This is a genomic window from Variovorax sp. 01N429, assembly GCF_056399425.1.
Genome location: NZ_JBFTRG010000006.1, coordinates 111,833 through 222,687 on the forward strand (window position 1 = coordinate 111,833; position 110,855 = coordinate 222,687).

The window sequence follows — 110,855 nt, forward strand, 5'->3', positions numbered from 1 at the left end:
CTCACGGGACCGAACACCTCGATGAGGATGTAGAGGCCGCCGACGGTGGCGAGAGTGTTCGCCAGCAGTGCAATGGCAAGATTGCCGCCTGCCAGACGCTCGGCCATTATTCCCGAGCCGATGACAACGGTCAGCAGAAGGGCAGTGCCGAGGGCTTCGGCCAGCAGTTTGCGCAAGACTTCGCTCACGTCGGGCCCTAAGTCCTTGAGATCATTTCGAGGGCTTTCTGCAGCTCGACGTTGCTCATGTCGTCGAGTGGCAGTTGCAGCAATTGCAGCATGCGATAGCCGATGGCTTGGCGTGTGAGTTCAAAAGCCATGCGCTTGCCCTCGTCGCCGCCCGCTGCGTTCGAAGGATCCGGGTATCCCCAGTGCATCTTGACGGGGCTGCCCGGCCAGTAGGGACAAGTCTCCGCCGCGGCGCTGTCGCACACGGTGATGACGATGCGCATCTTTGGCGCGTCTGGCGCCGTGAACTCGTCCCAGCTTTTGCTTCGGTAGCCTGCGGTGTCGACGCCCGCCTTGCCCAACACCTCCAGTGCGAACGGATTGAGTTGGCCGCTCGGCGCACTGCCGGCGCTGAATGCGCGAACGTCCTTGTTCAAGGCTTGGGCCCAGTGATTGAGCATGCCTTCGCTCAATACGCTCCGAGCGGAGTTGTGGGTGCAGAGGATGAGAACGTGCGTCGTCATGAAGCGCTCAGCACTTGCAGGCGTCGGCCGCCGTCTCGACCGCGCAATCTTGTCCCTGGCAGCAGTTTTCGGTGAGGTAGGCGAGTAGCGCGTTCATGTTCTCGTACGCTGCGCGATAGACGACGTTGCGGCTTGCGCGTTCCTGCGTCGCAAGGCCTGAATTCGCCAGTTCCTTGAGATGAAACGACAAGGTCGCGGGCGGCACGTCGAGCGCCGCCTGGATGACTCCCGGCGTGAGGCCGCCGTGACCCGCAGCCACCAAGGCGCGAAAAACTTCCAGGCGCACCGGATGGGCGAGGGCGGCAAGGGCGCGGACGACTTCATTCGATTCCATTATTCGAGAATACTGGAATCGTCATCTTCTGGTCAAGGCCTACTTGCGCGCGACCAAGACAAAATGGACACCTCCGGCGCATACTCAAAACCAGCTTCCTGGCATGAAAGGAGTTCTTCCGTGATCACAACTGAAGTTCATTTGCCCGAACTCGCTCTGTTGGCAGGGACCCGCGGGGCATTGGGAGCCGGGGTCGGCCTGCTGCTTTCCGACAAGCTCAATGAAGAGCAGCGCAAAAGCATCGGATGGACGCTGGTGGCCGTCGGATTGCTGACCACCATCCCTCTTGCGGCGATGCTGCTGGGTCGTCGCCGATGAATCGACGCGTGGCTTGAAAGAGCCGGACAACCATGCAGAGCAACGCCACGTCACGCCGTGGATTCGTCACTGGCAATCTGGCGTTTGCGCTTGGTGCGCTGTCACGGCTGAGTTCGAGTGTTGCTGCCGAAAACTCCGAGAACGCTGAGGATTGGGGCGAACCCAAGGGAAGCGCAGCCATCGATCGGGCGGCCCTTCAGAAAGTCTTGGCCGATGCTCGCTCGGTCGCCGCCCTCAGGAGCGTTGTCGTTGTCAAGAACGGGGCTCTTGTTGCGGAGCAATACCTTGGCGGCGTGACCGCTGCAGACTTGCAGGGCGTGAACTCGGTCACCAAGAGCGTCGCTTCGATGCTCGTCGGAATCGCGATTCACCAGGGAAGGATCAAGGGTCTTTCGGAGACGGTCGCGACTCTCCTGCCTTCAGCAGCAGCGAAAGCGCCGGGCGCGCCTGCGCTCTCGATCACGCTCGAACAAATTCTCACCGGCACCTCCGGTCTGGTTTACGACTATCGAACCGCAATACGTGCCTTGGACACGGCAGACGACCCCGTCGCCTTTGCATTGAGCCTTCCATTCGATCCGCAAACGGTAGGAAAGTGGGTCTACAACGATGCTGCGGTTTCCTTGCTGTCCCCCATCCTTGTTCAAGCGCAAGGCATGCCGGTGGACCAGTTTGCGCAGCTCGATCTGTTCGGTCCGTTGGGCATCGAGCGGGTTGGGGCAGCGCGCGACAGAGCCGGAAACTTCATGAGCTACCGAGGCCTGCGCTTGCGAGCACGCGATCTTGCAAAAATTGGATGGGTGATGGCCAATGACGGGCGATGGGGCGACAAGCAGATCGTGCCCTCAGACTGGGTCAAGACCAGCACGACCTTTCAAGTTTCCACCACATGGAGTGCGAGGCCCATACAGAAGGCCGGCTACGGCTGTCTGTGGTTTACGGGCAATCTGAGCGGTCGCCCGGTTGCGTGGGCCTGGGGCTATGGCGCTCAGTTTGCGCTTGTCGTACCTTCTCTTCGACTCGCCGTGATGACCACGGCGAGCAATCCCCCTCCCGGTGAACTGAGCGCGCAAACCAATGCCGTCATGGCTGTCGTCGCCCAGATCGTGGCCGTCGCCGGATGAAGCGAGCTACTTGGCTGCTGGCATGCCGGGGGTGTTGGGCGGAGCAGGATATTGGGCAGCGTTGTCCTTTGAATTCTTCTTCATGCGGGTATTGGCCTTTGTCTGTCCGGCCGCTGCTGCCTTGCCCGAGCCCAAGTCGTCGTTCTCGGCCGAGTTGATTTCGTCGCCGCCGATCTTCTTGTCGCCGCCGTGCTTTTTTGCATTGTCCTTCGCCTGCGCGCGTTGCTGCGGCTTGCTGTTGGTGATGACCTGCTCCTGCGATGAAGCGCCCGGCGGGTTCTGGGCGTACGCACCACCGGTCGCCGCAAACGCGGCGAGCATGATTGCAAGAGTTTTGTTCATTGCGTGCTCCTTGATGAATGTTGACTGGACCAGACTCTCGCCGCGACCGCGCCAATGTTCGATCACAAGCGAGTCCATTCTTCATCCGCCCTCATGGCGGGTAAATCCCGGCCACCACCTAGCAACACGTACGTGCCCGCAGGGATAGCCCGGCCGGCGCTTCTTTTCGACAATCGACACGCCTCGTGCCTGACAACAAGGTAGTTTCCTTTGGTCCCAGGCGAGCTGGGGCTTTCGGCCGCCTTGGGGTGGCCGACTTTTTGCCAGACTCCCAATGGGACAAACGCGCTACTAGCTGCCGGGCTTGCCCGCCGCTTCGTCGTCGATCGCCTTCTGCACGGCCTTGTAGAAGGCTTCGCGCGCGGCGCTCTCGGCGCGGCTTGTCGCGACCGGCCAGTCGCCATTGGACGCAATCACCAGTCTGCGCTTCGGGTCGATGAAGATCCCCTGGCCGAAGATGCCGCGCGCCGCGAAGCTGCCGTCGTCGTAGGTCCACCACTGGAAGCCATAGCCGCGGCCGGGCTGGCCGATGTCCGCGCGGCGTGTGGTCGCTTCGGCCAGCCAGCCGTCCGCGACCACCGGCTGCCCGTTGACACGCGCACCATCGAGGATGAACTGGCCGAAGCGCGCGAAGTCGCGCGTCGCCGCCTGGATGCAGCAACCGCTGATTTCCTGCCCGGTGCTGCTCAGAAGCCATGTCGCCTTTTGCTCCATGCCGGCCGGCACCCAGATTTTTTCCGAGAGATAGCTAGCCAGCGGCTTGCCAATGGCCCGGGCCAGCAGCACGCCCACGAGGTTGGTTTCGCCCGTGCTGTAGTTCCAATGGGTGCCGGGCGGCGCGGCACGCGGCAGTCGGCGCAGGTAGCTCACGAGCGCATCGACGCCGGGCTCGGGCTTGTGGTTGTTGAAGCGCGCGACGTCGGAGTCCGGATCGGCGTAGTCTTCGTTCCAGCGAACGCCGGAGGTCATCGTCAGCAATTGGCGGATGCTGACGACGTCATACGCCGAACCCTTCATCTCCTGGATGTAGTCGCTGACCTTGTCATCGAGGCTGCGGATCTTGCCCTCACGGACTGCGGCGCCGAGCAGGGTGGAGGTGATCGATTTGGCAACCGAGAAGCTCGTCCATCGTCCCTCGCGGTCGAAGCCCAGTCCGTAGCGCTCCAGGCGAAGTTTGCCGTCGTGCAGGATGACGACCGCAGCGCTCCTTTGCTCCGCCATGAAGGCATCGACGTCAAGCGGCAGCGCCAGTGGCGGGCCTGGCGGAAGAGGCGAGGGCGTGGGGCCGGCGTCCACGACGTGTGCCTTGGCGAGCACCGGCAGACGGTCGAGCGCACGGAATGCAGCATCGCGCTGCGGCTGGCTCCAGAACAGCAGGTCGCGGTCGGTCGGCATCGTGGCGATCAACGCGCGGGTTTCCTTGTCGAGGCTGAACCAGCCCGCTGCACCGGCGACGGCAACCACGGCCACTGTTCCGAGGACGATCCTTCCAAACTTCATGCTGCAAATCCCTTGTTGATGCGTCGAGCCTGCGCATTGAACACCCAAACACAATCCGAATCACCTTTTCCGAAGTTCTCGTGATGGAAAATGTCGGCTTTCTCAACCGACGCCATGCCTATTCCTATGCCGAAGCTCGACGATCCTCTCCACGACGCCGAGATCGGCTCCCGCGACAGCACCATCGACACCACGCGCATCGATGACGTGCGCATCGGCGCCGTGCGTCCGCTGATGACGCCCGCGCTGTTGCAGGAGAGGGTGCCGGTGCTAGACGAGACGCTTGCGCTGGTGGAGGACAGCCGGTCGGCCATCGCCGACATCCTGCATGGACGCGACGACAGGTTGATCGTCGTGGTCGGACCCTGCTCGATCCATGACCATGACCAGGCCATCGAATACGCCCACCACTTGAAGAAGGCGGCCGACGATCTTGAAGACGATCTCTTGATTGTCATGCGCACGTATTTTGAGAAGCCGCGAACCACCGTCGGCTGGAAGGGTTACATCAACGACCCGCATCTGGATGGCAGCTTCGCGATCAACGAAGGCCTGGAGCGCGCGCGGCGCCTGCTTCGTGAACTGACGCTGCTGGGACTGCCCACCGGCACCGAATTTCTCGATCTGTTGAGCCCTCAATTCATCGCCGATCTCATCGCTTGGGGCGCCATCGGCGCTCGCACCACCGAAAGCCAGAGCCACCGCCAGCTCGCCTCGGGGCTCAGTTGCCCGGTCGGCTTCAAGAACGGAACCGACGGCAGCATCAAGGTGGCCGCCGACGCCATCCTCGCTGCAAGGGCGCCGCATGCCTTCATGGGCATGACCAAGATGGGAATGGCGGCGATTTTCGAGACGCGCGGCAACGACGACTGCCATGTGATCCTGCGCGGCGGCAAATCGCCGAACTATTCGGCCGCCGACGTGGCCGCGAGCTGCCAAGCGCTGCAAGCGAGTGGCCTGAGGGAGCAGGTCATGATCGACGTGTCTCACGGCAACAGCAGCAAGCAGCATCAGCGCCAGATCGTCGTGGCGCAAGACGTAGCGCAGCAGATCTCCGAAGGCGATCGGCGCATCACCGGCATCATGATCGAAAGCAATCTGGAGGAAGGGCGGCAGGACCTCGTCACCGGCGTGCCGCTCAAGCACGGCGTTTCGATCACCGATGCCTGCATCAGCTTCGCGCAGACCGTTCCGGTACTGGACCAACTGGCAAGCGCGGTCCGCAGCCGACGACTCACGTCGAGGTGACGTCTTCGAGTGTCGAGAAAAGTACCTGGAAGATTTCCCGGGTGGTCACCGAACCCTGTGCGTCTTTCTTGAGCTGGATGAGCTGCTGGGCGTCGGGCAATCCGGCGGGTATGACCATTGTTCCGCCGGGCTTCAGTTGATAGATGAGGGCCGGCGGAATCAGCTCAGGGGCCGCCGTCACCATGATCTTGTCGAAGGGCGCGCGCTCGGGCCAGCCCTGGCATCCATTTCCGATCCTGATCTGGACGTTGTCGTAGCCTTCGTCGGCGAGCCGTTGTTCCGCTTGTTCGGCCAGTTCCTCGATGATTTCAACAGAGTAAACCCGGTGCGCCAGTTCCGCCAAGATGGCCGATTGGTAGCCCAGGCCAGTGCCGATTTCGAGCACGGTGTCGGTCGGTTGTACGCCGAGCAGGTCGGTCATCACCGCGACGATGAACGGTTGCGAAATCGTCTTGTGAAAGCCGATCGGCAAAGGGGAGTCGACGTAGGCGTAAGGCTGAAGCTCAATGGGCACGAAGGCGTGGCGCGGCACCGTTGCCAAGGCCTTCATGACTCGCGATGCCAGCGCAGCCTTGCCCAGGTACGTGGTCGAGAAGATCGTCTTGGCGGCGATCTCGGCCATCATTCGCTGCCGCAGCATCGTGAAGTCCGTCTCGCTCATGATCCCGTCATTTGAGCAAAGCACTTCGGTAACTTCAACCCGGAAACCCTGATGCACGCATGCCTTCGCGCGTGCATCGGATCGACCTCGGCCGGCCGCGGCCGATGAATCGGCGAATGCCGCCGCCTTCAGGCCACGGGTTTGCCCGAGACAGCCGCGCTGTCGACCGGGTTCATGGTCTCGGCCGTTTGGCCCTGGCCCAGTTCCGCACCCGTGGTGGGGTCGCCATCTCTCTGCGACTGCGTGCGCGCGGCCATCTGCTGCACCGTCGACATTTCCTCCTCGCCCAGCGAGACCGTCGCCATGCCATCGCCGCCGTCTACCGGCGAGGATTCCTGCGTCATCGGCACGTAGTTCCACTGCCCGCCCTGGTTCCAGGGACCGCGCATGCCATCGCCGCCGTTCGACATGCGGTAGTACACGCTGGTGAAGCGCGGATCGCCCGGCAGCTTGCCCGGCGGGAAGTTGGGTTCGATGGAATAGAGCGCTTTTTCGAACGACTTCTGGTGCGCGATTTCGCGCGTCATCAGGAAGGTGAGGGCGTCGCGCACGCCAGGGTCATCGGTGAGATTGATGAGGCGCTCGTACACGATCTTGGCGCGTGCCTCGGCGGCGATGTTCGAACGCAGGTCCGCGGTTGGTTCGCCGATGGTGTCGATGTAGGCGGCCGTCCACGGAACGCCTGCAGAGTTGACCAGCGGCGGGCCACCGCCATAGAGCACCTGCGTCACGTGGCTGTCATTGCCGTTTGCGGTGATGGTGCGGTAGAGCTCGCCTTGCTCTTCGACTCCCTCTGCCAGTTGGCCCTTTGCGCCCTTGTTGAGCATGCCGACGATGGTGCCGATGATTTCGAGGTGGCTCAGCTCCTCGGTGGAGATATCGAAGAGCATGTCCTTGCGGCCTGGATCGCCATCGCCCAATGCCTGCGTGAAATAGCGGCACGCCGCAGCCAATTCGCCTTGCGGCCCGCCGAACTGCTCCAGCATGAGGTTGGCGAGACCGGGATTGCTCTCGCTCACTCGAACCGTGTATTGCAGTCGCTTGTTGTGTGAAAACATGAAAGCTCCTTGCTTTGGAGGGGGTGGAAAAAACGTTTGATGCCGGACCGCTTTCGAGAGCAGGCGAGCGATCGGCGGCGGACTGTCAGGGCTTGGCACTGCCGCCGTCGCGGCTCATGCTCTGGGCGTGCTGAAGATGGCCGTCGACCACCGGCAGCATCTTCTCGGCGAGGTTCTTCACGTCGCTGTCTTTCGCGTTCTTGCTGATTTTTTCAAGCTGGTCATGCACTTTGCGGTGATCGGAGACGCCGGCCTTCTTCATGTATTGCCGGTCGAACTCCGCGCCATGCAGGCTCGACATCGCCTTGGACTCCGTCTTGTGGATCACGTCCGGCCCATCGGGCAGCTTCACGCCCTTGGTTTCAGCTACCTGCTGGACTTCTTTCAGGCCGGTGGTGTGGTCGTCGATCATCATTTGCGCGAACTGCTTGACTTGCGGGCTCTGCGCGTTCTGCAAGGCGACCTTGCCGGCCGCGACTTCGTTGATGTTGGCTTGCGCCATATCTTTGAGCGCGTTGGTGTCCGTGCGCGAAAGCTTGTTGGAGGACAACGACGATGACGCGTCGGATGAGCGCGCGGGCTGCGCATGGATGGGTTGTGGAGCCAAGGCCGCTTGCGCGACGAAGGCCGTGATCAAGGCGAGAGCCGCTGGTCGAATCATGGTGAGCACTCCAATGGTTGGCAGGCGAAGTGGCGCCTTGTTTGGTGGATGGGAACTGCCGGTGTGCAACGAGCGTGCCATCCGCCAAAACGCGCCTGGTCGCTGGAGAGAGGCTCCAGGAGCCCATCGGACAGCGATGTCTTCGCAAGGAATGCCGCAAATCTTGCGGGCAGCTGTGCATGAAATGCCGGTGTCTCTGAAGCTGTCTCCACGCTGAAATTCGATAGCCGCTGCGTTCGCCGGTGGCGCTGCGGGTTCGTCTCCTACGTGCTGGGTGATTGCATCGAAGCAAGGTCTGCAAGTGCTGTGGACCAAAGGACTTGCCATGCCTGAAGATGCGGAGATCCCGATCCCTGAGAACGCGGAGTCGTTGCGCGCGCAGTTGCAAGCGCTGGCCGAACGCGTGGGTGTCCTTGTGCCTGGCGCGCCGCTTTCGGACGAACTCGTCGCGTTTGCGGAAGGCGCGATTGCACTGGAACGACAGAGGTCGGGCCGGACAACGCAGCGCAATGGGCATTGATGGCTCTGGTGAGTCGCCGTCGATTCGAAGAATGCAATGTATATTATGTAAACTCAAACGCGCGTGATTCAACGTGTCCAAACGGCTCATCATCCAGAGCCTGAAGACTCCTTCTCCAAGACGCCCTTCTCCGCAACACCGCAGATAGCCGGCCACGCTTCAGCGCGCAACATGTCACCGCGTGTGGAATCGCGGCCGCGCTGAATGTGAGTCTCTGAAGGATTCAAGCCAGAGCAACACCGTCGCCGTAATCCAGCCTGCGAGCGACCAAAGCACAAAGGCCAGCAGAATCGACACGAGCAGCACCTGCGAGTCAACCAGCTCATAGGGAATCAGCCTTGCAGTGGTAGCGTTGCTCGGCACCGGCGCGTAAGGCGCAACGGGCGCTGGATACAGGAGCGGCACGCCGAACAAGATCAGCGCGAGACCGGCCCCGACCATGAAGGCACGCCTGAAAAACCGCTGATAGCGCCGACGTCGTCTATGCACAAGCTCTCGCGCATCCATTTGCTGCTCCTTATCGGAGGCATTCCGCCGAACAGCCAATTTCGAGACGGCGGTCAGCGCCTGTGTGTAAGACGCATCCTCACGATGCCGTCCGCCAACCTACACTGGAGCACGCGCGCTGGCGACAAGCGCTCAGCAGATCGAGCGTCGTCTGGTCGATATCCGTCTCCGGCACTTCGATGGTTACTGTGAGCGGCCCGGCAACGCCGAACTCCTCTGCCCCGAAGTCGAGTTTTCCCAGAATGTGGACAGCGCCACTGAGCGTCTGCCCGTCGTGCCCGTAGAAGATCGTGAGATCCGGCCCGGGAGCCCAGCAGATCAGGTCGCCAATTTCATAGCCTTGGTCGGTGCGCATGCCGGTCCCCGAGATGGCGCCTGGCAACGGCCCGAATTTCTCTCGCTTGAAGAGATCGTGCATCGTGATCGTCAGGGGCAGCATGGCGACGAACTCCTCGGCCGTCTTGTTGTCCGCCAACGTGGCCGGAATCACCTTGTCGTTCAGCTTCAGATGAATCTTCATGATTGACCTCTTCGAATTGAATGGGCGCGTCGATGGACGAACGCCCTTCTGCGGCACACCGCTTCGGGTGCGCCACTGACATTTGCAAGCCGTGGGAACGGTTTTGCGGCCTCTGCCGCGCTCGTCAAGCGCTTCAGCTGGTCACGCGGCCCAACTGAAGCTCACGCAGGCGCTTGATGTCGCGTGCCGGCGGCAAGCCGAAGAAACGGCTGTATTCGCGATTGAACTGCGACTGGCTTTCATACCCCACCCGGTGCCCTGCCGTGGCGGCGTCCACGTCTTCGCTGATCATGATTCGTCGCGACTCCTGCAGGCGCAGCTGCTTCTGGAACTGCAGCGGGCTCATCGCGGTCACCGCCTTGAAATGCTGATGCAGTGATGACACGCTCATGTGGACTTCGTCCGCGAGGTCTTCCACGCGAAGCGGCTCCTGGAAGCGACGCGAGAGCACGCCGATCGCCTGGGCGATGCGCTGGCTGTGGCCGTCGACGACCGCCATCTGGGCCAGCCGCCAGCCATCCGGCGATTTCATCACCCGGTACAGGATTTCCCGCGTGATGAGCGGCGCCAACGCGGGGATGTCTTCGGGAGAGTCGAGCAGCCTGGTCAGCCGCAGCACCGGGTCCAGCAGCGTGGTCGACAACTCGCCAGTGAAGATGCCTCGCTGGGACGCCCGCTTCGGAAGCGCCTCACCCAGCCTCATCTCCAGCGCGAGCGCTGCGATGTCCTTGACGTCAAAGCTCAGGCGCAGGCCCAGGTACGGTGCTTCGGGCGATGCATCGACCACCTGCCCTGCCACCGGCAGGTTCTGCGCCACGACGAGATATTGGCTGCTGTCGTAGACGTAGACCTCGTCGCTCAGCAAAACGCGCTTGCTGCCTTGCGCCAGAACGCAAAACGCCGGCTCGTGCATGGAGTGAACGGGATGCTGCACTTGCGACGCGCGGCCCAGCATCAGGCGCGGTATGGCCGTTTCATGGCCGCCGTCAGTGACCGTGATGCGGTCGATCATGGCGGCAAGTTCGGCCCTCATCACGGTGGTTTGCAGTTGATCGTCAGGCCGATCGCTGCGCAATGCATTGTGGGTGGATGTCAGCATGGACCGAAGCTTAGGCATCTTGACGGCGCTTGTCTCCACTTGCAGGAGTCAGCCGGAGAATCGGGCAAACATCTTCAATAATTCTGCAAGGCGGGCTTGCATCACGGCACCTTCCGGTATGAGACTGGACGACTCACACGGAGGACTGCCATGACCAACCCCACCGCACTCCAGGCCACCGTCGAAGCGATCGCCCAGAAGGGCAAAGGCATTCTTGCCGCCGACGAAAGCGGCCCGACGATTGCCAAGCGTTTCAAGACGATCGGCGTCGATTCAACCGAGGAGAACCGGCGTGCATACCGAAGCCTGCTCCTTTCGACGCCGGGACTCGGCCAGTACATCAGCGGCGTCATCCTCTATGAGGAAACGCTGACCCAGCTTTCGGACGATAGCGAGCCGCTGCCTCGGCTTGCGGCGAGACAAGGCATCGTGCCCGGGATCAAGGTCGACGCGGGCAAGATCCCGCTCGCGCTTTCGCCCGGCGACGAGATCACCCAAGGGCTGGACGGGCTCGCCGAACGCCTCGAAGGCTACAAGCAACATGGCGCACGATTCGCAAAGTGGCGGGCCGTCTACAACATCAGCGACACCCTCCCCGGCCGCGCAGCCGTCAAAGCCAATGCCGAGGCTCTGGCGCGCTATGCGGCGGTCTGCCAGGAGCTCGATGTGGTGCCGATCGTCGAACCCGAAGTGCTGATCGACGGCAGTCACACCCTGGCGCGCTGCGCCGAGGTCACGCAAACGGTTCTGCGCGAAGTCTTCCATGCGCTGGATCGCCATCGCGTGGCACTCGAGCACATGTTCCTCAAGCCGAGCATGGTGATTCCGGGCAAGTCCCAGGCGCGGCAATCGAAGTGCGACGAAGTCGCGGCGCATACCCTGCGCGTACTGCGGCGCACCGTGCCGGCCGCGGTGCCGACTATCAACTTCCTGTCCGGCGGACAGTCTCCTGCCGAGGCGACGGCAAATCTTGACGCGCTGAATCGACTGGGGCCGCACCCGTGGCTCCTGAGCTATTCGTACGGACGCGCATTGCAGGACCCGGCGCTCCAGGCGTGGCAGGGCCGCCCAGCCAATGTCGGCGCGGCACAGCAGGCATTGCTCAAGCGCGCACGGCTGAATTCCGCCGCGAGCCAGGGGGCGTACAGCGCGGACATGGAAGATGCAGCCGGCGCGCCAGCGCATCGTTGAATCTTTACCGTTGACCATTTGATCGTCGATTGCGATTGCGATTGCGGTTGCGATCTACCAAGACATGTCTTAGCATCCGGTAGCCGGAAAACTACGACGCGTCTTGGTACCTTGCATGAGCAGAACCCAACCTCCTCCCGATTCAGCACACTGCGCCATCCGCCTGCGCGGGGCCGTCACCCTTCTGGCCCGGCGCTTGCGCCCTTCGCCGCAGCAAGGCGGCCTCAGCGCGGCAAAGCTGAGTGCAATTGGCCAGCTCTACCGCGCCGGCGCAATGACGCCGACCGATCTCGCAGCGCGTGAAGGCGTCAAGCTTCAATCTCTCACGAGGCTGCTGGCAGAGCTCGAAGAAGACGGCTGGATCGCCCGCAAGGCTCATGCATCCGACGGGCGCCAATCGCTGCTGAGCCTGACCCGGACGGGCTCGAAGCGACTCGCAGCCGCCGTGCACGCGGGCGAAGCTTCGCTGGCCAAGGTCATCGGCACCACGCTCGGAGATCACGAACGCGCCGTGCTGCTGGAGGCTTGCACGTTGATCGAAAGCATCTCCGAGGTGCTCGCCGCTGAGACACACGACGCGGAGGCCGCATGAGCTGGTTTTCGATGGACGCCGAAAAGCGCCACCATGGGCTGCAGCTCGCCGCCGCGGTCGTGCTCGCCTATTTCGTTTCGAGCCTGGCCGGTCTGCCCGAGCATTTCTGGGCAGTCATGAGCACGCTCATCGTGATGCGGCCGAATTCGGCATCCACATTCGACGCCGGCTGGGATCGCGCCAAGGGCACGCTGATCGGTGTGACTGGCGGGCTGATTGGTGTCTACCTGCAGCACATGGGCGCCCATGCGCTGGCGACGACGCTCACGGTGGTCGTGCTGCTGTCTTTCGCCAGTGCCGCGAGCCCTGGGCTGCGCAGCGCTCCAGTCGCCGCGTTGATCATTCTTGCGGCGGGAGGCCTGCCGGGCCATTCGCCGTTGCAAGTGGCATTGCTGCGGGTGGCGCAGATTCTCATCGGCGTGGCCGTCGCGATGGCGATCGCCATGGCCTCTTCGAGGTACCGTGCCGGCGACCGTCTTCGAGCGGGTTGCGCGACGTTGCTTCGACGCTTGGCGCATCTCCTGCAGCAAGCGGATGCACGCGCGGCGCGCAACGAGTCCGACGCGGAGAAAGCAGGCGCGGCTGTTCGCGCGGCGCTCGATCGGCTGACGACACTTGCAGCTAGCGCCGATCGGGCATCACGGTTCTTCAAGCGCGCGGATGTTGCGGCCGACGGGCGGCACCACAGGAACATCGTCGGCTTGACCGGCCGCATCGTGCAGGACATCTCGCTGCTCAACCGCGTGCTGCGCGTCAAGGGTGAGCAGCAGCCGCTTCGTTGCGCGGGCGAAGCGGCGCAGGCCGTCAGCGCCGGGCTCGCAAGCGTCGCGGACGTTCTCGCCGGGCGCGGCCAGCCCGATCTGGCCGCCTTGCGCGCTACGACCCGCGCGCGGGGCCAAGATGCTCCCGACGCATTGCTCGCCGCCCCGTTGCGTCTTCTGCTCGAAGATATGCAACGTCTCGCCCGAGTGGCCGAGCAGCAACAGACCTGACCCGCTGCGTGCGGGCTGCCCCCGCCGGAGTTGTGCCGCCATTCTGTGGATAACACTGTGTGAAGTCGCGGGAGTCGCCTACGGGTCGCGTGTATCCACGCGGGTTCCCACCGCATTGCCTCCTGAATGAGCAGCGGGACAACAGGAGATTGGCAAAGCGTCGTCAGTTTGATCGCTAAGCTACATCTGTGCACCAGATCGCGCAAATCGCGCAAAAAACCAACCCCGATTTCCTGCCATGTCCAGCCCTCTTCCCGTTCTTTCGCTTCTTGAAACCCGTGTGCTTGGCGTGCTCGCTGAAAAGCAGCGGACGGTGCCCGACAGCTATCCGCTCACCCTCAACGCGCTGGTCGCGGGCTGCAACCAGAAGACCAGTCGCAACCCAATCCTCGAGATCACGGATTCGGACGCCCAGAGTGCGATCGAAAGCCTGAAGGGCCTTAGCCTCGTGCAGGAAACCAGCGGCGGCCGCGTGTTTCGCTACGCGCACAACATCGATGGCGTGTTGAGGATTCCATCGCAATCGATCATCCTGCTGGCCGTGCTGATGCTGCGCGGACCGCAGACCGCGGGAGAGCTTCGCATCGCCTCAGACCGCATGCACAACTTTGCCGACATCTCGTCCGTTGAAGGCTTCCTGGATGAAATGGCCGAGCGGCCTGCTGGTAGTCTTGTCGTGAAATTGCCGCGCCTGCCCGGCTCGCGCGAAAGCCGCTGGACCCATCTCCTCGGCGGCGAGCCTGCGGAGGTCTTGGCCTCGCCAGCAGCTTCCACGGGCGCCGACGAGATCTCGTTGAGCGAAGTCGCCGCGCTCAAGGCCCATGTCGCGCGGCTGGAGACCGAGCTCTCGAAAATGAAAACCGTGGTGACTCGGATATGTTCGGAATTGGGCATGTCGGAAATGCCCGATATGCCCCATATGCCCGATAAGCCCCGTACACCTGATGCCTCTTGAGGCACCCCGGCAGCTTCAACGTACGTCGCGTCGCGCCAGCAGCACGTTTCCGCCCGTGGTGTTGAACGAGATGGTCGGCGCGCTGAAGTCGCTCAGCGGCGCCCCCAGGCCTATTTCGCCGCTGCCATGCAACACGCATTCGTCGCGCCGCAGTGCGATCTCGCCGCTGGCGCCAGCCGTGCCATGAAAGCGCACCCAGGTGCCGTACGTGCTGACATCCACGAGCACGCAGCTGCCATTGCGCGATTCGATGCGTGCATGCAGGCGTGAAACGCGGGGATCGTTGACCACGAATTGCGCCTCGTCGACCCGGCCCAGGTGAATGGGCAACTCTTCGGCCCGAAACATCGAGCGCACGTCGAGCCAAGCCAGCTCGATCTGCCCGAAGGATGAATCGGCGGCTCGCGCCGACTGAACCAGCGAAGCCGGCATCGTCAGGAACTCGGAGACCTCGTCCTGCCAGTCGATCCTGTGAACGATCGGCATCTCGTTCTTGCCGCGAATGTTGATGGGGCCGAGGCTGCGATGACGGACTTCGCCGCCATGAAATTGATCGATGACGGATTCGGTCGCCCAGATCTGGCCGGGGCCTGCGAGATCGCTCAGGCGCGATGCCAGGTTGACGGCGTCGCCATAGCAATCGCCATCGACCTGCACGATTTCCCCGCTCGCGACGCCGATCTGAAGCTCCATGCGCAGAGGCGCAGGCCAGGTTTGCAGCCGCTTCTGATGATTGCGCTGCATTTCGAGCGCGGCACGGGTGGCCGTGATGCCGTTTCCGAACACGGCCAGCACGCCATCGCCGAGCGTCTTCACGACCCGGCCACTGTGGGATTCACACACACCACCAATCCATTGGGTCAGCCGAGTCACCGTCTCGGTCGCGCGCGCGTTTCCCATGGCCTCGAAGACCCTGGTACTCCCCGTCAAGTCAGCAAATACGACAGTGGATTCGGCGCCCATGTGTGCAGTTTTTGGTAGCTCTCGCTTCCGGATTATGGCAAAGGAGCAAAAAAAGACGGCCTTCCGGAGCCAAATCGCGCGACTTCAGCTTGAACCTGTTGCTTTTTCATTTTGGCGGACCCTGGTTGCAACTGTTGCATTTAGACAAGTAACACTTCCGTACTCTTATTGGACCAAAGCTTGAAGTGAATCGTGAAGTATGTTGTTTTTAAACGCGAAATGTCGTTTCGCCTCTTGTGCGTGAAAGGGGGCCGCCGTAACGTACTCACTCATCAAGGCTCTCGGCACCCGCCTTTACGCAATGGTCTCCCTCAGCAGGTTCTTCCGCATTCTGTCTCTCCCAGGTTTCGGCTCGCGTCGTTCCGCGGACCGTCAGATGGGTCGGATTCGCACCGCCATGCTGTCGCTCCTGCAGGTTCACGGGGGGCACTCGGTGCAACGTGTTGCACAGCGCGTGCGCTTCGCGGGCGACCTCGAGGCGCTTTGGTATCTGCGCCAGGATGTGCTGACGGCGCTGAGCGCGGTCGACGGTGAAGTCGCAGCGCGACGCCAGATGCGCCAGATCAATCGCCTGTTCAAGGGCGGCCTCCCGCACACGATGGGTCCGAGGACCCACCAGCGCATCACCACCTGAGCCGAGCGACGCCCAGCGCTCGAGGTTCAACGTCAACGCTCAATGAGCGTGGCGATGTCCCCAGACCATGAAGACGTCGCGCCCGTCGGCGGCAATTTCCACCTTCGCGCCGACCGGCAGCAGAACCTTGGTCGGCACGTGACCAAAAGGTAGCCCGGTCAACACCGGCGCCTTGATCAACTCCCGCAATCTCGCCGTCACGGTCTGCATGCCGAAGCCGCGATCGTGCGGCACCTTTCGGATCCCCGTGAACTGTCCCAGGATCACCGCTTTCTGGCGCGCGAGAACGCCGGCGTGGCGCAACTGGTCGAGCATGCGTTCGATGCGATAAGGATGCTCGTTGACGTCCTCCAGGAACAGCACGCCCTTATCGATCGTCGGGAAATATGGCGTTCCGAGCAGGCTGGTCAGCACGCAGAGATTGCCTCCCCACAGCACCGCGCCGTGAATGCCGCGAAACGAGCCCACGTCGGCCGCGTCGCGCGCCGGCATCCGCCAGCCGGTGCCTTCGCCCTGCCCGCACAGCAGGTCGTCGAAGCAGGCTTCCATGATGTCGTCCGCGCCTGCTTCCGCGCCGAAATCTTCGCCGATTGCCGGGCCGGCCCAGGTCACGCTGCCGGTCTTCGCCAACAGCGCGCTCTGGAAGGCAGTGAAATCGCTGAGTCCGACGAACTCGGTGCCGCGATGGATGGCCTTGGCAACGGCCTTGTACGGAATCGCGTCGAGGATGCGCGTCAGCCCATACCCGCCACGCGAGATGAGTGCCACGTCGGCGCCGCTGGCCGCAGCACGCGAGATGGAGGCCAGCCGAACGGCATCGTCGCCGGCAAAGCGCTGATGGGTGGCAAGCGCGGCTTCGTCGATCTCGACCTCGTGGCCCAATGCCTGGAGGCGCTTGACGCCCCGCTTGAAAGCGGCCTTGTCGCGCACCGCACTGGACGGCGAATAGATATAGATGTGTTTTTTCACGGGGCGAAGTATCCCATCGCATCCTTGGCGATTTGTGCCGCCTGCGCTGCCGAAGGGCCCGAGACACGTCTTTGAACGGCCCCCAGCGCTCGGAGGCCGGCCTCATAGCCGCGGTCAGCGAACGGTGCTCGCCATGCATCGGCGGCCTGGGCGCCTTCGTCGGGCGCGCAAAGCACCTTGGCAAAACGCCCGGGAGCCGCATCGACGAGAAGCGAGGCCAGCCCGGACGCGCCCGCGCTATGCACCAGCACGAGCGGTCTGGCGTCGAGTTGGTCGATCCATTCGAGCAGCACATCGCGGTGCCACTCCAGCCGATGGATCGCCTCGCGCTTGGGCTTGTCGCTCTTGCCGAAGCCGATGAGATCCGGCGCCAGGACGCGAAGCTGACCGAGACTGGCAAGGTGCCGAAAGAAGTAGCTCCATTCACCCGGCCCGTGCAGGCACAGGAGCGCGAATAGTCCCTCGGTGGGGCCTTCGTCGAGGTAGTGCATCCTCCATCCCTGCAGGCTCGGCAGGTCGCACACGTAGTGCGATTCGAAGGGGTAGTCAGCCAGCGCGCTGAAACGTTCGGCCGGCGTGCGCAAGGCATCGTCGCGCAACGGTTCGGCTGCTTCGCGCAGCGCGCCGCGGCGACCGCGAAAAAACCCTTGCAAAAGCTTCTGGCATTGCGCCGCCATCACCCCGCCTTTGACGGCAGTGTGGTGATTCAGTTGCGATTGCGCGAACAGATCAAGCACCGAGCCCGCCGCGCCGGTCTTCGGATCGCTCGCGCCGAACACGACGCGCTTCAGCCTCGCATGCAACATCGCGCCGGCGCACATCGCGCAGGGCTCGAGCGTCACGAAGAGCTCGCAGCCATCGAGGCGATAGTTTCCGAGCGCCTCCCCTGCCGCGCGCAGCGCATTGATTTCAGCGTGCGCGCTGGGGTCGTGCAGCGCGACGGGGGCGTTGCGTCCGCTGGCGATGAGCACGCCGCCCTTGATCACCACCGCGCCGACCGGTACTTCGCCGGCGTCCGCGGCCTGCCTCGCCTCCGCGAGCGCCGATTCCATCCAATGCGCGTCAGTTGTCATCCGGCATGGAACGCGGCTGCTGCGCCGCTTCGATGGATTGCTTGATCTGCTGCTGAATCTGCTGGCTCTGGGCACGAACGTCGCCGGTCGGCGCGGCCCCAGTCGCCGCGGCGGCGCCGGCCGGCAAAACGGGAGCGGCGACCACGTTCAACTGCTTTTTCACGAGCACCCCGGCAATGAGCAGCGCCATCAGAAGTCCGATGAGTCCAAGGGCGCGCATCTCAGATATCCTCCGCCTTCATTCCGTCGGTCACGGTCATGCCTAGACGCTTCATCCATCCGGCGAGCGCCCTTTCGTCGGACGAGCCCACGCTGTATTGCGCGTGCATGGCGGGATGCGACTCCTTGCGGTGCTGATTGAGCTTGAGCTTGCACTGGAGCGCAGTCACGCGCAGTTCGAACCCCACGATGCCGTTGAGCATCTTGTTCTGGAACTCCTCGCCCAGGTCGCGCCACTGCTGCGCATACGCCGGCTCGTGCTGGCCGATCAGGCGCTTGAGGAGCGCATCCTTTTCGGCAGGTAACTCGATCAGGCTTGCCTCGACCGTGCAGTGCACGGCCAGGTAGTTCCAGGTCGGAACTCGCGCAAGGTCGGGATACACAGAAGGCGACATGTAGGCGTGCGGGCCGAGGAAAGTCACCACGGCCCTGGGCCTTTCATGCAGGTAGCGCCAGTGCGGGTTGGGCTTGGCGCAATGCCCCAGCAGCACCAGTTCGCCGGAGGGTCTTTCGTCCGCCACCAGCGGCAGATGGCTGACAAAGGGCAATCCTTCGTCGTCGGTCGAAATCAGGCTGGCAAAGGCGTGCGCGCGCATCAACTCCAAGGCGATTGCGCGATCGGTGGCATTGAACTGCGGAGGCATGTACATGGTTCGGACCCTGCGGAAGCGGAGAAAGGAACGCCCGATTGTCCCCGAGCAGCCTCGTTGCGCGCGCCATCCGCGAAAATGGTCGCCATGAGTGTTTGCAGATTTCCGGCAGCGGCCGCCCTCCTCCTCTTTTTCGCGGCTGGCATCACAGGCTGTTCCACCACGGTCCATCAATCGCTTGGCGAAGCGCGCATCGAATCGCTGATCGCCCGCATGACCGTCGAAGAAAAAGTCGGCCAGCTCAGCCTCTACGCGCCCGCCGGCGTGGACATCGTGGCCAACCCGCAAGCCGCAAAACAAAGCGTCGACCAGCAACTGGCCGACATCCGCGCCGGCCGCGTGACGGGTCTCTTCAACGACGAAGGCCTTGAAGGCAAACGGCAAGCGCAGCAAGCGGCCGTCAATGAATCGCGCCTGGGCATTCCGCTGATCTTCGGCGCGGACATCATCCATGGCTTTCGCACCGTGTTTCCGGTCCCGCTGGCCGAATCGGCGAGCTGGGAGCCGGCGCTGGCAGAGCGCACGGCGCGGGCTTCGGCGCAAGAAGCCAGTGCCGATGGCTTCCGATGGACTTTTGCACCGATGGTCGACATCGCGCGCGACGCGCGCTGGGGCCGCGGCGTCGAAGGCGCTGGCGAAGACGTTTACCTCGGCCGCCAGTTCGCGGCATCGCGGGTGCATGGCTTTCAGGGTGCCGATCTGTCGCGCGCGGACTCGATGCTCGCCACGCCCAAGCATTTCGCCGGCTACGGCGCCGCCGAGGGTGGACTGGACTACAACACCGTCGACCTGTCGGACCGAACATTGCGCGAGGTCTATCTGCCGCCTTTTCGGGCGGCCATCGACGCCGGCGCGCTGTCGATCATGAGCGCCTTCAACGAGATCGGCGGCATTCCGTCGAACGCCAATCCATCCTTGCTGACGGGCGTGCTGCGCGACGAATGGCGTTTTCAGGGCTTCGTCGTGTCGGACTACACGGCCGACGAAGAGCTCATCGCGCATGGCTTTGCCGCGGATGGGCGGGAAGCGGCGCGGCGCGCATTCCTCGCCGGCACCGACGTCAGCATGCAGAGCGGCTTGTACATGAAGTACCTCCCGGCGCTCGTGGCGGCGGGCGAGGTGCCGAAGTCGCGGCTGGACGAAGCAGTCCGCCGTGTGCTGCGCGTCAAGACGAAGCTCGGATTGTTCGACCAGCCCTTCCGTGGCCTGGACGACAAACCGACAGGCTCCCGCTTCGACATGGCTGCACATCAGGCGTTGGCGCGCGAAGCGGCGACCCGCTCCATCGTGATGCTCAAGAACGAGGGCGATCTGCTGCCGCTGCCCAAATCCGGCAAGAAGATCGCCTTGATCGGGCCCTTCGCCGGCACGTCGGACCTGTTCGGCCCATGGCGCATTTTTCCGGATCAGGCGCCGCCGGTCGGCATTGAAGATGCACTGCGCAGCCGCCTGTCTTCGCCCGATTCGCTGACGGTGGTGCGAGGTTCGGACGTGGACGCGCCCCTCGAAGGCGGCATTGCCGCGGCAGTGGCAGCGGCCAAGGATGCGGATGTCGTGGTGCTGTCGATTGGTGAAAACGAACAAATGTCCGGCGAATCGCGGTCACGGTCGGACATCGAAATCCCGAAAGCTCAGCAGGATCTCGCGAATGCCGTGGCTGCGACAGGCAAGCCCGTGGTGATCCTCCTGCGCAATGGCCGGGCACTCGCACTCGAGGGCGCTGTGCGGGGCGCCAATGCGATCGTCGTCACCTGGTTCCTGGGCTCCCAGACCGGACCCGCCATCGCTGACGTGCTCTTCGGCGATGCAAATCCGTCCGGCCGCCTGCCCGTGAGCTTTCCGCAGACACCGGGCCAGGTGCCCTACTACTATAGCCACAAGCGCACTGGCCGGCCGCAGCTCGCCAACGCGCCAGCGCAGATGTACAAGGCTCGCTACCTGGATGCCACCAACGACGCGCTCTACCCCTTTGGCTATGGGCTGGGCTATGCGCGAGTGCGCTATGACTCGCTCGAACTCAAATCAGGGCGCATGAATTGGAATGGCAAGCTCGATCTGCGCGCGCGCGTGACGAACACCGGCGCACGCGACGCGGACGAAGTCGTGCAGCTCTACATTGGCGCCCGGGCCGCGAGCGTGACGCGACCTGTGCGCGAACTCAAGGGTTTTCGCAAGGTGCGGATCAAGCCCGGTCAAACGGTCGATGTGGATTTCACTTTGTCTCGCGCCGACTTGATGTTCATCGGTCAGGACCTGAAGCCGACCGTCGAGGCCGGTTCATTCGACTTGTGGGTGGGCCCCTCGGCCACCCAGGGCCTCAAGAGCAGCTTCGCGCTGGCTCCGGACCCGGAATCTCAATCGCAATGGCAGTCACAAGCGGAATCGGATTGATCTCGGCGAGCACGCGGTTGGCTGCCACCTGATCACCGATCGCCACGTGCAGGGCCGCAAGTCTCCCGCTCGCCGGAGCGATATGGACGTGCTCCATCTTCATCGCCTCCAGCGTCACGATCGCCTGGCCGGCCTTGACCTGCTGCCCCGCCTCGGCCGATATCGCCACCACGCGTCCATTCATCGATGCCCGCAGCTTGCCGTCTCCGCCGGCGTCGCCCTGCCGGACCGAGGCAGCGCGCGTCTTGTCTTCGATATGGAACGACAGACCGCGATAGCCGATCAGGAGCGCCGGTCCGTCTCGATGGTAGGCAACACCTTCGACCACGCCATCGCAGATGAAGCGCACGGCCTCATCGCTGAGAGACATGAGTTCGACCTCGTAGCTCTTTTCCGTGAAAGTGACATCGAAGCGCTGTTGAGAGCCGACCAAGCTCGCATTGCAAAGCTTTCCGTCGATCTCGAAGCGCAAAGAATTTGGCACGCTGTGCCACATGCGACGTTCATTCGACGGGGGACGATGCTCCACGCTTGTCTCACAAAGCAGCACGGCAGCAAGCGCAGTGGCGCGCTCGCGCGCGACAGCGTCGATGGCAAGCAATTCTTCAATGTGCTGGCCGATGAAGGCCGTCGTGGCTTGGCCGCTCGCGAATGCCGGATGGGAAATGCAACGCCGCAAAAAGGCCTGGTTGGTCGTCACACCGAGCGCCACCATGTCTTCCAGACCCGACGCAAGCTTGCGTCGCGCCTCATCGCGCGTGCGGCCGTGGCTGATGATCTTCGCGACCATGGAGTCGTAGAACGGCGGTATCTCGACGCCGTCATGCAATGCGTCTTCGACACGCAACCGCTTCGGCGGTTTCCAGAGAGCGACCGTCCCGCTTTGCGGCATGAAGCCTTTGTCGGCGTCTTCCGCGCACAGCCGCACTTCGATGGCATGGCCGTCGAATCGGACTTGCTCTTGCGAAATCGGCAGTGCCTCGCCCGCAGCGATTCGCAGCTGCAATTCCACCAGATCGAGTCCGGTCACGGCCTCGGTCACGGGGTGCTCGACTTGCAGCCGGGTGTTCATCTCCATGAAGTAGAAATTGCCTTCGCGGTCGAGCAGGAATTCAAGCGTGCCTGCGCCTTCGTAGCCTATCGCCTTTACCGCTGCCAGTGCAGCCGCACCCATGCGTTCGCGAAGCTCGGGGTCCACCGCGGGTGACGGCGCTTCTTCGATCAATTTCTGGTGACGGCGCTGCACGGAACAATCGCGTTCGCCAAGATGAATCGCATTGCCGTGGCGGTCCGCAAGAATCTGGATTTCGATGTGGCGCGGCTCGACGATGGCGCGCTCGAGGAGCACATCCGCATTGCCGAAGGCGCTCTGCGCTTCCGATCGCGCGCTGCGCAACAGGCCTGAAAACTCGTCCGCGGACGGGACGAGCCTCATGCCCCGACCTCCCCCGCCCGCCACTGCCTTGATCATCACGGGAAAGCCGATGCGTGCCGCTTCCCGTCCGAGGCAATCTTCGCCCTGACCATCGCCCTGGTAGCCCATGATGCACGGCACGCCGGCTGCCTGCATCAACGCCTTGGCGGCGGCCTTGTTGCCCATCGAAGCGATCACCTCGGCCGATGGGCCGATGAACACCAGCCCTGCATCCTTGCAAGCTTGCGCAAAGTCTTCGTTCTCCGCAAGAAATCCGTAGCCCGGATGCACCGCATCGGCACCCGTGCGTTTCGCGGCTTCGATGATGGAAGGAATGTTCAGGTAGGACTGCGCCGGAAGCGGCTCGCCAATGCAGACGGCCTGGTCGGCCTCTCGCACGTGGCGAGCGAGCCTGTCTGCGGTCGAATAGACCGCCACCGTGCGATAGCCGAGAGCGCGAGCGCTTCGAATCACGCGCAATGCAATTTCGCCTCGATTGGCGATGAGCACCTTGTGGAAAGGCGTGGCGTGCGAAATGGATGCGGGTGCTGTCATGAATGGTCTCAGGACTCAGCCTGCTCAAGGACGGGCCACGGAAAACTGCATCTGTTGCGGCTGGCGCAATTCGGCTTCACGGCAGATTGAAAGCACCGTCGACAGCACGGCCCGCGTATCGCAGGGGTCGATCACGCCATCGTCGAGCACACGCGCGCTGGTCGTGAAGACGCTCATCTGGCTGTCRAAGCGCTCGATGATGCGGCGCTCCAGATCATCCAGCTTTGCCTGGTCGACTTCGCCCTTGCGCTTCATCGCCGCCTCGGTGACGATGACCATCGTCCGCGCTGCCTGCTCGCCGCCCATCACTGCAGTCTTGGCATTCGGCCACGAAAAGCAGAACCGCGGATGAAAGCCGCGCCCGCACATGCCGTAGTTGCCGGCGCCAAAGGAAGCGCCGCAATAGATGGTGATCTGCGGCACCGTCGCGTTGGTCACGGCCTGGATCATCTTCGAGCCGTGCTTGATCATGCCGCCCTCTTCATAGTCCTTGCCCACCATGAAGCCGGTCGTGTTGTTGAGATAGAGGATCGGCGTCTTGGACTGGCAGCAAGCCTGAATGAAGTGGGTTGCCTTCGTCGCGCCGGCCAGATCGATCGGGCCGTTGTTGGTCACGACACCCAATGGAACGCCCTCGATCTTGATGTGACCGACGACCGTAGCGCTGCCGTAGTTCTCGCCGAATTCGAGAAAGTCCGAATCGTCCGCGATGCGCGAAATCACCTGCTTCATGTCGACGGGCCGCTTCGGGTCCATCGGCATGATGCCGAGCAGTTCTTCGGGGTCATGGCGTGGCGGCTTGAAGCGTCGCGGCGGCTCCTGCGGCAAATCGCGGTTCCAGTCGATGTTGGCGAGGATTTCGCGTGCAATGCGGATGGCGTCGCGGTCGTCCTCCGCAAGGTAGTCGCCAAGGCCGGAAATCGAGGTGTGCATCACCGCGCCGCCGAGTTCTTCCTCGGTCGCGATTTCGCCCGTGGCGGCTTTGAGCAACGGCGGCCCGGCCAGAAAAGCCCGCGAACGGTCGCGCACCATCACGATGTAGTCGGACAAGCCTGTCTGGTAGGCGCCTCCCGCCGTCGAAGATCCGTGCGTCACGGTGATCACGGGCAATCCTGCTGCAGACATGCGCGCGAGATTGCGAAACAGGCTTCCGCCGGTGATGAATTCCTCGACCTTGTAGGTCATCAGATTGGCGCCCGCGCTTTCCACGAGTTGAACGTATGGAAGCTTGTTTTCGAGTGCGAGTTCCTGCACGCGCAACTGCTTCGGTATGCCCATCGGCTGCAGCGCACCGGCGTCGATGCCCGAATCCGACGCATTGACCATGACACGCACGCCCGACACCCAGCCGATGCCCGCGATCACGCCGCCGCCCGCGACACTTTTCTCCAGATCGGCGTTGTCCAGCCCCAGGCCCGCGAGCGATGAAATCTCGAGAAACGGCGTGCCCGGGTCGAGCAGAAGGGAGAGCCGTTCGCGTGGCAGCAACTGACCGCGCTTTTCGAAGCGCTCGCGGGACTTCGCCGATGCGGCGATGGTGCGCTGCTCGCAGGCACGCACGCGCTCGATCAGCGCCTTCATGCCCTCGGCATTCGCCTTGAAGGACCCGCTGCCGCACGCAATGGTGGATTCAATGGTGGCCATTCGCCAAGCTTAGGCAACGGCACCTGCCCAGTCTTGTGCGAATTGGCTGCATCAGCTTCAAGCGCGCAAACGGACCCGGAGCTTGGAGATCAATGCCACCCGGCCAGCGCCTTCATCGTGCCGGTCGATACCAGCGCGGATAGAACTGCGCCACGCGCGGCCCGTCCGTCGCCAACGCGTGGCAGCCGTCGAGCTGAAAAGGCTTCTCCGTGTCCGAAACGGCGAGGGTGTTTCCCGCAAGCGTCTGGACCACGCCGGTCGCCATGGTCCGAAGCAATTCCGACATGTGCGTGCAGCCGCGAATGCCCCCGAAGAGCTTGGAGATGTGACGGTTGAATCCAGCGCCCACGCGCACGCCGATCAGATCTGCATAGTGGGGCGCGATGTCGCCGCAGGCGTCCGGAAACGGCGAATCTTCGGTTGCCGCCACGGCGTCGACAATGAGCGCCGAATCGTCGACCGTCAGCCGCAGCCACATCGAGTGGATCGCCTCGCCGCCGGGTCGTTCGCCGCCCGGAAACTTGAAACTCTGATCGCGAACGTCGCGAAGATGGCCTTCGATGTCCCATAGGCCGTCGTTGCGGCGATACCCACGGATAGTGATAGTGCGGCCGTGGGCGGGAAGGCGCTCGGCGGTAGGTGGAGGCAATGACATGGCAAAAACAAGAATAGCGGCGAACCAAGGCCGGGTCATCATGCCGCAGTGCCTCGCTGGGTGTTTTCGCGCCGGGTGCTTGCCCCCACGCAGCGACTTGGCGCAAGCGTCTGCCGCGCTCCTCGCCTAAGCTTGTTCCTTTCGCAGCCATAGAGTCGCTCGCCACCCATGACCGCGTCCACGCCCATGCCCACGTCACCTCCTGTGCAGAAGACTGTTCGCATCGGAGGCGCCTCCGGCTTCTGGGGGGACAGCATGGTGGCTGCGCCCCAACTGGTGAAACTCGGCCGGCTCGACTATCTGGTCTTCGACTATCTCGCCGAGACCACGATGGCGATCCTCGCCGCGGCGCGCGCCAACAAGCCAGAATTGGGCTATGCGACGGATTTCGTCGACATCGCGATGAAGTCGGTGCTGAAGGACGTCAAGCGCCAAGGTATCAAGGTCGTGAGCAACGCCGGCGGCATCAATCCGCACGGCTGCGCGACTGCACTCCAGGCGCTGGCGGAAGCCGAAGGCGTGACGCTGCGCATCGCGGTGATCGAGGGCGACGACGTGAGCGCACGGATGCCGGAGGTGCGCGACGCCGGCACCAAAGACATGTTCACTGATGAATCGCTGCCCGAGAAAGCATTGAGCGCCAATGCCTATTTGGGCGCACTTCCGATCGCCGCCGCGCTGGCAGCCGGTGCCGACGTGGTCATCACCGGGCGCTGCGTCGACAGTGCCGTCACGTTGGGCCCGCTCATGCACGAGTTCGGCTGGCGCGCGGACGACTACAACCTGCTCGCTTCGGGAAGCCTCGCGGGCCACATCATCGAATGCGGCTGCCAGGCAACCGGCGGACTTCACACCGATTGGAAAGACATTCCGGATTGGACCCACATCGGCTATCCCATCGCCGAATGCCATGCCGACGGAAGCTTTGTCGTGACGAAGCCGGAAGGCACCGGCGGCAAGGTGATCCGTGCTTGTGTGGCTGAGCAGTTGCTGTACGAGATTGGTGACCCAGGCGAATACATGCTGCCTGACGTGACTTGCGACTTCCGCGAAGTGACTATCGAGCAGCAAGGCGCCGATCGCGTGTACGTGAGCCCGGCACGCGGCCGTGCACCGTCTCCCCACTACAAAGTGTCGGCCACCCAACTCGATGGCTTCCGCTGCGCCGCAAGCATGGTGATCATCGGTATCGACGCCGAGAAGAAGGCGGTGCGCACCGCTGAATCCATCATCGAAAGAACCAGCGAAATCCTCGTCGACATGGGCTTGCCGCCGTTCACGTCGACGTATATCGAAGTGATCGGTGCCGAGTCGCTCTACGGGCCGCACGCACGCACTCGCCACGTGCGCGAAGTCATGATGCGGGTGGTCGCGAACCATCCCCAGAAGGCGGCGCTGGCCATGTTCGCGCGCGAAATTGCGCCATCGGGCACATCGTGGTCACCCGGCACCACAGGCCCCGGAGGCGGCCGACCGGCGGTGTCGCCGTTGATCAAGCCCTTTGCTTTCTTGCTCGCCAAGAAGGCGGTGCCGGTATCTTTCGTGCTGGACGGTCAGTCGTACTCGGTAACGGTACCGATGAATACGGACGATGTGGGCGCGACTGCCACTTGCGAGCCTCCGCCCTTCGAGGGCGACGGTGGCCAGCAAGTCGAAGTGCGATTGATTGAACTCGCCTGGGCGCGCAGCGGCGACAAGGGCAACCTGTCGAACATCGGGCTCGTGGCGCGCCGGCCCGAATGGTTGCCCCTCATCTGGTGCCGCATCACGCCTGAGGCGGTGAGCGCGTATTTTGCGCATCTGGTGCATGGAAAAATCGAGCGTTTCTATCTGCCGGGCATCGCCGGGATGAACTTGCTGCTCCACGATGCGCTCGACGGCGGCGGCCCTTCATCGATGCGGATGGACCCGCTGGGGAAGGGTATGGCGCAGATGTTGTTGGACATGACTGTGCCCATACCGATCAGTGAGGCTGGCAAGCTGGTCTGAGCACGGTGACATCAGCCTAGTAGACCCAGTCTGTCGCCGCTTGCTCAGTGCAAGGTGCCAGGTCGTAGCTGCGACCGTGGTCAAGCTGGGTATCAACTGTGTCTCGGCTTCGGCTCACTCCCACTCAATCGTCGCGGGCGGCTTGCTGCTCACGTCATAGGTCACGCGATTAATCCCGCGCACCTCATTGATGATCCGCCCCGACACCTTCTTCAACAACGCATAGGGCAGCTCCGCCCAGTCCGCCGTCATGAAGTCGCTGGTTTGCACAGCGCGCAGCGCCACGACGTAGTCGTAGGTGCGGCCGTCGCCCATCACACCCACACTCTTCACCGGCAGGAAGACAGTGAAAGCCTGGCTCGTGAGGTCATACCAGCTCTTGCCGCTGCTCGGGTCCGTGAAATTGCGCAGTTCTTCGATGAAGATCGCGTCGGCGCGGCGCAGCAGGTCTGCGTATTCCTTCTTCACCTCGCCCAGAATCCGCACGCCCAAGCCCGGCCCGGGGAAGGGATGGCGATAGACCATCTCAGGCGGCAGCCCGAGCGCCACCCCAAGCTCGCGCACTTCGTCCTTGAACAGATCGCGCAAAGGTTCCAGCAGCTTCAGTCCCAATTGCTCCGGCAGGCCGCCCACGTTGTGGTGGCTCTTGATCGTCACGGCCTTCTTGCTCTTGGCGTCGCCGGACTCGATCACATCCGGATAGATGGTGCCCTGTGCCAGCCACTTGGCGCCTTTCGCGCCGGCGCTGGTGAGCCTGGCGGCTTCCTGCTTGAAGACGGTGACGAACTCGCCCCCGATGATCTTGCGCTTGGCTTCGGGATCGCTGACGCCCTTCAGCTTGCCCAGGAAGAGCTCACTCGCGTCCACGCGAAGCACCTTGGCGTGCAGTTTGCCGACGAACATGTCCATCACCATGTCGCCTTCGTTCAGCCGCAAGAGGCCATGGTCGACGAAGACGCAGGTGAGCTGGTCGCCGATCGCGCGGTGAATCAGCGCAGCCGCCACTGACGAATCGACGCCGCCTGAAAGCCCGAGGATGACCTCCTCGTCGCCCACCTGCTTGCGGATGGCTTCGACAGCTTCGGCGATGTGATCGCGCATGACCCAGTCGGGCTTGGCGCCGCAGATGCCGAGCACGAAGCGATCGAGGATCGCCTTTCCCTGCTGCGTGTGCGTGACTTCGGGATGGAACTGCAAGGCATAGAAATGCCGATCTTCGTCGGCCATGCCGGCGATCGGGCAGCTTTCAGTCGAAGCCATCAGCCTGAAGCCGGGTGGCAGCTCGGTGACCTTGTCGCCGTGGCTCATCCAGACGTTGAGCATGCCGTGACCCTCGTCGGTCGTGAAGTCAGCGATGTTCTCGAGCAGCTCGGTATGGCCGCGCGCACGAACGGCCGCAAAGCCGAATTCGCGTTTGTGGCCGCCCTCGACCTTGCCACCCAGCTGGTGCGCCATGGTTTGCATGCCGTAGCAGATGCCCAGCACCGGCACGCCGAGCTCAAACACTGCCTGCGGGGCCTTGTCGGTCGTCTCTTCGTAGACGCTGGCGTGGCTGCCCGAAAGAATGATGCCCTTCAGGCTGCCGTCCTTGGCGTAGTCGCGAATCCATTCGTCGGAGACGTCGCATGGATGAACTTCGCTCAGCACGTGGGCCTCGCGCACGCGACGGGCAATCAGCTGAGTGACTTGCGAGCCGAAATCGAGGATCAGGATCTTCTGGTGTTGCATGGCTGACCGATCACTCGGCGCGGTAGTTGGGCGCTTCCTTCGTGATCTGCACGTCGTGTACGTGGCTCTCGCGAATGCCTGCGGTGGTGATTTCGACGAACTCGGCCTTGCTCTTCATTTCCTCGATGGTGGCGCAGCCGCAATAGCCCATGCTCGCGCGCAATCCGCCGGACATCTGATAAACGATGGAGACCATCGAGCCCTTGTAAGGAACGCGTCCCTCGATGCCTTCGGGCACGAGCTTGTCCGCGTTGGGGTTGCCGGTGCTCGACTCCTGGAAGTACCGGTCGGCGCTGCCCTGCTGCATTGCGCCGATCGAGCCCATTCCCCGGTAGCTCTTGTAGCTGCGGCCCTGGAACAACACGATCTCGCCAGGAGCTTCCTCGGTGCCGGCGAACACGCCGCCCATCATGACCGTGCTCGCGCCGGCAGCGATGGCCTTTGCGATGTCGCCCGAATAGCGGATGCCGCCATCGGCGATCAGCGGAATGCCGGTTCCTTGCAGTGCCGTCGCGACGCTGTCCACGGCCATGATCTGCGGCACGCCCACCCCGGCCACGATCCGCGTGGTGCAGATGGACCCTGGGCCGATCCCGACCTTGACCGCATCGGCGCCGGCGTCAGCCAGCGCGCGAGCTGCGTCGCCCGTCGCGATATTGCCGCCGATCACGTCGACCTGCGGATAGTTCTTCTTGACCCAGCGCACGCGCTCGATCACCCCCGCGCTGTGGCCGTGGGCCGTGTCGACGACGATCGCATCGACACCGGCCTTGACGAGCGCTTCGACACGCTCCTCGGTCCCTGCCCCCACGCCGACGGCCGCGCCAACCCGCAAGCGGCCGCTGGCGTCGCGCGCCGCGTTCGGGAAGCTGGTTTGCTTGGTGATGTCCTTGACGGTGATCAGGCCCTTAAGCTCCCAGGAGTCATTGATCACGAGCAGGCGTTCAAGCTTGTACTTGTTGAGCAGCGCCTTGGCGTCGGCAAGCGTGGTGCCGTCGGGCACCGTGATGAGCTTGTCGCGCCGCGTCATGATTTCGCTGACGGGAGCGTCGTACCGGTTCTCGAAGCGCAGATCGCGTCCGGTCACGATGCCGACCACCTTGCCTGCATCGCACACCGGGAATCCGGAAATTCCGAGTTGTTCCGACAGCGCCATAACCTGGCGCACGGTGTGGCTCGGCGTGATCACCACCGGGTCGCGCAGCACGCCCGATTCATAGCGCTTCACCTTCGCGACCTGCGCGGCCTGTTCCGCAGCGGTGAAGTTCTTGTGGACGATGCCGATGCCCCCTTCTTGCGCCATGGCGATCGCGAGGCGAGCCTCCGTCACGGTGTCCATTGCAGCGGAAACCAGGGGGAGATTGAGGGTGATGTTTCGGGAGAGCCGGGTGGCGAGGGAAGTGTCCTTGGGCAGGACCTGGGAGAACGCTGGCACCAGCAACACGTCGTCGAAGGTGAGCGCTTTGCCGAGAAGGCGCATGGGTGAAGCTCCAAAAGACGGATTGTAACGATGGCTCGGCGACCCCGATGACGTGGGGAAATGCGCTTTCCCGCACGCATTGAGGGCAGAAAAGAAGTCGCAAGCGCCATCTATGTTGCTAAAACGCCAGCTTCAAGGTTGCAAAACGTAAGGCAGCGCTAAACTGCCCGCCATGAAATTCGCGCACCTCGTCGTCCTAGGCTCGATCTTCCTTCTGCCAGTGGGTGCCCAGGCCCAATGGCAATGGATCGACAAGGACAACAAGAAGGTCTTCAGCGACCAGCCGCCCCCGATCGACATCCCCGAAAAGAACATCCTTCACAAGCCGAACGTGCCGTCGAAGCGCGCAAATGCGGCTGCGCCGGCAACGCCAGTCGAAGCCCCCGCTGCAAGCGCATCCGTGCCGGCCGCCAGCGCGAAGCCATCGGGCATCGACAAGGATCTTGAAGAAAAAACGCGCAAGGCCGAAGAGGCCGAAAAGGCCAAGCAAGCGGCGGAGATGCAGAGGATTGCGCAGGCCAAGGCTGAAAACTGCAATCGGGCGCGGCAGGGCAAGGCAACGATGGACAGCGGTATCCGCGTGGCGCGGGTCAATGCTCAGGGCGAGCGCGAAATCATGGACGACAGAGCGCGCGCGGCCGAACAACAGCGCCTGCAATCCGTCATTGAATCGGACTGCAAGTAGCGGTTTCTGTTTCTCGTTTCTACGCTTCTACGTTTCTAGTAGCCCGCTTTGCCACCCTTGCGACGGCGAGCAAAGAGGCCTGTTCCGCGTGCGCCCTGCTGCTTGAAGCGCTCGCGCCGCGCGATCTTGGGATCGACGGTCAGCGGACGGCACAGCTCGACGCGATCGAGGTTTGCCAGGACTTGGGTCCATTCCGCTTGCCGGCCCCAGATCCCCGGAGTGGCCGCCTTCCAGTCGAATTGCGGAAACGCGGCGGAAAGGCCGGTTGCAAGCACCGCATCTTCGATCGAGGACCCTTCAGGAACGCTCACAACCTCTTCGAACACCTCGCGCGGAGCGGGCGAACAAACTACCGTGACTTGCAGCGGCATCAGGCGGTGCCGTAGATGTGTTCGGCGCGCTTCACAAAGGCTTCCACGAGGTTGGAGGCAATCTTGTCGAACACGGGTCCCACCAAAGCCTGCAGCGCAAAGTTGTTGAAGCCATAGCTGAGGTTGAGTTCGACGCGGCATGCGCGCTCGCCCTCTTCGCCGACAGGTGTGAATTTCCAGACGCCGTCGAGATTGGAGAATGGCCCGTCCACGAGTTTCAGATGCACTTCCCGGCCCGGCACGTGAGTGTTGCGGGTCGTGAAGTTTTGGTGAAATCCACTGAACGCGAGGCCAACCTGGGCAGTCATGCCGAACTCGTCCTGCTCCATGACTTTCGAGCGATCGCACCACGGTAGAAACTCCGGATACTTCGCGACGTCGGTGACCAGGGCGTACATCTCGTCGGCGCTGTACCAGATCAGAACGGACTTGTGGACTGTTTTCATAGAATCGGCACAGCGTGCGCGACGGATTGTATTGAAGCCATGCAGACCTCACTTGATTCACCATGGCCACCAAGAAAAAGCAAGACACATCTTCCCGCATCGCGGACAACAAGAAAGCTGCCTACAACTACTTCTTCGAGGAGCGCTTCGAAGCAGGAATGGTGCTCGAAGGATGGGAAGTCAAGTCGCTGCGCGAAGGCAAGGTGCAATTGACCGACGGCTATGTCGTGATTCGCGATGGCGAACTCTTCGTGATCGGCTGCCAGATCAATCCCCTGCGCTCGGCTTCGACGCACGTCACGCCCGACTCGGTCCGTACCAAGAAGCTCCTGTTGCACAAGGAACAGATCCGCCGCCTGATTGGCAAAGTCGAGCAAAAGGGCTATACGCTTGTGCCGCTCAACCTCCACTGGAAAGCCGGCAAGGTGAAATGTGAAATCGCACTGGCCAAAGGCAAGGCCGAACATGACAAGCGCGACACCATCAAGGACCGCGAAGGCAAACGCGAGGTCGAACGCGCCATGAAGAGCCGAAGCCGCTGAAGGAACCCGCATGGCGATCCAACCCCTCGATGCTTCGCGTGTCAATCCGCTTGAAGGCGGCCCGAGCTTTTCACTGGGCAACCGGATATCGCGCGCCATCTGGAATCTGACTTGGGCAGTGCTTGCATCGTGGACGCCGCCGCAGATGCGCTTCTGGCGGCGCTTTTTGCTGAAGCTCTTTGGCGCCCGGTTGGGCGAACTCTCCGACGTGCGGGGCAGCGCGCGGGTCTGGTACCCCCCTCACCTGCATCTTGCGGACCGCGCGCTCCTGGCTGAACGGGTGACTTGCTACAACATGGCTCCCATTTCGCTCGGCGTTGGAGCGCTGGTCTCGCAAGGCGCACATCTTTGCGCCGGCAGCCATGACATCACTTCGGAAAATTTTCAGCTGACGGCCCAGCCGATCACCATCGGCGCGCGGGCTTGGATTGCAGCCGAAGCCTTCGTCGGACCCGGTGTGGAGGTGGGTGAAGGCGCGGTCCTGGGGGCTCGCAGCGTTGCATTCCGGTCGTTGGATCCATGGACCGTCTATGGCGGAAATCCGGCCAAGGCGATCAAACGGCGCGTCATGCGCGACGGCACTGGCGGCGATCCTGGCGGCACCCCCTGATCTCGTTCATTTATTTTGAGGCGGTTGGAATAAACACGACCGCGGCGGCGTTCATGAGGCAATCGACCACGATCGGTTGAGTCGCCTCCAGGAAACATTCCATGCCGCCAATCAATTTGCCGCTTGCTGTGCTGGTTGCCTACGTCACGCTGATGAGCGGCTACCTGGCTGTCCAGAGTCCGGACCGTGTGGCTCCGATCTGCCGCGCGATTCAGCACTGAACGCCTGTCGTCATGGATTCCAGCGCCATCGTCGAACAGATCCCGAGCCTGCGTCGATATGCGCGTGCGCTAACCGGCGACGGCTGGGCGGCCGACGACCTGGTGCAGGACACGCTCGAGCGCGCTTGCAGCAAGTGGCGCTTGTGGATTGTCGGAACCGACTTGCGCGCCTGGCTCTTCACGATCATGCATAACGTATTCGCGAGCCAGATCCGACGCGCACCGCCTCGCGCTTCGGTCGATGTCGACGAGCTTGTTCACGAATTGCGCGGCGCTGAGTCGCACCGCGACCAGGCCCTCGATCTCCAGCGTTGTCTGCTGTTGCTTCCGGAGGACCAGCGCGCTGTGCTTCTGCTCGTGGCGCTCGAAGATCTTTCCTATGCGCAGGTGGCCAAAGTGCTTGGCGTTCCGGTCGGCACCGTCATGTCGCGCCTTTCACGCGCACGCAGTCGCCTGCAGGATCTGATGGATGGGACGTCGACACCAGCCAATCGCCCGGGCCTGCGCCGCCTCAAGTAACCGGCCATTGCCATGAAAACGCCTACTCCGCCCGTCGACGATGATCTGCACGCCTGGGAAGCTCAGCGCGAAGCGTTGCGCCAGTTGCATCGCGAGGTTCTCGACGAACCGGTGCCGCCGGCCTTGCTGGCAGCGGCCGGCCTTGCTGCCCGGCATCACGCCCGTCAGAACCGCTGGATGCAATGGGGCGGGATGGCCGCCGGGATCGCCCTCGCCTTTGCCGCGGGTTGGCTGGCCAACAATCAATGGACATCGCCGACCGGCGCGCCGTTGGCTCGGGGGCCGGCGACGCGGGAATTCGTCCACGCGGCCGCTGTGGCTCATGCTGTCTACACGCCCGAAAAACGTCACCCAGTCGAAGTGGCCGCTGCGGACCAGCAGCACCTCGCGCAATGGCTTTCGAAGCGCCTGGATCGGCCCATCAAGGTACCGGATCTGTCGGCAGAGGGCTATACGCTCGTGGGTGGACGCCTGTTGCCGGGCAACGAAGGCGCGCGAGCGCAGTTCATGTTCGAACGAGCCACGGGGGAGCGAATCACGCTCTACATCGGCAGTCTCGCCACCTCATCCAAGGCCGCGCGCTCGGACGAGACTGCATTCCGATATTCGGCGGATGGTCCGGTGCCCAGCTTCTACTGGATCGACCATGGGTTTGGCTACGCGCTGACCGGACCGCTGTCTCACGATGCATTGCTCGGTATCGCCACGGTGGTCTACCAGCAATTGGAAAAGGCCGGCGGATAGACTGTCCACTCGAACTCGTTTTTTTTAACCGAAGGAGAAAACTCTATGAAACTGCTCAGCGCCTCGATCCTCGCCGTTGCCCTGCTCGCCGGATGCGGGAGCATGTCGCCGGCACCGGACACGCCGACACGCACTGCCGACGGAGTGCTGATCGGCCCGACCGGCATGACGCTGTACACCTTCGACCGAGATGCCGTCGGGAGCGGCAAATCCGCCTGCAACGGCCCATGCGCCACAGCCTGGCCGCCGCTCCCCGTCGCAGAAAATGCCAAGCCGATCGGCCCCTACACGATCATCGTGCGCGATGACGGCAAGAAGCAGTGGGCCTACAAGGGCGCGCCGCTGTACTACTGGTCCAAGGACACGAAGGCTGGAGACAAGACGGGCGACGGTTTCAACAAAGTCTGGAAAGTGGCTCGCCCGTAATCCGAGCGACCCAATAGAAAAAGCCGGCCTGAAGCGCCGGCTTTTTTGCTTTTCGATTCAGGCCGCAGCGCGATCAGCAGCGGCCCTTCTTTGCTTGACCCGGTGGGCAGTGATACGCGTCATCGTAGCGGTCGTGATCATGACCACGATCGTGTTCGTGATCATGGTGCCCGTGGTCACGGTCCTTCTTGTACTTGACGGGTTTCCAGTTCGGCTCGACCCAGCGCCATCCACCATCCGCACGCACCCAGCGGCCCGGCGCATAGTCGTAGTCGGCGCGTGCCGGTTGCCAATACCCCTGGTGCCACGCGTAGGCATTCTCGCGATACTGCCAATTGCCAGGCACCCAGATATACCCCGCACGTGGCGGCGGCAGGGGCTCCATGCGGGGCGGCGGCGGCGCGACTGCCACGAGTCCCGGAATGTTGATGTTGATGGAAACCTGCGCCGACGCGCAGAACGGCACGGCGACGAGGGCGCAAGAAAGAAGAGTTGCTGAAAAGCGCATCTGTAGTGAGGTCCTTTGAAAGTTTCAGGAAGTCCCGGGCAGCGTGGCCGCGGGCACGCGACGCTCGCGCATGCCAAGAAGTTCATTGAACACGAGCGCGCCAATGACCAGGACACCGCCTGCAAGCACGCTCGACTCTGGCTCTTCTCCGGCGCCGACCCATGCAAGCGCGATACCGAAGATCACCTCCAGGAGGCCCAGAAGCGAGACCTCCGGTGCCTTCAGGACACGCGCGCAAAGCACGGAAAGGACGCACGGAATCGCAAGCTGAAAGAGCCCAAGGAAGGCCAGAAGCCCGAGGTCGTGCGCGTTGGCCTTCAATGGCCACGCCAGCGGTAACGTGACGAGGACGGAAATCATGGCTCCGATCAGCACGGCCGGAACGAGATCGACATCGTGGCCCTTCGCGTGAGCATGCTGAACCACCGTCCAGTTGCACGCTGCGGCAAGCGGAACGCCTAGCGCCACCAGTGTGCCGAGCAGCGAACCCTCTCCGACCTGCGCTCCGTACATCCATCCGATGCCGATGCCGCCCAGGACGATGGCGCCCCAGGTGCGCGCTGCGAGTTTGTGGCCGATGAAAATCCGCGCGCCCAGCGCCGTCAGCAGGGGCCCAAGCGCCATGGTGACCAGAACGTTGGCAACACTCGTCAAGGTGAGCGCGACCATGAAGGCCGTGAACATCACGCTCCAGCAGACGCCGGAGATCCACAGTTCATGCCCCGCGTGCCGAATCCGCGTGAAAACCGCCCTGCCCCTCCAAAGCGGAAGGATCACGAGCAGAGAAACCACCGTGAAGAAGCTTCTCCAGAACGTCACCTCGAAGCTGCGCGCGTGCTCGAGGTGGCGGGTGACGACTCCCGCCGTGGCCCACATGAGGGTCACCACGACCATCAGACAGGCTGCGCGGCCGTGCGTCAGTCCACGACGTCCGCCGGCGGAATGCATCAGGCGCTCTCGCGGGAAGCGCGCTTGCGCTCGTGTTCCTTGAGGTAGCGCTTGCGCAGCCGCACGCTCTTGGGCGTGATTTCGACGAGCTCGTCGTCCTCGATGAATTCCACGCCGTATTCGAGCGTGAGTTCGATCGGCGGCGTGATCTTGATCGCATCTTCCTTGCCGGACACGCGGAAGTTCGTCAGCTGCTTGGTGCGCGTGGCATTGACCACCAGATCGTTGTCTCGGCTGTGGATGCCGACGATCATGCCTTCGTAGACGGGGTCGTTCGCACGCACGAACATGCGGCCGCGGTCGTCCAGCTTGCCCAAGGCGTAGGTGAAGATCTCGCCGTCATCCATCGAAATCAATACGCCGTTCTTGCGGCTGCCGATCTCGCCCTTGTGTGGCTCATAGCTGTCGAAGATGTTCGAGATCAGGCCCGATCCACGCGTCAGATTCAGGAACTCGTTGGTGAAACCGATCAAGCCTCGCGCCGGAATGCGGTATTCGAGGCGCACGCGGCCGCGACCGTCCGGCTCCATGTTGACGAGTTCGCCTTTGCGCTCGCCCAGCGCTTGCATCACGCCGCCCTGGTGCTGCTCTTCGATGTCGGCGGTCACCAGTTCGATCGGCTCGTGCCGCTCGCCATCGATGTCCCGGAACACCACGCGCGGCTTCGACACTGCCATTTCGTAGCCTTCGCGACGCATGTTTTCCAGCAGGATCGTCAGGTGCAGTTCGCCGCGGCCCATGACTTCGAAGACACCTTCTTCGTCCGTTTCCTTGACGCGCAGGGCCACGTTGTGTTGCAACTCTTTCTGCAGGCGGTCCCAGATCTGGCGACTGGTGACGAACTTGCCTTCGCGGCCGGCGAGCGGGCTCGTGTTGACGCAGAAGTTCATCGTCAGGGTCGGCTCATCGACCTTGAGCATCGGGAGTGGCATCGGATTGACGGGATCGGTCACCGTCACGCCGATTCCGATATCGGCAATGCCGTTGATCAGAACGATTTCACCTGGACCTGCCTCTGCGGCCTGGACGCGCTCCAGACCCTGGAAGGTCAGCACCTGATTGACGCGGCCCTTGACGGCCTTGCCGTCCGGTCCTTCCATCACGACGACATCCATCATCGGTTTGATGGTGCCGGCGTTGATGCGGCCAACGCCGATCCGGCCCACAAAAGTCGAGAAGTCGATGGCCGAAATCTGGAGCTGCAGTGGCGCTTCGGGGTCGCCATCGTGCGCAGGTACGTGCTTGAGGATGGTGTCGAACAACGCCGACATGTCGGGGCCCCACTGTTCACCGTGCTCGCCCTCTTCCAGCGACGACCAGCCGTTGATGCCGGACGCATAGACGACAGGGAAGTCGAGTTGTTCGTCGGTGGCGCCGAGCTTGTCGAACAGGTCGAAGGCGGCGTTGACCACGTGGTCGGGGCGTGCGCCGGGCTTGTCGACCTTGTTCACCACCAGAATGGGCTTCAGGCCGAGAGCCAAAGCCTTTTTGGTCACGAAGCGCGTCTGTGGCATCGGGCCTTCTTGAGCGTCGATCAACAGCACGACGCCGTCCACCATGCTCAGCGCACGTTCGACTTCACCGCCGAAGTCGGCGTGGCCTGGGGTGTCGACGATGTTGATGTGCATACCCTTCCACGTCACGGCACAGTTCTTGGCGAGGATCGTGATACCCCGCTCTTTTTCGATGGCGTTGTTGTCCATCACTGTGTCGACCACTTTCTCGTGCTCGGCAAAGGTGCCGGACTGGCGCAGCAATTGGTCGACCATGGTGGTCTTGCCATGGTCCACGTGGGCGATGATGGCGATGTTGCGGATCTGGTTGGTGCTCATGGTGTCGCTTCGGTCAAAAGTGTCTGCTGGATTTCGATGGGGTTCAGCAAGCGCCCCGGGATCAGTTCGCCGGCCGCGACATGGGCAGTGCCCAGGAAGGCGTGCGGCTCGCGGCCAAATACGGCCACCTGCGATGCGTCGGGCCAAATCCCGCGACGGCGCAGGCCCGACAGGAACCGCGCCGCATCTTCCGGCCCGAGCGTGACCGTCGTATGGCCGGTCACCAGCGATTCAGCCGGCAGAAGTTGCGCTAGACGCTCTTCTTCGCCCATGGCTTCGAACGCTTCGAGGGTCACGCACTGCGAGATGTCGAAGCCGCCTGTCGCGATTCGGCGCAGGAAAGTCAGATGTGCGCCGCAGCCGAGCGCTTCGCCGATGTCTTCGCCGAGCACCCGAATGTAGGTGCCCTTGCTGACCGCAGCGCGGATGTGAATGGTGTCGGCCGTGTCGGCCTTCAGCGTGAGTTCATGAACCACGACATTGCGAACCGCGCGTTCGACCTCGATGCCCTCGCGCGCGTATTCGTAGAGCGCCTTGCCGTCCTTCTTCAGGGCGCTGTGCATCGGCGGCACCTGGGCGATCGGCCCGGTGAACTTCGCTTCGGCCCGCGCAAGATCGTCCGCCGTGACGGACACCGGCCGTTCGGCCACGACTTCGCCCTCGGCATCTCCCGTGGAGGTCTTTATGCCGAGCCTGGCGCGAGCTTCATAGGTCTTGTCGGCTTCGAGATGAAGTTGACTGAACTTCGTGGCGGCGCCAAAGCACAGCGGCAACACACCCGTCGCGAGCGGATCGAGCGTGCCGGTGTGTCCCGCTTTTTCAGCGCGCAGCAACCATTTGGCCTTCTGCAAGGCCTGATTGCTGGAGAGACCCAGCGGCTTGTCGAGCAACAACACCCCATGCACAGGGCGCCGCTGCACCCGTGTGCGTGGCGCGTTCATCGTCAATCGTCTTTCGAGCGCGACGCGACCGCCTGGGCGATCAGCGCATTCATGTCCGCGGCGCGTTCGGTCGTGCGATCGAACTGGAAGTGGAGGGTCGGAACCGTGTGGATGTGCAGGCGCTTGAACAAGCCATTGCGCAGGAAGCCCGCAGCCTGGTTCAAGGCCTCGGTCGTCTCGACCGGATCGCCCACGAGAAGGCTGAAGAAAACCTTCGCGTGCGCGTAGTCCGGCGTGACCTCGACGGCCTGGATCGTCACCATGCCGACGCGCGGGTCCTTCAACTCGCGCGCGATCAGCTCGGTCAGATCGCGCTGGATCTGATCGGCCACCTTGAAGGCGCGGTTGGGGGTAGCGGTCTTTCTTTTGGGCATGGCCGAGGTCGATCCAGGTGCTTACAGCGTCCGGGCGATTTCCTTGATCTCGAAGAACTCCAGCTGATCACCTTCCTTGATGTCGTTGTAGTTCTTGAGCTTGATACCGCACTCGAAGCCTTCGCGGACTTCGCGGACGTCGTCCTTCAGGCGCTTGATCGAGTCGACTTCGCCAGTGTAGATCACCACGTTGTCGCGCAGCAGGCGGAAATGTGCCGTGCGGTTGACCGACCCGGAGGTGACCATACAACCCGCGACCGTGCCGATCTTGGATGCCACGAACACGGTACGGATCTCGGCGGAGCCGATGATCTCTTCGCGGCGCTCGGGCGCCAACATGCCGGCCATCGCCGTCTTCAACTCGTCCACAGCGTCATAGATGATGCTGTAGTAGTGAATGCCGACGTTGTTGCCTTCGGCGAGCTTGCGCGCACCTGCGTCGGCACGCACGTTGAAGCCGATGACCATCGCCTTCGAAGCGATCGCAAGATTGATGTCCGACTCGCTGATGCCGCCGACTGCCGCGTACACCACCTGCACCTTGACCTCTTCGTTCGAGAGCTTGAGCAGCGATTGGGCCAGGGCTTCCTGCGAACCCTGCACGTCGGCCTTGATGATGATCGGCACCATCTTGACTTCGCCCGCGGTCAGGTCGGAGAACATGTTCTCCATCTTGGCCGCCTGCATCTTTGCCAGCTTGGTGTTGCGGAACTTGCCCGCACGGTATGTCGCGATTTCGCGCGCACGGCGTTCGTCGCCCATCACCATGAACTCGTCGCCAGCTTGCGGGACTTCGGTCAGGCCCTGGATCTCGACCGGGATGGACGGGCCAGCCGTCTTGATGGTCTTGCCATCTTCATCGATCATGGCGCGCACGCGGCCGTAGGTCGAACCGGCCAGCACCACGTCCCCGGTCTTGAGGGTGCCGGACTGAACCAGCACCGTAGCGACCGGTCCGCGGCCCTTGTCGAGTTGCGCCTCGATCACGAGACCCTTGGCAGCAGCATCCACCGGCGCCTTGAGTTCCAGCACTTCGGCCTGCAACAGAACCTGCTCCAGGAGATCGTCCACGCCCTGCCCGGTCTTCGCGGACACGGGTACGAACGGCGTATCGCCGCCGTATTCTTCGGGCACGACTTCTTCCGCAACCAGCTCTTGCTTGACGCGGTCGAGGTTGGCATCGGGCTTGTCGATCTTGTTGATCGCCACCACGATCGGCACCTTCGCAGCCTTGGCGTGCTTGATGGCTTCCTTGGTCTGCGGCATGACGCCGTCGTCCGCGGCAACCACCAGGATCACGATGTCGGTCGCTTGCGCGCCGCGGGCACGCATGGCAGTAAACGCCTCGTGGCCCGGGGTATCGAGGAAGGACACCATGCCACGAGCGGTCTGCACGTGATAGGCGCCGATGTGCTGGGTGATGCCGCCGGCTTCGCCCGCGGCGACCTTGGCGCGGCGGATGTAGTCCAGCAGCGACGTCTTGCCGTGGTCAACGTGACCCATCACGGTCACGACCGGTGCGCGAGGCAAGGCTTCGGCCTGCTGCGCCGACACGTCCTCATCGGTGAAGGCTTCGGGATCGTCCAGTGCGGCGACGACCGCGCTGTGGCCCATTTCCTCCACGATGATCATCGCGGTGTCCTGGTCTAGCGACTGGTTGATGGTCGCCATCTGGCCTAGCTTCATCAATTGCTTGATGACTTCCGAGGCCTTGACCGCCATCTTGTGCGCGAGCTCCGACACCGTGATGGTTTCGGGAACATGGACTTCGATCACGCGAGCCTCGACCGGTGCCGCGGGTGCGCGCTCCTCTTGCCCGTTGCGGTCGTTGCCCCGACGACCACGAGGGCCTCCGCGCCAATTGCCGCGACCGACGCCGCCGCTCGCATCGCCGCGGGTCTTGATTTCCTTCTTCTTGGCGGTGTCACCGGCCCAGCTCGACGAGAGCTTGGCGGATTTCACTTCCTTACCAGCACCGGCACCCGCTGCGGGCGCGGCAGCTCCGGGCGCTCCTGGCGCGCCGGCACGTGCTGCGGGCGCCGTCGGTTTATGCAACGTACCCTTCACGCCACCCTTGGCGGCGTCGGGGGCGGGCTTTTCAGGAGCCTTGTGCGGCACCAGCACCCGAGCCGGCGCGTTCATCATGGCGCGGATGGCTTCGGCCTCGGCGAGCGCCTTGCGACGGCGTTCGTCCAGATCCCTGGCGCGAGCGGCTTCCTCGTCCGCGCGCGCTTTCGACTCGGCAGCGGCCTTTGCCTTGGCGTCGTCCTTGGCTTGCGCGGCTGCCGCCTCGGCAGCAGCCTTGCGGTCAGTGGCGGCAGGCGTTTCTTCCGGAGCCTCCGGAGCGCCTTCAGTCACTGTCGCCGCCGCAGCGGCTTCGGCCGCCTTCTTCTTGGCGGCTGCCTTGGCTTCCTGCTCGGCTCGTTCGGCTTGTTCGGCCTGCGCACGCTCACGCGCCTCGGCTTCTTCACGCAAGCGACGCTTTTCGACCAGCTCTTCTTCCTGGCGCCGGATCAGTTCGGCCTGGCGACGGGCTTCCTCCTCACGGCGGGTGAGTTCGGCTTCGTCGATCTGAGGGGCAGCGGCAGGTGCGGCGACGGGCGCTTCGGCCTGCGGCGCAGCATCGGCAGTCGCCGGATGGCCTTCATCGCGCTGGATGAAAGTGCGCTTCTTTCGCACTTCGACCTGGATCGTGCGGGCACGTCCGGTCGCATCCGCCTGCTTGATCTCGCTGGTCGACTTCTTCGTCAGCGTGATCTTCTTGCGTTCGGGCTCGACCGTGCCGTGGCTGGCCTTCAGGAAGCCGAGCAATCGCTGCTTGTCCGCCTCAGTGAGGGCGTCGGTCGGCGCCTGCTTGGGCACCCCGGCGCTCTTGAGCTGGTCAAGCAAGGTTTCGGGAGTCTTCTTGAGTTCGTTCGCGAACTCGGCGACAGTGGTACTGGACATATTGGTTTCGTGCCTCCATGACCATCACTCTTGGCCGGCGAACCAATGTTCGCGGGCTTTCAAGATGAGGTTCTTGGCGTCATCGGCGCTCTGGCCGGTGATCTCGGTGAGTTCATCGACCGCAAGGTCGGCGAGGTCGTCGCGGGTATGTACACCCGCCTCGGCCAACTTCGGAATAAGTGCCGGATCCAGCCCGGCAAGGTCGCGCAGATCCTGCGAAACGCCCTCCACATTCTCTTCGCGGGCGATTTCCATGGTCAACAGCGCATCCTTGGCGCGCGACCGCAATTCGTTGATCGTATCTTCGTCGAAGCTTTCGATCTCGAGCAATTCGGAAATCGGGACATAAGCGACTTCTTCCAGGCTGGTGAAGCCTTCGGAAATCAGGATGTCGGCGATTTCCTCGTCCACATCCAGCTTTTCCATGAAAAGCTTGCGGCTGGCATCGGTTTCGGTCGCCTGCTTCTGGGCCGACTCGTTGGCATCCATGATGTTGATCTTCCAGCCGGTCAGGTCGGAAGCCAGACGCACGTTCTGCCCGCCACGGCCGATCGCGATTGCGAGGTTTTCCTCGTCGACCACAACGTCCATTGCATGCTTCTCTTCGTCGACCACGATGGAGCTGACGTTCGCAGGTGCGAGGGCACCGATCACGAATTGAGCCGGGTCTTCGCTCCAGAGCACGATGTCGACGCGCTCGCCGGCGAGTTCGTTCGTCACGGCATTGACGCGCGTGCCGCGCACACCGACGCAGGTGCCGATCGGATCGACGCGCTTGTCGTGCGAAAGCACAGCGATCTTGGCCCGTGAACCCGGGTCCCGGGCACAGCTCTTGATTTCGAGCAAGCCCTGTTCAATTTCGGGGACTTCCTGGCGGAAGAGCTCGATCATGAATGCCGGCGCTGCACGAGACAGGATGATTGGTGCGCCACGCAGGGTCAGGTCGACTTCCATGATCATGGCGCGTACGCGATCACCATTGCGGAGGTTTTCCTTGGCGATCATCTCGCTGCGGCGGAGGCGCCCTTCGACCCGGCCGGCCTCGACGATGATGTCGCCCTTGTCCAGCCGCTTGACGGTGCCAGTGAAGATCTTCTCGCCACGCGACATGAAGTCGTTGAGCAGCATTTCGCGCTCGGCGTCTCGGATCTTTTGAAGAATGACCTGCTTGGCAGCCATCGCGCCGATACGGCCGATCGGCACCGAATCGACGGCCTCTTCGATGTATTCGTCGACCTCGATGTCCGGCATCTCTTCCTTGGCTTCGAAGAGCAGGATTTCCTGGTCGGGCAATTGCAGGCCGGCCTCATCGGGAACGACGTGCCAACGACGGAAGGTCTCGTAGTCGCCGCTGTCGCGGTCCACGGCGACGCGAATGTCCACATCGCCCTGATAGAGCTTCTTGGTAGCTTGCGCCAAGGCGGACTCGACCGCACCGAAGACGACGTCGCGCTCGACGTTCTTCTCGCGCGAGATCGCATCCACCAACATCAACATTTCGCGATTCATGCCACCACTCTCCTCGTTCAGTCCGACACTACCGTGCCAGGTTTGGGCCTGCGCCCCTTGAAATCCACTATCGGGGCGAGCCGCGCCTCACGCAACTCGTCCAAGGCAAAACCCAGCGCCTGCATCGGAGCAGGCGCGCGCTTTTTGCTGATCTTCTGGCCAGGCTTTGGCACCGAGCGGCCTTCGGGCTCCTGGCTCCAGACGATCTGCCAGCCCTGCGAACCGTCGGCCATCGCAACCCGCTCCAACGTGCCCCGAAATTTCTTGCGATTGGCCGCCACTTGGCCGCTTGCCGCCGCACCCATCGGTGCCTTGAGCGTGATGTCGACGACTTCGCCCACAAAACGCTCGAAATCCTGCTCATTGCGTAACGGGCGGTCGATGCCTGGAGATGACACTTCGAGCCGCTTGTATTCGGCGCCATCGACTTCGAGTGCGAACTGCAACTGTCGCGTGACCTTTTCGCAATCCTCGACCGTCAGGACGGGCTCCGGCACCCCAGGCGCCACAGCGACAGAATTTGGGCCATTCCACGGCAAATCAATCGTGACGCGCAGCAATCCCCCGGCCGACCGCTCGATCTCGACCAGGTCGTAGCCGAGTCCGGCCACGGTTTGTTCCACTGTCTGCTGCAATGCCACGTGTCTGTTTGCGCCCTTGATGTGCCCGATGCCGCCGCCCGCTTTTGCAGCACCAGGAAAAATGCTTCGACCAATAAAAAACGGGCGGTAAGTACCCGCCCGTTTGGTCGTGAGCCTCGAATTATATGCCAAACGCGTTACGAATTCATCGTTTTCCAAGGTCCAGGCAAGCGGATGCGGTACCAGTCTTATTGTCATCAGTCCGACACAGCCGCTACAGCTTCGCGGCGGCGTGAGGCCCGGCCCTTGCCGATACGCAACATTTCCTGCATCCATGACTCGCCTATTCAGCCAAGGCGGCGGCGACTAGTTTCTGGGTGTAAGGATGCTCCGGCGCGTCGAGCACGCGCTCGACCCGGCCGGATTCGAGAATCGCACCGTCTTTCATGACGATGACCTGGTGCGCCATCGCGCGGATCACCTCCACGTCATGTGTAATCAATAAGTAACTTAGGCCGCGCTCGCGCTGCAAGCGCTGCAGCAATCCCAGGACCTGCTTCTGGATGGTCACGTCGAGCGCGCTCGTCGGCTCGTCAAGTACCAGCAGACTGGGATCGACGATCAGTGCGCGAGCGATCGCGAGGCGTTGTCGTTGCCCGCCGGAGAATTCATGCGGGTAGCGGTCCAGAAGCGCGGGGAACTGCGCGTCGGTCAACCCGACGTCGGCCAGCGCCGCCAAGGCGCGCGTTCGCCGCTCCGTCGAACCGAGTTCGGGTGCATGAACGGTCAGGCCCTCGGCGACGATCTGTTCGACGGTCATGCGCGGCGAGAGCGACGAAAACGGGTCCTGGAAGACCACCTGCATGACGCGCCGCAGCGCACGGTTGCTGGCCCGTCCCGCGTCCCAGCGGTGGCCGGAGACGTCCAGTTCCCCCTGGTGCTTCAGCAAGCCGAGCGCAGCCAACGCCAGAGTGGATTTCCCCGAACCCGACTCGCCCACGACGCCCAGGGTCTCTCCAGGGCCGATGCTGAAGTCGGCGCCTTGAACGGCAATGAACTCGCCTTTGCGAAACCAGCCTCTCACTCCGGGCCTCGAGACCGGATAGCTCACGCGCAGCCCCTTCGCGGCCAGTACCGGCGCAGCGCCACCGGCGGGGGCAGGATCCACATCCCGTGTCGGCCGGCTGTCGATCAACTTGCGTGTGTAGGGATGCCGCGGCGCGCCGAAGACGGTCGACACGGCACCATGCTCGACGACGTGACCGTTTTCCATGACCGCCACGCGATCTGCGAACCGGTGCACCAAATTGAGGTCATGGGTGATGAGCAGCACGGCCATGCCGTACTTGCGCTGCAGGTCCGCCAGCAGTTCGAGGATCTGCGAGCGCACCGTCACGTCGAGCGCGGTGGTCGGCTCGTCCGCCAGCAGCAGGCGCGGCCTGCAAGCCAGCGCCATCGCGATCATCGCCCGCTGGCGCTGTCCGCCCGACAACTGATGCGGAAACGCCCTCGCCCGCCGCGCCGGTTCGGGAATGCCGGTGTCCGCCAGCAGTTGCACCGACGCTTCGTGCGCCGCCCTGGAAGACAGCGCCTGATGAAGTTCCAGCACTTCGGCGATCTGGTCGCCGACGGTGTAGAGCGCATTCAGAGCGGTCATCGGCTCCTGGAAGATCATCGCGATCTCCTTGCCCCGGATGCCGCGCAGCTTCGATTCAGGCAGTGACAACAAATCGCGGCGCGCACCCGTCGATTCGTCTCCAGCAAATTCGGCGACGCCGAAAACGTCCGCGTTCTGAACCAGTCGAAGCAGGCTCAGCGCGGTGACTGTCTTGCCTGACCCCGACTCGCCGACCAACGCCAGCTTTTCGCCCTGTGCGATGCTGAAGTCGATGCCGTGCACCACTTCCTTGTCGCCGAAGGCAACCCTGAGCCCCTGGACATTCAACAAGGGTGTCATCTGTCAGCCTTTCGCGGATCGAGCGCGTCGCGCAGCGCGTCGCCCATGAATGTCAGCAGCATCAGCGTGAGGACGAGCACGCCAAAGGTAGACAAGGAAATCCACCAGGCATCGATGTTCGCCTTGCCTTGGCTCAGGAGTTCGCCAAGCGAAGGCGTACCAGGCGGAACGCCCAGGCCGAGGAAGTCGAGCGAAGTCAACGCCAGGATCGCAGCGCTCATGCGAAACGGAAGAAACGTCACCACCGGCGTCATGCTGTTGGGCAGAATGTGCCGCCACATGATCTGCAGATTGCCCACGCCCAACGCTCGCGCGGCCCGCACGTAGTCCATTTGGCGATTGCGAAGGAACTCGGCGCGAACATAGTCGGAAAGCCCCATCCAGCCGAAGAGACTCAGCAGGATCAACAACAGCGCGACGCTCGGCGCAAACACGGCGCTGAAGATGATGAGCAAATAAAGCTCGGGCATTGAACCCCAGATCTCGATGAAACGCTGGAACGCGAGGTCGGTCTTGCCCGCGAAGTAGCCCTGCACCGCGCCGGCCGCCACGCCCAGCACGGTGCCGATGGCGGTGAGGGCCAGGCCGAACAGTACGCTTACCCGAAAGCCGTAGATCAGTTGTGCCAGCAGGTCGCGACCTCGATCGTCCGTGCCCAGCCAGTTGTCGCGGGTTGGCGCCGCCGGACTCGGAGACTTTGCGAAGTAGTTGAGCGTCTTGGGGCCGTACGGGTTCGGTGCGTAGATCGCCCAGTTGCCGCCTTGCGTGATGCGCTCGCGAATGAACGGATCGAGGTAGTCCGTCGGTGTCTCGAAGTCGCCGCCAAAGGTTTTTTCTGAATAGTCGCGCAAAACGGGAAAGTAGATCTTTCCCTCGTAGCGCATGACCAGCGGCCGGTCGGTCGACAGCACTTCGGCAAAGAGGCTCGTGACGACCATCACCACGAACAGCAGCAGGCTCCAATACCCCAGCCGATTGCGCTTGAAGCGCAGCCACGCGCGGCGTCCCGGGCTCAGCGACACGGGCTTGGCGGCGGCGCTAGTCAAACTTCACCCTCGGGTCGACCCATACGTAGCAGAGGTCTGAAATAAGCTTGGTCACCAAGCCGATCAGCGTAAAGAGATAAAGCGTGCCGAGCACGACCGGATAGTCGCGCCGGATCACGCTCTCGTAGCCCAGCAAGCCAAGCCCGTCGAGCGAAAAGAGCGTCTCGATGAGCAGCGAGCCCGTGAAAAACGCACCGATGAAAGCCGCCGGCAGGCCGGTGACGATCGGAATCAACGCGTTGCGAAATACGTGCTTCCAAAGCACCTGCCGTTCGCCCAGGCCCTTGGCGCGAGCCGTCAGCACGTATTGCTTGCGGATCTCCTCCAGGAAGGCGTTCTTGGTCAGCATGGAGGTCACCGCAAAGCTCCCCAGCACCATCGCTGTCACCGGCAAGGTGATGTGCCAGAGGTAATCGACGATGCGCGCACCCCAGCTGAGTTCGTCCCAGTTGGCCGAGGTCAGGCCGCGCAACGGAAACCATTGCAGTTGCCCACCAAAGATCACCAGCAGTGCCACGCCGAGGACAAAACCCGGAATCGCATAGCCGACGAGGATCAGCAAGGTGGTCACGAGGTCGAAGCGCGTGCCTGCGCGCACGGCCTTGGCGACGCCCAGCGGCACCGCAACCCCGTAGCTGATGAAGAAGGTCCAGAGCCCGAGACTGATCGAGACGGGGAGCTTCTCCAGGATCAGCGTCCACACATCCTTGTTCTGGAAGAAGCTTCGGCCCAGGTCGAAGCGGGCGAACTGCCCCAGCATCTGAAAGAGCCGCTCGTGCGCCGGTTTGTCGAAACCGTAGAGCGCCTTGATTTCCGCCAGCCGCTTCGGATCGACTCCCTGGTTGCCGCGATAGTTGGAGCCACCCGATTCGATGCCGCCGCGCGTGGCCGCCTTCGCTTCTGCGAGGTACTGCTCCACAGGACCGCCCGGCACGAACTGAATCACGAAAAAGGTCACCAGCAGCACGCCAAGCAAGGTGGGGATGAACAGCAACAGCCGCTTGAGGACATAGGAAAACATCGGGTCTTCGTTTCCTTTGCTGGCTCTGCCCTATTTGGCCCACCAGGTCGTCATGACCCAGTCTTCGGCCGATGCATAAGGCGGCATCGGCGATTTGTAGGCCAGGCGCCAGGCGTTGTAGGCGATCCGGTGCGACGTCAAGGTCCACTGCGGGATCAGGTAGTGGCTGTGCATGATGACCCGGTCGAGCGCCCGGCAGGCCGGAAGGAGCTCAGCCTTGCTCTCGGCGCGCACGATGTCGTTCACCAACGCATCGACCGCCGGACTGCTCACGCCCATGTAGTTGCCCGAACTCTCCGTCGTGGCCGCCTTGCTCCCGAAGATGTCCGCCAGTTGCTGGCCAGGATTGTTTGTGCCTGGAAAGTTGATGGTCGTGATGTCGAACTCGAACTTGTCCAGGCGCTGCTGGTAGAGCGCGAAATCAACCGAAGCGAACTTCAGCGTGATGCCCAGCTTCTCGAGATTGCGCATCCACGGTGACACGGTTCGGGCACCGCCCTCCTTGCTGTCGAGATATTCGAGTTGCATCGGCTCGCCTCGGGCATTGCGCAGCGCGCCATCGCGATATTCCCAGCCAGCCTGCTTCAGGAGATCACTGGCCTTGCGCAAGTTGTCTCGCAGCGAGTGCCCTGGGCCCTCGGTGGTCGGCGGCTCGTACATCGGTCCGAACACCTCGTCGGGAATCTTTCCGCGCCAAGGCTCCAGCAGCCTGAGCTCTTGCTCGGATGGCGTGCCTTCGGCCGCGCAATCGGTATTGCCGAACAGGTCCCTCACGCGCGGATAGCCGCCGTAGAACATCTGCCGATTCATCCACTCGTAGTCGAGCGCGAGGCCGAGCGCTTGCCGCACGCGCCGATCCTGCAGCAACGGACGCCTGCTGTTGAGCACGAAGCTCTGGAAGCCCGACGGCAGCCGATGGGCGAATTCGCGCTTGACCAGTTCCCCGGTATTGAACCGCTTTCCCGTCACGCGGCGCGCCCAGTCGCCCGCCGAATAGAAGCTCATCATGTCGAACTCGCCGGCCTTGAATGCTTCCAGGCGCGCCGTGTTGTCCTGGTAAATCTTGATCGTGATGCGGTCGAAGTTGTTCGTGCCGCGCCGAACGGCAAGGTCGCGCGCCCAGTAATTCGGATCGCGCACGTAGGTGATGTCCTTGCCGAAACGCACAGGGCCGATCTTGTAAGGGCCGCTGCCGATCGGGATGTCCATCACCACCTGGTCGAAAGGCTTGGCTTTGCCGTTCTCCATGCCCCATCGGCGGCTGAAGACGGGCAAGCCGCCGACAGTCAGCGGAAGTTCGCGGTTCGGCTTCTTGAACTTGAAGCGAATGGTCCGCGCGTCGATCACCTCGGCGCCTTCGACATCTTCGAGCAGAGTCTTGTAGCCGGGCGACACATACGGACCGATCAATGTGTCGTAGCTGTGCTTGACGTCCGCGGCCTCGACGGGCGTGCCATCGTGAAAGCGCGCCTCAGGGCGAAGCTTGAAGGTCGCGCTGAGCCGATCGGGCGAGACCACCACATCCTCGGCCAGGAGTCCGTAGCCCGATGCCGTCTCGTCCATCGACCCGGCCAGCAGCGAATCGAACATCAGGTTGGCCAAGTACGCGGGCGGGGCCCCCTTGATGGTGAAAGGGTTGTACTTGTCGAAGGTCGAATAGCGCTGATTGCTGACCAGGCGCAACTCGCCACGCTTGGGCGCATCGACGTTGACGTAGTCGAAAGCCTTGAAGCCGGCCGGGTACTTCAGGTCGTCCCACATGGCGTAACCATGCGCCGCCCAAGCGGGAACCGCACACACCAGCAAGCAACAGAACCAAAGAACCCGCATGCGAGAATTCTGCCCAAGATTTTCACGAGGTCGATCCATGGGCTTTCTTTCCGGCAAAAAACTTCTGATCACCGGCGTGCTGAGCAACCGCTCCATCGCCTATGGCATCGCCAAAGCTTGCCACCAGCAAGGGGCCGAACTGGCTTTCAGCTATGTGGGCGAGCGATTCAAGGACCGTATTGCCGAGTTCGCCGCGGACTTCGATTCAAAGCTGGTTTTCGACTGCGATGTCGGAAACGACGCGCAGATCGATAAGCTCTTTGCCGATCTTTCTCAGACCTGGCCCAAGTTCGACGGTTTCGTGCACAGCATCGGCTTTGCGCCGCGCGAGGCCATCGCCGGCGATTTCCTCGAAGGGCTTTCGCGCGAGGCATTCAAGATCGCGCACGACATCAGCGCCTACAGCTTCCCGGCAATGGCCAAGGCGGCCCTGCCCTACCTCAACGACAAATCGGCGCTGCTGACACTGACCTACCTCGGCTCGATCCGCGCGCTGCCCAACTACAACACCATGGGCCTTGCGAAGGCTTCGCTCGAGGCCTCGGTGCGTTATCTGGCTGAATCGCTCGGCCCCAAGGGGATGCGCGTCAACGGCATCAGCGCCGGTCCGATCAAGACGCTGGCTGCCAGCGGCATCAAGGACTTCGGCAAGCTCCTCTCTGCAATCTCGAAGGTCGCGCCGATGCGGCGCAACGTCACCATCGAAGAAGTCGGCAACGTCGCAGCCTTCCTGCTGAGCGATCTTGCAAGCGGGGTCACCGCGGAGATCACCTATGTGGACGGCGGTTTCAGCAACGTCGTCGGGGGCATCTCAGAATCCGTCTGAAGCGGCACATAGCCGCATTTAATAATCCCGGCATACCAAAAATGTCAGGGAGTTGATCGTGAGTTTTTCTTTTTGCAAACGCCGCAAGAGCGGCACCGGCGGAGCCACGTCCGTGCCGCTTTCCCGCCGAACGTTGTTGCTGGCGGCTGCCGGAATGGCCATTGGCCTTTCGAGGCAAGGCGAAGCCCTCGCACAGGGCGCCCCGAAGGCGCCCCCGCCTCTCATCATGGCCGAGGTCTACCGCCGCGGCATGTCACTCAACGATTACTGGGTCAGCGAAAAATACGATGGCGTGCGCGCCTACTGGGACGGCCATCAACTGAAAACACGCAGTGGCGAACCTATCGCCGCACCCGCCTGGTTCGTGGAGGCATTGCCTACGATGCCGCTGGACGGTGAACTGTGGGCCGGCCGAGGCCATTTCTCCCGCGCAGTGTCGACGGTGCGCAGCCAGACGCCGTCCGATGCAGCATGGCGGGAGATTCACTTCATGGTGTTCGATCTTCCTGCCGAGCCGGGTGATTTCACGGCGCGGCTCGCGCGCTTGCGCAAGTTGTTTCCCATCACCACCGTCCCCTGGGTGGTCGCCGTGCCGCAACAGCGTGCAACGACCGCCGACGAACTCGACGCTCTGCTCGACAAGACCATCAGGATGGGCGGCGAAGGGCTGATGCTCCATCGGGGCTCATCGCTTTATCGAGCCGATCGCAGCACCGACCTTCTCAAGGTCAAGGCCTACGACGATGCAGAAGCACGCGTCGTCGCCCACATCGGCGGACGTGGCAAGCATGCGAAGCGGATGGGCGCGCTGCTGGTCGAAACGCCGGACGGCAAGCGCTTCAAGCTAGGCGGTGGCTTCAGCGATGCGGAGCGCGAGAAGCCGCCAGCCATCGGCACCTGGGTGACCTATCGCTACAACGGCAAGACCTCCTCCGGCTTGCCGAGATTCGCGCGTTTCGTACGCGAACGCGACGACGCCGACTTCTGAAGCGGTCGAACCCAGAACGGCGGCGCCCCGGGGCTATGCCCCTCGCACGCAATCGGCGTAGTAGCGCTTCTTGCCCGAGTCGTCGATCCGCGCAACCAGTCCGTGGATGTCGGTCTCGAAGCCCGGGCATTGCGTATTGAATTCGCGCGCGAACTTCAGGTAATCGACGATCTTCTTGTTGAAGACTTCACCCGGAATCAGCAGCGGAATGCCCGGCGGATAGGGCGTGATCAGGCTCGTCGTGATGCGCCCTTCGAGCTCGTCAATCTCGACCCGCTCCGTCTTGCGATGGGCAATGTGCGCGAAGGCGTCGCTCGGCTTCATCGCGGGCGTCAGGTCGCTGAGGTACATCTCCGTGGTCAGCCGCGCCACGTCGAAGCGCGCATAGAGCTGATGGATGTGTTGGCACAAGTCTCTGAGCCCAAGGCGCTCGTATCCAGGCTGCTGCTGGCAGAACTCCGGCATGATCCTCCACATCGGCTGATTGCGCGCGTAGTCGTCCTTGAACTGCTGCAGCGCCGTGAGCAGCGTGTTCCAGCGGCCCTTGGTGATGCCGATGGTGAACATGATGAAGAAGCTGTAGAGGCCGGTCTTCTCGACGATCACACCGTGCTCCGCGAGGAACTTGGTGACCACGGCGGCTGGAATGCCGGTCGGCGCGAACTTGCCGTTCAGGTCGAGGCCCGGCGTCACGATGGTCGACTTGATCGGATCGAGCATGTTGAAGCCGTCGGCCAGCTTGCCGAAGCCGTGCCACTTGGCCGTGCGCGATTCGCCTTTGATGATCCAGTCGTCGGCGCGCCCGATGCCCTCGTCGACCAGCTTCTCAGGGCCCCAGACCTTGAACCACCACTCGTCCTTGCCGAATTCGTCCTCGACTTTGCGCATCGCACGACGGAAGTCCAGTGCTTCGAGGATGCTCTCCTCCACCAGCGCGGTGCCGCCGGGCGGCTCCATCATGGCGGCCGCGACGTCGCAACTGGCGATGATCGCGTACTGCGGGCTGGTCGACGAATGCATCAGGTACGCCTCGTTGAACAGATCGCGGTCCAGTGCGCGGTTCTGCGAATCCTGGACCAGCACATGGCTCGCCTGGCTGATGCCCGCCAGCAGCTTGTGTGTCGATTGGGTCGCAAACACCAGCGAATCCTTGGGGCGCACGCGGCGCTTGCCCATGGCGTGATAGGCGCCGTAGAACGGGTGGAACGCGGCATGCGGCAACCACGCTTCATCGAAGTGCAGCGTATCGACGTAGCCGTCGAGCATGCCCTTGATGGTTTCGGTGTTGTAGATCACGCCGTCATAGGTCGACTGCGTCAGCGTCATCACGCGCGGCTTGACCGTGTCGGCGTTCACGTGCGCCAGCAGCGGATTGGCGCGGATCTTTTCCTTGATGGCCGCCGGTTCAAATTCGCTCTTGGGAATCGGACCAATGATGCCGAAGTGATTGCGCGTCGGTTTCATGAACACGGGGATTGCGCCCGTCATGATGATCGCGTGCAGGATCGACTTGTGGCAGTTGCGGTCGACCACCACGACGTCGTCCGGTGCCACCGTGTGGTGCCACACCATCTTGTTGCTCGTGCTGGTGCCATTGGTGACAAAGAAGCAGTGGTCGGCGTTGAAGATCCGCGCCGCGTTGCGCTCGCTCGCCGCGACGGGACCCGTGTGGTCGAGCAACTGGCCGAGTTCCTCGACCGCATTGCACACGTCCGCGCGCAGCATGTTCTCGCCGAAGAACTGATGGAACATCTGTCCCACCGGGCTCTTCAGGAACGCCACGCCACCCGAGTGGCCCGGACAGTGCCATGAGTAGGAGCCGTCTTCCGCATAATCGATCAGCGCCTTGAAGAAAGGCGGCTGCACGCCTTCAAGGTAGCTCTTCGCCTCGCGGATGATGTGGCGGGCGACGAACTCCGGCGTGTCCTCGAACATGTGGATGAACCCATGGAGCTCACGCAGGATGTCGTTCGGAATGTGCCTCGAGGTCTTTGTTTCGCCGTAGATGTAGATCGGCACGTCGGCATTCTTGCGCCGCACTTCGCCGATGAAATTGCGCAGGTTGAGCACGGCTGGGTCCAGATCGGGGCCGACGGTGAATTCCTCGTCATCGATCGAGAGGATGAACGCGCTGGCGCGGCTTTGTTGCTGGGCGAATTGGCTCAGATCGCCATAGCTCGTGACCCCCAGCACTTCGAAGCCTTCGTTCTCGAAGGCGTGCGCCAGCGCGCGGATGCCGAGCCCCGAGGTGTTCTCGGAGCGGAAGTCCTCGTCGATGATGACGATCGGAAAGCGAAATTTCATGAACAGGCTCCGGACGGGCAAATAGGCGCGAAGTGTACGGAATTCAGATGAAGCTGAGTTCCAGCTTTGACACAATCCCCTGCACCTAAAACAAAGAGAGGAAACGTCATGGCGAGTTCCACCATTTGGTGGCTGATTGCAGGTGCGGCCATCGTCCTCGAGTTGCTTTCCGGGACCGGCACGCTCTACCTCCTGCTGATGGGAGTCGGCTTCGCCGCCGCGGCGATCTCGGCGCACGCAGGCGCCGGATTCGACACGCAACTGATCGTCGCAGCGGTGGTCAGCGTCTCATCCGTGATCGCATGGCACGCGATCCGCCGCAAACGCCCGCCGGAGCCGCCCACCGGCGCCAACCCCAACGTCAACCTCGACGTCGGCGAGCACGTCCACGTCGATGCCTGGAACGACGACGGCACCGCCACCGTCCGCTACCGCGGCGCGCAATGGACCGTGATCGCCCGGCCCGGCAGCGTGCCATCGGCCGGCGAGCACAAGGTCACGCAGGTGATCGGCAGCCGCCTCGTCGTCGAAAAAGTCTGAATCGAATCTACAAAGAGCAAAGAGAGAGTTCAATGGAATACGCAGCCGTCCCCCTCGTCATCCTGGTCATCGCGATCATCGTCATCACCCAATCGGTCAAGTTCGTGCCGCAACAGAACGCCTGGGTGCGCGAGCGCCTCGGCAAGTACCACGGGACCATGACGCCCGGCCCCAATTTTCTGATTCCTTTCATCGACCGCGTCGCCTACAAGCACAGCCTGAAGGAAATCCCCCTCGACGTGCCGAGCCAAGTCTGCATTACGCGCGACAACACGCAGCTGCAAGTCGACGGCATCCTCTATTTCCAGGTGACGGATCCGATGCGCGCAAGCTACGGCTCGTCCAACTACATCATGGCCGTGACGCAGCTTGCACAGACTTCACTGCGCAGCGTCATCGGCAAGCTCGAACTCGACAAGACCTTCGAGGAGCGCGACATCATCAACTCGCAGATCGTCTCGGCCATTGACGAAGCGGCCCTCAATTGGGGGGTGAAGGTGCTGCGCTACGAAATCAAGGACCTCACGCCGCCCAACGAGATCCTTCACGCGATGCAGCGCCAGATCACGGCAGAGCGCGAAAAGCGCGCACTGATTGCCGCTTCCGAAGGCCGGCGCCAGGAGCAGATCAACATCGCGACCGGCGAGCGCGAGGCTTTCATCGCGCGCTCCGAAGGCGAAAAGCAGGCGCAGATCAACAACGCGCAGGGTCAGGCGGCAGCCATCACTGCCGTAGCCGAGGCGACAGCCGGCGCGATCGAGCGGGTGGCGGCGGCGATTCGCCAGCCCGGCGGCGAACAGGCCGTCCAACTCAAGGTTGCCGAGCGCGCGGTCGACGCCTATGGCAAGGTCGCGGCGGACGCAACGACGACGTTGATCGTGCCCAGCAACATGAACGAAACGGCCGCGCTCATTGCCTCCGCGATGCGGATGATGCAAGCGGGCAAAGCGCAGGGCGGCAGCTGACATCAAATGGCGCGTGACGCCCGAAACGGCGCCTGCGCACTGCTACAATCGCGGGCTTCGGAGCGGTGGATGAGCGGTTTAAGTCGCACGCCTGGAAAGCGTGTGAGGGTTAATAGCCCTCCGCGGGTTCGAATCCCGCCTGCTCCGCCAAAAAATCGCTTCCGGCAGTCTCCACCTGCCACTTGGAATCGTCCTGAAAGCCCCGCTTGTCGGGGCTTTTTTGCGGGCACTCTCCACATTCCCCACTGCACTCGGTAATGCATGCAGCCACAAAAAAAGGGCCCGAAGGCCCTTTCTTTCCGACGTGGCGTGTGAGCCCTTAGCTCGCTCCGCGCACCACGGCGATCTGGGTACGGGCACCATTCTTGTAGGTGTACAGCGTCAGCGCACCGTTCTTGATGTCGCCCTTTTCGTCGAACGCGATCGGGCCGGTCAGGCCCTTGTATTCGACCTTGCTGACTTCAGGCAGGTACTTCTCCGGATCGGCGGAGCCGGCCTTTTCCATCGCGGCGGCCAGCACGTTCACGGCGTCGTAGACGTACGGTGCATAGATCTGCACTTCGACGCCGTTCTTTTCCTTGAACTTGGTCTTCCAGGCTTCGAGCGGTGCCTTGAAATCACCTTCGACGCCACCAGCCTCGGCACACACGACCATGTCTTCGCCGATTGCGTCGCCGGCCAACTTGGCGAGTTCTGCGGTGCACAGGCCATCGCCACCCATGAACTTCACGGTCATGCCGAGCTGCTTGACTTGCTTGAGCATCGGGCCGCCCACGGCGTCCATGCCGCCGAAGAACAGCACGTCGGGGTTGGCGCCCTTCAGCTTGGTCAGGATGGCGTTGAAGTCGGTCGACTTGTCGGTGGTGAATTCGTGGCCGACGATCGTGCCGCCGGCGGCCTTTGCGGCCTTCTCGAATTCTTCAGCGACACCTTGGCCGTAGGCAGTGCGGTCGTCGATCACGGCAATGTTCTTGCCCTTGAGCGTTTCGACTGCGTACTTGCCCAGCGTGCCGCCGAGTTGCGTGTCGTCAGCCACCACGCGGAAGGTGGTCTTGAAGCCTTGACGCGTGTACTTGGGGTTGGTCGCCGACGGCGAGATCTGGGGAATGCCAGCGTCGCTGTAGAGCTTGGAGGCGGGGATGGTCGTGCCGGAATTCAGGTGGCCGACAACGCCGTTGACCTTGCTGTCGACCAGCTTCTGGGCCACTGCGGTGCCTTGCTTCGGATCGGCTGCATCGTCTTCGGCGAGCAGTTCGAACTTGGCAACTTTGTCGCCGATCTTCACACCCTTGGCGTTCAGGTCTTCGATGGCCATGCGCGCGCCCATTTCGTTGTCCTTGCCCAAGTGCGCAATGGCGCCGCTGGTCGGCGCGACATGGCCGATCTTCACGACAAGCGCGTCAGCCGGAGGTGCTGCCGGGGCAGGTGCTGCTGCAGTCGGCGCAGGCGTGGCGGCCGGCGCGGCAGCTTCTTCCTTCTTGCCACAGGCCACAAGCGCGATGGCAGCCAGAGCGACCGCGGTCCATTTCATTTGCATGGGAACCTCCAGAACTTAATAAATAGAGTTGAAAACCGGTCTTTGGATCCGGGCGCTTTAACTCAGCAAGTATCGCGCCGCGAAGCTCGGCGCCCGTGCGCTTTTCGACCTGGCGCGCAGTTTAGCCCAAGGAATGAGGCCCGAATGTTGGCGTAGACCCGGGGTTTTCCGAAAGCTCGCGCGACAGCGATTCGCTCACCAGCGCGCGCAATACCGCCTCGATTTCCTTGCGCAGACCGGGGATCATGGTGTCGAGATGGTGCTGAACGGCAGCTGACACGACATCGCTCAATCGCTCCTCCATCTGCAGGTCCACGCGCTGCAGCACGCGATGCAGCAACTGCTCTTCGAGCCGGAAAGCGTGGGCCTCGGAGAGCCTCGCTTCGGGACCCAGGGCAACGGCTTGCGAAGCCTCTGCCGATGCGGGCGCCTCGGCTTGCGCAGGCGCCGCTGTTTCAATGGGAGGCTCGGGCTGCGAAGGTTCCTCGACCACCGTCGTCAAGGTTGGCACGAATCGCGGCGGCGTGCGCTGGGTGGATGCCATCAGTTGGCGCTCCCCGCATAGGGAAAGGTGCGGATCGCATAGCCGCGATCCTTGTAGTGCCGCCAGCGGGCGCGCCCTGCCTGCTTGTCGGATTCGTCGCTGCCAACGATGTCGATCAACCGCTCGAACCGCTCGAACCGCACCGGCAAGTCAGCGCCCAGGTTCACGAGAATGGGCCGGTCCGGCAGCGACTCCGACCCGCTTTCGGCCAGCACGACCGGCGACCGCGTGACCTTATGCGCTTCATCGTCACAACGGCAGTGGGCGATGAATTCGCTTGGCTGCAGTGTCCACAGCGACTGGTCGATCGCGTCCAGCGTCTGCGAATCAGCCATGACCACCAGGCGCGCGCCATGGGCGCTGACAGCCTTCCGCAGCAGGCGGCAGGCGTAGCTCACCTTGTCCGGCATGTTGTAGTGGCCGTCGATTTCCGTCACTTCTTTGCCCGATCCTTCGAGGCGGTCTTCGAGGCATTCTTCGTGGGCTTTCGCGGTGCCGCCTCGGCGTTTTCTCGGCTCCGAGTCATCAGGTAGTTCAACAGCAGGCCGACTGGTCGACCACTCGCGCCCTTGGCCGCCCCACCCTTCCATGCGGTGCCGGCAATGTCGAGATGAGCCCACGGGAAGTCGGTGGTGAATCGCTGGAGGAACTTGGCGGCGGTGATTGCACCGCCCGCTCGACCGGCAATGTTGGCCACGTCGGCAAAGTTGCTCTTGAGTCCTTCTGCGTAATCCTCGTCGAGCGGCATGCGCCAGCAGCGGTCCAGCGATGCCTCGCCAGCGGCGCTGAGCGCCGTCGCCAACGCGTCGTCGCTCGAGAACAAGCCGCTGCGCACGCCGCCCAAGGCGATCACGCAGGCGCCCGTGAGGGTGGCGATATCGATCACCGCTGCCGGCTCGAAACGCTTGGCGTAATTCAGGGCGTCGCACAGGATCAACCGGCCTTCAGCGTCCGTGTTGAGCACTTCAATGGTCTGGCCGGCCATGCTGGTCACGACGTCGCCAGGTTTGACCGCGCGGCCGTCGTTCATGTTCTCGCATGAAGGAATAAGACCGACGACGTTGATCGCCGGCTGCAGATCGCCCAGTGCACGGAACACGCCCAACACGCTCGCGGCCCCGCACATGTCGAACTTCATTTCGTCCATTTCGGCAGCCGGCTTGAGCGAGACGCCGCCCGTGTCGAAGGTGATGCCCTTGCCGACCAGCACCACCGGCGCCTGCTGCCTGGGCGCTCCGTTGTAGCGCAGGACGATGAAGCGCAGCGGCTCCGCAGAGCCCTGGGCGACCGCCGAGAATGCGCCCATCCCGAGCTTCTCGACTTCCTTGGGACCCAGCACTTCGCACTTCACGTTCGGCAGCTTGGCGAGCTCTTGCGCGGCACCGGCCAGCATGGTTGGCGTGCAGTAGTTGGCCGGCCGATTGGCCCATTCCTTGGCCAGCTCGATTCCCACAACGGCAGCGGCAGCCTCATCGAAGCTCTGGCGCAGTGGCGCAGCGTCGCTCACGCCGAAGGTCAATTGGCGGATCGTGCGTGGCTCGGCCTTGGACTTCGTCGTGCCATAGACATAGCTGGCGTCCGCTGCCGCAATGACGGCGCTGGCGAGCGCGGCCGCGTCGATGGCTTGCGCTGCAACGATGGACACCCGCTTCGGGTTGGACCCCTTGGCCGCACCGATCGCCGCGCTCACCGCGGTGCGAACCGATGCCGGCTTGCCGTCGCCGATCGAGACCAGCAGCACGCGGGGAGCGGAAACCGCCTCGGGCCGATAGAGCGCGAGCAGCTTGCCCGCCTTGTCGGGCAGATCGCCTGCCTTCCGGGCGCTGGCGATCAGCGTGGAGAGTGCGTCCTTGGAGGTGCCGATTGCGGAAGCCACGAGGACGACGAGAACGTCGGTTTTGTCGGTGACTGCCTGAGCGATGGAGAGGGTCTTGAGTTGAAAGTCCATAATCCTTTTTTTCCCTCGACGATGTTATTCCATTCCTCTCTACGCAAGGAGCTGTCGCGCAGCTTCGGTGCCACCCTCGTGGTGCTGGTCACCATCGTGATGACCATGATGCTGATCCGCACGCTCGGATTGGCCGCCAAAGGCAGCGTGAATCCCTCCGAGGTCTTCCTCGTGATGACCTATACGGTGCTCGGCTACATGCCCACCATCCTGAGTCTCTGCCTTTTCATCTCGATCGTCGGCACGCTGTCACGTATGTATCGCGACAGCGAAATGGTGATCTGGTTTTCGAGCGGCCGCGGGCTGGCGGACTTTCTACGTCCGCTCTTCGGCTTTGCATGGCCGATCCTCTTGCTGGTTGCGCTGTTCGCGCTGGTCGGCTGGCCGTGGGCCAATTCACAGACCGAGGGCATGCGCCAGCGCTACGAGAGCCGCAGCGACATCGAGCGCGTGGCGCCCGGCGAATTCCGCGAGTCCGCGGGTCGGCTGCGCGTGTTCTTCATCGACAAGGACGCGCCTGACAGCGCCACGGCGAACAACGTCTTCATTTCTTCCATCGAGCGCAACCTGCACATCATCACGTCAGCACGCCATGGACACATCGAAGATATCGACGGCAAGCGCTTTCTGCTGCTGAGCAACGGTCAACGCCTCGAACGCCCGCTCACGCCGACCGAGGGCATCAAGATCAGCGAGTTCGAAACCTATGGCGCCAAGGTCGGCGGCAGTGGCAGCGACTCGTCGGACGCTTCGCCCGTGCGCACTCGCACGACACTGACGCTGCTGCGCGATCCGACCCTCGTCAACCGTGGCGAACTGGCCTGGCGCGTCGGCATGCTGTTTGGCGCTGCGAATTTCGTGATTCTTGCGCTGGCACTCTCCAGCGTGAACCCGAGAGTCGGCCGCAGCGGCAACTACCTGTTCGCGCTGTTCGCCTTCGTCCTTTACTACAACATGCTCAACCTGGGGCAGAACTGGGTCAGTTCAGGCAAGTACGGCATGGGAGGCTTCATGCTCGCGCTCCATGGCGGGGCGCTGGTGATCGGCCTTCTGTGGCTTGCGAAACGTCATTTCAATTGGGGCTTCACGGCAAGCCGCGCCCGACCCGCAACGACCCCCAACGCGTGAAAACAATCCGTCGCCTGATCTATGTCGAGGTGATGAAGTCCGTGGGCTTTGTGGCCCTGGGCTTCCTCAGCCTGTTCTTCTTCTTCGATTTTGTCGATGAGCTGCAGTCCATCGGAAAACCTGAATCGCTAGGCTATGGGGCAGGCCAGGCCCTCGCGTACGTCGCGATGCTCATCCCCAGCCACCTGTATGAATTGCTGCCGATCGCTGTGCTGATCGGCACCATCTTCGTCATGGCCAGGCTTGCGCAGAGCTCGGAATTCACCATCCTGCGGACCAGCGGTCTCGGCCCATGGCGCGCGTTGCGGACGCTGCTTTTGCTGGGGCTGGGTTTCGTGATCCTGACATTCGCGATCGGGGACTATGTCGCACCCTTCACCGACCGGACAGCCCAGTTGCTCAAGGCGCGCTTCCAGAACGCCTACTCGCTCGTAGGCAACACCGGCGCATGGCTCAAGGAGCGGCAAGGCGACGCCTCGTTTGCGGTCAACGTCGCCACGATGGAGCGCAACGGCACGCTCAAGGACCCGCGCATCTTCGAGTTCGACGGCAAGGGATTCATCACGTCGCAGGTGTCCGCGGCCTCTGCCCGCGCCGAAGATGGACACTGGACGCTCGTCGACGTGGAGCGACAGGAATACCAGACGCGCAGCGCCGACCAGGCTCACATCATCACCACGAAGATCCCGATGGTCGAATGGAAGACTTCGCTCACGCCTGAGATGGTGTCGGTCGCCCTGCTCCGGCCGGAGCGCATGCGCACGCTCGACCTGTTCGACTACATCCGCCATCTCGATGCAAACGGGCAGACGGCACAGCGCTATGAAATCGAGTTCTGGCGCAAGGTGTTCTATCCGCTGTCGTGCCTGGTGATGATCGTGCTGGCCCTGCCGTTTGCCTATCTGCACTTCCGCCAGGCCGGGATCGCGACGTATGTGTTCGTCGGCGTGATGATCGGCATCAGCTTCTTCTTGCTGAACAACGTCTTCGGGTACTTGGGCAACCTCGGGAACTGGCTGCCCTGGATGACGGCAGCCGCACCCGGGCTGATCTATTCAGTGATGTCGCTCGCCGCCTTCACGTGGCTGGTGTTGAGACGCTAGCGGCGCTGCGGCAATGATCGAGTCAGGCCGCGCCGTCATTCTCTTCGCGCACGGTTCGCGCGATGAGCGCTGGCGGGCGCCGATCGAGGCTGTGGCTCGGCGCGTCGCGGCGCTTGACCCGTCGGTCGGCGTGGCATGCGCCTACCTCGAACTGGTCGCCCCTGACCTGCTGACCGCCACTGCGGCGCTCGTGGGCGACGGAGCCCGATCCATTCGGGTGGTCCCGCTTTTCCTCGGAATGGGCAAGCACGTGCGGGAAGACCTGCCCCGCTTGCTGGAGGGAATGCGCATGCGGCACCCGCAGGTCACCTTCACACTCGCCGGCGCGGTGGGCGAGGAGCCGGACGTGATCGAACTGCTCGCGCACAAGGCATTGGATTGCTGATGTCCGAATCCTGATTTCGGGCTGATTTCGAGCTGATTCCCGGCCGATTTTTATAGATTGCGAAGGCATAATAAATTCCTAAATAAGACGGAATTCGTTATGAATCTTCACCAGTTCAAGTTTGTTCAAGAGGCGGTGCGGCGCAACCTCAATCTGACGGAAGCCGCCAAAGCGCTGCATACCTCGCAGCCCGGCGTGTCCAAAGCCATCATCGAACTCGAAGAAGAATTGGGCGTTGAGATCTTTGCACGGCACGGCAAGCGCCTGAAGCGCGTCACCGAACCAGGGCAGCATGTTCTCGCCAGCATCGAGCTGATCATGCGCGAGGTTGGCAACCTCAAGCGCATCGGCGAACAGTTCAGCGCCCAAGACAGCGGCACGCTGTCGATCGCGACCACCCATACGCAGGCGCGCTATGTACTGCCCGTGCCGGTCGCCAAGCTCCGCGAGGCCTACCCCAAGGTAAACGTCAGTCTGCATCAAGGCTCGCCCGATCAGGTGGCGCGCATGGTGATCGACGAGATCGCCGAGATCGGAATCGCAACGGAGTCGCTCTCCGACTACACCGACCTGGTGACGATGCCCTGCTATGAATGGCAGCACGTACTGGTGCTGCCCAAGGGGCATCCGTTGGCCGACAGGGAACGCATTTCGCTGGAGGACCTGGCGACCGAACCGATCATCACCTATCACCCTTCCTTCACCGGCCGCACGCGCATCGACCATGCCTTCGCCCAGAAGAAGCTGACGCCCCGAATCGCACTCGAAGCCATCGACTCGGACGTGATCAAGACCTACGTGCGGCTCGGCCTCGGCGTTGGAATCGTCGCCGAGATGGCGGTGCGCGATGATTCCAACGCGGACCTCGTCGTGCGGCCCATGGGCCACATCTTTGGCACCAACATCGCGCGCGTGGCGTTCAAGCGCAGCGCCTATCTGCGCAACTTCGTCTTCAAATTCGCCGAGCTGCTTTCAGACCGGCTCGATCGCAACCTGATCGCCAAGGCCTTGAGCGGTCATCATCAAGACTACGAACTGTGAGCACCCGTACCGTGACTGCCCGTACACCCCAAGTCGAGACCAAGCTGCCCGCCGTCGGCACGACCATCTTCACCGTCATGTCGGCACTCGCGTCCGAGAAGAACGCGGTGAATCTTGGGCAGGGCTTTCCGGACTTCGGCTGCGATCCGAAGCTGCTCCAGGCCGTCACGGATGCAATGGGCGCGGGCCACAACCAGTACCCGCCGATGCCCGGCATCCCGGCGTTGCGCGAGGCGATCGCGTCGAAGATTGCGGCCTTGTATGGCCACAACTACAACGCGCAGACCGAGATCACGATCACGGCGGGCGCGACGCAGGCGATCATCACGGCAATCCTCGCCGTCGTGCGGCCGGGCGATGAAGTCATCGTGCTGGAGCCCTGCTATGACAGCTACGTGCCCAACATCGAACTTGCAGGCGGCACCGTGGTGCGCGTGCCGCTCACGCCGGGGACCTTCCGCCCCGACTTCGACAAGATCGCCGCCGCCATTTCGCCGCGCACTCGCGCCATCATCGTCAACACGCCGCACAACCCGAGTGCAACCGTGTGGACCGAAGAGGAAATGCGCCGCCTCGAAGAACTGCTCGCACCGACCGATGTCCTATTGATCAGCGACGAGGTGTACGAGCACATGGTCTACACCGGTGCGCGCCATGAAAGCGCGGCGCGCTTTCCGGACCTTGCCGCGCGGACCTTCATCGTGAGCAGCTTCGGCAAGACCTATCACGTCACAGGCTGGAAAGTCGGCTATGTCGCGGCGCCGGCGTCGCTGACGGCTGAGTTCCGCAAGGTGCATCAGTTCAACGTGTTCACCGTGAACACGCCGATGCAACACGCGCTCGCCAGCTACATGGCCGACCCTGCGCCGTACCTTGAACTCCCCGCCTTCTATCAGCGCAAGCGCGACCTGTTCGCCGCGGGGCTGGCAAAGACGCGCTTCAAGCTGCTGCCGAGCGCCGGCACGTACTTCCAGTGTGTCGACATCAGCGCGGTGAGCGACCTGAACGAATCGGATTTCTGCCTTTGGCTGACCAGCGAAATCGGCGTCGCGGCAATCCCTCTGTCGGCCTTCTACGGCGATGCGTTCGACCAGCGCGTGGTGCGCTTCTGTTTCGCCAAGAAGGACGAAACGCTCCACAGCGCCCTGGATCGACTGGCGCGGCTCTGACAGGAACGGTAGGAGAGTCCTGACCGCCGGAGGGGGCGCCTTCCGGCGATGAGATCGCACTCCTTCGATGACCATGGTCTCCTACAAACATTTCGCCCTAGGAGAAGTCCATGTCCCTGTCACTCATTCTGCTGATCATCCTGATCCTGCTGCTCATTGGCGCACTGCCGAGCTGGGGGTACAGCCGCAGTTGGGGTTACGGGCCTAGCGGCGGCCTCGGGCTGGTGGTTCTGGTGGTCATCGTGCTGCTCCTCATGGGGCGGATATAGCAACAAAGACACGCTCACTGGCGTGACCGAACAAAGCCCGCCTCTCGGCGGGCTTTTTTTCAGCTTTCGAGTTGCGCCCAGAGCTTGTCGAGCCGCTTCACGCTCACGGGTTGTGGTGTGCGCAGTTCCTGCGCGAAGAAGCTCACGCGCAGTTCTTCAAGCAGCCAGCGGAATTCGCCCATTCGCTCGTCTACCGCGCCTTTACGGTCGGCGAAAAGACGCCAATAGCGTTGCTCCTGAGGCCGCAATTCGGCCAGGCGCTGCGCGTCGCGCGCCGGGTCGCCGCGCAGCTTGTCCAGCCGCAGCGTGATGGCCTTGAGATAGCGCGCGAAATGCTGCAGTCGCGGCCAGGGCGTATCGACGATGAAGCGCTTGCCGACCAGCCTCTGCAATTGCTGCGCGGCATCGGCAGTCGCTGCGGGCTGACTCTTCGTGTCCTTGATCTTGCGGACCGCGACCGCGTATTCGGTCAGGATGACGCCAGCCAGCCGAGCGACTTCATTCGCAATCAGCGTCAGTCGCCCTCGCCCCTCTTCCACACGTCGCTTGAAGCTGGCTTCATCGGTTGGCAAGGGGTCCTGCAGGAATGCGCGGTCCAGCGCCACGTCGATGATCTGCGCGCGCAGCTCTTCGGACGTTCCCAGCGACATGAACGCGACCGCCATCTTCTGCAGGTCGGGGATGTTCTTCTCGAGGTACTTGAGCGCATCCTTAATCTGCAATGCAAAGAGGCGGCGCAGTCCGCTCCGGTGCTTGGCGGCTGCAATGGCAGGTTCGTCGAAGACCTCGATCATCACCGCGTCGCCATCATCGACCAGCGCCGGGAAGCCGATCAGCGATTGCGAACCTCGCCGCACCTCCATCAATTCGGGCAGCTCGCCGAAAGTCCAGGCGGCATAGCGCTGGCCGGCTGGCAGTGCGGGCGCTGCCGGGGGCGCTTCGATCTTGCGTGAATCGTTCGTTCGGCCTTCGTTCGGCGCCCGTTCATCAGCCGCTGGTGCAACCTTGACGTTGAGCCCAGCCAGCGCCTGGAAGGCACCTCGGGCCTGGGTGCCCCACTCTGCTTTCAGGGCGCCCAGATTGCGGCCCATGCCAAGCTGGCGCCCATGTTCGTCCACCACGCGCAGGTTCATGAACAGATGCGGCGGCAGCATGTCCAGCTTGAAGTCGGCCCGCTTCACGTCGAGGCTGGTCTGGTCGCGCACGCGCTTGAGCAGGACGTCCGTCAGCGATCCATGGCCGAAGATCTCGGGCGCGGAGAGTTCTTCGGCCAGACGCGCAGCCGATTCGGGCAGCGGCACCAATCGGGCGCGCGGCTTCTGGGGCAGGCTCTTGAGCAGCGCCTGGATCTTGTCCTTCAGCATGCCGGTCACCAGCCATTCGCAACGCTCTTCGCTCACCTGGTTCAACACGAACAGCGGCACCGTGACGGTGAGCCCATCCCGGGTGTCGCCCGGCTCGTGCAGATAGGTCGCGGCACAGTCCACACCGCCGAGCCGCAAAGTCGGCGGAAACGACTGCGTGGTGATGCCTGCCGCCTGGTGCCGCATCAACTCATCGCGCGTCAGGTGCAGCAGTCGCGGTTGGGCCTTCGACTGCGCTCGATACCAGTTCTCGAAGGTCATGCCGCTCGACACATCAGGCGGCACCTGCGCGTCGTAGAACGCAAAGATCAGTTCGTCGTCGACAAGCACGTCTTGCCGCCGCGACTTGTGCTCCAGCCCTTCGACTTCTCGAACCAGCTTTCGATTGGCCGCAAGAAAGGGCAGCTTGCTTTCCCATTGCCCACCTACCAGCGCCTCGCGAATGAAGATCTCGCGCGCGGCGACAGGGTCGACCTTGCTGAAATCGACACGCCGGCCGCTGTAAACCACCAGGCCATACAACGTGGCACGTTCCAACGCCGCAACCTGCGCGCCCTTCTTTTCCCAATGCGGATCGAGCAGTTGCTTCTTGAGCAGATGGCCGGCCACTTGTTCGAGCCACTGCGGCTCGATGTTTGCGATGCCGCGCCCGAAGAGGCGCGTGGTCTCGACGAGCTCGGCGCAGACGATCCACCGACCGGGCTTCTTCTTCAGATGCGCACCGGGATGCCGGTAGAACTTGATGCCCCGCGCGCCCAGATAAGCCTCGTCATCCTCGAGCTTCCAGCCGACGTTTCCGAGCAGCCCAGAGAGCATTGAGAGGTGCAGCCCTTCATAGCCAGCAGGCTGTGCGTTGATGCGCCATTTGTGCTCCGTCACCACCGTGAGCAACTGCGAATGGATGTCGCGCCATTCGCGCACACGACGCACGTTGATGAAGTTCTGGCGCAGCAGTTGCTCGTACTGCCGGTTGCTCAATTTGTGCGTGTCGCCGTGGCCGCCTCGCGCGTCGTGGATCCACTTCCACAGCCGCAGGTAGCCGCTGAACTCGCTCTTCTCGTCGTCGAACTTGGCATGGGCCTGGTCGGCCTGCTGCTGGGCATCCATGGGACGATCGCGAACGTCCTGCACCGACAACGCACTCGCAATGACCAGCACTTCTTCGAGCGCACCGCGCGCACGCGCCTCCAGGATCATTCGCCCGACTCGCGGGTCGAGCGGCAGCTTGGAAAGCTCGGCACCCGTGGCCGTCAGTTCGTTGGCATCATCGACGGCACCCAATTCATTGAGCAACTGGTAGCCGTCCGCGATCGCCCGCCGCTGCGGCGCTTCGAGAAACGGAAAGCGCTCGACGTCGCCCAGATGCAGCGACTTCATGCGCAGGATCACGCCGGCCAGCGACGAGCGCAGGATTTCCGGATCGGTGAAGCGTGGCCGTCCCTCGAAGTCCTTTTCGTCGTACAGCCGAATGCAGATGCCGTTCGCCACCCGCCCACAGCGCCCCGCGCGCTGGTTTGCCGCGGCTTGGCTGATCGGCTCGACCAGCAGTTGTTCGACCTTGCTGCGGAAGCTGTAGCGCTTGACGCGCGCGGTGCCCGTGTCGATCACATAGCGAATGCCCGGCACCGTCAGCGAGGTTTCGGCGACGTTCGTCGCCAGCACGATGCGACGACCGGTATGGCCATCGAAGATCCGGTCCTGCTCCGCCTGAGAAAGTCGGGCGAACAGCGGCAGGACCTCGGCGTTGCGCAGCACCGGCTGGTGGCTCAGGTGCTTGCGAAGATGGTCGGCCGCCTCCCGGATTTCCCGTTCGCCAGGCAGAAAGACCAGGATATCGCCCGCATTGTGCGGGTCACGCCACAGCTCATCCACGCCGTCGGCGATAGCATCGTTGAGGTCGTAGTCACGCGATTCCTCGAAGGGCCGATAGCGCTGCTCCACCGGAAAAGTGCGCCCGGAGACCATGATGGTCGGTGCGGGCCCCTTCACTGATGAGAAATGCTGCGCAAAACGGTCCGCATCGATGGTGGCCGAAGTCACGATGACCTTGAGGTCCGGACGGCGCGGCAGGATCTCGCGCAAGTAGCCCAACAGGAAGTCGATGTTGAGCGAACGCTCATGCGCCTCGTCGATGATGAGCGTGTCGTAGGCTTTCAGCAGCGGGTCGGTCTGCGTTTCGGCCAGCAGGATGCCGTCCGTCATCAGCTTGACTGAAGCATCGCGCGACAGGCGGTCCTGAAACCGCACCTTGAAGCCGACCACATCGCCGAGCGGCGTCTTCAACTCTTCCGCAATGCGCTTGGCGACGGACGAGGCGGCGATCCGGCGCGGCTGCGTATGGCCGATCAGCCGGCCCTTGCCGGGCGGGGCGTTGAGCTTGCCCCGACCGAGCGCCAGCGCGATCTTGGGCAATTGCGTGGTTTTGCCCGAACCGGTCTCGCCGCAGACGATCACGACCTGGTGCGCCTCGATGGCGGCCATGATTTCGTCGCGCCGGGCCGACACCGGCAGGGATTCAGGGAACTCGATTCGAAGAGGAGACGAAGACAAGGCGAGCAGTTCGGGGAAAATCGACGATTATCTTGCGCCCCGCCTTTTCGCCCCCTTCTACCCGCCAATGTCCACCGTCTTCAACTTCACTTTCGTGCCCTGGTTTCGCTCGGTGGCGCCCTACATCCACATGCACCGCGGCAAGACCTTCGTGGTCGCCATGGCCGGCGAGGCGATCGCCGCCGGCAAGCTGGCGAACATCGCGCAAGATTTGGCCCTGATCCAGAGCATGGGCGTCAAGGTGGTGCTGGTTCACGGCTTCAGGCCTCAGGTGAACGAACAACTGCGCGCCAAGGGCCACCAGGCGAGGTACTCGCACGGCATTCGCATCACCGATGAGGTCGCCCTGGACTGCGCGCAAGAGGCCGCCGGCCAACTGCGCTATGAGATCGAAGCGGCTTTTAGCCAAGGCCTGCCGAACACGCCCATGGCGGGCTCCACCATTCGCATGATTTCGGGCAACTTCATTACTGCGCGCCCTGTGGGCGTTGTCGATGGCGTCGATTTCCAGCATTCGGGCCTGGTGCGCAAAGTCGACGCGGCGGGTATCCGCCAGGCGCTGGCTTTCGGCGCCATGGTGCTGATGTCGCCTTTCGGCTTCTCGCCCACCGGCGAAGCTTTCAACCTGACCATGGAAGAAGTTGCGACCAGCGTCGCCATCTCTATCCAGGCGGACAAGCTGATCTTCCTGACCGAGGTTCCAGGCATTGCACTCGACACGACCCAACCCGTCAGCGAGGACAACCCGATCGACACCGAATTGCCGCTCGATGCCGCCAAGAAACTCCTGGCGACGCTGCCGCCGGCGCAACGGCCGACGGATACGGCCTTCTATCTCCAGCATTGCGTGAAGGCTTGCGAGGCCGGGGTCGAGCGCAATCACATCCTGCCTTTCAGCGTCGATGGCTCGCTCTTGCTTGAGGTGTACGTGCACGACGGCATCGGCACCATGGTGATCGATGAAAAGCTCGAATCGCTGCGCGAAGCCACTGCGGATGACATCGGCGGCATCCTGCAGCTCATCGAGCCGTTCGAGCGCGACGGCACGCTGGTGAAGCGCAGCCGCACCGAGATTGAACGCGACGTCGGCCAATATTCGGTCATCGAGCACGACGGCGTGATCTTCGGGTGCGCGGCGCTGTACCCCTACCCGGAAGCAAAGACGGCTGAAATGGCGGCGCTGACGGTGTCGCCCCAATCACAGGCGCAGGGCGACGGAGAACGCATCCTCAAGCGCATCGAACAGCGCGCAAAGGCGCAGGGGCTCGAAAGCATCTTCGTGCTGACGACGCGCACCATGCACTGGTTCCTGAAGCGGGGCTTCCAGCAAGTCAACCCCGACTGGCTGCCCGAGGCCCGCAAGCGCAAGTACAACTGGGACCGCAAGAGCCAGGTGCTGGTGAAGAAGCTCTGAAGGCCCCCCGGATAATTCCGACCATGAATCCCCTGCTCGCCAAACTGCAGCCTTACCCTTTCGAGCGGCTGCGCCAACTCTTCGCGGGCGTCACGCCCAACCCTGATTTCGCGCCGATCAGCCTCGGCATCGGCGAGCCAAAGCATCCGACGCCGCACTTCATCAAGGAGACGCTCTCCAGCAGCCTGGGCGCCCTCGCGGTCTACCCGGCGACGGCGGGAGAACTGAAGCTGCGGCAATCCTTCACCGGCTGGCTGAAGCGGCGGTATGGGCTCGAACTGGACCCCGCCACGCAGGTGCTTCCGGTGAATGGATCGCGCGAGGCGCTTTTCGCGTTGGCGCAGACCGTGGTCGATGCAACGCGATCGCCAGCGCCTGTGGTGCTTTCGCCCAACCCGTTCTATCAAATCTACGAAGGCGCCGCCTTCCTGTCGGGCGCCGAGCCGTACTACGTGCCCAGCGTGCCCTCACGCAACTTCGCTGTCGACTGGGACAGCGTGCCCGCGGACGTCTGGGCGCGCACGCAGCTCGTGTTCGTCTGCTCGCCCGGCAATCCGACCGGCGCAGTGATGCCGCTGGACGAATGGCAGAAGCTCTTTGCCCTCTCTGACCGCTACGGCTTCGTGATCGCCGCGGACGAGTGCTACAGCGAAATCTATTTTCGGGACGAAGCTCCGCTGGGCGGGCTCGAAGCGGCGGCGAAGCTGGGCCGCAATGATTTCCGCAACCTCATCGCGCTCACCTCGCTTTCAAAGCGCAGCAACGTGCCGGGCCTTCGCAGCGGTTTCGTGGCCGGTGACGCCTCGATCATCAAATCCTTCCTGCTCTATCGCACCTACCACGGCAGCGCAATGAGCGGCACGGTCGCAGCGGCGAGCATCGCGGCCTGGAACGACGAAGCCCACGTGATCGAGAACCGGGCCCAATACCGCGCCAAGTTCGCGGCCGTGACGCCGCTGCTCGAGCCGGTGCTCGACGTTCGCCTGCCCGACGCGAGCTTCTATCTCTGGGCGGGCATCCCCGCCGCGTGGCAAGGCGACGACGAAGCCTTCGCCCGCGCGCTCTACGCTCAATACAATGTGACGGTGCTGCCCGGCAGCTATCTCGCCCGCGACGTCGCCGGCTCGAATCCCGGCCGCGGGCGCATCCGAATGGCGTTGGTAGCCGACACCGCCGAGTGCACGGAGGCCGCCGAGCGCATCGTGAAATTCATCCAGAACTGAGCTTTTCCATGACCCAACAACTCCAGCAGATCATCGACGCCGCGTGGGAAGACCGCGCCAATATTTCCGCCACCAGCGCGCCGAAGGAAGTCCGCGATGCCGTCGAGCACGTGATTGCCGATCTCAACAACGGCTCCCTGCGCGTCGCGACCCGCGAAAGCGTCGGCCAGTGGACGGTGCACCAGTGGATCAAGAAAGCCGTGCTACTGTCGTTCCGCCTGCGCGACAACGAGCAGATGCAGGCCGGCTCGCTGGGCTTCTATGACAAGGTGCCGACCAAGTTCTCGCACCTGTCGGCCGGCGAACTGAAGGAAGCCGGCGTGCGCATCGTGCCGCCGGCCGTCGCGCGTCGCGGCAGCTTCATCGCCAAGGGCGCGATCCTGATGCCTTCGTACGTCAACATCGGCGCCTACGTCGGCGAAGGCACGATGGTCGATACCTGGGCCACGGTGGGCTCCTGCGCACAGATCGGCGCCAACGTGCACCTTTCCGGCGGCGTCGGCATCGGCGGCGTGCTGGAGCCGTTGCAGGCCGGCCCGACCATCATCGAAGATAACTGCTTCATCGGCGCGCGCTCCGAAGTGGTCGAGGGCGTGGTGATCGAAGAAAACTCCGTGCTTTCGATGGGCGTCTACATCGGCCAGAGCACGCCCATCTATGACCGCACGACCGGCGAAACCAGCTACGGTCGCGTGCCAGCCGGTTCGGTCGTCATCAGCGGCACCTTGCCCAAGGACAACGGCAGATACAGCCTCTATGCCGCCATCATCGTCAAGCGCGTGGACGCGCAGACCCGCGCGAAGACTTCGCTGAACGACCTGCTGCGCGACTGAATGAAACCCCTGCCCCCGGCTGCGCGCAGCGCGCCCGTCCCAAGGCCGCCGCGGAACCGGCTTTGCCGGGCCGCTGGCGGCGCCCCCGGCAGGGGGTGGGCGGCTACACGAAGTGAGCAAGCCTGGGGGCGAGCAACTACACCTAGGAGAGAGAGCCGATGAACACGATGGAGAGAATTCTTCGTTTGATGGCCGAGCGCAAGGCGTCCGACATCTACCTTTCGGCCAACTCCCCGGCGCTGATCCGGATCAACGGCAATTGCATGCCGATCAACGCGCAAGTGCTCCCGCCCGAGGCGCCCCTCAGCCTGCTGGCCGAAGTCGTCCACGAAAGCCGCGTCGCCGAACTTGAACGCACCGGCGAACTCAACATGGCAATCGCCCTGGACGGCGCCGGCAACTTCCGCATCAGCGCCATGCGCCAGCGCGGCAGTTACGCAGTCGTGGTGCGGCACATCGCCTCGGTCATTCCGTCCTTCGATGAGCTGAATCTTCCGGAAATCCTGAAGACGCTCGTGATGGAGAAGCGCGGACTCATCCTGATGGTTGGCTCGACCGGCGCGGGCAAGAGCACGACCCTCGCCTCGATGCTCGACTATCGCAACGAGAACGCGACCGGGCACATCCTGACCGTCGAAGAGCCGATCGAATTCACCTTCACCAACAAGAAGTCGATGGTGAACCAGCGCGATGTCGGCAGCGACACGCAATCGCTGCAGATCGCGCTGAAGAACGCGCTGCGCCAGGCGCCCGACGTGATCCAGATCGGTGAAATCCGCGACCGCGAGACGATGACGGCTGCCATCGCCTACGCGCAGTCGGGCCACCTTTGCGTCGCCACGCTGCACGCCAACAACAGCTATCGGGCGCTGAACCGCATCCTGAGCTTCTACCCGGTGGAAGTGCGGGCGACGTTGCTGGGTGACCTCAGCGGCGCCTTGCGTGCAGTGGTCGCCCAGCGTTTGCTGCGCACGCCGAACGGCGCGCGTGTGCCGGCGCTCGAAGTGCTGCTGAATACCGCTCTAGTGGCCGAGCACATCACCAAGGGCGACTTCTCCGCGGTCAAGGAAGCGATGGAGCAATCGATGGCCGAAGGGTCGCAAACCTTCGAAGAAGACATCGCCCGCCTGATCACCGAAAATCTCGTCACTCGCGAGGAAGGTCTGGCGCAGGCCGATTCGCCCACCAACCTCATGTGGCGCCTGCAGAACCGCAAGGCACCTGCCGCGCGGCACGAAGAACGCTCCATCCTCGAGCAGGTCGAGGAACCCACATTCACGGACATCACGCTCGACGTGCGTCTGTGAGCCCAATTTCGCAATTTCGATGTCCCGAACGCTCCAGCTTGCCGAACAACTGATTTCACGTCCTTCAGTCACTCCCGATGACGCGGGGTGCCAAGGCCTGATCGGCGAACGGCTGGCGCGGCTCGGATTCCGGCTCGAAACCATCGAAAGCGGCCCTGCGGACTTCCGTGTGACCAACCTTTGGGCGATGCGGCCGGGTGCCTTGGGCCAGGCGTCGCGCACCATCGCCTTCGCAGGCCATACCGATGTGGTGCCGACGGGCCCGCTCGAACAATGGACCAGCCATCCTTTCACTCCCACGCACCGGGACGGCAAGCTCTACGGCCGCGGCGCATGCGACATGAAGACATCGCTCTCGGCCTTCGTCGTGGCCATCGAGGAATTTCTCGCCACCACGCCCGATCCTCGGCTGTCGCTCGCCCTGCTGCTGACGAGCGATGAGGAAGGCCCGGCCACCGACGGTACGGTCGTGGTTTGCAATGCGCTGGCTGAGCGCGGCGAGCGCATCGACTACTGCATCGTCGGCGAACCGACAGGCGTCGAGCGCTGCGGCGACATGATCAAGAACGGCCGCCGCGGCACCATGAGCGGCAAGCTGACGATCAAGGGCGTGCAGGGCCATATCGCCTACCCACATCTGGCAAAGAATCCCGTCCATGCGTTCGCACCCGCGTTGGCCGAACTGGTCGCCATCAATCAGGCCGGTGGCTGGGATCCCGGCAACGCCTACTTTCAGCCGACCAGCTGGCAAGTCAGCAACATCCACGCGGGCACCGGTGCCAGCAATGTGATTCCCGGCGCAGCGGTGGTGGACTTCAACTTCCGCTTTTCGACCGAATCCACACCCGACTCGCTTCAGAAGCGGGTTCAAGCGGTGCTGGATGCGCACGGGCTTGACTACACGCTGGCCTGGACCGTTGGCGGCTTGCCCTTTCTCACGACGCCAGGCGAACTGGTCGCGGCCGTGCAGCAGGCCATCCGCGACGAGACAGGCATCGAGACCGAACTGTCGACCAGCGGCGGCACCAGCGATGCGCGCTTCATCGCCAATATCTGCAAGCAGGTGGTGGAACTCGGGCCCACGAACGCGAGCATCCACAAGATCGACGAGCACATCGCGGTCGCCGAAATCGAGCCGCTGAAGAACATCTATCGCCGCACATTGGACAGGCTCGAAGCACTGCTTCACGCATGAGCACCGTCATCGAACTGATCGAGGCCGGCGCCAGACAGCTGGCCGATGCGGGCGTTTCGTTCGGCCACGGTACGAGCAACGCTTTCGACGAAGCCGCGTGGCTCGTGCTCTGGAGACTGAGCCTTCCGCTCGACGAACTGGACAGCGTGGCCGATCGCCCTGTGGCGCCCGCCGACGCGGCGCGCGTCGCAGCGCTCTTTGCCCAGCGCATCGAGACGCGCAAACCCGCCGCGTATCTGACGAAAGAAGCTTGGCTTCAAGGCATACCCTTCTACGTCGACGAACGCGCGATCGTGCCCCGCAGCTTTATTGCCGAACTGCTGGCGGACGGCAGCATCGACCCTTGGCTTGGCGAACATACGCGGAACGTGCTCGACCTTTGCACCGGCAATGGCAGCCTGGCCGTGCTGGCGGCGATGACCTATCCGGACATCACCGTCGATGCGGCGGATCTGTCCACGACGGCGCTCGAAGTCGCTGCAATCAACGTGACGCGGCACCAACTCGATGCGCGCATCGCGCTGATCGAGTCCGATGGATTGGCGAGCGTGCGCGGGCCGTACGACCTGATTCTCTGCAATCCGCCGTACGTCAACGCGCAGAGCATGACCGCGCTGCCGGCCGAATACCGTGCCGAGCCCGAACTGGCGTTGGCCGGTGGCGCCGACGGCATGGACTTCATTCGCCGCCTGTTTGCCGACGCGCCAGCGCACATGAGCGAATCCGCCGTGCTGGTGCTCGAGATCGGCAACGAACGCCCTCACTTCGAAGCGGCCTTTCCGCAACTCGAAGTGATGTGGCTCCCCACGAGCGCCGGAGAAGACCAGGTCCTGCTGGTCCCGCGCGAATCCCTGCTGTAGAAACACCCCCAGGCTCGCCGCATCTTGGCGGGCACCGACATGATCACCCTCAAGAACGTCATCCTGCGCCGCAGCGCCAAAGTGCTGCTCGACGGCGCCAGCGTCACCATCAATCCCGGCGAAAAAGTGGGTCTGGTCGGACGCAACGGCGCCGGCAAGTCGACCTTGTTCGCGCTTTTCAACGGCACGCTGCATGAAGACGGCGGCGACTTCTCCATGCCCAAGCAGTGGCGCATGGCGCAGGTCGCGCAGAACATGCCCGAAACCGACGAGTCGGCCACCGACTTCGTCGTCGGCGGCGACACGCGGCTCGTCGAACTGCGCGAAACGCTGGCGCTCGCCGAAGCCGGCCATGAGGCCGATCCGGACGATCACGACATGGGCATGGCCCTGGCTCATGCGTACACAGACCTGGCGGATGCGGGCGAGCACGACGCCGTGCCCCGCGCGCAGGCGCTGATCCTCGGACTCGGGTTCAAGGCGCACGAGCTTGAGCATCCGGTCAACAGCTTCTCCGGCGGCTGGCGCATGCGCCTTCAGCTGGCGCGCGCGCTGATGTGTCCGAGCGACCTGCTGCTGCTTGACGAACCGACCAATCACCTGGATCTGGACGCGCTGGTCTGGCTCGAAGCCTGGCTGCAGAAGTACGCCGGCACGATGATCGTCATCAGCCACGACCGCGAATTCCTCGACGCCGTGACCGATGTGACCCTGCATATCGAAAAAGCCAAGCTCACCCGCTACGGCGGCAACTACAGCGCTTTCGAATTGCTCCGCGCCCAGCAGATGGAACTGCAGCAAGCCGCCTTCGCCAAGCAGCAGGACAAGATCGCGCACTTGCAGAAATTCATCGACCGCTTCAAGGCCAAGGCGAGCAAGGCCAAGCAGGCGCAGAGCCGCGTCAAGGCACTGGAGCGGATGGAAAAAGTGGCGCCGCTGCTGGCGGAGGCCGACTTCACTTTCGAGTTCAAGGAGCCGGGCAACATCCCCAATCCGATGCTCTCGATCAGCGCTGCGAGCTTTGGCTATCAGAGCGAGGACGCGCCGCCCAAGGTCATCCTGACGGGCGTGAATCGTTCGGTGCTGGCCGGCCAGCGCATCGGCATCCTCGGCGCAAACGGCCAGGGCAAGTCGACGCTGGTGAAGACGATCGCGCGCGAAATGGGTGCTCTCGCCGGCACCGTCACCGAAGGCAAGGGCCTGAACATCGGCTACTTTGCCCAGCAGGAACTCGACGTGCTTCGTCCGCAGGACACGCCGCTCGAACACATGGTCCGCATGGCGCGCGAACTCGGCGCCTCGGTCAAGGAGCGCACGGGCGAGCAGGACTTGCGCGGCTTTCTCGGCAGCTTCAACTTCAGCGGCGACATGGTGAAGCAGGCCGTCGGAACCATGAGCGGCGGCGAGAAGGCGCGGCTGGTGCTGGCGATGATGGTCTGGCAGCGCCCCAACCTGCTGCTGCTCGACGAGCCGACCAACCACCTCGATCTGGCGACGCGCGAAGCTCTCGCAGTCGCGCTGAACGAGTTCGAAGGCACGCTCATGCTGGTGAGCCACGACCGCGCGCTGCTGCGTTCGGTGTGCGACGAGTTCTGGCTGGTCGGCCGGGGCAAGGTCGGCGACTTCGATGGCGACCTGGACGACTACCAGCGTTACTTGCTGGACGAGGCAAAGCGTCTCCGCGAAGAAGCCAAACTGGCTACCCGCGAAGCCGCCGCCGAGGTGGCCGTCGCACCACCAGTGCAGGCCGCGAAAGCGCCGGCACCGGCTGCGCCGGAGACTTCCCTTTCAGGCAAGGACCAGCGCAAGCAGGATGCGCACGAGCGTCAGCAACGCAGCGAGCAGGCCAAGCCGCTCAAACGAGAGCTCGCGCAAATCGACCAGCGGCTTGCAGCTGCCGGCAGCGAAAAGGCAGCGATCGAAGAACGAATGGTGCAGCCGCTGGCCGCGGCCGAGATCGCGGACGCGGGCAAACGGCTGAAGGCGCTCAATGACGAGATCGAGCAGCTCGAGGAACGCTGGCTCACCCTTTCGGGCCAACTGGAAGCGCTCGCCGCCTGATAATGACGGCGGAATGTCTTCCGCCATCGATCTCGCCCAAGGTGATCCGCAACTGATTGCGGCAATCCGCCGCAGCCGCCGCCTGCTCGGCCGCAAGGCCTTGATGGCCGCCGCGGTGGGTGCGGTGCCGATCCCCGGCATTGACTGGGCGGCCGACGCCGCCCTCCTCTCGCGCGTGATTCCGCAGATCAGCGCCGAGTTCGGGCTGTCGGTGACGCAGCTCGACCGCCTCGCGCCCTATGACCGCGAGCGAATCCAAAAGGCTGCATCCGCGGTGGGCGCCTTGCTTGTCGGGCGGCTGCTCACCCGGGAGCTGCTGATCAAGCTCGCGCGCCATGCCGGTTTCCGGATGACTGCCAAACAGGCGGCGAGATACGTTCCCATCGTTGGCCAAGCCGTGTCCGCGACACTCAGTTACGCGGCACTGCGAGCGCTGGGCGAATTGCACATCAAGGATTGCGTCAAGGTGGCGTTGTCCGTCCGTCACCTGTTGCCGCCGCCGTCCGCGCCGCCCGTGCCATCCCGACCTTCCCGTCTGGGCTCTGCGTGGAGTCGACTCGGATTGCGCTAGCACCCCCCGGGTTGTTTATCCATGACGCCCTGTTGGACTCCGGCGACATTCAGTGCAACACATTTGTGAGAGCGGTGGATAATGCAACAAAGCCATAGGGGTCAGGCTGATGTCAGTTCTTGGGAGCGTATGTCGGATCAAATCAAGATCCACTCCGCACGACGGATTTTCGGAGGAGCGGAACTTATGAATGAGACAGACCTTGCAGCGTCGGTAGAGCGACTGATGGCCCGAGTCGATTACTACCTGCACTGCGAATTGGACGAAGAGTACGACCACGACAAACCGGACACTGCGCGCCGGCTGCTGGAAGCCGCACTTCGCCAGGAACTGATCCGTGCCGGCGCGGTGGGCATCGTCTCCAGCATTTCGAGTTCGCGCCAAGCGTCGATGCAAGACGACGACGCCGCAACCCGCTGAACCACCCTTGGCAAAGCATCCCATCAAACAGGTCGCATCAGCGGCCTGTTTTGCTATGGAGCCCTGAAAGAGGGCTCGTGCAGGAAGCCTCTTGGCCGCTAGACTGCACGCCGTGTGCGCCCCCCGCGCATCAACCCGCTGATCGTTGAAGGCAAACGCCCCATGGCTGAGTCCCGATCTCGACCCCTGTCGAAGCATGCGCCACGCGCCGACAGCAAAGTGCGCAATCCGCGCGAGCGGCTGCTCGACGTCGGACTTCGATTGAACGCACTCCGCAGGGCCGACGAAGTTTCACGACTTCTGGTCAGCGAAGCCGCCGAGGTCGTCGGCGCACAGCGCGTCCTTCTCGTGCTCGAAACCGCGACTGGCCTGATTGCTGCCGGAGCATCGCTGCCCCGCCGCGAAAGTGCTGCCCATCTGCTCGACGCCGTCCGACCTTGGCTGGCCGAGACCGCCCGCACTCGCAAGGCGAGCCTGCGCCATGGGCCGCAGGGCGCCCAAGCCATTGAACAGCGCTCGTGCCTCATTGCGCCCTTGGTCGCGGAACGCGAACTTCTGGGTTACCTGTACGCAGACGTCGAAGGCCCTACCGGCCGTTTCGATCACGCAGACTGCGACTTGCTCGAGACCCTCGCGCGCCAAGCCGCGAGCGCGTTGGCAAACATCCGCATCCGGGAGGGCCTCCGGCGCGAGTTGGCCGATCGCCAGAGTGCGCTCGGCCAGCGCACCAATGAGCTCGCTCTGATCAACAGCATCCAGCAGGGCATGGCGGCCAAGCTGGGCTTCAAGGCCATCGTCGACCTCGTGGGTGACAAGCTGCGGGAGCTGTTCGACACCGGCAATCTGAACATCGTCTGGTGGGACGACAAGACCAACATGGTTCAGGTGCTGTACCGGTACGAGCACGGCCGTCCCCTCCCCCTGATGCCGGCGCGATCGCTGCAGCCGGACGAGCCGATAGCGCAATTGCTGCGCACGCGCCAAAGCGGTGCTGCCAACACGCGCGAGGAGCAGACGCGATTGGGCCTTCGTCCTTCACCGGGGACAGACTGGGCGCTTTCGGTCTGTGCCGTCCCGATCATCGGCAGCGACCGCGCCTTGGGGATCATTGCGCTGCAGAACCATGAGCGCGAATACGCGTTCGGGCCGCATCAGCTGCGGCTGCTCGAAACCGTGGCGGCAACCACGGGTCTGGCGCTGGAGAACGCACGCCTCTTCGATGAAACAGAGCGTCGCGGCCGAGAGATGGCGGACGCCCTGGCCCACCAGACGGCCGCGGCGGAGGTGCTGCAGGTCATCGGCAGTTCGGTCGCGGATCCGGGCCCGGTGTTCGACAAGATCCTCGAATGCTGTGCGCGGCTTTTCGACGGCAGCTCTTTCGCGTTGATGATGGCTGACAACCAGGGCAATCTCGAACTCACGCGTTGGTTGATGACGGCGACCGGCCGCGCCTCCATCCAGGGCGAACGCCTGGCGGAGTTTGCAGAACTGATGCAGTCGCACTATCCGCTGTCGTTGGCAGGGACCTCTGCCGAGCGTTCGTTTCAAACGGGCGATCTCGTGGAGATTCCGGACGTCTTGAACGATCCGAACGCGCCTTCGGTCTTGCGCCACCATGCCGAGCACGCCGGGACGAGCTTCGCCAATCTCTCGGCGCCTCTCATCTGGGAAGGCCGGGGCATCGGCATCCTGAGCATGCAGCGGACGGAAGTCGGCCCGTTTCGGCCGAGCGAGCGCGCCCTGCTCAAGACCTTCGCAGACCAGGCGGTCATCGCGATCCAGAACGGGCGCCTGTTCAACGAAACGCAGGTCGCACTGCACAAGGTCGAAGAGCGCACGGCCGAGCTGACCGAGTCGCTCGAATACCAGACGGCCGTCAGTGACGTGCTGCGTGTCATCAGCGAATCTCCCAGGGACGTGATGCCGGTTTTCGAGGCCATCCTGGACTGCACCATGTGGCTCTTCGAAGGTCCGACATCGGCGATCTTCACCTACGACGGACAGCTGGTTCGTCTGGCTGCGACGCGCAACTGGTCCGCACAGGCGCTGGAGTCCGCGCGTGCGCTCTGGCCCGCCCCGCCCGACCCTCATCAGATGAACGGGCGCGTCATCCTCGAACGGCGGGCCGTGACCAACGTAGACGCATGGGCCGACCCGACCTACGACCGGACGCTGGCAAGCACCGGCGACAGGCGCCGGATGATCTGCGCGCCGATGCTCAAGGACGGCGTGCCCGTCGGAGCGATCTCCACCGCCTGGCCCGAACCCGGCGAAACCCCGCAGCGGCAGATCGACCTGCTCAAGATGTTTGCCGACCAGGCCGTGATCGCCATCGAGAACACTCGGCTCTTCAACGAGACGCAGGAAGCGCTGGAGCAGCAGACCGCCACGGCCGACGTGTTGCAGGTCATCAGCGAGTCGATGGAGAACGCGCAACCCGTTTTCGACAAGATCCTGGAAAGCTGCCAGCGGCTGTTCTCGGGCGCGCAGCTCGGCATTTCGCTGATTGGCGACGACGGTTTGGTTCACCTGAGCGCGCATCGCGGCTCCGCACGCGAATCGCTCGAAAAATACTATCCGCGACCGATCGATCATTCGGCGATCGGCACCGCCATGGCCGGCCCTGAAGTGCTGCACATTCCCGATGCGCTCGGCGAGCCGCACCTGCCCGCATTCATGCGGGAGATTGCCGAACAGATGGGCAACTACGCAATCATGATCGCGCCGCTCCTGTGGGAGGGCAAATACATCGGATCGATTCACGTCACGCGCCAGCCGCCCGAGCCCTTCGCGGAGAAGGAAATCAAGCTGCTGGAAACCTTTGCGGACCAGGCGGTCATCGCGATCCAGAACGCACGGCTTTTCAATGAAACCAAGGAAGCGCGCGCCGCAGCCGAAGCCGCGAACGAAGCCAAAAGCGCGTTCCTGGCCACCATGAGCCACGAGATCCGCACGCCGATGAATGCCGTCATCGGCATGAGCGGCCTGTTGCTCGACACGCCGCTCGACGCCGATCAGCACGACTATGTTTCGACGATTCGCGACTCGGGCGATGCGCTGCTGACCATCATCAACGACATCCTCGATTACTCGAAGATCGAAGCCGGCCGGATGGACATCGAGTCGCACCCGTTCGATCTTCGCGAATGCGTGGAGTCCGCGCTCGATCTCGTGAGCACTCGCGCAGCCGAGAAGAAGCTCGACATCGCGTATGTATTCGAAGGCGACGTGCCGCTGGGCGTGAGCAGCGACCTCACGCGCCTGCGGCAAGTCCTGCTGAACCTGCTGAGCAATTCGGTCAAGTTCACGGAAACGGGTGAGGTGGTGCTGACAGTCAGCTCCAATCCCCTGCCGACCGGCAAGGTCCACCTGACTTTTGCCGTGCGCGACACGGGCATCGGCCTCTCTGCGGAAGGCATGAGCCGGCTCTTTCAATCTTTCTCTCAGGCGGACTCCAGCACCACCCGAAAGTACGGCGGCACCGGCCTCGGCCTTGCCATCAGCAAGCGGCTGGCCGAACTGATGGGCGGAACCATCTGGGTCGAAAGCGACGGACCGGGCACGGGCTCAACCTTCTTCATGACCATGGAAGCGCAGGTCGCCGAGACGCCACCGAGCAAGCGCCGCGTCTTTGCCGGCGTGCAAGCCGAGCTGCAAGGCAAGCGTGTGTTGATCGTGGACGACAACGCAACCAACCGCCGCGTGCTCACGCTCCAGACCGCGAAGTGGGGCATGGATTCGCGCGACGTCGAATCGCCGCTGGAGGCACTGCGCTTGCTCGAACAGGGGCAGCAGTTCGATCTCACGATCCTCGACATGCACATGCCGGAGATGGACGGCAGCGAACTGGCGCGGCGCATTCGTGCCAAGCATCCGACTCTTCCGCTCGTGCTCTTCAGCTCGCTTGGGCGGCGGGATATTGGAGGGACGGGCGATGCTGAACCGCTGTTCAACGCCTATCTGTCGAAGCCCATCCACCAGTCGCAACTGTTCGACACGCTGGTCAACCTGCTCGCGCATGAATCGGCTGCGAAGCCCGCGCCCAGCGTCGCGGCCAAGCCGCAAATCGACCCGACGATGGCTGCGCGCCATCCGCTGCGCATCCTGCTGGCGGAGGACAACGCGGTGAACCAGAAGCTTGCGATGCGCCTCCTGCAGCAGATGGGCTACCGGGCCGACCTGGCTTCGAACGGCATCGAAGCGGTCGAATCCGTCCAGCGCCAAACCTATGACGTGGTGCTGATGGATGTTCAGATGCCGGAGCTCGATGGGCTGGACGCGACGAGGCAGATCTGCACCCTGATGGATGCCGAGCGACGCCCGCGCATCGTGGCCATGACTGCCAATGCCATGCAGGGCGACCAGGAGATCTGCATCGCGGCCGGAATGGACGACTACCTCACAAAGCCCATCAGGGTCGATCGGCTGGTCGAAGCCCTTCGCAATGTGCCTGCGCGCACGGACAACGAGTAGAGCGATCGGCCCATCGACGCCGAAATGATTTCGGCGTAAGCTAGAAGAAGGTTCTAACCGACTGGACCCCCATCGATATTCGACCGCGGAGACCGTATGGATCTGAGAAGCGAACAGCTGGCTGACGGTGTCGAAAAGATCAGTCTCGTCGGCCGAATGGACAGCATCGGCGGGCACGACATCGATACCCGCTTTGCCGCGCTGGTGGCGACCCGAAAGCTTCTCGCCGTGGTGGACCTGTCGGAAGTGTCTTTCCTGGCCTCGATCGGCATCCGGACGCTCGTCATCAACGCGAGGGCCCAGTCGATGCGCGGTGGCGGCATGGCGTTGGCCAACCCTCAGCCCCTGGTTGCGGAGGTTCTCAAGATGGCGGGCATCGACTCGATCATCCCGGTGTACCCCGACGTCGACACAGCCTGCAGCGCGCTGATGGCGCTCGCCGAAAGCCGCTGATGTCCGATCACGACGGGGAGCCGAAGGCATCCCTGCTCGTCGGAAGCGAGTTGCGCGAACTCTCGCGCATCAGCAGCTGGATTCAGGATTGGGCGGAGAGCCAGCGACTTTCTCCGAAGCTCGCATTGAAGCTCGATCTCTGCTCCACCGAGGTCGTGACCAACATCATGAACTATGCATGCGGCAATGGTGGGCAGCTCATCTTGCTGCGCCTGGGTTGGCAAGGCGAGAACGTGGCGCTCGAAGTCGAAGACGAGGGAAGCGAGTTCGACCCCCGGAAGGTGCCCGAACCGGCGCGCGCGACCAGCGTCCAGGACGCGCGCATTGGCGGATGGGGCATCCCGATCGTTCGCCGCTTTTCAGACGACCTGAGCTATCGGCACGAAGACGGACGCAATTGCCTGACGCTGCTTTTTAGAGCCGGCAGGCCGCCTTGAATCCATTTCTGTCCATTCCTGCCGCCAGGGATTCGCTTCACCGCGCCGAAAGCGCCACCTCTCAATCCACTACCGAGGAGATTTCGATGGGAACTGCAGCCAACAAACCTTCACCCATGATCGATGCGCAAAGCGCACTGGCGGCTCAAGCGGCGCTGGCCAGCCAAGGCAACGGAGCGGGCGAGACGTCCGGCGTCGACAAGATGCGCGAGTTGCTGTTCGGCAATCAGATGCAGGATTACGACAAGCGCTTTTCGATCCTCGAAGACCGCTTTCAGCAGCGCATGCGCGATCTGGAGACAGAGTCGTCGCGCAGCCTGACCAATCTTGAAACCACGATCAAGAAGCAGCTGGAATCGGTCGCCGGGCAGTTTCGCGAAGAAAAGGATCTGCGGGCCGACGCGGACAAAGAGCTGGAGCGCAGCTTGCGCGATCACACACAGGCACTGGAGAAGCGCCTGGCGCAGGTGTCGGACCAACTGGCGCGCCAGGAACGCGATTTCACGGATCGCCTGAGCCATGAAGTCCAGGGATTGCGCGAAGAGATGCGCAAGCGCCAGGACGACATGCGCACCACCACCGAACGGATGTTCGCCGAGCTCAGCAATGTCAAGACGGACCGCAATCTGCTCGCGGGGCTGTTCGTCGAGATCGCCAAATGCCTGAACCAGGACGCCACGCCGAAGAGCCTCAACGGCGGGGAGCGCGGCTGAGCGCCGGGACGGGTGAGCGGTGAACGCCCGCCTGTCGCTCGCCGCGACAAGCACTCCTGGAAGCGCTTCTGACGACGATCGGAGCAGGCGGCTGGCCGGACTTTTGCTGGAGCTGGCTCGCTGCGTCAACCCCGACGTGGCCGCTACGGAGCCGAGCCGATTGGAGGCCGATCCTCGCCTGGATGCCCTGCGCGGCGTACTGCTCGAACGCGAGCAGGTGGCGCTGGCAAGGCTGCAGCAAAAATTCGACGATCCACGCGAATTCGCCGACGCGGTCGGCGCGGTGCTGCCCGCCGCCTTTACGCTGGCCGCCGAGCAGGACGATCGCCTGGGCCAAGTGATCGCACCCACCGTCGAGCGCGCAACCCAGGCGTCGATCCGGAAGAATCCCGGCACGATGGTCGACATCCTGTACCCGGTCATGGGTCCGGCGATTCGCAAGGCCATCGCCGAGACGCTGGACGGCACGCTTCAATCGGTCAATCAGGCACTCAAGCACAGCCTGTCGTGGCGCGGACTCAAGTGGCGCATCGAGGCCTGGCGCGCCGGCAGCACTTTTCGCGACGTGGTGCTCAAGCACACGGCCGTGTTCAGCGTCGAACACCTCTTCCTCATTCATCGCAAGACCGGCCTGCTGCTTGCGCATGTCGCCAGGGACGATGCGACGACGCGCGATCCACAACTGGTCTCGGCGATGCTGTCCGCGATCCAGGATTTCGTGCGCGATTCGTTTGATGACGCGGGCACGGGCGGCGCGGGCGGCCGCGGCATCGACAGCCTGCGCTTGGGCGACCTGCTGCTCTGGTGCGAGGAAGGCCCGTCGGCTTTTCTTGCCGCAGTGATCCATGGCAATCCGCCCCCGATGCTGCGCACCCAAATCGGCGAAACGCTCGGTGCCATCCACAGTGAGTGGCATGCCGAACTCGACAATTTCCAAGGCGACACCGACCCGTTCGAAGCCGCTGGTGAGCGGATGCGGCCATGCCTGCTGTCGCAGAGTGCCGAGACGCACAGAAAGTTTTCTCCATTCCTGTGGATCATTCCGTTGGCACTGCTGCTGGCATTGGGCTATTGGCTCGCGCAACGGATCATCGAGAGCCGCCGCATCGATGCGTATGTCTCGGCATTGCAGGACCAGCCAGGCATCGTCGTCACGGCTGCCGACCGCCGCGACGGCAAGTGGCTGGTGTCGGGGCTGCGCGATCCGCTCGCCATGGCGCCGGAGGCGTTGCTGGACAAGGCGCACCTCGACCCTGCGCGTGTCATCGGGCGTTGGGAGCCCTATCAGGCATTGCATCCGGCCATCATGCTGAAGCGACTGCAGGCGACGCTGAGCCCCCCATCGACAGTTCTTCTCGCGCAGGACGGCGGGGGCATTCGCGTCGCCGGCACCGCCACCCAGCAGTGGACGGACAAGGCGCGCAACTACCTGCTGACCTTGCCCGCGGGCGCGCCGAAGGTCGATCTCAGCCAACTCAGGGACGTGGAAGATGCGACCTACGCTCGACTGCGCGACTCGATCCAGTCACAGCTCATTCACTTCGATTTCGGAATGCCGCGACCCGCGGCGGATCAGGAGAGCAAGCTCGATGCCGTTGCAACAGACATGCGCGAATTGGTCCAGGTGGCCCGCAACCTGGGGTTCACCGTGAAGGTAACCATCGTCGGACACGCCGACGCCACAGGCAAGGACACGTCGAATCTCGCGCTCAGCGTGGGCCGTGCGGAAGTCGTGCGTTCGATGCTGCGCGCGCGTGGCATCGACCAGGGATTGCTCGCCGTTCGCGGCGCCGGGCCGCTGGAGCCGCTGAGACCCGGCGCCAGCGAAGACGAACTGTCGATGAATCGGCGCGTGTCCTTCTCCGTAACCGTGGGCGAGTAGCAATGCTGCAAAAGAAAATCTGCCTGCTCGGAGCGTTCGGCGTCGGCAAGACCAGTCTGGTCCGTCGCTATGTCGACTCCATCTTCTCGGATGCCTATCTCACGACGGTCGGAGTGAAGATCGACAAGAAGGTGCTGACTGTCGGCTCGGAAGAGATCGCGCTCATTCTCTGGGACATCGCCGGAGAGGACGAGATCGCCGCCGTGCGCGTGAGCTATCTCCGTGGCGCCGCGGGCTATCTCCTCGTGGTGGATGGCACACGGCCTGAGACGCTGGAGACTGCGGAGTCCATCCAGAAGCGCATCACCGCGGAGATCGGGCCTACGCCCTTCTTCGTCCTGCTCAACAAGGCCGATCTCGTGGAGGACTGGGCACTCCCGCCGGAGCGCATCGAGGTGCTGGAGGCCGCAGGCTGGTCTTTTCGCCGCACCAGCGCAAAGACCGGCGATAGCGTCCAGGAGACCTTCGCGGAACTGGCGGCGCGCCTTGCGCGATAGTCATGCTCGATCTGCCGACACGCATCTCCGATTCGCTTCTGACGCTGTTGCATTCGCAGCGCGTGCTCGCGCACTTTGTCGTCGATGGCTCATTGAACCTCGTGCAGGCTGGCGGGCACCTGGAGCATTACGGGCTTGCTGAGCTCCGTTCGGGGGGCGCTGCTTCGGACCAGATCCCGTTTCTCGAAGGCATGCTGCCGCTTGCGGAAACTCCCTTCCTCATTCGATCGATGGAGATGCCGAGCGGCCGCGTGGCGGACGTTCATTTCTTTGCGGATGACAACACCGTCTGGATTCTTCTGCTCGACGTGACTGCGGAATACGAGGAAGCGCGGCGTGTGCAGCAGAAGGCCTACGACATGACCTTGCTCAGCCAGCGCGAGGCAAGGTTGATTGCGCAACTCGAGTCCGCCAACGAGGAACTGACTGTCGCGCATCGCGAGCTTGCCTCGTCCCGCGAGGACCTGCAACGCACGCATGACCGCCTGCAGCAGGAACTGCGCGATGCCGAGCGATATGTGCGAGCCATCCTCCCTGCACCGCTGTCGGGCCCGCTCGTGGTCGACTGGCGATTCGTTCCATCCACCGAATTGGGTGGAGACTCGTTCGGCTATCACTGGGTGGACGACGAGCACTTCGCGCTGTATCTCATCGACGTATGTGGCCATGGTGTGGGCTCAGCCCTTCTATCGGTGGCGGTTGCGGACACGCTGCGTTCGGAGGGTCTTGCGCGAATCGACTTCCGCAATCCCGGCGAGGTGCTGACTGCGCTCAATCTGGCTTATCAGATGGAAAGCCACGGGGAGCTGTTCTGCACGGTTTGGTACGGCGTGTACCACCGTGCAAGCGGCGGTCTTCGTTATGCCTCCGCGGGCCATCCACCGGCCATTCTTGTGAACGGGCCTTGCGACGGGATGGGGGGCGGACGGCAACTGCAGGCGTCCGGCCCTTGCGTCGGCATCTCTCCTGCGGCGCGCTACCAGGAAGGACAGTGCATTCTCGAATCGCCATCGCGGCTGTTTATCTTCAGCGATGGGACTTATGAGATCCGCAGACCCGACGGCTCGATGCTGGAGTTCTCGGATTTTGCTGAATTGCTCGCGCGTCCGGTTCTCGAAGGGGAGTCAGAGTTGGACAAGCTGCTGGACTATGCGCGCGACGCGCACGGGCCGGGTGTGCTTGAGGATGACTTCACGATCATCAAGATGGCGCTTTGAATCTCGGCCGCCGCCCAAGCCAGACAAGCTATCGATAAAAGGCCACTTTTATCGCCCAACATGCGGCGACAAGGACCAGCACCCAATCAAACGCTGTCACGAAATTCGTCCTCCTTTGGGTTCTTGGGATCAATCCAGATGAACAATGTCAGGAAGATAAATACAAAGGCCATGGCAATTGCGCTGACACCCCGCCGCAAGGCGCGTATGAACATAGGTGACATGACATCCTCCCGATTCTTGAACTTATGGTTGGTCAGTGAACCCGCTCATCAAGTCCGCGCGTGCTCCAGCACCGTCGGGACGCGCGGCTCCGGGATTCGGATGCCCTCCCCTGTCGCGACCGCGGAAGGCGACAAGGCTCGGCCCGATCCTTGGATCACTCGCATGGCCCAGTCGCACACCACGGACATGAATATCTTTTGCGCCTTCAGCGATAAGAGACTGTGGTCGACCTCCGGCAGGAAACGGTATTCGGCCCTGCGTATGAACGGTTCGTTGACGAATGGACCGAGTTGGTCGCGGTTCCAGTCCCTGGCCTGGAGCGTTGCGCTGTAGACGAACATGACCGCGACGTCGCGCTCCGCGATCTGTCCCATGGACCTGCAAAACAGGTCAGCGACTGCGCGCCGGTCGTCCGCGGCGAAGATGCTCGCGGGCCCTGCCGCCGCTGCCGACCCCGTGCGGCCCTTCGATGCTGCGTGGAGTGCGGGCAGCAACGCGCGCTGCATGTTGCTATACACCCGCCCGAGCAGTGCGGTCACCGAACGCTCGGCCAGGAAGCTTTGAAGGCTTCGATCCCATCGAGCGCGACGGCTCGGAAATGTATAGCCGTCGAACATCAGCAAGCCGATCATCCGCGGATCGCTCACACAGAGTGCGAGGCCGCTGCCCGCTCCCGAGCACAGGCCGACGAGAACGAAGCGCTCGATGCCGAGCAAGGTTTGCATCAGGTTCATCGCCGCCTGAAGATCGAGCACCTCCCGCTTGCGGAAATGCTCGTCACCGCTGGCCGGGCGACTGTCGCCGAGGCCGGCAAGATCGATGCGGATGCTGCTGACGCCCATGCCCGCCAGCTGTCGCGCCAGCTTGACGTTGATGCGGCGTGGACCGACCCGGTGATTGGCTCCCACATTGAGCAGCAGGCATCCGACAGGCGCCATCGATTTTTGCGCCGGCGTCGCAATCAGCCCGATCAGAGAGTCGTCCGGCCCGAACAGGACCGGCATTTCCTTGTAGTCATTCATGGATGTGCCTCCATAGGCATTGCACAGCTTCGGCCGGAACCATGGCGCTGTCCGCGAAAGGGTCGGACGTCCATACCAGCGAGTGCGAAAAGGGAACCAGCCGCACCGGCGCGCCGCGCTCGGCCTGCTCGACAGTCCACGTATGCGCAACGGTGTCTTCGGGGTCTGCCAGCACGATGGTCGAGTGCAGCAGAGGCAGCTTCATCGAACTGGGCGACAGGGCTCGCAATTGCTGGCGCAGCTCCGGCGAAACGGCGAAACCGAGCAGCTCGTCGGTGAAGGCGTCCTTGTCCTCGACGAGGCTGCGACGCCATTCGGGCTTTGGCCTGAGATACGACACCTCGAGGGCCGAGACATGGGCTGTGCGTACGTCCTCCAGATAGCGCGCCCCATCGAGAATCGGGTCCCAGAGGATCAGGCGCGACAAGTCGCTGTACCGGCCTTGTGTGGCGAGCACGGCCACCGCCGCGCCAAGGCGCGAACCCAGCCAGATGATGCGGCGCGGCGCCGCGCGGCGTCGCAGTTCTTCGTGGGCGATACCGACATCGCGGACCCAGCCGTGAATGTCGCCCTCGAAGTCTTCACCCGGCGCGTCGCCGGTACCGTGATAGTCGAATCGCAGCACCGGCATTCCTGCACGGGCGAGACGATCGGAGAGCACGCGGAACATTCGATGCGTACGTATCGCTTCCTGCCCGAAAGGTGGACAAAGGAGGACGGCGGCGTCTGCGGCGCCTTCAGTCGCGTGATACACGCCAAAGAGCCGGCGAGAGCCCGGCCCGAAGATCATTGGAGTCATGGCAGATGACCTGATTCGTCCAGGCGGGCGACATCACGCCGGTAGCCGATTTGGCCGTCATTGGCGGGGGAGATCCGACGGCTCGCAAGGCAACTGCTGGACGGATGGCTTGCGCAGGCAGTCGCGCGTGACAGGCAAGGAGGAGACTCGCGCCTCCCCGCTCTCGCTCCCGTCCCTCCCCTCAACGCGGCCATGGCCTACCTTTTTATGCAACGATAAGTTACGTTCAATGTAGCATCAAAGTAGCATCAAAGTAGCAATTTCCGTAAGCTATTTCAGGGCTAGTACAAATACTTAACGGATGCGCGTCAGTGATGCGGTCGCAGGCGAGTCCAAATGCGTGCGGCGGCCGATAGCGGTGCCCTGCGACTGTTTTTCTTATCAGTGCAGGCGTAATCTTTGCCCGTCTGGCCGTCACCCTTGCAGATGCGACGCACTGCCCTGCACCACGCCTGACTCTGCTGGCGACGGGCCCCACTTGATTTTCGACAACCATCAAGAGGTCCACCATGATGCTCAAACGCGCAGGCTCACAGCCTTCGGCACAAGGCCCGTCCGCCTACTTCACCGGCCAGGTGCGAATCGATCCGCTGAACGCACCGCCCGAGCCAGCCCGCGCGTCGTGCGCAAGCGTCACCTTCGAGCCCGGAGCGCGCAGTGCGTGGCACACGCACCCTCTCGGGCAGACTCTGATCGTGACCGCTGGCTGCGGCTGGACGCAGTGCGAAGGCGAGCCGATCGTGGAGATTCGCGCAGGCGACGTGATCTGGTGTCCACCGGGGCACCGGCATTGGCATGGCGCCACACCCACGACGGCGATGACTCATATCGCCATTCAAGAAGCGCTCGACGGCAAGAACGTCGAATGGATGGAAAAGGTGAGCGATGCCGAATATCTCGCGGGACCTCCGGCGGTTTGAAAACGACACCACCATGACGCATCAATCTCAACCTCAATCTCAGTCGCCTCAGTCGCTCCTCCCCGCCTCCCGGCGGGCCATTGTTCCCATTGCGGCCTTCGCAGCCGTTGGCGGGATCGCCAAGCTCCGCTCGGCACTCAATCACGGGCTCGATGCCGGACTCACCGTCAATGAATGCAAGGAAGTCCTGGTGCAGTTGTATGCCTATGCCGGCTTCCCGCGCAGCCTCAATGCCTTGGCGGAACTGATGAATGTGACCAAGGATCGCGAGCAGCGGGGAATCAACGATCCAGCCGGCAGCACTCCGACGCCGCTGCCTGCCGGCAGCAACATCATGGACATCGGAACGGCGAACCAGACCAAACTCTCGGGCGCTCCTGTACGCGGACCGCTGTTCGAGTTTGCCCCGGCCATCGACGAGTACCTGAAGGCTCACTTGTTTGGAGACATCTTCGCGCGGGACAATCTCGACTGGCAGAGCCGTGAGCTTGCAACCGTGAGCGCGCTGTCCGCATTGGCGGGCGTCGAGCCGCAACTCGTGGCGCACATTCGAATCAGTCTGAACGTTGGTTTGACGAAAGCTCAGTTGAGCGAAGTGGCAGATATCCTCCGGGAGATAGTCGGAGAGGATGCGGCGGTACGCGTACGGGAGGCGCTGCAGGAGAAGGCATAGGGCCTCACTGGTGAACGAGAACGACACACCTTGCAGAAAGATGTGACTTGGCCGAACCAAAACAAAAAGCCTGCCATTAACCAAATAGCAGGCTTCTCATATGTCCACGCGGGTAGTTGGTAGGACGTACTGGATTCGAACCAGTGACCAACGGATTAAAAGTCCGCTGCTCTACCAACTGAGCTAACGTCCCCTACCCATTTACCAGTCGCTTCTTCGTTCTTTGCTGGCGTTGAATCCAGCAAAGCCAGAAATTATAGCGTGCCATTCCTGGCGATTCGGTCCAAAACCCAGCCTGCCGCACATTGGCCGAAGGTGGCAGTGACGCTCACTACCGAACCATAGCCGTGGCAGTTGAGCGTGCCATCGCCCTCCATCGCGCACGAAGCATCAGGCGGCGCCACGCTCTCCCGGCTGAAGACACAGTTCACGCCGATCTTCCGGCCTTCGCGTGGAGCACCGTGCTCCTTGCGAAGTCGCTGGCGCAGCTGCGCGAGCAGAGGATCGTGAGTCACCAAAGCGAGGTCATCGATGTCGACCTTGTGCGCGAGTCGCTTGCCGCCGGCCGCGCCGACGGTGATGAAATCTACCCCCGTTTCGCGCGCCCATGCGGCCATGACCAACTTGGCGCGCACCTGGTCGCAAGCATCGATGACCGCGGTGGGCGATCCATTTGCGTCCTGCGCCATTGAAAGCAGCGAAAGCCAGTTGCCGGGCTCGACGAATTCATCGATAGCGGAGACCTGGCAAGACGGGTTGACCTGTGCAATGCGTTCGCGCATGGCCTCGACCTTGGCCTGTCCCACCGTGGCTTCCAGCGCGTGAATCTGGCGGTTGATGTTGGACTCGGCAATGTGATCGAGATCGATCAACGTCAGCCGCCCCACTCCACTGCGAGCGAGCGCCTCGACGGCCCACGAGCCGACGCCGCCGATGCCGACGACCAGCACATGCGACGACCGAATCGCTGTAGCACCCGCAACCCCGTACAGCCGCTCCAGGCCACCGAATCGGCGGGCCAGATCGGCGTCGTCCGAGATGACGACAGGAGAAGGCATGGCGCTCAGCAAGATCAGCGCAGGCGCGAAAGGCGCTCGCGACCGGCCTGTGCGGCTTCGGACTGCGGATAGGCCTTGGTCAGGTCTTCCAGCGTCTTGCGTGCCGCCCGCGTGTCTTTCAGTTCGATTTGGCAGTTCGCGATCGACAACACGGCTTCAGGGGCCTTGGCGTGGTCAGGCGCGAGCGAAAGCATCGACCTGAAATTGGCAATCGCCTCGTTGTAGTTTCGGGTTGCATACTGCGCATTGCCGAGCCAGAACAAGGCGGAGGCGTTGTAGCCGCTTTGCGGATAGCGTTTGACGAAATCCGCGAACGCGGTTTGCGCCTGAGCAAACTGGCCCGCCCTGAAGATGCCCAATGCCGCATCGAAGTCGGCCTTTTCCTTGGGGTCGGCGTTGAACTCGCGTCCATCGATCGACACCTTCGAGGGCTCGTTCTTCTTCAGCTGGTTGTCGACTTCAGTCTGCCGCTGCTGCATCTCGGTGAGAGTGCGCGTCAGCTGTTCGTTCTGCCCGGTCATGCGTGCGATGTCGCCGCGCATCTGTTCAATCTGGTTTTGCAAATCGAGCAGGCTGCGCCGCAGCTGCGCGTTCTCGTCGGCGCTCTGGGTGCGCATCGTCTCGACGCGCTGGCGCAGATCGAGAATGGCGCGGCGTGCCTCGTCGTCCTCGAAGAGGGCGGCCTGTGCGCCTAACGAGGCGCACAACAAGACAACAGCGAGGGCCGCCCCTCGCAAGGAAACACGGGGCATGATCAACGATAAGTGATTTCGGCGCGGCGATTTTGCGCCCACACGTCCTCACCCGTACCTTGCGCCGCAGGCTTTTCCTTGCCAAAGCTCACGGCTTCGATCTGGCTGTCGTTGACGCCGAGCAAGGTCAGCGAACGGCGAACCGCCTCCGAACGCTTCTGTCCCAGCGCCAAGTTGTATTCGCGGCCGCCGCGCTCGTCGGTGTGGCCTTCGATCGAGATGTGACGCTGCGGATTCGCCTTCAGGAAGCGAGCGTGTCCGTCGATCAGCGACTGGAATTCAGGCTTGACGGTATAGCTGTCGAAGTCGAAATAGATGATTCGCGCGACACCGACGGGGCCCTGCGCAGTTTGTGCATTCGGGTCGATGGTGACCGGTGCAACACCGCTGGCAGCGCCGCCCGAGCCCTGGCCCGCGCCACGATCGACCACTGGCGTGTCGTTGAGTTTGGTGCCCGACGAGCAGCCGGCGATCAGAGCCACGATGGCCAACGAATAAATCGTACGTTTCAACATTTCGAACTCCTCAAGTTAATCATTGCTTTTGAAACGGACCCCAGTCCGGTTCGCGGATGTCTCCCGCCTGTCCCGCCAGGCGTGCTTTTATCTTTCCGTCCAGCGTGGTCGTCATCAACGCCTCGCGGCCTTGAAGCTTGGTCGCGTAGACGATCAACTTACTGTTGGGGGCAAAGCTCGGACGCTCGTCGGCGGTGGTGTCGGTGATGGCCTGCGCGTTGCCGGTCGCCAACTCCATGACATGGAGTTTGAAGCCACCATTGACGCGCGAGATGTAGGCCAACCACCGGCCGTCGCCGCTGATCGCCGGAGAGATGTTGTAGGTACCGTTGAAGGTGACCCGGGTCGGGTTGCCTCCGCCAGCACCCATCTTGTAGATCTGCGGTGCACCGCCGCGATCGCTCACGAAATAGATCGAACTGCCGTCGGGCGAGTACACGGGCTCGGTGTCGATGCTGTTGCTCTGCGTGAGCCGGCGCGGCTCGCCGCCGCTCGAAGAGATGGTGTAGAGCTGTGATCCGCCGTCGCGGCTCAGCGTGACCGCGAGCGTGTTGCCGTCCGGCGCCCAAGCCGGTGCGCTGTTGGAGCCGCGGAAGTTGGCGACCAGCCGGCGCTGCCCACTTGCGACGTTGTGTACGTAGACCACCGGCTTGCGCGACTCGAAGGACACGTACGCGAGCTGCGTTCCGTTGGATGACCAGCGCGGCGAAATGATGGGTTCGGGGCTTGCCAGCGCGGCCTGTGCGTTTTCGCCATCCGCATCGGCGACCCAAAGGCTGTAGCGGTTGCCGCCCTTGGTGACGTAGGCGATGCGCGTCGAGAAGATGCCTTTTTCGCCGGTCAGCTTTTCGTAGACATAGTCTGCGATCCGATGCGACGCCAGCCGAAGGTCGCCTTGCGGCACGGTGAAGCTCTGCCCGCCGAGGTCCTGTCCACGAACAACATCCCAGAGGCGGAAGCGGACGTCGTAGCGCCCATCGGCAAGCCGAGTCACGCTGCCGACGACCAGTGAATCGGCGGTGCGCTGGCGCCAAAGGCTGAGGTCGGGACGGGAGGTTTCGTCGAGCGCTTGCCCGGACGCATCGACGCCGCGGAATTGCCCGCTGCGCTCGAGGTCGGCCTGAACGATCGTGGAAATCTTCTGCGGCGACGCGTCTTCACCCTTGAAAGGGGCAAGCGCGATCGGAAGCTGCGTCAACCCGACCCCCGAGACTTCGACCCGAAACTGGGCGAGCGCGGGGACCATCGGGGAGGCAGCGAGAGCCGCAATCAAGGCGCGGCGAGCGAGGAACGATGAAGAAGGGGTTGGGGGAAAGTCTTGCAACTGCTTTTTCATGCGGTTCGGAGAGGTTTCCGAGGAATAAGTTCGCGCCTCGGACTTGACGAGGCCACATGGTACACATTGCGATGCACGTAGCGTCACAAAACGTGTATGACCCGGCGCGGTCCTACAGGAATGACGATCGTAGAATCCGCCGCCATGCAGCCCTCCCCCGCCGCCGAAGTCGCGCGCCCCCCCTTGATGCGCCGACTCGCGCGACTGATGGCCTGGTTCGGCGGCTCGCGCCGCTGGTGGGCTCTCGGATTCTTTACCGCACTCATTGCCGCGCTCACCGAGCCACTGATGCCCGCGTTGGTCAAGCCTTTGCTCGACCGTGGATTCACGCGCGGCCAGCTGGCGCTCTGGATCGTTCCGGTATGCATGATCCTTCTTTTCGCGGTCCGTGGACTGGCGCAATTCATTTCCCAATACGCCCTCGCGCGCATCGCGAACGAAGGCATGCAACGGCTTCGGCGCATGCTTTTCGAAAAGCTGCTCGCCGCCGAGCTCGCCCTCTTCTCGCGGCAATCCGCCAGCACGTTGTCGAACACCGTCGTGTATGAAGTCCAGACGGGCGGAATGCTGCTGGTGCAGGCCCTGCTCGGCCTGTCGCGCGACGGCCTGACGCTGATCGCGCTGCTGTGCTACCTGCTCTACCTGAACTGGAAACTKACGCTGATCGTCGGCGTCTTGGTACCCGGCGTGGGCTGGATCATGAAGGTGCTCTCCAAGCGCCTCTATCACCTGACGCGGCTTGGTCAGATCGCGACGGACGAGCTTGCATACGTGGTCGAGGAAAACGTGCTCGCGCATCGCGTCGTACGCCTGCACAACGCCCAGGAAAGCCAGACGAATCGCTTCGAGCGCCTGAGCCACAGCCTCAACCGGCTGGCCGTGAAGTCGACTATTGCATCGGCCGCCATGACGCCGCTGACGCAACTGCTCGCCGCCGTTGCGCTGTCGGTCGTGGTGGTGATCGCTCTGTGGCAGAGCAACGAACAGGGCCTGACCGTCGGCGGCTTTGTCGCCTACATCGCCGCCATGCTGATGCTGATTGCTCCCATCAGGCGGCTTGCGGACATGGCCAATCCCATCACGCGCGGACTCGCGGCGCTCGAACGTGGGCTCGAGCTGGTGGACACCGTAGGCGCCGAGCCGCAAGGCGGATTTGAAGTGCAACGCGCGAAAGGCCGGATTGAACTGCGACAAGCGCGCGTCACGTATCGCGGGGACGACGAATCGAGGGCCCTCGACGATGTCGATCTCGTCATTGAACCCGGCGAGGTCGTGGCCTTCGTCGGTCCATCGGGTTCGGGCAAGACGACACTGGTCAATCTGTTGCCGCGCTTTGTGCTGCCCAGCGGCGGCCGTGTGCTTCTCGATGGACATGACCTTGCCGAATGGCAGCTCAAGAGCCTGCGAGCGCAATTTGCGATGGTGAGCCAGGATGTGGTCATGCTGAACGACAGCCTGGCGGCCAACGTCGCGCTCGGCGCCCAGATAGATCCCGAGCGCATCCGGGCATGCGTAGCCGCGGCCAACCTCACGGTGCACGTCGATAGCCTGCCCAATGGCATCGACACCGTGCTCGGGCACAACGCCACCCAATTGTCCGGCGGCCAACGCCAGCGACTCGCCATCGCTCGCGCGCTCTACAAGGATGCCCCGATACTGCTTCTGGACGAAGCCACGTCGGCATTGGACACAGAGTCCGAGCGATCGGTCCAGGAGGCACTTCAGCGCCTCATGCAAGGCCGGACCACCCTCATCGTGGCCCACCGTTTGTCCACCATCCAGCACGCCGATCGCATCGTCGTGATGGACCACGGCCGCATCGCAGAACAAGGCACCCACGCGCAACTGATGGCGCTCGACGGCCTCTACGCGCGCCTGCAAAACCTCGCAGTCCGAGGCGCCCAACCCGGCCAAGATCCAAGGATTTGAGCTCGCCCCCAGGCTTGCTCACTTCGTGTAGCCGCCCACCCCCTACCGGGGGCGACACCGGCGGCCTGGCGAAGCCAGTTCCGCGGTGTTTCTGGATTGGGCCCGTGGTGACCGGTGGTCAGAGCAAGACGATGTCGTACTGGCCTTGGCCCATCTGGGGTTCGGCCTGCAGCGAGATCGGCTTGCCGATGAAATCGCTCAGCCCGGCAAGGTGCTGGCTTTCCTCGTCGAGGAACAGTTCGATCACTTGCGGCGAAGAGACGATGCGGAATTCGCGCGGCGTGAACTGGCGTGCTTCGCGCAGGATCTCGCGCAACACGTCGTAAGCCACGCTGCGCGGCGTCTTCACGATGCCTTGGCCGCCACAGGCGATGCATGGCTCGCACAGCATGTGCGCCAGCGACTCGCGCGTTCGCTTGCGCGTCATCTCCACAAGCCCCAGTTGCGAGAACCCGCCCGCCGTGGTCTTCACCCTGTCGCGCGCAAGCTGCTTGCGGAATTCGGCCAGCACCTGTTCACGGTGATCATCGCGCGCCATGTCGATGAAGTCGACGATGATGATTCCACCCAGGTTGCGCAGACGAAGCTGCCTGGCAATGGCCTGCGCAGCTTCGAGATTGGTCTTGAAGATGGTGTCGTCGAAATTGCGCGCGCCGACAAAGCCGCCGGTGTTCACGTCGACGGTGGTCAGCGCTTCGGTCTGGTCGACCACCAGGTACCCGCCGGACTTGAGATCGACGCGCCGCCCCAATGCCTTGGCGATTTCCTCGTCGATCGAATAGAGATCGAAGATCGGACGCTCGCCTTTGTAGAGCTGCAGCTTGCCGGCCGCCTGCGGCATGAATTCCAGGCCGAACTTGAGCAGCGCGTCGAACTGCTCGCGCGAATCGATGCGGATCGTCTGCGTGTCTTCGCTGGTCATGTCGCGCAGTACGCGCTGCAGCAGGCTCAGGTCCTGGTGCAACAGCGACATGGGCGGCATGCGCACCGACAGTTCCCGGATCCTGGACCAGGTCTTGCGCAGGTAGGCGATGTCTTCCGCAAGCTCGGCGTCGCTCGAATCCTCGCCGTTAGTGCGGAGGATGAAGCCGCCGGTGTTTGCCGGCACGACCCCACCTCCGTCGACCGCAGCTGCCGCCTCGATCAACACTTGCATCCGGCTGCGCAAGGCGTCCCGAAGATCGGCCGGGATCTTCTGGGAAACACCGACGTGATTGTCCTGAGGCAAGAAGACCAGCAGCCGGCCTGCGATGCTGATCTGGGTGGACAGCCGCGCGCCCTTCGTGCCGATCGGATCCTTGATCACCTGTACGAGCAGCGATTGCCCCTCGAACACCTGCTTCTCGATCGGAACCATTGCCGCGGGGTTGCGATGATCGCGCTCCGGCGACGGCGTGCTCGGACGCGATCCGGGCGTGAACGGCGCGAGGATGTCCGCAACATGCAGGAAAGCGGTGCGGTCCAACCCGATGTCGATGAATGCGGACTGCATGCCTGGGAGCACCCGCGATACCTTGCCGAGGTAGATATTGCCGACGAGCCCTCGCTCCAGCGTTCGTTCGAGGTGGAGTTCCTGGACCGCGCCGTGCTCGACCACTGCGACTCGCGTCTCTTGCGGGGACCAATTGATCAGGATGTCTTGCATCTGTTGTCCAGGTCTAAAGCGTGAAGCCGACCGTGCGGAGCAGCCCGGCAGTCTCGAACATCGGGAGGCCCATGATGCCCGAATGCGAGCCGCTGATGTGTTCGATGAATGCGGCCGCCCTTCCCTGTATGGCGTAGGCGCCAGCCTTGCCCATGGGCTCGCCGCTCGCGACGTACGCCACGATTCGCTCCGGTTCGACCGCAGCGAAGCGCACATGAGATACGTTCAGGAGCGCCTGTCTTTCGGCGCCATGCTGGAGGGCGATGGCGGTCATGACACGGTGGGTGCGGCCGGACAGCATGGCGAGCATGCGCTCAGCGTCTCGTTCGTCATCGGGCTTGCCAAGGATCGTTGATCCAAGCGCGACCGTGGTGTCCGCGCACAGGATCGGCGCGGCAGGCAGTGCCAGCCGCTGATGCCGCCGCACTGCCGCATCAAGCTTCAGGCCCGTGACGCGCTGGACGTAAGCCGTCGGCGATTCGCCGGGGCGGACGGCCTCGAGCGCTTCCGCATCCTCTTCGGGACCGGCCAGCAGCAATTCATGCCGCACGCCCAATTGACCGAGCAATTGCGCTCGTCGCGGGCTCTGAGACGCGAGGTAGATAAAGCCTGGGTTCATGCCGGGCGGCTCATTCGCGGTGGTATGGATGACCCGCGTTGACCGACCAGGCGCGATAGAGCTGCTCGACCAGCAGCACCCTCGCCATGGCGTGCGGGAGCGTGAGGTCGGAAAGCCGGATCCGCTCGTGCGCGGCGGCCTTGAAAGCCGGGTCCAGGCCGTCAGGGCCGCCGATGACCAACGCGACGTCGTCGCCCTCGCCCTGCCAGGCCTGGAGCCGGGCGGCAAGTGCCTTGGTGGTGAGGGACGTCCCGCGCTCGTCGAGGGCCACGATACGCATCCCTTTGGAAATGGCCGCCTCGATGCGCTCGCGTTCGGCGGCATAGAGCGTTTCGAGCGTCTTCGAGCCGCGCGGCTCGGTCTTGACAGCCCTCAGTTCGAGCTTGAGTTCAGGCGGGAATCGCTTGGCGTAATCATCCCAGGCGGTCTGTGCCCAGTCGGGCATGCGTTGCCCGACTGCGACCACCAGCAGCTTCATGACCTCGCGGCAGTGGTCTTGCGCGCAACCTTCTTGGCTGCCGGTGCCGTCTTCCTGGTGACAGTCTTGGCGCTGGTCTTTGCAGCGGCCTTCTTGGCCGGCGCCTTGTTCACGACCACTGTCTTGACGGGCGCCTTCGAAGCCGGCTTCTTCGCCGCAACCTTCTTGGCCGCGGGCTTTTTCTGCTTGGCAGCTTGTTCGGCAGCCCGGATGGCCGTCTTGGCTGCGCTCGAACGGCGCAAAGAAGTGTTCTTCGCGGCCGGCGCCTTTTCGTCTTCGGAAGCCCTGACCACGATGGGCTTGGTTGCGCCCAGCTTGGCACGCACCGGCTTGTCGCCCCAGATTTCCTCGAGGTGGTAGTACTGTCGAATGGCCGGCTGCATGATGTGCGCGACGGCGGAGCCGCAATCCACGATGATCCACTCGCCATTGGCCTCGCCTTCGACGCGGGGCTTGTTGAAGCCCGCCTCGCGCACGGCATCGAGCACGCTCGCGGCCAATGCCTTGGTCTGGCGATTGGAGGTTCCGGAAGCGACGATCACGCGTTCGAAGAGCGGCGACAGATGCTCAGTGTCGAAAACCTGGATGTCCTGCGCCTTGACGTCCTCGAGTCCATCGATGATGGCTCTCTGGAGTTTCTGGGTGTCTTTTTTGGCGGCGGCTTCAGTTCTCATCAGGCGGATCGGTAGAGATGGTGTTGTTCAATATAGCGTGCAACCGCCGGCGGAACCAGTTCGTTGAGGTCCTCGCCACGCGCGGCGCGCGACCGGATGTCGGTCGCGCTGATGTCCATTGGCGGGAGTTGGAGCTTTTCGAATCGCGCGCCGGCTGGAAGGGATGGCAGGTTCGAAGGGTCGAATTCGCCGGAAGAGCCCGTGGGTATTGCGCGATATGCTACGGAAATTATAGCGATCGAAAGTATGTCCTCCCAGCCGTGCCAGCGAGGCAGCGACAGGGCCTGGTCGGCGCCCATGATCAGAACGAGTTGCGCAGCTGGATGCGCTTGTTGCAATTCGCGCAACGTGTCGAGCGTGTAGGTCGGTCCGGGGCGGCTGATTTCGCGAGCATCGACCACCGTGTTGGCAATGCCGTCGAAGGCCAGGCGCGACATGGCCAGCCTGTCTTCGGCCGAGCTCAAGGCGCGCGCCTTGTGCCATGCCTGGCCGGTCGGGAAGATGCGAAGCTCGGCCAGCGCAAGCTGCGCAAGCGCCGACTGCACGAGCGCCACATGTGCCTTGTGCGGCGGATCGAAGGCGCCGCCGAAGACGCCGATCCGCGTTTTGATCAAAGCCATTCGCGCCGCACGATGAAGTCGCTGTAGAGCGCCGCCTCCGGGCTTCCGGGCTCGGGTTGTTGCCGATAGGCCCAGCTCGCAAGCGGCGGCATGGACAAAAGAATCGATTCGGTGCGCCCGCCAGACTGCAGGCCAAAGTGTGTGCCCCGGTCCCAGACGAGATTGAACTCCACATAACGGCCGCGGCGGTAAAGCTGGAATTGGCGTTCGCGCTCGCCGTAGGCAGTGTCTCGTCGCCGCTCGACGATCGGAATGTACGCCGGCAGGAAGGCATTCCCCACCGACCGCAGCATCGCGAAGCTTTCCGTGAAACCCAATTCGGAAAAGTCGTCGAAAAAGATTCCGCCAATGCCTCGCTGCTCGTTGCGATGCTTGAGAAAGAAATACTCATCGCACCAGGTCTTGAACCGCGGGTATTTGTCGTCGCCAAAAGGCGCGAGCGCATCGCGGCAGGTCCGATGAAAGTGAACGGCATCGTCCTCGAAGCCGTAATACGGCGTCAGGTCCATGCCGCCGCCGAACCAGCAGACCGGCGACGCATCGACCGGAAGCGCAGCCAGCATCCGGACATTCATGTGAACCGTCGGCACATACGGATTGCGCGGGTGAAACACCAGCGACACGCCCATGGCCTCGAACGGCGCGCCGGCAAGCTCGGGCCGGTGCTGCGTCGCCGAGGGCGGCAACTTCGGGCCGCGCACCTCGGAAAAGCCGCAACCTGCGCGCTCGAACAACTCGCCGCCTTCGAGGATGCAGGTCAACCCACTCCCCTGCAACACTTCGCCCGGGTCCTTGCGCCACTCGTCGCGAACGCAACTGCCGCCGTCCGCAGCCTCGACAGCCGCGATGATGTCGTGCTGCAGGCCGCGAAGGTAGTCGCCGACGTCCGCCGGCTGGGCGTCTGTCGAGCTTTGCATCAAGACTGCGAACCGCGCGCGTGCACGGCGCGGTGCCCGATGTCCTTGCGGTACTGCACGCCGTCGAACTGGACGCGCGCCGCGACGGCATAGGCGCGCTGCTGCGCCTGCTTGACACTGTCGGCCAGCACGGTCACGCAAAGCACGCGGCCGCCGCTGGTGACGAGTTCGCCGCCTTCGAGCGCGGTGCCGGCGTGGAACACCACGGCATCGGGCGCTTCCGGCGGGATGCCGCCGATGCGATCGCCTTTTCGCGGCGAAAGCGGATATCCGTGCGCCGCCAGGACAACGCCGAGCGCGACGCGGCGGTCCCATTCGAGTTCGACCTGGTCGAGCGTGCCGTCGGTCGCATGCCAGAAGACCTCGAAGAGATCGGACTTGAGCCGCAGCATGATCGGCTGCGTCTCCGGATCGCCCATCCGGCAATTGAATTCGAGCGTCTTCGGGTGCCCTGCCGCATCGATCATGAGGCCGGCGTAGAGGAAACCGGTATAGGGAATGCCGTCCTTTTCCATGCCGCGAATCGTCGGCAGGATGATCTCTCGCATGGCGCGCGCATGTACCTCCGCGGTCACCACCGGCGCGGGCGAATAGGCGCCCATGCCGCCGGTGTTCGGACCTTCGTCGCCGTCGAGCAGGCGTTTGTGGTCCTGGCTGGTCGCCAGTGCCGTCACGTTCTTGCCGTCGCACAGTACGATGAAACTGGCTTCTTCGCCCTGCAGGAATTCTTCGATGACGACCCGCGCGCCGCCTTCGTTGTGGGACACGCCGAACTTGTTGTCCAGCAGCATGAAGTCGATGGCTTCGTGCGCTTCGGCGAGCGTGGTTGCCACGACCACACCCTTGCCGGCGGCCAGGCCGTCCGCCTTGATCACGATCGGTGCACCCTTGGCATCGACATAGGCGTGTGCCGACGCAGCATCGGTGAAGGCCTCGTACTCGGCGGTCGGGATGCCGTGACGCTTCATGAACGACTTGGAGAAAGCCTTGGAGCTTTCCAGCTGCGCCGCGGCCTTGGTGGGTCCGAAGATGCGCATTCCGTGTGCGCGAAACTCGTCGACGACACCGGCCGCCAGCGGCGCCTCGGGCCCGACGACCGTCAAGGAAATCTTTTCCTGCTGTGCCCATGCGCGCAGCGCTGCGGGCTCCGAGATGTCGACGCATTCGTAGCGTCCGTCCGTACGCGTGCCGCCGTTGCCGGGCGCGACGTAAATCTTGCTCACGCGCAGCGATTGCGCCAGCCGCCATGCCAAAGCATGCTCGCGGCCGCCTCCCCCAATCACCAGTACCTTCATTCGCGGGCCTTCGTTGGCGCGTCCGTCATTCGGACATCGCTGCGTTGTGATAGACATCCTGCACGTCGTCGAGATCTTCGAGAACGTCGAGCAGCCTCTGCATCTTCGCGGCGTCCTCGCCCGCGAGCTCGATGGTGTTTTCGGCACGCATCGTCACCTCTGCCACTTCAGGCTTGAGGCCGGCGGCTTCGAGCGCGTTTTTCACGGCCTCGAAATCGGCGGCTGCCGTGAGCACTTCGATGGCGCCGTCGTCGTCGGTGATCACGTCCTCGGCGCCTGCCTCGAGCGCCACTTCCATCACCTTGTCTTCGTCGGTGCCCGGCGCGAACACGAACTGTCCGCAGTGCTTGAACTGGAATGCCACCGAGCCTTCGGTGCCCATGTTGCCGCCGTGCTTCGAAAAGGCATGGCGCACTTCGGCGACCGTGCGAACGCGGTTGTCCGTCATGGTGTCGACGATGATGGCCGCGCCGCCGATGCCGTAGCCCTCGTAGCGGATTTCCTCGTAGTTGACGCCTTCCAGATTGCCGGTGGCCTTGTCGATGTTGCGCTTGACCGTATCGGCGGGAAGGTTCACCGCCTTGGCCTTTTCAACGGCCAGCCGGAGCCGTGGATTGGCACCGAGGTCGCCGCCCCCCGTGCGCGCGGCCACCATGATTTCGCGGATGGCGCGGGTCCAGAGCTTTCCTCGCTTCTCGTCCTGCCGGCCCTTCCGATGCTGAATATTCGCCCATTTGCTGTGTCCGGCCATGGCTCAATCTCTCGCTATCCTGAGTTTTCAAAAGCAGGCAGTGAGTTTACTGTCCGGCGCGAACCGCGAGCGCCGCAATATGACGGGCGGCGAGCCGACTGCCGGTGCCTTTTTGGGATAATCCTCGCGCTGATGCGCCACATTCGCGTTCCCGGGCATCTCTTCTTTGGACCTCTTCAGCCGCCTCATGAACATTCCAATCACGACACTCATTGTCGAGGCCCAGTGACAGCACGAGTACCACTCGGGGCGCCTCCCCTGCGCGTAGAGCGCCTTTCGTTGCCCGACAGCCTGGCCCTCGCCGACGGCGGGCGTTCGCCATTCGGTGCACTCGGCTATGGAACCCCGGATGGCCTCCCCTGGATGCCGACCGTGAATGCACGCGTGCTGTCGGCGCGCGGCGCCATGGCCGACGTCTGGCATGCCAGCGAACACATCGAATCCGGAACAACGGGCGTCGTGCGATGGCGCAGCGACGGCCATTGGATGCTCGGCGCCATCGACCTTGACGAAACGGTCGAAAAGCAGGGCCTGGCCAAGCTCGCCCAGCGGGCTTATCACGACCTCTTCAAGTCGCTGGAGCAGACGGGCTGCGCTCACCTGCTGCGGGTGTGGAACTATCTCCCGCAAATCAACGGCGACGGCGGCGGTCTCGAGCGTTATCGGCAGTTCAACCTCGGCCGGCAAGAGGCATTCGTCGAAGCCGGTCAGGCCGCGTTCGAAGGCGCGCCGGCCGCCTGTGCGCTGGGCATTCATCAGGGCGCGTTGTGCATTCGATTCCTGGCCGGCCGCACGGCGCCGCTGCCGATCGAGAACCCGCGCCAGGTTTCGGCCTACCGCTATCCGCCGGCCTACGGCCCGCGCGCGCCTACTTTCTCGCGCGCCGCACTGGCCGAGATCGGCGGCGGCAACGTCGCGCTCTTCATTTCCGGCACCGCCAGCATCGTCGGCCACGAGACAGTGCATACCGGCGAAATCGTCGCGCAGACGCAGGAAACACTGCGAAATCTGGAAGCCGTGATCGGCGCCGCCAACGAACGCACGAGCGCCAGGTTCGGTCTTTCGGCACTCGATTGCGTGGTGTACGTGCGCCACGTCGCTGATGCGCCGATCGTGCGGCAGGTGCTCGAACAAGCACTCGGAGCGGACGCACACACGGTCAGCCGTGCCGTCTATCTCGAAGCCGACATCTGCCGCCAGGATCTTCTGGTGGAAATCGAAGCCCATGCCGTTGCCGGCGGCAGCTTGCGCGCCTGAAGAGCGCCTCTTGCGATGAACCGGCCGCTTCCCACAGCCATGGCGCTCTCGGTCCTGCTCGCGTTGCCGCTCTATATCCTGCTCGCGCTGCTGGGGTGCATCTCGCTCGTCTGGAATCTGATCGCGATGTTGCTGTATCCGGTGCTCCCGTTGAAGACGGCGCGCTCCCTGGGCCGGATGGTCATCGCGCGCGCCTACCGCTTCTTCTGGGCCGCCGCTTCGTTCAGCGGCATGATGCGCATCGACTCCAGCTGCCTCGATGCCTTGCGCGACGAACGCGGGCTGATCTTCGTCGCCAATCATCCGACCATGCTCGATGCCTTGCTGCTGGTGGCAAGACTGCCGCGCAGCGCCTGCATCATGAAGGCCGACCTGATGCGCAACATCTTTCTCGGCGCGGGCGCGAGGTTGGCGCGCTACATCCGCAACGACTCGGCCCGAACGATGGTGCGGCTCGCGGTCGAAGACCTCAGGAACGGTGGCCAGTTGGTGATTTTTCCCGAGGGCACGCGGACCGTGACGCAGCCTCTGAACGCCTTCAGGCCCGGCGTGACGCTGATCGCCAAGCTGGCGCAGGCACCGATCCAGACCGTCTTCATCGACACCGATTCGCCCTATCTGGCCAAGGGCTGGCCGCTGTGGCGCGTGCCGCCCTTGCCCATCGTTTTCACGCTGCGATTGGGCCAACGCTTCGCGCCTTCGCACGACAGCGACGCGCTGCTGCAGCAGATCGAACAATATTTCCGCCAATCCATGGAACAGCGCACTCCGCAGGCGCAGCCCGAATGCCAGACGTCTCGCGTACCCACCTTGTCCTGATCCCCAGCTACAACACGGGCGAACGCCTGTTCTCGACGGTCAAAGCGGCACGCGCTCAATGGAACCCCGTGTGGGTGGTGATCGACGGCAGCACCGACGGCACCGGTGAACGGATCCAGCAGATGGCGGCTTCGGATCCAGGGTTGCGCGTGTGGGTGCTGGAGCCAAACCAGGGCAAGGGTGCGGCGGTGCTGCACGGGCTTTGCGCTGCGCAAGCGGCGGGCTTTACGCATGCACTGACGATGGATTCCGATGGGCAGCATCCGGCGGACCTCATCCCGTCATTCATGAAGGCATCGCAGGCGCGTCCCGAGACGATGGTGCTCGGCCGGCCGGTCTTCGATGCCAGTGCCCCACTGCTACGGGTGCGCGGCCGGCGGGTGTCGAACAGTTGGACCCAGCTTGAGACGCTGTTCGCGGGCGTCGGTGATTCGCTTTACGGATTTCGCGTCTATCCGGTGGCGGATCTGATCGCGACGATGACGCGACAACCGTGGATGCGTCGCTTCGACTTCGACACCGAGGCTGTGGTTCGGCTGGCGTGGCGCGGCATCAAGCCCGTCAACATCGATGCGCCGGTGAAGTACCTGAGCGCTGAAGAAGGCGGCGTTTCGCACTTTCACTATGTGCGGGACAACCTGCTACTCACGTGGATGCATGCTCGGCTGATGGTGGAGTTTGTGCTGCGGCTGCCTGGGTTGCTGATTCGCAAGTTGCGGCGAGCTCCGCCGTTTCAGGTGTGAGTTTGGTCAGCGCCACCGGGCTTACGCAGTAGGACATCCGTCGCCAACTAAAGTCAGGGTCAGTTCCACGTCGTGTCGAGCCCGCAACTCTCGTTCGAACTGAATGATTTTCTGCGGCGGCGTAGCCAGGCAAGCCACAATCAGAACTTTGCTCGGCTTGATTCGCACCACTGCATCGACGACGGGCGTGGCGAGTGCAGATTTGACTTCGCCTACTTGATAGGCATCTGGCGTGATGCTGACCTCGCCAGAAGCATGACGCCTCCACCAACCAGACTCGAATGTGCAACCCGCCAGGCGCGAACGCGTTCTTCGTCGAGGTTCTGGTTGATTGCGCTGCCCAAAGGGGCCCCGCACAAAAAGCCGACGAGTAGCACCAGGAAGCCGCTACTTGAAAGCACGGCGGCAGACACAGTTGCCATTCGTTCAGTCCGTTGATTTACGTCTCCTGAGCTTAAACGAAGGCGCTTTGGACGACGGCGACGAGAGTCCGGACTTGGCCGCGAGCCGCGGTACGAGCCGCTACTGTAGCCATCGAAGATTGGCCCAGAAACTATCGCCGAATCGAGCAGCGCAGATTCCGCAGACGAGGACGACAACACCCACAAGAATGCATGCACCCAGAGCACTGAGCGGCGACAGGCTGACGCATATGCCCAAGCCGACCGCCAGGCCAAACAGAGCTCCGCACGCAAAACGCACCTTCAATTCGAATGCATCAGGCTTCCTCCCTGCGAGAGCCGGCCCCGATTCGGTCTTCATGCTCGTCCTGACGTTTGTTTGGAGGACGGCGTCGCCCTCCGGTGTTGGCCGATTGGCGCCGGCCTACCTATCCACCGTCTTGCGCAGGACCGCGTTGCGCTGAACGACGCGAAATCCGCAGCTCTCGTAAAGTCGAGCGGCGTCGTGTGCATTGTCGGCATCCACGCCGAGCACGGATTCGTTCATGCCAGCGTCGCGTTGCGCATGTAGGGCCCTCGCGATTAGCGCGCGCGCCAAGCCGCGTCGGCGCCACGGCGCTCCGACGCTGATGAATTCCGTCTCGCCGCGCCGACGGTTCTGCGTCGTGTTCTGCTCTTCGTTGATAAAGGGCTTCACCTGCCCGGCCACGCGACCGCTTTCCACGTGCCAGGCCACCTGCCACAAGTGCGGCTGAAAAGTCGGCAGCGTCGTCCAGCGCTCGAAGTCGCCTGGCTTGGGCGGTGCGATGCCCCAATGTCCCTGCAAAGCTTCCATGTGGGCGTCGAAAATCGGGCGCAAATGTTCTAAATGCACCGGACGCACCTCGAAGCCTTCGGGCAGGGGGGCGGCGGGTATGTGGTCGAGCGTGGGCCGCTCCATGAGCATGAAATGGCGAGCGGGCACATAACCGGCGCGGCGCAGCATTGCTACGCGGCCGACTTCGCCCTCGGTCACGAAGACGTGATGCACAGACACACCGCCTTGGTCCCTCGCAAACTCGCGCTGTCGCGTTTCCACCCAGCGCAGCAGTTCGGCGCCAATGCCGCGCCGCCGAAAGGCTGGATGGACGAAGCCGACCTGACCCTGGGCCAGCCAGCCGTTTTCGTCGGTCCAGTGCGAGGTGCGCACGTAGCCCACCAACTGGTCGTCGAGTTCGGCCATCACGATGTCGCCCTGCGGGTCGAAGTCAGTGAACCGGGCGTAATCTTGTCGTATGTGTTCCGGAGTGCGAATCCAGCCCATCTTGTCAGCCGCAAATACTGCGTTGGCCACCTCTGCCATCGCAGGAAAATCGCCATCGCCGGCAAAGCATCGCAATCGAAGGCCTGTTGGGATTTTTTTCATCGCAGCAAATGTCCGCTCCTGGGCCGTTTGAAGCCTAGCTTGGCCAACAGCAGCAAGTTGCCACGGAGACACCGCAATCCAAGGTGTTAGCCACCGACTGCCATGGTCCTGTTGACGTGTTCTGACGGCGCCCATCGGGCCCCTCCTGTTGTGACACGGAATTCAGGCGCGCCGACTCAGCGCACTTGCGAAAGCGCCGCACCGTCAACATGAAGCCGAGCGTCATGCCAACACGAAAAATGGCCTGCTTGGCAAACTGAAAGCAGGAGGCGCCGCCCGAGTGCACTCCGTGGGCGCAGCTGAATCCCTTGTACGGCGAGTAGCGCTGATAACCTTCGATTGCCGATACCGCCATGCCTCTCATGTGGTCGCCCTCATCGGTATTGTTCTGGCCGCATTCTGCCTGCCGCCGCCCATGCCTACTTGAAGTCTTTGCCCATCAGCTCCCACACGACACCGGCAAGCCACCCCAGGCCGACGAGCCATGCTCCGACCTGAACGGCATCCGCGCCTGGCGCCAGCCAATGGACAAGCACCGCAGTCGGCAATGCAGCTACTGCGCCAAAGCGAGGACATCAAGCGTTTCAGAGGTGCGTGGTGAGTGTCTGGTTCTGGTGGCGACGTGACCTTTGAGCAGCGCGCTCATGGTGCCATGACCTGCCGAACCACGGCACGGGTACGGTAGCGCTCGAACCACGCAGCCACCTCACAATACTCGTCATCGAGCGGGACGCCTCGTCGGCGTCCGAAGTCCAGAGCTGCGGCGAGCGTGCAGTCAGCAATCGTAGGGCGGTCGCCGGCGATGAAGCGCCGTCCATCGCGCAGCCGGTCGTTTAGGAAGCCCAGCCCAAGCGGCAACATGCTTCTGAAGTGGTCTGCCAGCAGCGGTTCGGGCCGCCGCGCCATCGGCGAGTTCGTCGCATGGACAAGCCTGCCGAGGGGCAGCAGCACGCGCAGTTCGGCGACGCGGTCCAGCTCGCGCACTCGCGCCCGCTCCAGGGTTGTGCTGCCGAACATCGAAGGGTCGGGAAAGCATTCCTCAAGATATTCG

General features: G+C 63.2%; 108 protein-coding genes and 2 tRNA genes (2 of these 110 running past the window's edge). 50 read left to right on the top strand and 60 right to left on the bottom strand.

The genetic code is table 11. The features are described 5' to 3' along the window. The 3 genes in view from AC1DSF_RS12805 to AC1DSF_RS12815 are tightly spaced (at most 8 nt apart) and all read right to left on the bottom strand, a layout consistent with a single transcriptional unit that may run on beyond the window. Positions 1 to 188, bottom strand: partial view of an aquaporin gene (locus AC1DSF_RS12805; protein ID WP_478123248.1) — the 5' portion only. Its footprint begins 529 nt before the window's first position; only the first 188 of its 717 coding nucleotides appear in the window; it begins with the start codon at positions 186 to 188; the stop codon falls past the left edge of the window. A gap of 8 nt (positions 189 to 196) precedes the next feature. Next, the gene (locus AC1DSF_RS12810) at positions 197 to 691 is read right to left on the bottom strand and encodes an arsenate reductase ArsC (protein WP_478182935.1); all 495 of its coding nucleotides are present in this window, start codon (positions 689 to 691) and stop codon (positions 197 to 199) included. Between the two features lie 7 nt (positions 692 to 698). Next, positions 699 to 1,025: an ArsR/SmtB family transcription factor gene (locus AC1DSF_RS12815; RefSeq protein ID WP_478123250.1), complete on the bottom strand. Its 327-nt coding sequence runs from the start codon at positions 1,023 to 1,025 to the stop codon at positions 699 to 701. Between the two features lie 120 nt (positions 1,026 to 1,145). On the opposite strand from AC1DSF_RS12815, the gene AC1DSF_RS12820 reads away from it, so the two are divergent. Then, entirely contained in the window at positions 1,146 to 1,343 is a 198-nt protein-coding gene (locus tag AC1DSF_RS12820; RefSeq protein WP_478123251.1) for a hypothetical protein, read from the top strand. A 32-nt stretch (positions 1,344 to 1,375) separates the two neighbouring features. Then, entirely contained in the window at positions 1,376 to 2,467 is a 1,092-nt protein-coding gene (locus AC1DSF_RS12825) for a serine hydrolase domain-containing protein (protein WP_478182936.1), read from the top strand. A gap of 6 nt (positions 2,468 to 2,473) precedes the next feature. Here AC1DSF_RS12825 and AC1DSF_RS12830 read toward each other — a convergent pair whose 3' ends face one another. Together AC1DSF_RS12830 and AC1DSF_RS12835 are read right to left on the bottom strand one after the other, a co-directional pair. Then, positions 2,474 to 2,809: a cell envelope biogenesis protein TolA gene (locus tag AC1DSF_RS12830; protein WP_478123253.1), complete on the bottom strand. Its 336-nt coding sequence runs from the start codon at positions 2,807 to 2,809 to the stop codon at positions 2,474 to 2,476. 291 nt (positions 2,810 to 3,100) lie between these two features. Then, complete coding sequence (locus tag AC1DSF_RS12835; RefSeq protein ID WP_478182937.1) at positions 3,101 to 4,309, bottom strand: serine hydrolase domain-containing protein; 1,209 nt, start codon at positions 4,307 to 4,309, stop codon at positions 3,101 to 3,103. Positions 4,310 to 4,435: 126 nt separating this feature from the next. Between AC1DSF_RS12835 and AC1DSF_RS12840 the strand changes: the two genes are divergently transcribed. Then, complete coding sequence (locus tag AC1DSF_RS12840; RefSeq protein ID WP_478123958.1) at positions 4,436 to 5,557, top strand: 3-deoxy-7-phosphoheptulonate synthase; 1,122 nt, start codon at positions 4,436 to 4,438, stop codon at positions 5,555 to 5,557. Here the strand turns inward: AC1DSF_RS12840 and AC1DSF_RS12845 are convergent. The 3 genes from AC1DSF_RS12845 to AC1DSF_RS12855 form a co-directional block, all read right to left on the bottom strand. Beyond that, positions 5,544 to 6,218 (bottom strand): protein-L-isoaspartate(D-aspartate) O-methyltransferase, encoded by a 675-nt coding sequence (locus tag AC1DSF_RS12845; RefSeq protein ID WP_478123255.1) that lies wholly within the window; start codon positions 6,216 to 6,218, stop codon positions 5,544 to 5,546. The genes AC1DSF_RS12840 and AC1DSF_RS12845 overlap by 14 nt on opposite strands. A 128-nt stretch (positions 6,219 to 6,346) precedes the next feature. After that, on the bottom strand, positions 6,347 to 7,276 hold the full coding sequence (locus AC1DSF_RS12850) for a manganese catalase family protein (RefSeq protein WP_478143012.1): 930 nt from the start codon (positions 7,274 to 7,276) through the stop codon (positions 6,347 to 6,349). Positions 7,277 to 7,361: 85 nt separating this feature from the next. Continuing rightward, the gene (locus tag AC1DSF_RS12855; RefSeq protein ID WP_478123257.1) at positions 7,362 to 7,937 is read right to left on the bottom strand and encodes a DUF4142 domain-containing protein; all 576 of its coding nucleotides are present in this window, start codon (positions 7,935 to 7,937) and stop codon (positions 7,362 to 7,364) included. A 325-nt stretch (positions 7,938 to 8,262) separates the two neighbouring features. On the opposite strand from AC1DSF_RS12855, the gene AC1DSF_RS12860 reads away from it, so the two are divergent. Further along, positions 8,263 to 8,457: an aminoglycoside phosphotransferase gene (locus AC1DSF_RS12860; RefSeq protein ID WP_478123258.1), complete on the top strand. Its 195-nt coding sequence runs from the start codon at positions 8,263 to 8,265 to the stop codon at positions 8,455 to 8,457. 174 nt (positions 8,458 to 8,631) lie between these two features. On the opposite strand, the gene AC1DSF_RS12865 is transcribed toward AC1DSF_RS12860, so the two are convergent. The 3 genes from AC1DSF_RS12865 to AC1DSF_RS12875 all read right to left on the bottom strand — a co-directional run bounded on the left by AC1DSF_RS12865 (position 8,632) and on the right by AC1DSF_RS12875 (position 10,583). After that, a complete protein-coding gene (locus tag AC1DSF_RS12865) occupies positions 8,632 to 8,898 on the bottom strand; it encodes a hypothetical protein (protein WP_478123259.1) in 267 nt (88 codons plus the stop codon). A gap of 145 nt (positions 8,899 to 9,043) precedes the next feature. Beyond that, the gene (locus AC1DSF_RS12870) at positions 9,044 to 9,484 is read right to left on the bottom strand and encodes a cyclophilin-like fold protein (protein ID WP_478123260.1); all 441 of its coding nucleotides are present in this window, start codon (positions 9,482 to 9,484) and stop codon (positions 9,044 to 9,046) included. 133 nt (positions 9,485 to 9,617) lie between these two features. Further along, positions 9,618 to 10,583, bottom strand: coding sequence for an AraC family transcriptional regulator (locus AC1DSF_RS12875; RefSeq protein ID WP_478123261.1), 966 nt, complete (start codon positions 10,581 to 10,583; stop codon positions 9,618 to 9,620). A 150-nt stretch (positions 10,584 to 10,733) separates the two neighbouring features. On the opposite strand from AC1DSF_RS12875, the gene AC1DSF_RS12880 reads away from it, so the two are divergent. From AC1DSF_RS12880 to AC1DSF_RS12895, 4 genes are all read left to right on the top strand, one after another. Further along, entirely contained in the window at positions 10,734 to 11,774 is a 1,041-nt protein-coding gene (locus tag AC1DSF_RS12880) for a class I fructose-bisphosphate aldolase (protein WP_478182938.1), read from the top strand. A gap of 115 nt (positions 11,775 to 11,889) precedes the next feature. Next, positions 11,890 to 12,366: a MarR family winged helix-turn-helix transcriptional regulator gene (locus AC1DSF_RS12885; RefSeq protein ID WP_478123263.1), complete on the top strand. Its 477-nt coding sequence runs from the start codon at positions 11,890 to 11,892 to the stop codon at positions 12,364 to 12,366. Further along, positions 12,363 to 13,358, top strand: a complete 996-nt coding sequence (locus tag AC1DSF_RS12890; RefSeq protein ID WP_478182939.1) for an FUSC family protein — start codon at positions 12,363 to 12,365, stop codon at positions 13,356 to 13,358. The genes AC1DSF_RS12885 and AC1DSF_RS12890 overlap by 4 nt, the downstream gene beginning before the upstream one ends. 238 nt (positions 13,359 to 13,596) lie before the next feature. Then, positions 13,597 to 14,313 (top strand): YceH family protein, encoded by a 717-nt coding sequence (locus AC1DSF_RS12895; protein WP_478123265.1) that lies wholly within the window; start codon positions 13,597 to 13,599, stop codon positions 14,311 to 14,313. 15 nt (positions 14,314 to 14,328) lie between these two features. Here the strand turns inward: AC1DSF_RS12895 and AC1DSF_RS12900 are convergent, their stop codons facing one another. Next, positions 14,329 to 15,276: an adenylate/guanylate cyclase domain-containing protein gene (locus AC1DSF_RS12900; RefSeq protein WP_478123266.1), complete on the bottom strand. Its 948-nt coding sequence runs from the start codon at positions 15,274 to 15,276 to the stop codon at positions 14,329 to 14,331. Positions 15,277 to 15,652: 376 nt separating this feature from the next. Between AC1DSF_RS12900 and AC1DSF_RS12905 the strand changes: the two genes are divergently transcribed. Continuing rightward, positions 15,653 to 15,910 carry a hypothetical protein gene (locus AC1DSF_RS12905; RefSeq protein ID WP_478123267.1) on the top strand — a complete coding sequence of 86 codons (258 nt, stop codon included), beginning with the start codon at positions 15,653 to 15,655 and terminating at the stop codon, positions 15,908 to 15,910. Between the two features lie 39 nt (positions 15,911 to 15,949). On the opposite strand, the gene AC1DSF_RS12910 is transcribed toward AC1DSF_RS12905, so the two are convergent. From AC1DSF_RS12910 to AC1DSF_RS12925, 4 genes are read right to left on the bottom strand one after another with little or no spacing between them, the layout of a single operon-like run. Continuing rightward, on the bottom strand, positions 15,950 to 16,879 hold the full coding sequence (locus tag AC1DSF_RS12910) for an LD-carboxypeptidase (RefSeq protein WP_478123268.1): 930 nt from the start codon (positions 16,877 to 16,879) through the stop codon (positions 15,950 to 15,952). Continuing rightward, a complete protein-coding gene (tadA, locus tag AC1DSF_RS12915) occupies positions 16,876 to 17,931 on the bottom strand; it encodes a tRNA adenosine(34) deaminase TadA (RefSeq protein ID WP_478123269.1) in 1,056 nt (351 codons plus the stop codon). Before tadA ends, AC1DSF_RS12910 begins: the two co-directional genes overlap by 4 nt. Positions 17,932 to 17,941: 10 nt before the next feature. Continuing rightward, complete coding sequence (locus AC1DSF_RS12920) at positions 17,942 to 18,142, bottom strand: hypothetical protein (RefSeq protein ID WP_478123270.1); 201 nt, start codon at positions 18,140 to 18,142, stop codon at positions 17,942 to 17,944. A gap of 31 nt (positions 18,143 to 18,173) precedes the next feature. After that, positions 18,174 to 18,821, bottom strand: a complete 648-nt coding sequence (locus AC1DSF_RS12925; protein WP_478123271.1) for an FMN-binding negative transcriptional regulator — start codon at positions 18,819 to 18,821, stop codon at positions 18,174 to 18,176. A gap of 87 nt (positions 18,822 to 18,908) precedes the next feature. On the opposite strand from AC1DSF_RS12925, the gene AC1DSF_RS12930 reads away from it, so the two are divergent. Continuing rightward, positions 18,909 to 21,212, top strand: coding sequence for a glycoside hydrolase family 3 N-terminal domain-containing protein (locus tag AC1DSF_RS12930; RefSeq protein WP_478123272.1), 2,304 nt, complete (start codon positions 18,909 to 18,911; stop codon positions 21,210 to 21,212). Here AC1DSF_RS12930 and AC1DSF_RS12935 read toward each other — a convergent pair. From AC1DSF_RS12935 to AC1DSF_RS12945, 3 genes are all read right to left on the bottom strand, one after another. Beyond that, a complete protein-coding gene (locus AC1DSF_RS12935; RefSeq protein WP_478123273.1) occupies positions 21,139 to 23,181 on the bottom strand; it encodes an acetyl-CoA carboxylase biotin carboxylase subunit in 2,043 nt (680 codons plus the stop codon). The genes AC1DSF_RS12930 and AC1DSF_RS12935 overlap by 74 nt on opposite strands. 24 nt (positions 23,182 to 23,205) lie before the next feature. Next, the gene (locus AC1DSF_RS12940) at positions 23,206 to 24,825 is read right to left on the bottom strand and encodes an acyl-CoA carboxylase subunit beta (protein ID WP_478123274.1); all 1,620 of its coding nucleotides are present in this window, start codon (positions 24,823 to 24,825) and stop codon (positions 23,206 to 23,208) included. Positions 24,826 to 24,937: 112 nt separating this feature from the next. Next, positions 24,938 to 25,480, bottom strand: a complete 543-nt coding sequence (locus AC1DSF_RS12945) for a DUF2889 domain-containing protein (protein ID WP_478123275.1) — start codon at positions 25,478 to 25,480, stop codon at positions 24,938 to 24,940. A gap of 168 nt (positions 25,481 to 25,648) precedes the next feature. Between AC1DSF_RS12945 and AC1DSF_RS12950 the strand changes: the two genes are divergently transcribed. Further along, positions 25,649 to 27,469, top strand: a complete 1,821-nt coding sequence (locus AC1DSF_RS12950) for an acyclic terpene utilization AtuA family protein (RefSeq protein WP_478123276.1) — start codon at positions 25,649 to 25,651, stop codon at positions 27,467 to 27,469. Between the two features lie 114 nt (positions 27,470 to 27,583). Here AC1DSF_RS12950 and guaA read toward each other — a convergent pair whose 3' ends face one another. Together guaA and guaB are read right to left on the bottom strand one after the other, a co-directional pair. Next, positions 27,584 to 29,197, bottom strand: a complete 1,614-nt coding sequence (gene guaA / locus AC1DSF_RS12955) for a glutamine-hydrolyzing GMP synthase (RefSeq protein WP_478182940.1) — start codon at positions 29,195 to 29,197, stop codon at positions 27,584 to 27,586. A 10-nt stretch (positions 29,198 to 29,207) separates the two neighbouring features. Further along, positions 29,208 to 30,677, bottom strand: coding sequence for an IMP dehydrogenase (gene guaB / locus AC1DSF_RS12960; protein ID WP_478142997.1), 1,470 nt, complete (start codon positions 30,675 to 30,677; stop codon positions 29,208 to 29,210). 172 nt (positions 30,678 to 30,849) lie between these two features. Between guaB and AC1DSF_RS12965 the strand changes: the two genes are divergently transcribed. After that, positions 30,850 to 31,362 (top strand): DUF4124 domain-containing protein, encoded by a 513-nt coding sequence (locus AC1DSF_RS12965; protein ID WP_478142996.1) that lies wholly within the window; start codon positions 30,850 to 30,852, stop codon positions 31,360 to 31,362. A gap of 35 nt (positions 31,363 to 31,397) precedes the next feature. Here AC1DSF_RS12965 and AC1DSF_RS12970 read toward each other — a convergent pair whose 3' ends face one another. Continuing rightward, entirely contained in the window at positions 31,398 to 31,733 is a 336-nt protein-coding gene (locus AC1DSF_RS12970) for an RnfH family protein (protein WP_478123280.1), read from the bottom strand. Continuing rightward, on the bottom strand, positions 31,733 to 32,179 hold the full coding sequence (locus AC1DSF_RS12975; protein ID WP_478123281.1) for a type II toxin-antitoxin system RatA family toxin: 447 nt from the start codon (positions 32,177 to 32,179) through the stop codon (positions 31,733 to 31,735). The genes AC1DSF_RS12970 and AC1DSF_RS12975 overlap by 1 nt, the downstream gene beginning before the upstream one ends. Before the next feature lie 62 nt (positions 32,180 to 32,241). Between AC1DSF_RS12975 and smpB the strand changes: the two genes are divergently transcribed. From smpB to AC1DSF_RS13000, 5 genes are all read left to right on the top strand, one after another. Further along, a complete protein-coding gene (gene smpB, locus AC1DSF_RS12980; RefSeq protein ID WP_478102927.1) occupies positions 32,242 to 32,721 on the top strand; it encodes an SsrA-binding protein SmpB in 480 nt (159 codons plus the stop codon). Between the two features lie 10 nt (positions 32,722 to 32,731). After that, the gene (locus AC1DSF_RS12985; protein WP_478123282.1) at positions 32,732 to 33,331 is read left to right on the top strand and encodes an LbetaH domain-containing protein; all 600 of its coding nucleotides are present in this window, start codon (positions 32,732 to 32,734) and stop codon (positions 33,329 to 33,331) included. Between the two features lie 233 nt (positions 33,332 to 33,564). After that, on the top strand, positions 33,565 to 34,071 hold the full coding sequence (locus AC1DSF_RS12990) for a sigma-70 family RNA polymerase sigma factor (RefSeq protein WP_478123283.1): 507 nt from the start codon (positions 33,565 to 33,567) through the stop codon (positions 34,069 to 34,071). Positions 34,072 to 34,083: 12 nt separating this feature from the next. Continuing rightward, on the top strand, positions 34,084 to 34,815 hold the full coding sequence (locus tag AC1DSF_RS12995) for an anti-sigma factor family protein (protein WP_478123284.1): 732 nt from the start codon (positions 34,084 to 34,086) through the stop codon (positions 34,813 to 34,815). A 45-nt stretch (positions 34,816 to 34,860) separates the two neighbouring features. Then, the gene (locus AC1DSF_RS13000; RefSeq protein WP_478123285.1) at positions 34,861 to 35,241 is read left to right on the top strand and encodes a COG4315 family predicted lipoprotein; all 381 of its coding nucleotides are present in this window, start codon (positions 34,861 to 34,863) and stop codon (positions 35,239 to 35,241) included. Positions 35,242 to 35,314: 73 nt separating this feature from the next. Here AC1DSF_RS13000 and AC1DSF_RS13005 read toward each other — a convergent pair whose 3' ends face one another. The 12 genes from AC1DSF_RS13005 to AC1DSF_RS13060 all read right to left on the bottom strand — a co-directional run bounded on the left by AC1DSF_RS13005 (position 35,315) and on the right by AC1DSF_RS13060 (position 50,734). Beyond that, positions 35,315 to 35,749, bottom strand: a complete 435-nt coding sequence (locus AC1DSF_RS13005) for a hypothetical protein (RefSeq protein WP_478123286.1) — start codon at positions 35,747 to 35,749, stop codon at positions 35,315 to 35,317. 24 nt (positions 35,750 to 35,773) lie between these two features. After that, positions 35,774 to 36,697 carry a DMT family transporter gene (locus tag AC1DSF_RS13010; protein WP_478123287.1) on the bottom strand — a complete coding sequence of 308 codons (924 nt, stop codon included), beginning with the start codon at positions 36,695 to 36,697 and terminating at the stop codon, positions 35,774 to 35,776. Next, positions 36,697 to 38,529 carry a translational GTPase TypA gene (gene typA / locus AC1DSF_RS13015; RefSeq protein WP_478182941.1) on the bottom strand — a complete coding sequence of 611 codons (1,833 nt, stop codon included), beginning with the start codon at positions 38,527 to 38,529 and terminating at the stop codon, positions 36,697 to 36,699. The genes AC1DSF_RS13010 and typA overlap by 1 nt, the downstream gene beginning before the upstream one ends. Beyond that, positions 38,526 to 39,470 (bottom strand): tRNA pseudouridine(55) synthase TruB, encoded by a 945-nt coding sequence (truB, locus tag AC1DSF_RS13020; RefSeq protein ID WP_478182942.1) that lies wholly within the window; start codon positions 39,468 to 39,470, stop codon positions 38,526 to 38,528. The genes typA and truB overlap by 4 nt, the downstream gene beginning before the upstream one ends. A 2-nt stretch (positions 39,471 to 39,472) precedes the next feature. Beyond that, a complete protein-coding gene (gene rbfA / locus AC1DSF_RS13025; RefSeq protein WP_478102915.1) occupies positions 39,473 to 39,844 on the bottom strand; it encodes a 30S ribosome-binding factor RbfA in 372 nt (123 codons plus the stop codon). A 21-nt stretch (positions 39,845 to 39,865) separates the two neighbouring features. Next, positions 39,866 to 42,790 carry a translation initiation factor IF-2 gene (gene infB, locus AC1DSF_RS13030; protein ID WP_478123290.1) on the bottom strand — a complete coding sequence of 975 codons (2,925 nt, stop codon included), beginning with the start codon at positions 42,788 to 42,790 and terminating at the stop codon, positions 39,866 to 39,868. A 24-nt stretch (positions 42,791 to 42,814) separates the two neighbouring features. After that, positions 42,815 to 44,299 carry a transcription termination factor NusA gene (nusA, locus tag AC1DSF_RS13035; protein ID WP_478123291.1) on the bottom strand — a complete coding sequence of 495 codons (1,485 nt, stop codon included), beginning with the start codon at positions 44,297 to 44,299 and terminating at the stop codon, positions 42,815 to 42,817. Between the two features lie 17 nt (positions 44,300 to 44,316). After that, a complete protein-coding gene (gene rimP / locus AC1DSF_RS13040) occupies positions 44,317 to 44,940 on the bottom strand; it encodes a ribosome maturation factor RimP (RefSeq protein ID WP_478123959.1) in 624 nt (207 codons plus the stop codon). A 283-nt stretch (positions 44,941 to 45,223) separates the two neighbouring features. Then, positions 45,224 to 46,837, bottom strand: coding sequence for an ABC transporter ATP-binding protein (locus tag AC1DSF_RS13045; RefSeq protein WP_478123292.1), 1,614 nt, complete (start codon positions 46,835 to 46,837; stop codon positions 45,224 to 45,226). Continuing rightward, positions 46,834 to 47,883, bottom strand: a complete 1,050-nt coding sequence (locus tag AC1DSF_RS13050) for an ABC transporter permease (RefSeq protein ID WP_478123293.1) — start codon at positions 47,881 to 47,883, stop codon at positions 46,834 to 46,836. The genes AC1DSF_RS13045 and AC1DSF_RS13050 overlap by 4 nt, the downstream gene beginning before the upstream one ends. Further along, positions 47,876 to 48,904 carry a microcin C ABC transporter permease YejB gene (locus AC1DSF_RS13055; protein ID WP_478123294.1) on the bottom strand — a complete coding sequence of 343 codons (1,029 nt, stop codon included), beginning with the start codon at positions 48,902 to 48,904 and terminating at the stop codon, positions 47,876 to 47,878. Before AC1DSF_RS13055 ends, AC1DSF_RS13050 begins: the two co-directional genes overlap by 8 nt. A gap of 30 nt (positions 48,905 to 48,934) precedes the next feature. Next, on the bottom strand, positions 48,935 to 50,734 hold the full coding sequence (locus AC1DSF_RS13060; RefSeq protein ID WP_478123295.1) for an extracellular solute-binding protein: 1,800 nt from the start codon (positions 50,732 to 50,734) through the stop codon (positions 48,935 to 48,937). Between the two features lie 37 nt (positions 50,735 to 50,771). Here AC1DSF_RS13060 and fabI point away from each other — a divergent pair, with 37 nt between their 5' ends. Together fabI and AC1DSF_RS13070 are read left to right on the top strand one after the other, a co-directional pair. Next, on the top strand, positions 50,772 to 51,560 hold the full coding sequence (fabI, locus tag AC1DSF_RS13065; protein ID WP_478123296.1) for an enoyl-ACP reductase FabI: 789 nt from the start codon (positions 50,772 to 50,774) through the stop codon (positions 51,558 to 51,560). 154 nt (positions 51,561 to 51,714) lie between these two features. Then, on the top strand, positions 51,715 to 52,548 hold the full coding sequence (locus AC1DSF_RS13070) for a DNA ligase (protein ID WP_478123960.1): 834 nt from the start codon (positions 51,715 to 51,717) through the stop codon (positions 52,546 to 52,548). A gap of 33 nt (positions 52,549 to 52,581) precedes the next feature. On the opposite strand, the gene AC1DSF_RS13075 is transcribed toward AC1DSF_RS13070, so the two are convergent. Then, complete coding sequence (locus AC1DSF_RS13075; RefSeq protein ID WP_478123297.1) at positions 52,582 to 54,852, bottom strand: Orn/Lys/Arg family decarboxylase; 2,271 nt, start codon at positions 54,850 to 54,852, stop codon at positions 52,582 to 52,584. A 108-nt stretch (positions 54,853 to 54,960) separates the two neighbouring features. On the opposite strand from AC1DSF_RS13075, the gene AC1DSF_RS13080 reads away from it, so the two are divergent. The 3 genes from AC1DSF_RS13080 (at position 54,961) to AC1DSF_RS13090 (ending at position 56,507) form a co-directional block, all read left to right on the top strand. Further along, complete coding sequence (locus AC1DSF_RS13080; RefSeq protein ID WP_478123298.1) at positions 54,961 to 55,392, top strand: NfeD family protein; 432 nt, start codon at positions 54,961 to 54,963, stop codon at positions 55,390 to 55,392. A 32-nt stretch (positions 55,393 to 55,424) separates the two neighbouring features. After that, positions 55,425 to 56,357 carry an SPFH domain-containing protein gene (locus tag AC1DSF_RS13085; protein WP_478123299.1) on the top strand — a complete coding sequence of 311 codons (933 nt, stop codon included), beginning with the start codon at positions 55,425 to 55,427 and terminating at the stop codon, positions 56,355 to 56,357. 59 nt (positions 56,358 to 56,416) lie between these two features. Next, positions 56,417 to 56,507, top strand: a tRNA-Ser gene (locus AC1DSF_RS13090). Between the two features lie 169 nt (positions 56,508 to 56,676). Here the strand turns inward: AC1DSF_RS13090 and AC1DSF_RS13095 are convergent. The 4 genes from AC1DSF_RS13095 to AC1DSF_RS13110 form a co-directional block, all read right to left on the bottom strand. Then, the gene (locus AC1DSF_RS13095) at positions 56,677 to 57,894 is read right to left on the bottom strand and encodes a branched-chain amino acid ABC transporter substrate-binding protein (RefSeq protein WP_478123300.1); all 1,218 of its coding nucleotides are present in this window, start codon (positions 57,892 to 57,894) and stop codon (positions 56,677 to 56,679) included. Between the two features lie 121 nt (positions 57,895 to 58,015). Further along, positions 58,016 to 58,438 carry a hypothetical protein gene (locus tag AC1DSF_RS13100; protein WP_478123301.1) on the bottom strand — a complete coding sequence of 141 codons (423 nt, stop codon included), beginning with the start codon at positions 58,436 to 58,438 and terminating at the stop codon, positions 58,016 to 58,018. Continuing rightward, positions 58,438 to 58,875, bottom strand: a complete 438-nt coding sequence (locus AC1DSF_RS13105; RefSeq protein ID WP_478123302.1) for a DNA polymerase III subunit chi — start codon at positions 58,873 to 58,875, stop codon at positions 58,438 to 58,440. The genes AC1DSF_RS13100 and AC1DSF_RS13105 overlap by 1 nt, the downstream gene beginning before the upstream one ends. Next, positions 58,872 to 60,386 carry a leucyl aminopeptidase gene (locus tag AC1DSF_RS13110; RefSeq protein WP_478123303.1) on the bottom strand — a complete coding sequence of 505 codons (1,515 nt, stop codon included), beginning with the start codon at positions 60,384 to 60,386 and terminating at the stop codon, positions 58,872 to 58,874. Before AC1DSF_RS13110 ends, AC1DSF_RS13105 begins: the two co-directional genes overlap by 4 nt. A gap of 21 nt (positions 60,387 to 60,407) precedes the next feature. On the opposite strand from AC1DSF_RS13110, the gene lptF reads away from it, so the two are divergent. From lptF to AC1DSF_RS13140, 6 genes are all read left to right on the top strand, one after another. Continuing rightward, the gene (gene lptF, locus AC1DSF_RS13115) at positions 60,408 to 61,514 is read left to right on the top strand and encodes an LPS export ABC transporter permease LptF (RefSeq protein ID WP_478123304.1); all 1,107 of its coding nucleotides are present in this window, start codon (positions 60,408 to 60,410) and stop codon (positions 61,512 to 61,514) included. Next, positions 61,511 to 62,617: an LPS export ABC transporter permease LptG gene (gene lptG / locus AC1DSF_RS13120; protein ID WP_478123305.1), complete on the top strand. Its 1,107-nt coding sequence runs from the start codon at positions 61,511 to 61,513 to the stop codon at positions 62,615 to 62,617. Before lptF ends, lptG begins: the two co-directional genes overlap by 4 nt. A gap of 13 nt (positions 62,618 to 62,630) precedes the next feature. Then, positions 62,631 to 63,002 carry a sirohydrochlorin chelatase gene (locus AC1DSF_RS13125; protein ID WP_478123306.1) on the top strand — a complete coding sequence of 124 codons (372 nt, stop codon included), beginning with the start codon at positions 62,631 to 62,633 and terminating at the stop codon, positions 63,000 to 63,002. Between the two features lie 99 nt (positions 63,003 to 63,101). Beyond that, positions 63,102 to 64,043 carry a CysB family HTH-type transcriptional regulator gene (locus tag AC1DSF_RS13130; protein ID WP_478123307.1) on the top strand — a complete coding sequence of 314 codons (942 nt, stop codon included), beginning with the start codon at positions 63,102 to 63,104 and terminating at the stop codon, positions 64,041 to 64,043. Continuing rightward, positions 64,040 to 65,212 (top strand): pyridoxal phosphate-dependent aminotransferase, encoded by a 1,173-nt coding sequence (locus AC1DSF_RS13135; RefSeq protein ID WP_478123308.1) that lies wholly within the window; start codon positions 64,040 to 64,042, stop codon positions 65,210 to 65,212. Before AC1DSF_RS13130 ends, AC1DSF_RS13135 begins: the two co-directional genes overlap by 4 nt. A 110-nt stretch (positions 65,213 to 65,322) precedes the next feature. Continuing rightward, positions 65,323 to 65,481 (top strand): DUF3309 family protein, encoded by a 159-nt coding sequence (locus tag AC1DSF_RS13140; RefSeq protein WP_478123309.1) that lies wholly within the window; start codon positions 65,323 to 65,325, stop codon positions 65,479 to 65,481. A gap of 59 nt (positions 65,482 to 65,540) precedes the next feature. On the opposite strand, the gene hrpA is transcribed toward AC1DSF_RS13140, so the two are convergent. Beyond that, on the bottom strand, positions 65,541 to 69,326 hold the full coding sequence (gene hrpA, locus AC1DSF_RS13145; RefSeq protein WP_478123961.1) for an ATP-dependent RNA helicase HrpA: 3,786 nt from the start codon (positions 69,324 to 69,326) through the stop codon (positions 65,541 to 65,543). Positions 69,327 to 69,462: 136 nt separating this feature from the next. Here hrpA and argA point away from each other — a divergent pair, with 136 nt between their 5' ends. The 16 genes from argA (at position 69,463) to AC1DSF_RS13225 (ending at position 88,951) form a co-directional block, all read left to right on the top strand. Next, a complete protein-coding gene (gene argA, locus AC1DSF_RS13150; RefSeq protein ID WP_478123310.1) occupies positions 69,463 to 70,809 on the top strand; it encodes an amino-acid N-acetyltransferase in 1,347 nt (448 codons plus the stop codon). Positions 70,810 to 70,832: 23 nt separating this feature from the next. Then, on the top strand, positions 70,833 to 72,032 hold the full coding sequence (dapC, locus tag AC1DSF_RS13155; RefSeq protein ID WP_478123311.1) for a succinyldiaminopimelate transaminase: 1,200 nt from the start codon (positions 70,833 to 70,835) through the stop codon (positions 72,030 to 72,032). 8 nt (positions 72,033 to 72,040) lie between these two features. Further along, entirely contained in the window at positions 72,041 to 72,865 is an 825-nt protein-coding gene (dapD, locus tag AC1DSF_RS13160; protein ID WP_478123312.1) for a 2,3,4,5-tetrahydropyridine-2,6-dicarboxylate N-succinyltransferase, read from the top strand. 158 nt (positions 72,866 to 73,023) lie between these two features. After that, on the top strand, positions 73,024 to 74,172 hold the full coding sequence (locus AC1DSF_RS13165; protein WP_478123313.1) for a PilT/PilU family type 4a pilus ATPase: 1,149 nt from the start codon (positions 73,024 to 73,026) through the stop codon (positions 74,170 to 74,172). Positions 74,173 to 74,191: 19 nt separating this feature from the next. Further along, positions 74,192 to 75,367, top strand: coding sequence for a succinyl-diaminopimelate desuccinylase (dapE, locus tag AC1DSF_RS13170; protein ID WP_478123314.1), 1,176 nt, complete (start codon positions 74,192 to 74,194; stop codon positions 75,365 to 75,367). Beyond that, positions 75,364 to 76,227: a 50S ribosomal protein L3 N(5)-glutamine methyltransferase gene (gene prmB / locus AC1DSF_RS13175; protein ID WP_478123315.1), complete on the top strand. Its 864-nt coding sequence runs from the start codon at positions 75,364 to 75,366 to the stop codon at positions 76,225 to 76,227. Before dapE ends, prmB begins: the two co-directional genes overlap by 4 nt. 39 nt (positions 76,228 to 76,266) lie before the next feature. Then, a complete protein-coding gene (locus AC1DSF_RS13180; RefSeq protein ID WP_478123316.1) occupies positions 76,267 to 78,288 on the top strand; it encodes an ABC-F family ATP-binding cassette domain-containing protein in 2,022 nt (673 codons plus the stop codon). Positions 78,289 to 78,301: 13 nt separating this feature from the next. Continuing rightward, positions 78,302 to 78,859 (top strand): hypothetical protein, encoded by a 558-nt coding sequence (locus tag AC1DSF_RS13185; protein WP_478123317.1) that lies wholly within the window; start codon positions 78,302 to 78,304, stop codon positions 78,857 to 78,859. Between the two features lie 186 nt (positions 78,860 to 79,045). Continuing rightward, the gene (locus tag AC1DSF_RS13190) at positions 79,046 to 79,279 is read left to right on the top strand and encodes a hypothetical protein (RefSeq protein WP_478123318.1); all 234 of its coding nucleotides are present in this window, start codon (positions 79,046 to 79,048) and stop codon (positions 79,277 to 79,279) included. A gap of 162 nt (positions 79,280 to 79,441) precedes the next feature. Continuing rightward, positions 79,442 to 83,752 carry a GAF domain-containing protein gene (locus AC1DSF_RS13195; protein WP_478123319.1) on the top strand — a complete coding sequence of 1,437 codons (4,311 nt, stop codon included), beginning with the start codon at positions 79,442 to 79,444 and terminating at the stop codon, positions 83,750 to 83,752. Positions 83,753 to 83,848: 96 nt separating this feature from the next. Continuing rightward, the gene (locus AC1DSF_RS13200) at positions 83,849 to 84,205 is read left to right on the top strand and encodes an STAS domain-containing protein (protein ID WP_478123320.1); all 357 of its coding nucleotides are present in this window, start codon (positions 83,849 to 83,851) and stop codon (positions 84,203 to 84,205) included. Continuing rightward, positions 84,205 to 84,642 (top strand): ATP-binding protein, encoded by a 438-nt coding sequence (locus tag AC1DSF_RS13205; protein WP_478123321.1) that lies wholly within the window; start codon positions 84,205 to 84,207, stop codon positions 84,640 to 84,642. Before AC1DSF_RS13200 ends, AC1DSF_RS13205 begins: the two co-directional genes overlap by 1 nt. An 86-nt stretch (positions 84,643 to 84,728) precedes the next feature. Next, positions 84,729 to 85,355, top strand: coding sequence for a hypothetical protein (locus AC1DSF_RS13210; RefSeq protein WP_478123322.1), 627 nt, complete (start codon positions 84,729 to 84,731; stop codon positions 85,353 to 85,355). A 19-nt stretch (positions 85,356 to 85,374) separates the two neighbouring features. Then, complete coding sequence (locus AC1DSF_RS13215; RefSeq protein ID WP_478123323.1) at positions 85,375 to 87,237, top strand: OmpA family protein; 1,863 nt, start codon at positions 85,375 to 85,377, stop codon at positions 87,235 to 87,237. 2 nt (positions 87,238 to 87,239) lie between these two features. Continuing rightward, positions 87,240 to 87,734, top strand: coding sequence for a Rab family GTPase (locus AC1DSF_RS13220; RefSeq protein ID WP_478123324.1), 495 nt, complete (start codon positions 87,240 to 87,242; stop codon positions 87,732 to 87,734). A 2-nt stretch (positions 87,735 to 87,736) separates the two neighbouring features. Continuing rightward, a complete protein-coding gene (locus AC1DSF_RS13225; protein WP_478123325.1) occupies positions 87,737 to 88,951 on the top strand; it encodes a PP2C family protein-serine/threonine phosphatase in 1,215 nt (404 codons plus the stop codon). A gap of 272 nt (positions 88,952 to 89,223) precedes the next feature. Here AC1DSF_RS13225 and AC1DSF_RS13230 read toward each other — a convergent pair whose 3' ends face one another. Then, positions 89,224 to 90,198 carry an alpha/beta hydrolase family protein gene (locus tag AC1DSF_RS13230; protein ID WP_478123326.1) on the bottom strand — a complete coding sequence of 325 codons (975 nt, stop codon included), beginning with the start codon at positions 90,196 to 90,198 and terminating at the stop codon, positions 89,224 to 89,226. Continuing rightward, positions 90,191 to 90,997 (bottom strand): serine aminopeptidase domain-containing protein, encoded by an 807-nt coding sequence (locus tag AC1DSF_RS13235; RefSeq protein ID WP_478123327.1) that lies wholly within the window; start codon positions 90,995 to 90,997, stop codon positions 90,191 to 90,193. The genes AC1DSF_RS13230 and AC1DSF_RS13235 overlap by 8 nt, the downstream gene beginning before the upstream one ends. A gap of 509 nt (positions 90,998 to 91,506) precedes the next feature. On the opposite strand from AC1DSF_RS13235, the gene AC1DSF_RS13240 reads away from it, so the two are divergent. Together AC1DSF_RS13240 and AC1DSF_RS13245 are read left to right on the top strand one after the other, a co-directional pair. Continuing rightward, positions 91,507 to 91,917, top strand: a complete 411-nt coding sequence (locus AC1DSF_RS13240; RefSeq protein WP_478123328.1) for a (R)-mandelonitrile lyase — start codon at positions 91,507 to 91,509, stop codon at positions 91,915 to 91,917. Next, positions 91,883 to 92,590 carry a carboxymuconolactone decarboxylase family protein gene (locus AC1DSF_RS13245; RefSeq protein WP_478123329.1) on the top strand — a complete coding sequence of 236 codons (708 nt, stop codon included), beginning with the start codon at positions 91,883 to 91,885 and terminating at the stop codon, positions 92,588 to 92,590. The genes AC1DSF_RS13240 and AC1DSF_RS13245 overlap by 35 nt, the downstream gene beginning before the upstream one ends. Positions 92,591 to 92,707: 117 nt before the next feature. On the opposite strand, the gene AC1DSF_RS13250 is transcribed toward AC1DSF_RS13245, so the two are convergent. From AC1DSF_RS13250 to tolB, 5 genes are all read right to left on the bottom strand, one after another. Then, positions 92,708 to 92,783, bottom strand: a tRNA-Lys gene (locus AC1DSF_RS13250). 61 nt (positions 92,784 to 92,844) lie between these two features. Next, a complete protein-coding gene (locus tag AC1DSF_RS13255; protein ID WP_478123330.1) occupies positions 92,845 to 93,648 on the bottom strand; it encodes a tRNA threonylcarbamoyladenosine dehydratase in 804 nt (267 codons plus the stop codon). A 14-nt stretch (positions 93,649 to 93,662) separates the two neighbouring features. Then, entirely contained in the window at positions 93,663 to 94,400 is a 738-nt protein-coding gene (gene ybgF, locus AC1DSF_RS13260; protein ID WP_478123331.1) for a tol-pal system protein YbgF, read from the bottom strand. Between the two features lie 2 nt (positions 94,401 to 94,402). After that, complete coding sequence (pal, locus tag AC1DSF_RS13265; protein WP_478123332.1) at positions 94,403 to 94,915, bottom strand: peptidoglycan-associated lipoprotein Pal; 513 nt, start codon at positions 94,913 to 94,915, stop codon at positions 94,403 to 94,405. Positions 94,916 to 94,934: 19 nt separating this feature from the next. Further along, entirely contained in the window at positions 94,935 to 96,161 is a 1,227-nt protein-coding gene (gene tolB / locus AC1DSF_RS13270) for a Tol-Pal system beta propeller repeat protein TolB (protein ID WP_478123962.1), read from the bottom strand. 276 nt (positions 96,162 to 96,437) lie between these two features. Here tolB and msbA point away from each other — a divergent pair, with 276 nt between their 5' ends. After that, complete coding sequence (msbA, locus tag AC1DSF_RS13275) at positions 96,438 to 98,180, top strand: lipid A export permease/ATP-binding protein MsbA (RefSeq protein WP_478123963.1); 1,743 nt, start codon at positions 96,438 to 96,440, stop codon at positions 98,178 to 98,180. Positions 98,181 to 98,298: 118 nt separating this feature from the next. Here the strand turns inward: msbA and rng are convergent, their stop codons facing one another. The 8 genes from rng to AC1DSF_RS13315 are packed head-to-tail and all read right to left on the bottom strand — an operon-like array spanning position 98,299 to position 105,179. Next, entirely contained in the window at positions 98,299 to 99,825 is a 1,527-nt protein-coding gene (rng, locus tag AC1DSF_RS13280; RefSeq protein WP_478123333.1) for a ribonuclease G, read from the bottom strand. 13 nt (positions 99,826 to 99,838) lie between these two features. Further along, positions 99,839 to 100,444 carry a Maf family protein gene (locus AC1DSF_RS13285; RefSeq protein WP_478123334.1) on the bottom strand — a complete coding sequence of 202 codons (606 nt, stop codon included), beginning with the start codon at positions 100,442 to 100,444 and terminating at the stop codon, positions 99,839 to 99,841. Positions 100,445 to 100,454: 10 nt separating this feature from the next. Next, the gene (gene rlmH, locus AC1DSF_RS13290) at positions 100,455 to 100,922 is read right to left on the bottom strand and encodes a 23S rRNA (pseudouridine(1915)-N(3))-methyltransferase RlmH (protein ID WP_478123335.1); all 468 of its coding nucleotides are present in this window, start codon (positions 100,920 to 100,922) and stop codon (positions 100,455 to 100,457) included. After that, a complete protein-coding gene (gene rsfS / locus AC1DSF_RS13295; protein WP_478123336.1) occupies positions 100,919 to 101,596 on the bottom strand; it encodes a ribosome silencing factor in 678 nt (225 codons plus the stop codon). Before rsfS ends, rlmH begins: the two co-directional genes overlap by 4 nt. Further along, positions 101,596 to 102,216, bottom strand: a complete 621-nt coding sequence (gene nadD / locus AC1DSF_RS13300; RefSeq protein WP_478123337.1) for a nicotinate-nucleotide adenylyltransferase — start codon at positions 102,214 to 102,216, stop codon at positions 101,596 to 101,598. Before nadD ends, rsfS begins: the two co-directional genes overlap by 1 nt. Beyond that, positions 102,207 to 103,133 (bottom strand): oxygen-dependent coproporphyrinogen oxidase, encoded by a 927-nt coding sequence (hemF, locus tag AC1DSF_RS13305; protein WP_478123338.1) that lies wholly within the window; start codon positions 103,131 to 103,133, stop codon positions 102,207 to 102,209. Before hemF ends, nadD begins: the two co-directional genes overlap by 10 nt. Beyond that, on the bottom strand, positions 103,133 to 104,428 hold the full coding sequence (gene purD, locus AC1DSF_RS13310) for a phosphoribosylamine--glycine ligase (protein ID WP_478123339.1): 1,296 nt from the start codon (positions 104,426 to 104,428) through the stop codon (positions 103,133 to 103,135). The genes hemF and purD overlap by 1 nt, the downstream gene beginning before the upstream one ends. A gap of 25 nt (positions 104,429 to 104,453) precedes the next feature. Further along, a complete protein-coding gene (locus AC1DSF_RS13315) occupies positions 104,454 to 105,179 on the bottom strand; it encodes a YebC/PmpR family DNA-binding transcriptional regulator (RefSeq protein WP_478123340.1) in 726 nt (241 codons plus the stop codon). Between the two features lie 225 nt (positions 105,180 to 105,404). Between AC1DSF_RS13315 and AC1DSF_RS13320 the strand changes: the two genes are divergently transcribed. Genes AC1DSF_RS13320 through AC1DSF_RS13330 form a run of 3 tightly spaced genes read left to right on the top strand, consistent with a single transcriptional unit; the run spans position 105,405 to position 107,998 of the window. Continuing rightward, positions 105,405 to 106,436 (top strand): chorismate transformation FkbO/Hyg5 family protein, encoded by a 1,032-nt coding sequence (locus AC1DSF_RS13320; protein WP_478123341.1) that lies wholly within the window; start codon positions 105,405 to 105,407, stop codon positions 106,434 to 106,436. A gap of 15 nt (positions 106,437 to 106,451) precedes the next feature. Continuing rightward, positions 106,452 to 107,255 carry a lysophospholipid acyltransferase family protein gene (locus tag AC1DSF_RS13325; protein ID WP_478123342.1) on the top strand — a complete coding sequence of 268 codons (804 nt, stop codon included), beginning with the start codon at positions 106,452 to 106,454 and terminating at the stop codon, positions 107,253 to 107,255. Next, positions 107,222 to 107,998: a glycosyltransferase family 2 protein gene (locus tag AC1DSF_RS13330; protein WP_478123343.1), complete on the top strand. Its 777-nt coding sequence runs from the start codon at positions 107,222 to 107,224 to the stop codon at positions 107,996 to 107,998. Before AC1DSF_RS13325 ends, AC1DSF_RS13330 begins: the two co-directional genes overlap by 34 nt. A gap of 212 nt (positions 107,999 to 108,210) precedes the next feature. On the opposite strand, the gene AC1DSF_RS13335 is transcribed toward AC1DSF_RS13330, so the two are convergent. The 4 genes from AC1DSF_RS13335 to AC1DSF_RS13350 all read right to left on the bottom strand — a co-directional run. Further along, positions 108,211 to 108,420 carry a styrene oxide isomerase gene (locus AC1DSF_RS13335; RefSeq protein WP_478123344.1) on the bottom strand — a complete coding sequence of 70 codons (210 nt, stop codon included), beginning with the start codon at positions 108,418 to 108,420 and terminating at the stop codon, positions 108,211 to 108,213. A 403-nt stretch (positions 108,421 to 108,823) separates the two neighbouring features. After that, positions 108,824 to 109,939 carry a GNAT family N-acetyltransferase gene (locus tag AC1DSF_RS13340; protein WP_478123345.1) on the bottom strand — a complete coding sequence of 372 codons (1,116 nt, stop codon included), beginning with the start codon at positions 109,937 to 109,939 and terminating at the stop codon, positions 108,824 to 108,826. Next, the gene (gene yidD, locus AC1DSF_RS13345) at positions 109,839 to 110,168 is read right to left on the bottom strand and encodes a membrane protein insertion efficiency factor YidD (RefSeq protein WP_478123346.1); all 330 of its coding nucleotides are present in this window, start codon (positions 110,166 to 110,168) and stop codon (positions 109,839 to 109,841) included. The genes AC1DSF_RS13340 and yidD overlap by 101 nt, the downstream gene beginning before the upstream one ends. 278 nt (positions 110,169 to 110,446) lie before the next feature. Beyond that, positions 110,447 to 110,855 carry the 3' portion of a glutathione S-transferase family protein gene (locus AC1DSF_RS13350; RefSeq protein WP_478123347.1) on the bottom strand. 224 nt of this gene lie beyond the right edge of the window, so only the last 409 of its 633 coding nucleotides appear in the window; its start codon lies off the right edge, out of view — the gene reads right to left on this strand; it ends in the stop codon at positions 110,447 to 110,449.

What these genes read in the sequence shown, in the direction of transcription:
- AC1DSF_RS12975 (WP_478123281.1), bottom strand. Translation starts at nt 32,179, where the DNA reads ATGAAAACAGTCCACAAGTCCGTTCTGATCTGGTACAGCGCCGACGAG.
- AC1DSF_RS12855 (WP_478123257.1), bottom strand. Translation starts at nt 7,937, where the DNA reads ATGATTCGACCAGCGGCTCTCGCCTTGATCACGGCCTTCGTCGCGCAA.
- AC1DSF_RS13245 (WP_478123329.1), top strand. Translation starts at nt 91,883, where the DNA reads ATGCCGAATATCTCGCGGGACCTCCGGCGGTTTGAAAACGACACCACC.
- AC1DSF_RS12895 (WP_478123265.1), top strand. Translation starts at nt 13,597, where the DNA reads ATGTCCAGCCCTCTTCCCGTTCTTTCGCTTCTTGAAACCCGTGTGCTT.
- AC1DSF_RS12950 (WP_478123276.1), top strand. Translation starts at nt 25,649, where the DNA reads ATGACCGCGTCCACGCCCATGCCCACGTCACCTCCTGTGCAGAAGACT.
- AC1DSF_RS12900 (WP_478123266.1), bottom strand. Translation starts at nt 15,276, where the DNA reads ATGGGCGCCGAATCCACTGTCGTATTTGCTGACTTGACGGGGAGTACC.
- rbfA (WP_478102915.1), bottom strand. Translation starts at nt 39,844, where the DNA reads ATGCCCAAAAGAAAGACCGCTACCCCCAACCGCGCCTTCAAGGTGGCC.
- ybgF (WP_478123331.1), bottom strand. Translation starts at nt 94,400, where the DNA reads ATGCCCCGTGTTTCCTTGCGAGGGGCGGCCCTCGCTGTTGTCTTGTTG.
- AC1DSF_RS12875 (WP_478123261.1), bottom strand. Translation starts at nt 10,583, where the DNA reads ATGCTGACATCCACCCACAATGCATTGCGCAGCGATCGGCCTGACGAT.
- AC1DSF_RS13125 (WP_478123306.1), top strand. Translation starts at nt 62,631, where the DNA reads ATGATCGAGTCAGGCCGCGCCGTCATTCTCTTCGCGCACGGTTCGCGC.
- AC1DSF_RS13095 (WP_478123300.1), bottom strand. Translation starts at nt 57,894, where the DNA reads ATGCAAATGAAATGGACCGCGGTCGCTCTGGCTGCCATCGCGCTTGTG.
- AC1DSF_RS13230 (WP_478123326.1), bottom strand. Translation starts at nt 90,198, where the DNA reads ATGAATGACTACAAGGAAATGCCGGTCCTGTTCGGGCCGGACGACTCT.
- AC1DSF_RS13005 (WP_478123286.1), bottom strand. Translation starts at nt 35,749, where the DNA reads ATGCGCTTTTCAGCAACTCTTCTTTCTTGCGCCCTCGTCGCCGTGCCG.
- rng (WP_478123333.1), bottom strand. Translation starts at nt 99,825, where the DNA reads ATGCAAGACATCCTGATCAATTGGTCCCCGCAAGAGACGCGAGTCGCA.
- AC1DSF_RS13045 (WP_478123292.1), bottom strand. Translation starts at nt 46,837, where the DNA reads ATGACACCCTTGTTGAATGTCCAGGGGCTCAGGGTTGCCTTCGGCGAC.
- AC1DSF_RS13190 (WP_478123318.1), top strand. Translation starts at nt 79,046, where the DNA reads ATGAATGAGACAGACCTTGCAGCGTCGGTAGAGCGACTGATGGCCCGA.
- nusA (WP_478123291.1), bottom strand. Translation starts at nt 44,299, where the DNA reads ATGAATCGCGAAATGTTGATGTTGGTGGATGCGATCTCGCGCGAGAAG.
- AC1DSF_RS13100 (WP_478123301.1), bottom strand. Translation starts at nt 58,438, where the DNA reads ATGGCATCCACCCAGCGCACGCCGCCGCGATTCGTGCCAACCTTGACG.
- AC1DSF_RS13335 (WP_478123344.1), bottom strand. Translation starts at nt 108,420, where the DNA reads ATGGCAACTGTGTCTGCCGCCGTGCTTTCAAGTAGCGGCTTCCTGGTG.
- hrpA (WP_478123961.1), bottom strand. Translation starts at nt 69,326, where the DNA reads ATGGCCGCCATCGAGGCGCACCAGGTCGTGATCGTCTGCGGCGAGACC.
- AC1DSF_RS13060 (WP_478123295.1), bottom strand. Translation starts at nt 50,734, where the DNA reads ATGCGGGTTCTTTGGTTCTGTTGCTTGCTGGTGTGTGCGGTTCCCGCT.
- smpB (WP_478102927.1), top strand. Translation starts at nt 32,242, where the DNA reads ATGGCCACCAAGAAAAAGCAAGACACATCTTCCCGCATCGCGGACAAC.
- AC1DSF_RS13235 (WP_478123327.1), bottom strand. Translation starts at nt 90,997, where the DNA reads ATGACTCCAATGATCTTCGGGCCGGGCTCTCGCCGGCTCTTTGGCGTG.
- AC1DSF_RS12870 (WP_478123260.1), bottom strand. Translation starts at nt 9,484, where the DNA reads ATGAAGATTCATCTGAAGCTGAACGACAAGGTGATTCCGGCCACGTTG.
- dapC (WP_478123311.1), top strand. Translation starts at nt 70,833, where the DNA reads ATGAATCCCCTGCTCGCCAAACTGCAGCCTTACCCTTTCGAGCGGCTG.
- AC1DSF_RS13140 (WP_478123309.1), top strand. Translation starts at nt 65,323, where the DNA reads ATGTCCCTGTCACTCATTCTGCTGATCATCCTGATCCTGCTGCTCATT.
- guaA (WP_478182940.1), bottom strand. Translation starts at nt 29,197, where the DNA reads ATGCAACACCAGAAGATCCTGATCCTCGATTTCGGCTCGCAAGTCACT.
- AC1DSF_RS13195 (WP_478123319.1), top strand. Translation starts at nt 79,442, where the DNA reads ATGGCTGAGTCCCGATCTCGACCCCTGTCGAAGCATGCGCCACGCGCC.
- AC1DSF_RS13205 (WP_478123321.1), top strand. Translation starts at nt 84,205, where the DNA reads ATGTCCGATCACGACGGGGAGCCGAAGGCATCCCTGCTCGTCGGAAGC.
- hemF (WP_478123338.1), bottom strand. Translation starts at nt 103,133, where the DNA reads ATGCAAAGCTCGACAGACGCCCAGCCGGCGGACGTCGGCGACTACCTT.
- AC1DSF_RS13240 (WP_478123328.1), top strand. Translation starts at nt 91,507, where the DNA reads ATGATGCTCAAACGCGCAGGCTCACAGCCTTCGGCACAAGGCCCGTCC.
- AC1DSF_RS13200 (WP_478123320.1), top strand. Translation starts at nt 83,849, where the DNA reads ATGGATCTGAGAAGCGAACAGCTGGCTGACGGTGTCGAAAAGATCAGT.
- AC1DSF_RS12850 (WP_478143012.1), bottom strand. Translation starts at nt 7,276, where the DNA reads ATGTTTTCACACAACAAGCGACTGCAATACACGGTTCGAGTGAGCGAG.
- AC1DSF_RS13330 (WP_478123343.1), top strand. Translation starts at nt 107,222, where the DNA reads ATGCCAGACGTCTCGCGTACCCACCTTGTCCTGATCCCCAGCTACAAC.
- lptF (WP_478123304.1), top strand. Translation starts at nt 60,408, where the DNA reads ATGTTATTCCATTCCTCTCTACGCAAGGAGCTGTCGCGCAGCTTCGGT.
- purD (WP_478123339.1), bottom strand. Translation starts at nt 104,428, where the DNA reads ATGAAGGTACTGGTGATTGGGGGAGGCGGCCGCGAGCATGCTTTGGCA.
- AC1DSF_RS12865 (WP_478123259.1), bottom strand. Translation starts at nt 8,898, where the DNA reads ATGGTCGGGGCCGGTCTCGCGCTGATCTTGTTCGGCGTGCCGCTCCTG.
- AC1DSF_RS13220 (WP_478123324.1), top strand. Translation starts at nt 87,240, where the DNA reads ATGCTGCAAAAGAAAATCTGCCTGCTCGGAGCGTTCGGCGTCGGCAAG.
- fabI (WP_478123296.1), top strand. Translation starts at nt 50,772, where the DNA reads ATGGGCTTTCTTTCCGGCAAAAAACTTCTGATCACCGGCGTGCTGAGC.
- AC1DSF_RS12985 (WP_478123282.1), top strand. Translation starts at nt 32,732, where the DNA reads ATGGCGATCCAACCCCTCGATGCTTCGCGTGTCAATCCGCTTGAAGGC.
- prmB (WP_478123315.1), top strand. Translation starts at nt 75,364, where the DNA reads ATGAGCACCGTCATCGAACTGATCGAGGCCGGCGCCAGACAGCTGGCC.
- nadD (WP_478123337.1), bottom strand. Translation starts at nt 102,216, where the DNA reads ATGGCTTTGATCAAAACGCGGATCGGCGTCTTCGGCGGCGCCTTCGAT.
- AC1DSF_RS13210 (WP_478123322.1), top strand. Translation starts at nt 84,729, where the DNA reads ATGGGAACTGCAGCCAACAAACCTTCACCCATGATCGATGCGCAAAGC.
- AC1DSF_RS13225 (WP_478123325.1), top strand. Translation starts at nt 87,737, where the DNA reads ATGCTCGATCTGCCGACACGCATCTCCGATTCGCTTCTGACGCTGTTG.
- AC1DSF_RS13070 (WP_478123960.1), top strand. Translation starts at nt 51,715, where the DNA reads ATGGCCATTGGCCTTTCGAGGCAAGGCGAAGCCCTCGCACAGGGCGCC.
- AC1DSF_RS12845 (WP_478123255.1), bottom strand. Translation starts at nt 6,218, where the DNA reads ATGAGCGAGACGGACTTCACGATGCTGCGGCAGCGAATGATGGCCGAG.
- AC1DSF_RS12995 (WP_478123284.1), top strand. Translation starts at nt 34,084, where the DNA reads ATGAAAACGCCTACTCCGCCCGTCGACGATGATCTGCACGCCTGGGAA.
- AC1DSF_RS13110 (WP_478123303.1), bottom strand. Translation starts at nt 60,386, where the DNA reads ATGGACTTTCAACTCAAGACCCTCTCCATCGCTCAGGCAGTCACCGAC.
- rsfS (WP_478123336.1), bottom strand. Translation starts at nt 101,596, where the DNA reads ATGAGAACTGAAGCCGCCGCCAAAAAAGACACCCAGAAACTCCAGAGA.
- AC1DSF_RS12890 (WP_478182939.1), top strand. Translation starts at nt 12,363, where the DNA reads ATGAGCTGGTTTTCGATGGACGCCGAAAAGCGCCACCATGGGCTGCAG.
- infB (WP_478123290.1), bottom strand. Translation starts at nt 42,790, where the DNA reads ATGTCCAGTACCACTGTCGCCGAGTTCGCGAACGAACTCAAGAAGACT.
- AC1DSF_RS12970 (WP_478123280.1), bottom strand. Translation starts at nt 31,733, where the DNA reads ATGCCGCTGCAAGTCACGGTAGTTTGTTCGCCCGCTCCGCGCGAGGTG.
- AC1DSF_RS12885 (WP_478123263.1), top strand. Translation starts at nt 11,890, where the DNA reads ATGAGCAGAACCCAACCTCCTCCCGATTCAGCACACTGCGCCATCCGC.
- AC1DSF_RS12920 (WP_478123270.1), bottom strand. Translation starts at nt 18,142, where the DNA reads ATGGCGCTGCTCATTGCCGGGGTGCTCGTGAAAAAGCAGTTGAACGTG.
- AC1DSF_RS13340 (WP_478123345.1), bottom strand. Translation starts at nt 109,939, where the DNA reads ATGGGCGCCGTCAGAACACGTCAACAGGACCATGGCAGTCGGTGGCTA.
- AC1DSF_RS12930 (WP_478123272.1), top strand. Translation starts at nt 18,909, where the DNA reads ATGAGTGTTTGCAGATTTCCGGCAGCGGCCGCCCTCCTCCTCTTTTTC.
- AC1DSF_RS13000 (WP_478123285.1), top strand. Translation starts at nt 34,861, where the DNA reads ATGAAACTGCTCAGCGCCTCGATCCTCGCCGTTGCCCTGCTCGCCGGA.
- guaB (WP_478142997.1), bottom strand. Translation starts at nt 30,677, where the DNA reads ATGCGCCTTCTCGGCAAAGCGCTCACCTTCGACGACGTGTTGCTGGTG.
- AC1DSF_RS13325 (WP_478123342.1), top strand. Translation starts at nt 106,452, where the DNA reads ATGAACCGGCCGCTTCCCACAGCCATGGCGCTCTCGGTCCTGCTCGCG.
- AC1DSF_RS12945 (WP_478123275.1), bottom strand. Translation starts at nt 25,480, where the DNA reads ATGTCATTGCCTCCACCTACCGCCGAGCGCCTTCCCGCCCACGGCCGC.
- AC1DSF_RS12925 (WP_478123271.1), bottom strand. Translation starts at nt 18,821, where the DNA reads ATGTACATGCCTCCGCAGTTCAATGCCACCGATCGCGCAATCGCCTTG.
- tolB (WP_478123962.1), bottom strand. Translation starts at nt 96,161, where the DNA reads ATGGTCCCCGCGCTCGCCCAGTTTCGGGTCGAAGTCTCGGGGGTCGGG.
- AC1DSF_RS13075 (WP_478123297.1), bottom strand. Translation starts at nt 54,852, where the DNA reads ATGAAATTTCGCTTTCCGATCGTCATCATCGACGAGGACTTCCGCTCC.
- AC1DSF_RS12835 (WP_478182937.1), bottom strand. Translation starts at nt 4,309, where the DNA reads ATGAAGTTTGGAAGGATCGTCCTCGGAACAGTGGCCGTGGTTGCCGTC.
- AC1DSF_RS13315 (WP_478123340.1), bottom strand. Translation starts at nt 105,179, where the DNA reads ATGGCCGGACACAGCAAATGGGCGAATATTCAGCATCGGAAGGGCCGG.
- AC1DSF_RS12965 (WP_478142996.1), top strand. Translation starts at nt 30,850, where the DNA reads ATGAAATTCGCGCACCTCGTCGTCCTAGGCTCGATCTTCCTTCTGCCA.
- AC1DSF_RS13085 (WP_478123299.1), top strand. Translation starts at nt 55,425, where the DNA reads ATGGAATACGCAGCCGTCCCCCTCGTCATCCTGGTCATCGCGATCATC.
- pal (WP_478123332.1), bottom strand. Translation starts at nt 94,915, where the DNA reads ATGTTGAAACGTACGATTTATTCGTTGGCCATCGTGGCTCTGATCGCC.
- dapD (WP_478123312.1), top strand. Translation starts at nt 72,041, where the DNA reads ATGACCCAACAACTCCAGCAGATCATCGACGCCGCGTGGGAAGACCGC.
- AC1DSF_RS13080 (WP_478123298.1), top strand. Translation starts at nt 54,961, where the DNA reads ATGGCGAGTTCCACCATTTGGTGGCTGATTGCAGGTGCGGCCATCGTC.
- AC1DSF_RS13180 (WP_478123316.1), top strand. Translation starts at nt 76,267, where the DNA reads ATGATCACCCTCAAGAACGTCATCCTGCGCCGCAGCGCCAAAGTGCTG.
- AC1DSF_RS13185 (WP_478123317.1), top strand. Translation starts at nt 78,302, where the DNA reads ATGTCTTCCGCCATCGATCTCGCCCAAGGTGATCCGCAACTGATTGCG.
- AC1DSF_RS12815 (WP_478123250.1), bottom strand. Translation starts at nt 1,025, where the DNA reads ATGGAATCGAATGAAGTCGTCCGCGCCCTTGCCGCCCTCGCCCATCCG.
- typA (WP_478182941.1), bottom strand. Translation starts at nt 38,529, where the DNA reads ATGAGCACCAACCAGATCCGCAACATCGCCATCATCGCCCACGTGGAC.
- AC1DSF_RS12880 (WP_478182938.1), top strand. Translation starts at nt 10,734, where the DNA reads ATGACCAACCCCACCGCACTCCAGGCCACCGTCGAAGCGATCGCCCAG.
- AC1DSF_RS13255 (WP_478123330.1), bottom strand. Translation starts at nt 93,648, where the DNA reads ATGCCTTCTCCTGTCGTCATCTCGGACGACGCCGATCTGGCCCGCCGA.
- AC1DSF_RS12860 (WP_478123258.1), top strand. Translation starts at nt 8,263, where the DNA reads ATGCCTGAAGATGCGGAGATCCCGATCCCTGAGAACGCGGAGTCGTTG.
- truB (WP_478182942.1), bottom strand. Translation starts at nt 39,470, where the DNA reads ATGAACGCGCCACGCACACGGGTGCAGCGGCGCCCTGTGCATGGGGTG.
- tadA (WP_478123269.1), bottom strand. Translation starts at nt 17,931, where the DNA reads ATGGAATCGGCGCTCGCGGAGGCGAGGCAGGCCGCGGACGCCGGCGAA.
- yidD (WP_478123346.1), bottom strand. Translation starts at nt 110,168, where the DNA reads ATGAGAGGCATGGCGGTATCGGCAATCGAAGGTTATCAGCGCTACTCG.
- argA (WP_478123310.1), top strand. Translation starts at nt 69,463, where the DNA reads ATGTCCACCGTCTTCAACTTCACTTTCGTGCCCTGGTTTCGCTCGGTG.
- AC1DSF_RS13165 (WP_478123313.1), top strand. Translation starts at nt 73,024, where the DNA reads ATGAACACGATGGAGAGAATTCTTCGTTTGATGGCCGAGCGCAAGGCG.
- AC1DSF_RS12810 (WP_478182935.1), bottom strand. Translation starts at nt 691, where the DNA reads ATGACGACGCACGTTCTCATCCTCTGCACCCACAACTCCGCTCGGAGC.
- AC1DSF_RS13055 (WP_478123294.1), bottom strand. Translation starts at nt 48,904, where the DNA reads ATGTTTTCCTATGTCCTCAAGCGGCTGTTGCTGTTCATCCCCACCTTG.
- AC1DSF_RS13285 (WP_478123334.1), bottom strand. Translation starts at nt 100,444, where the DNA reads ATGAACCCAGGCTTTATCTACCTCGCGTCTCAGAGCCCGCGACGAGCG.
- AC1DSF_RS12990 (WP_478123283.1), top strand. Translation starts at nt 33,565, where the DNA reads ATGGATTCCAGCGCCATCGTCGAACAGATCCCGAGCCTGCGTCGATAT.
- rlmH (WP_478123335.1), bottom strand. Translation starts at nt 100,922, where the DNA reads ATGAAGCTGCTGGTGGTCGCAGTCGGGCAACGCATGCCCGACTGGGCA.
- AC1DSF_RS13130 (WP_478123307.1), top strand. Translation starts at nt 63,102, where the DNA reads ATGAATCTTCACCAGTTCAAGTTTGTTCAAGAGGCGGTGCGGCGCAAC.
- AC1DSF_RS12825 (WP_478182936.1), top strand. Translation starts at nt 1,376, where the DNA reads ATGCAGAGCAACGCCACGTCACGCCGTGGATTCGTCACTGGCAATCTG.
- AC1DSF_RS13010 (WP_478123287.1), bottom strand. Translation starts at nt 36,697, where the DNA reads ATGCATTCCGCCGGCGGACGTCGTGGACTGACGCACGGCCGCGCAGCC.
- AC1DSF_RS12840 (WP_478123958.1), top strand. Translation starts at nt 4,436, where the DNA reads ATGCCGAAGCTCGACGATCCTCTCCACGACGCCGAGATCGGCTCCCGC.
- AC1DSF_RS12830 (WP_478123253.1), bottom strand. Translation starts at nt 2,809, where the DNA reads ATGAACAAAACTCTTGCAATCATGCTCGCCGCGTTTGCGGCGACCGGT.
- AC1DSF_RS12935 (WP_478123273.1), bottom strand. Translation starts at nt 23,181, where the DNA reads ATGACAGCACCCGCATCCATTTCGCACGCCACGCCTTTCCACAAGGTG.
- AC1DSF_RS12905 (WP_478123267.1), top strand. Translation starts at nt 15,653, where the DNA reads ATGGGTCGGATTCGCACCGCCATGCTGTCGCTCCTGCAGGTTCACGGG.
- dapE (WP_478123314.1), top strand. Translation starts at nt 74,192, where the DNA reads ATGTCCCGAACGCTCCAGCTTGCCGAACAACTGATTTCACGTCCTTCA.